At 71.9% G+C, this 114783-nt stretch carries 100 protein-coding genes (1 of these 100 only partly in view); 68 read left to right on the top strand and 32 right to left on the bottom strand.

What is annotated here, in order from left to right; translation table 11 throughout:
- Together HCU73_RS14270 and HCU73_RS14265 are read left to right on the top strand one after the other, a co-directional pair.
- Positions 1-613 carry the 3' end of a tripartite tricarboxylate transporter permease gene (locus HCU73_RS14270; protein WP_168624139.1) on the top strand. It extends 905 nt beyond the left edge of the window, so only the last 613 of its 1518 coding nucleotides appear in the window; the start codon falls outside the window, past its left edge; it ends in the stop codon at positions 611-613.
- 73 nt (positions 614-686) lie between these two features.
- Positions 687-2450, top strand: coding sequence for an SLC13 family permease (locus tag HCU73_RS14265; RefSeq protein ID WP_168624138.1), 1764 nt, complete (start codon positions 687-689; stop codon positions 2448-2450).
- Positions 2451-2456: 6 nt separating this feature from the next.
- Here HCU73_RS14265 and HCU73_RS14260 read toward each other — a convergent pair whose 3' ends face one another.
- On the bottom strand, positions 2457-5027 hold the full coding sequence (locus tag HCU73_RS14260; protein ID WP_168624137.1) for an HAD-IC family P-type ATPase: 2571 nt from the start codon (positions 5025-5027) through the stop codon (positions 2457-2459).
- 143 nt (positions 5028-5170) lie between these two features.
- On the opposite strand from HCU73_RS14260, the gene ppsA reads away from it, so the two are divergent.
- Together ppsA and HCU73_RS14250 are read left to right on the top strand one after the other, a co-directional pair.
- Complete coding sequence (ppsA, locus tag HCU73_RS14255; RefSeq protein WP_168624136.1) at positions 5171-7546, top strand: phosphoenolpyruvate synthase; 2376 nt, start codon at positions 5171-5173, stop codon at positions 7544-7546.
- A 115-nt stretch (positions 7547-7661) separates the two neighbouring features.
- On the top strand, positions 7662-8447 hold the full coding sequence (locus tag HCU73_RS14250; RefSeq protein ID WP_168624135.1) for a TIGR00266 family protein: 786 nt from the start codon (positions 7662-7664) through the stop codon (positions 8445-8447).
- An 81-nt stretch (positions 8448-8528) separates the two neighbouring features.
- On the opposite strand, the gene HCU73_RS14245 is transcribed toward HCU73_RS14250, so the two are convergent.
- The 4 genes from HCU73_RS14245 to HCU73_RS14230 form a co-directional block, all read right to left on the bottom strand.
- The gene (locus HCU73_RS14245; protein WP_168624134.1) at positions 8529-9215 is read right to left on the bottom strand and encodes a DUF6639 family protein; all 687 of its coding nucleotides are present in this window, start codon (positions 9213-9215) and stop codon (positions 8529-8531) included.
- A gap of 27 nt (positions 9216-9242) precedes the next feature.
- On the bottom strand, positions 9243-10304 hold the full coding sequence (locus tag HCU73_RS14240; protein WP_168624133.1) for a YeeE/YedE family protein: 1062 nt from the start codon (positions 10302-10304) through the stop codon (positions 9243-9245).
- Positions 10305-10350: 46 nt separating this feature from the next.
- The gene (locus HCU73_RS14235) at positions 10351-10653 is read right to left on the bottom strand and encodes an ArsR/SmtB family transcription factor (protein ID WP_239025597.1); all 303 of its coding nucleotides are present in this window, start codon (positions 10651-10653) and stop codon (positions 10351-10353) included.
- Positions 10654-10801: 148 nt separating this feature from the next.
- Entirely contained in the window at positions 10802-11215 is a 414-nt protein-coding gene (locus HCU73_RS14230; RefSeq protein WP_168624132.1) for a thioredoxin domain-containing protein, read from the bottom strand.
- A gap of 63 nt (positions 11216-11278) precedes the next feature.
- Between HCU73_RS14230 and HCU73_RS14225 the strand changes: the two genes are divergently transcribed.
- The 14 genes from HCU73_RS14225 (at position 11279) to HCU73_RS14160 (ending at position 24062) form a co-directional block, all read left to right on the top strand.
- Positions 11279-12019, top strand: a complete 741-nt coding sequence (locus tag HCU73_RS14225) for a cytochrome c biogenesis CcdA family protein (protein WP_168624131.1) — start codon at positions 11279-11281, stop codon at positions 12017-12019.
- Positions 12020-12059: 40 nt separating this feature from the next.
- Positions 12060-12641: a thioredoxin family protein gene (locus tag HCU73_RS14220; RefSeq protein ID WP_239025583.1), complete on the top strand. Its 582-nt coding sequence runs from the start codon at positions 12060-12062 to the stop codon at positions 12639-12641.
- A 113-nt stretch (positions 12642-12754) separates the two neighbouring features.
- Positions 12755-13234 carry a sulfur oxidation c-type cytochrome SoxX gene (gene soxX, locus HCU73_RS14215; protein ID WP_338052126.1) on the top strand — a complete coding sequence of 160 codons (480 nt, stop codon included), beginning with the start codon at positions 12755-12757 and terminating at the stop codon, positions 13232-13234.
- 40 nt (positions 13235-13274) lie between these two features.
- On the top strand, positions 13275-13697 hold the full coding sequence (gene soxY, locus HCU73_RS14210; protein ID WP_168624130.1) for a thiosulfate oxidation carrier protein SoxY: 423 nt from the start codon (positions 13275-13277) through the stop codon (positions 13695-13697).
- Positions 13698-13722: 25 nt separating this feature from the next.
- Positions 13723-14052, top strand: a complete 330-nt coding sequence (soxZ, locus tag HCU73_RS14205) for a thiosulfate oxidation carrier complex protein SoxZ (protein ID WP_168624129.1) — start codon at positions 13723-13725, stop codon at positions 14050-14052.
- Positions 14053-14094: 42 nt separating this feature from the next.
- Complete coding sequence (gene soxA, locus HCU73_RS14200) at positions 14095-14961, top strand: sulfur oxidation c-type cytochrome SoxA (protein ID WP_168624128.1); 867 nt, start codon at positions 14095-14097, stop codon at positions 14959-14961.
- Between the two features lie 87 nt (positions 14962-15048).
- Positions 15049-16743, top strand: a complete 1695-nt coding sequence (gene soxB / locus HCU73_RS14195) for a thiosulfohydrolase SoxB (RefSeq protein WP_168624127.1) — start codon at positions 15049-15051, stop codon at positions 16741-16743.
- A 30-nt stretch (positions 16744-16773) separates the two neighbouring features.
- Entirely contained in the window at positions 16774-18048 is a 1275-nt protein-coding gene (gene soxC / locus HCU73_RS14190) for a sulfite dehydrogenase (RefSeq protein ID WP_168624126.1), read from the top strand.
- A 1-nt stretch (position 18049) separates the two neighbouring features.
- Positions 18050-19147 (top strand): c-type cytochrome, encoded by a 1098-nt coding sequence (locus tag HCU73_RS14185; RefSeq protein ID WP_338052125.1) that lies wholly within the window; start codon positions 18050-18052, stop codon positions 19145-19147.
- Complete coding sequence (locus tag HCU73_RS14180; protein ID WP_168624125.1) at positions 19144-19842, top strand: c-type cytochrome; 699 nt, start codon at positions 19144-19146, stop codon at positions 19840-19842. Before HCU73_RS14185 ends, HCU73_RS14180 begins: the two co-directional genes overlap by 4 nt.
- An 82-nt stretch (positions 19843-19924) precedes the next feature.
- Positions 19925-21190 (top strand): NAD(P)/FAD-dependent oxidoreductase, encoded by a 1266-nt coding sequence (locus HCU73_RS14175; RefSeq protein WP_168624124.1) that lies wholly within the window; start codon positions 19925-19927, stop codon positions 21188-21190.
- 63 nt (positions 21191-21253) lie between these two features.
- Positions 21254-21688: a DUF302 domain-containing protein gene (locus HCU73_RS14170; protein WP_210730658.1), complete on the top strand. Its 435-nt coding sequence runs from the start codon at positions 21254-21256 to the stop codon at positions 21686-21688.
- On the top strand, positions 21685-22920 hold the full coding sequence (gene hemA / locus HCU73_RS14165; RefSeq protein WP_168624123.1) for a 5-aminolevulinate synthase: 1236 nt from the start codon (positions 21685-21687) through the stop codon (positions 22918-22920). The genes HCU73_RS14170 and hemA overlap by 4 nt, the downstream gene beginning before the upstream one ends.
- Before the next feature lie 74 nt (positions 22921-22994).
- Positions 22995-24062: a YeeE/YedE family protein gene (locus HCU73_RS14160; protein ID WP_168624122.1), complete on the top strand. Its 1068-nt coding sequence runs from the start codon at positions 22995-22997 to the stop codon at positions 24060-24062.
- On the opposite strand, the gene HCU73_RS14155 is transcribed toward HCU73_RS14160, so the two are convergent.
- Entirely contained in the window at positions 24050-24793 is a 744-nt protein-coding gene (locus HCU73_RS14155) for an SDR family NAD(P)-dependent oxidoreductase (protein ID WP_168624121.1), read from the bottom strand. The two genes, HCU73_RS14160 and HCU73_RS14155, sit on opposite strands and share 13 nt — an antisense overlap.
- A 122-nt stretch (positions 24794-24915) precedes the next feature.
- Here HCU73_RS14155 and HCU73_RS14150 point away from each other — a divergent pair, with 122 nt between their 5' ends.
- The 14 genes from HCU73_RS14150 to kynU all read left to right on the top strand — a co-directional run bounded on the left by HCU73_RS14150 (position 24916) and on the right by kynU (position 40205).
- Positions 24916-25932, top strand: a complete 1017-nt coding sequence (locus tag HCU73_RS14150; RefSeq protein WP_168624120.1) for a Gfo/Idh/MocA family protein — start codon at positions 24916-24918, stop codon at positions 25930-25932.
- A complete protein-coding gene (locus HCU73_RS14145; RefSeq protein ID WP_210730657.1) occupies positions 25929-26927 on the top strand; it encodes a Gfo/Idh/MocA family protein in 999 nt (332 codons plus the stop codon). The genes HCU73_RS14150 and HCU73_RS14145 overlap by 4 nt, the downstream gene beginning before the upstream one ends.
- Entirely contained in the window at positions 26924-28012 is a 1089-nt protein-coding gene (locus tag HCU73_RS14140) for a Gfo/Idh/MocA family protein (protein WP_168624119.1), read from the top strand. The genes HCU73_RS14145 and HCU73_RS14140 overlap by 4 nt, the downstream gene beginning before the upstream one ends.
- Before the next feature lie 72 nt (positions 28013-28084).
- Complete coding sequence (locus HCU73_RS14135; protein WP_168624118.1) at positions 28085-29341, top strand: ABC transporter substrate-binding protein; 1257 nt, start codon at positions 28085-28087, stop codon at positions 29339-29341.
- 2 nt (positions 29342-29343) lie between these two features.
- A complete protein-coding gene (locus HCU73_RS14130; protein WP_239025582.1) occupies positions 29344-30387 on the top strand; it encodes a carbohydrate ABC transporter permease in 1044 nt (347 codons plus the stop codon).
- A gap of 105 nt (positions 30388-30492) precedes the next feature.
- Positions 30493-31545, top strand: a complete 1053-nt coding sequence (locus HCU73_RS14125; RefSeq protein ID WP_168624117.1) for a carbohydrate ABC transporter permease — start codon at positions 30493-30495, stop codon at positions 31543-31545.
- Positions 31546-31579: 34 nt separating this feature from the next.
- A complete protein-coding gene (locus HCU73_RS14120) occupies positions 31580-32659 on the top strand; it encodes an ABC transporter ATP-binding protein (protein WP_168624116.1) in 1080 nt (359 codons plus the stop codon).
- A 1-nt stretch (position 32660) separates the two neighbouring features.
- Positions 32661-33854, top strand: a complete 1194-nt coding sequence (gene uxuA / locus HCU73_RS14115) for a mannonate dehydratase (RefSeq protein WP_168624115.1) — start codon at positions 32661-32663, stop codon at positions 33852-33854.
- 341 nt (positions 33855-34195) lie between these two features.
- On the top strand, positions 34196-35146 hold the full coding sequence (locus tag HCU73_RS14110; protein WP_168624114.1) for a metal ABC transporter solute-binding protein, Zn/Mn family: 951 nt from the start codon (positions 34196-34198) through the stop codon (positions 35144-35146).
- A gap of 8 nt (positions 35147-35154) precedes the next feature.
- Positions 35155-35967, top strand: coding sequence for a metal ABC transporter ATP-binding protein (locus tag HCU73_RS14105; protein ID WP_168624113.1), 813 nt, complete (start codon positions 35155-35157; stop codon positions 35965-35967).
- A gap of 4 nt (positions 35968-35971) precedes the next feature.
- Complete coding sequence (locus HCU73_RS14100; RefSeq protein ID WP_168624112.1) at positions 35972-37183, top strand: metal ABC transporter permease; 1212 nt, start codon at positions 35972-35974, stop codon at positions 37181-37183.
- A 3-nt stretch (positions 37184-37186) separates the two neighbouring features.
- The gene (locus tag HCU73_RS14095) at positions 37187-38113 is read left to right on the top strand and encodes a metal ABC transporter permease (protein ID WP_168624111.1); all 927 of its coding nucleotides are present in this window, start codon (positions 37187-37189) and stop codon (positions 38111-38113) included.
- 62 nt (positions 38114-38175) lie between these two features.
- Positions 38176-39006, top strand: a complete 831-nt coding sequence (locus tag HCU73_RS14090; protein ID WP_168624110.1) for a tryptophan 2,3-dioxygenase — start codon at positions 38176-38178, stop codon at positions 39004-39006.
- An 11-nt stretch (positions 39007-39017) separates the two neighbouring features.
- Positions 39018-40205 carry a kynureninase gene (gene kynU / locus HCU73_RS14085; protein WP_168624109.1) on the top strand — a complete coding sequence of 396 codons (1188 nt, stop codon included), beginning with the start codon at positions 39018-39020 and terminating at the stop codon, positions 40203-40205.
- Between the two features lie 101 nt (positions 40206-40306).
- Here kynU and HCU73_RS14080 read toward each other — a convergent pair whose 3' ends face one another.
- From HCU73_RS14080 to HCU73_RS14055, 6 genes are read right to left on the bottom strand one after another with little or no spacing between them, the layout of a single operon-like run.
- Positions 40307-41545, bottom strand: coding sequence for a CoA transferase (locus HCU73_RS14080; RefSeq protein WP_338052124.1), 1239 nt, complete (start codon positions 41543-41545; stop codon positions 40307-40309).
- Positions 41545-42423: an HTD2 family dehydratase gene (locus HCU73_RS14075; RefSeq protein ID WP_239025581.1), complete on the bottom strand. Its 879-nt coding sequence runs from the start codon at positions 42421-42423 to the stop codon at positions 41545-41547. The genes HCU73_RS14080 and HCU73_RS14075 overlap by 1 nt, the downstream gene beginning before the upstream one ends.
- Positions 42420-43316: a succinate--CoA ligase subunit alpha gene (gene sucD, locus HCU73_RS14070; protein WP_168624107.1), complete on the bottom strand. Its 897-nt coding sequence runs from the start codon at positions 43314-43316 to the stop codon at positions 42420-42422. The genes HCU73_RS14075 and sucD overlap by 4 nt, the downstream gene beginning before the upstream one ends.
- Before the next feature lie 12 nt (positions 43317-43328).
- Positions 43329-44507 carry a malate--CoA ligase subunit beta gene (locus HCU73_RS14065; RefSeq protein WP_168624106.1) on the bottom strand — a complete coding sequence of 393 codons (1179 nt, stop codon included), beginning with the start codon at positions 44505-44507 and terminating at the stop codon, positions 43329-43331.
- Between the two features lie 41 nt (positions 44508-44548).
- A complete protein-coding gene (locus HCU73_RS14060) occupies positions 44549-45502 on the bottom strand; it encodes an HpcH/HpaI aldolase/citrate lyase family protein (protein WP_168624105.1) in 954 nt (317 codons plus the stop codon).
- 24 nt (positions 45503-45526) lie between these two features.
- Positions 45527-46732 carry a pyridoxal-phosphate-dependent aminotransferase family protein gene (locus HCU73_RS14055; RefSeq protein WP_168624104.1) on the bottom strand — a complete coding sequence of 402 codons (1206 nt, stop codon included), beginning with the start codon at positions 46730-46732 and terminating at the stop codon, positions 45527-45529.
- Between the two features lie 136 nt (positions 46733-46868).
- On the opposite strand from HCU73_RS14055, the gene HCU73_RS14050 reads away from it, so the two are divergent.
- The gene (locus HCU73_RS14050) at positions 46869-48272 is read left to right on the top strand and encodes a helix-turn-helix domain-containing protein (protein WP_168624103.1); all 1404 of its coding nucleotides are present in this window, start codon (positions 46869-46871) and stop codon (positions 48270-48272) included.
- Here the strand turns inward: HCU73_RS14050 and HCU73_RS14045 are convergent.
- Together HCU73_RS14045 and uxaC are read right to left on the bottom strand one after the other, a co-directional pair.
- Entirely contained in the window at positions 48260-49609 is a 1350-nt protein-coding gene (locus HCU73_RS14045) for a mannitol dehydrogenase family protein (RefSeq protein ID WP_168624102.1), read from the bottom strand. The genes HCU73_RS14050 and HCU73_RS14045 overlap by 13 nt on opposite strands.
- The gene (gene uxaC, locus HCU73_RS14040; RefSeq protein WP_168624337.1) at positions 49593-50999 is read right to left on the bottom strand and encodes a glucuronate isomerase; all 1407 of its coding nucleotides are present in this window, start codon (positions 50997-50999) and stop codon (positions 49593-49595) included. Before uxaC ends, HCU73_RS14045 begins: the two co-directional genes overlap by 17 nt.
- A gap of 215 nt (positions 51000-51214) precedes the next feature.
- Here uxaC and hppD point away from each other — a divergent pair, with 215 nt between their 5' ends.
- Genes hppD through HCU73_RS14025 form a run of 3 tightly spaced genes read left to right on the top strand, consistent with a single transcriptional unit; the run spans position 51215 to position 53939 of the window.
- The gene (gene hppD, locus HCU73_RS14035) at positions 51215-52324 is read left to right on the top strand and encodes a 4-hydroxyphenylpyruvate dioxygenase (protein ID WP_168624101.1); all 1110 of its coding nucleotides are present in this window, start codon (positions 51215-51217) and stop codon (positions 52322-52324) included.
- Positions 52321-53583 (top strand): fumarylacetoacetase, encoded by a 1263-nt coding sequence (gene fahA / locus HCU73_RS14030; protein WP_168624100.1) that lies wholly within the window; start codon positions 52321-52323, stop codon positions 53581-53583. Before hppD ends, fahA begins: the two co-directional genes overlap by 4 nt.
- A complete protein-coding gene (locus HCU73_RS14025; RefSeq protein WP_168624099.1) occupies positions 53580-53939 on the top strand; it encodes a Rieske (2Fe-2S) protein in 360 nt (119 codons plus the stop codon). The genes fahA and HCU73_RS14025 overlap by 4 nt, the downstream gene beginning before the upstream one ends.
- Here the strand turns inward: HCU73_RS14025 and HCU73_RS14020 are convergent, their stop codons facing one another.
- The 4 genes from HCU73_RS14020 to HCU73_RS14005 form a co-directional block, all read right to left on the bottom strand.
- Positions 53940-54704, bottom strand: coding sequence for an SDR family NAD(P)-dependent oxidoreductase (locus HCU73_RS14020; protein WP_168624098.1), 765 nt, complete (start codon positions 54702-54704; stop codon positions 53940-53942).
- A gap of 12 nt (positions 54705-54716) precedes the next feature.
- On the bottom strand, positions 54717-56210 hold the full coding sequence (locus tag HCU73_RS14015) for a TRAP transporter large permease (RefSeq protein WP_168624097.1): 1494 nt from the start codon (positions 56208-56210) through the stop codon (positions 54717-54719).
- Positions 56207-56791, bottom strand: coding sequence for a TRAP transporter small permease (locus HCU73_RS14010; protein ID WP_168624096.1), 585 nt, complete (start codon positions 56789-56791; stop codon positions 56207-56209). The genes HCU73_RS14015 and HCU73_RS14010 overlap by 4 nt, the downstream gene beginning before the upstream one ends.
- An 86-nt stretch (positions 56792-56877) precedes the next feature.
- Positions 56878-57924, bottom strand: a complete 1047-nt coding sequence (locus HCU73_RS14005; protein WP_168624095.1) for a TRAP transporter substrate-binding protein — start codon at positions 57922-57924, stop codon at positions 56878-56880.
- 223 nt (positions 57925-58147) lie between these two features.
- On the opposite strand from HCU73_RS14005, the gene HCU73_RS14000 reads away from it, so the two are divergent.
- From HCU73_RS14000 to HCU73_RS13965, 8 genes are all read left to right on the top strand, one after another.
- Positions 58148-59689 carry a proton-conducting transporter transmembrane domain-containing protein gene (locus tag HCU73_RS14000; protein ID WP_168624094.1) on the top strand — a complete coding sequence of 514 codons (1542 nt, stop codon included), beginning with the start codon at positions 58148-58150 and terminating at the stop codon, positions 59687-59689.
- A 12-nt stretch (positions 59690-59701) separates the two neighbouring features.
- Positions 59702-62062 (top strand): YbcC family protein, encoded by a 2361-nt coding sequence (locus tag HCU73_RS13995; protein WP_168624093.1) that lies wholly within the window; start codon positions 59702-59704, stop codon positions 62060-62062.
- A 73-nt stretch (positions 62063-62135) separates the two neighbouring features.
- Positions 62136-63815 (top strand): acetate--CoA ligase, encoded by a 1680-nt coding sequence (gene acsA / locus HCU73_RS13990; protein ID WP_239025580.1) that lies wholly within the window; start codon positions 62136-62138, stop codon positions 63813-63815.
- Positions 63812-65806 (top strand): pyruvate dehydrogenase (acetyl-transferring) E1 component subunit alpha, encoded by a 1995-nt coding sequence (pdhA, locus tag HCU73_RS13985; protein ID WP_168624091.1) that lies wholly within the window; start codon positions 63812-63814, stop codon positions 65804-65806. The genes acsA and pdhA overlap by 4 nt, the downstream gene beginning before the upstream one ends.
- A gap of 1 nt (position 65807) precedes the next feature.
- A complete protein-coding gene (locus HCU73_RS13980) occupies positions 65808-67076 on the top strand; it encodes a dihydrolipoamide acetyltransferase family protein (protein ID WP_168624090.1) in 1269 nt (422 codons plus the stop codon).
- Positions 67073-67312 carry an acyl carrier protein gene (locus tag HCU73_RS13975; RefSeq protein ID WP_168624089.1) on the top strand — a complete coding sequence of 80 codons (240 nt, stop codon included), beginning with the start codon at positions 67073-67075 and terminating at the stop codon, positions 67310-67312. The genes HCU73_RS13980 and HCU73_RS13975 overlap by 4 nt, the downstream gene beginning before the upstream one ends.
- 65 nt (positions 67313-67377) lie before the next feature.
- Entirely contained in the window at positions 67378-68316 is a 939-nt protein-coding gene (locus HCU73_RS13970) for a sugar kinase (RefSeq protein ID WP_168624088.1), read from the top strand.
- A gap of 282 nt (positions 68317-68598) precedes the next feature.
- Entirely contained in the window at positions 68599-70158 is a 1560-nt protein-coding gene (locus tag HCU73_RS13965) for a serine hydrolase domain-containing protein (protein WP_168624087.1), read from the top strand.
- Here the strand turns inward: HCU73_RS13965 and HCU73_RS18890 are convergent.
- Genes HCU73_RS18890 through HCU73_RS13950 form a run of 3 tightly spaced genes read right to left on the bottom strand, consistent with a single transcriptional unit; the run spans position 70044 to position 72672 of the window.
- Positions 70044-70895, bottom strand: coding sequence for a CPBP family glutamic-type intramembrane protease (locus tag HCU73_RS18890; RefSeq protein ID WP_168624086.1), 852 nt, complete (start codon positions 70893-70895; stop codon positions 70044-70046). The genes HCU73_RS13965 and HCU73_RS18890 overlap by 115 nt on opposite strands.
- Positions 70892-71842 (bottom strand): peptidoglycan DD-metalloendopeptidase family protein, encoded by a 951-nt coding sequence (locus tag HCU73_RS13955; RefSeq protein WP_168624085.1) that lies wholly within the window; start codon positions 71840-71842, stop codon positions 70892-70894. Before HCU73_RS13955 ends, HCU73_RS18890 begins: the two co-directional genes overlap by 4 nt.
- Positions 71839-72672, bottom strand: a complete 834-nt coding sequence (locus HCU73_RS13950) for a DUF6544 family protein (RefSeq protein ID WP_168624084.1) — start codon at positions 72670-72672, stop codon at positions 71839-71841. Before HCU73_RS13950 ends, HCU73_RS13955 begins: the two co-directional genes overlap by 4 nt.
- Positions 72673-72945: 273 nt before the next feature.
- Between HCU73_RS13950 and HCU73_RS18885 the strand changes: the two genes are divergently transcribed.
- From HCU73_RS18885 to HCU73_RS13910, 8 genes are all read left to right on the top strand, one after another.
- Positions 72946-73662 (top strand): FCD domain-containing protein, encoded by a 717-nt coding sequence (locus HCU73_RS18885; protein WP_168624083.1) that lies wholly within the window; start codon positions 72946-72948, stop codon positions 73660-73662.
- A complete protein-coding gene (locus HCU73_RS13940) occupies positions 73659-74660 on the top strand; it encodes an ABC transporter ATP-binding protein (RefSeq protein ID WP_168624082.1) in 1002 nt (333 codons plus the stop codon). Before HCU73_RS18885 ends, HCU73_RS13940 begins: the two co-directional genes overlap by 4 nt.
- Positions 74657-75772: an ABC transporter ATP-binding protein gene (locus HCU73_RS13935; RefSeq protein ID WP_168624081.1), complete on the top strand. Its 1116-nt coding sequence runs from the start codon at positions 74657-74659 to the stop codon at positions 75770-75772. Before HCU73_RS13940 ends, HCU73_RS13935 begins: the two co-directional genes overlap by 4 nt.
- A 4-nt stretch (positions 75773-75776) precedes the next feature.
- The gene (locus HCU73_RS13930; protein WP_168624080.1) at positions 75777-77288 is read left to right on the top strand and encodes an ABC transporter substrate-binding protein; all 1512 of its coding nucleotides are present in this window, start codon (positions 75777-75779) and stop codon (positions 77286-77288) included.
- 96 nt (positions 77289-77384) lie between these two features.
- Positions 77385-78329 carry an ABC transporter permease gene (locus HCU73_RS13925; protein ID WP_168624079.1) on the top strand — a complete coding sequence of 315 codons (945 nt, stop codon included), beginning with the start codon at positions 77385-77387 and terminating at the stop codon, positions 78327-78329.
- Entirely contained in the window at positions 78326-79213 is an 888-nt protein-coding gene (locus HCU73_RS13920; RefSeq protein WP_168624078.1) for an ABC transporter permease, read from the top strand. Before HCU73_RS13925 ends, HCU73_RS13920 begins: the two co-directional genes overlap by 4 nt.
- Before the next feature lie 26 nt (positions 79214-79239).
- On the top strand, positions 79240-81027 hold the full coding sequence (locus HCU73_RS13915; protein WP_168624077.1) for a gamma-glutamyltransferase family protein: 1788 nt from the start codon (positions 79240-79242) through the stop codon (positions 81025-81027).
- A 43-nt stretch (positions 81028-81070) separates the two neighbouring features.
- The gene (locus tag HCU73_RS13910) at positions 81071-81826 is read left to right on the top strand and encodes a DUF1028 domain-containing protein (RefSeq protein WP_168624076.1); all 756 of its coding nucleotides are present in this window, start codon (positions 81071-81073) and stop codon (positions 81824-81826) included.
- Here HCU73_RS13910 and HCU73_RS13905 read toward each other — a convergent pair whose 3' ends face one another.
- A complete protein-coding gene (locus tag HCU73_RS13905) occupies positions 81827-82759 on the bottom strand; it encodes a GlxA family transcriptional regulator (RefSeq protein ID WP_338052123.1) in 933 nt (310 codons plus the stop codon).
- 96 nt (positions 82760-82855) lie between these two features.
- Between HCU73_RS13905 and HCU73_RS13900 the strand changes: the two genes are divergently transcribed.
- The 6 genes from HCU73_RS13900 to HCU73_RS13875 all read left to right on the top strand — a co-directional run bounded on the left by HCU73_RS13900 (position 82856) and on the right by HCU73_RS13875 (position 89973).
- Positions 82856-84016: an acyl-CoA dehydrogenase family protein gene (locus HCU73_RS13900; protein WP_168624075.1), complete on the top strand. Its 1161-nt coding sequence runs from the start codon at positions 82856-82858 to the stop codon at positions 84014-84016.
- Position 84017: 1 nt separating this feature from the next.
- Entirely contained in the window at positions 84018-86045 is a 2028-nt protein-coding gene (locus tag HCU73_RS13895) for an acetate--CoA ligase family protein (protein WP_168624074.1), read from the top strand.
- A complete protein-coding gene (locus HCU73_RS13890; RefSeq protein ID WP_168624073.1) occupies positions 86042-86827 on the top strand; it encodes a carnitinyl-CoA dehydratase in 786 nt (261 codons plus the stop codon). The genes HCU73_RS13895 and HCU73_RS13890 overlap by 4 nt, the downstream gene beginning before the upstream one ends.
- A gap of 70 nt (positions 86828-86897) precedes the next feature.
- Positions 86898-87809: a 3-dehydrocarnitine:acetyl-CoA trimethylamine transferase BcoG gene (bcoG, locus tag HCU73_RS13885; protein WP_168624072.1), complete on the top strand. Its 912-nt coding sequence runs from the start codon at positions 86898-86900 to the stop codon at positions 87807-87809.
- Positions 87806-88558, top strand: a complete 753-nt coding sequence (locus HCU73_RS13880) for an SDR family oxidoreductase (protein WP_168624071.1) — start codon at positions 87806-87808, stop codon at positions 88556-88558. Before bcoG ends, HCU73_RS13880 begins: the two co-directional genes overlap by 4 nt.
- The gene (locus HCU73_RS13875; protein ID WP_168624070.1) at positions 88558-89973 is read left to right on the top strand and encodes a carnitine 3-dehydrogenase; all 1416 of its coding nucleotides are present in this window, start codon (positions 88558-88560) and stop codon (positions 89971-89973) included. The genes HCU73_RS13880 and HCU73_RS13875 overlap by 1 nt, the downstream gene beginning before the upstream one ends.
- Here the strand turns inward: HCU73_RS13875 and HCU73_RS13870 are convergent.
- The 6 genes from HCU73_RS13870 to HCU73_RS13845 all read right to left on the bottom strand — a co-directional run bounded on the left by HCU73_RS13870 (position 89970) and on the right by HCU73_RS13845 (position 98033).
- Positions 89970-91586: an ABC transporter ATP-binding protein gene (locus HCU73_RS13870; RefSeq protein ID WP_168624069.1), complete on the bottom strand. Its 1617-nt coding sequence runs from the start codon at positions 91584-91586 to the stop codon at positions 89970-89972. The genes HCU73_RS13875 and HCU73_RS13870 overlap by 4 nt on opposite strands.
- Before the next feature lie 2 nt (positions 91587-91588).
- Positions 91589-92506, bottom strand: a complete 918-nt coding sequence (locus HCU73_RS13865) for an ABC transporter permease (RefSeq protein ID WP_210730656.1) — start codon at positions 92504-92506, stop codon at positions 91589-91591.
- A 4-nt stretch (positions 92507-92510) separates the two neighbouring features.
- Positions 92511-93446, bottom strand: a complete 936-nt coding sequence (locus HCU73_RS13860; protein WP_420853586.1) for an ABC transporter permease — start codon at positions 93444-93446, stop codon at positions 92511-92513.
- A 91-nt stretch (positions 93447-93537) separates the two neighbouring features.
- Positions 93538-95109, bottom strand: coding sequence for an ABC transporter substrate-binding protein (locus HCU73_RS13855; RefSeq protein WP_168624068.1), 1572 nt, complete (start codon positions 95107-95109; stop codon positions 93538-93540).
- Positions 95110-95297: 188 nt separating this feature from the next.
- A complete protein-coding gene (locus HCU73_RS13850) occupies positions 95298-96428 on the bottom strand; it encodes a mandelate racemase/muconate lactonizing enzyme family protein (protein ID WP_168624067.1) in 1131 nt (376 codons plus the stop codon).
- Positions 96429-96431: 3 nt separating this feature from the next.
- Positions 96432-98033 carry a GMC family oxidoreductase N-terminal domain-containing protein gene (locus HCU73_RS13845; RefSeq protein ID WP_168624066.1) on the bottom strand — a complete coding sequence of 534 codons (1602 nt, stop codon included), beginning with the start codon at positions 98031-98033 and terminating at the stop codon, positions 96432-96434.
- A gap of 93 nt (positions 98034-98126) precedes the next feature.
- Between HCU73_RS13845 and HCU73_RS13840 the strand changes: the two genes are divergently transcribed.
- Positions 98127-99071: a LysR substrate-binding domain-containing protein gene (locus HCU73_RS13840; protein ID WP_168624065.1), complete on the top strand. Its 945-nt coding sequence runs from the start codon at positions 98127-98129 to the stop codon at positions 99069-99071.
- On the opposite strand, the gene HCU73_RS13835 is transcribed toward HCU73_RS13840, so the two are convergent.
- Genes HCU73_RS13835 through HCU73_RS13825 form a run of 3 tightly spaced genes read right to left on the bottom strand, consistent with a single transcriptional unit; the run spans position 99012 to position 105451 of the window.
- A complete protein-coding gene (locus HCU73_RS13835) occupies positions 99012-100559 on the bottom strand; it encodes a trimethylamine methyltransferase family protein (protein ID WP_168624064.1) in 1548 nt (515 codons plus the stop codon). The two genes, HCU73_RS13840 and HCU73_RS13835, sit on opposite strands and share 60 nt — an antisense overlap.
- Positions 100556-103000: a GcvT family protein gene (locus tag HCU73_RS13830; protein ID WP_168624063.1), complete on the bottom strand. Its 2445-nt coding sequence runs from the start codon at positions 102998-103000 to the stop codon at positions 100556-100558. Before HCU73_RS13830 ends, HCU73_RS13835 begins: the two co-directional genes overlap by 4 nt.
- A 3-nt stretch (positions 103001-103003) precedes the next feature.
- Positions 103004-105451 (bottom strand): FAD-dependent oxidoreductase, encoded by a 2448-nt coding sequence (locus tag HCU73_RS13825; RefSeq protein WP_168624062.1) that lies wholly within the window; start codon positions 105449-105451, stop codon positions 103004-103006.
- Positions 105452-105557: 106 nt separating this feature from the next.
- On the opposite strand from HCU73_RS13825, the gene HCU73_RS13820 reads away from it, so the two are divergent.
- Positions 105558-106415: a LysR family transcriptional regulator gene (locus tag HCU73_RS13820; RefSeq protein ID WP_168624061.1), complete on the top strand. Its 858-nt coding sequence runs from the start codon at positions 105558-105560 to the stop codon at positions 106413-106415.
- Between the two features lie 16 nt (positions 106416-106431).
- Here the strand turns inward: HCU73_RS13820 and HCU73_RS13815 are convergent, their stop codons facing one another.
- The gene (locus HCU73_RS13815; RefSeq protein WP_168624060.1) at positions 106432-106833 is read right to left on the bottom strand and encodes a hypothetical protein; all 402 of its coding nucleotides are present in this window, start codon (positions 106831-106833) and stop codon (positions 106432-106434) included.
- Positions 106834-107448: 615 nt separating this feature from the next.
- Here HCU73_RS13815 and HCU73_RS13810 point away from each other — a divergent pair.
- The 8 genes from HCU73_RS13810 to HCU73_RS13775 all read left to right on the top strand — a co-directional run bounded on the left by HCU73_RS13810 (position 107449) and on the right by HCU73_RS13775 (position 114665).
- Positions 107449-108075 carry an exopolysaccharide biosynthesis protein gene (locus tag HCU73_RS13810; protein ID WP_168624059.1) on the top strand — a complete coding sequence of 209 codons (627 nt, stop codon included), beginning with the start codon at positions 107449-107451 and terminating at the stop codon, positions 108073-108075.
- 196 nt (positions 108076-108271) lie between these two features.
- Entirely contained in the window at positions 108272-109183 is a 912-nt protein-coding gene (gene ltnD / locus HCU73_RS13805) for an L-threonate dehydrogenase (RefSeq protein ID WP_168624058.1), read from the top strand.
- On the top strand, positions 109180-110451 hold the full coding sequence (gene otnK, locus HCU73_RS13800) for a 3-oxo-tetronate kinase (RefSeq protein ID WP_168624057.1): 1272 nt from the start codon (positions 109180-109182) through the stop codon (positions 110449-110451). The genes ltnD and otnK overlap by 4 nt, the downstream gene beginning before the upstream one ends.
- Entirely contained in the window at positions 110448-111098 is a 651-nt protein-coding gene (otnC, locus tag HCU73_RS13795) for a 3-oxo-tetronate 4-phosphate decarboxylase (protein WP_168624056.1), read from the top strand. Before otnK ends, otnC begins: the two co-directional genes overlap by 4 nt.
- Entirely contained in the window at positions 111095-111868 is a 774-nt protein-coding gene (locus tag HCU73_RS13790) for a hydroxypyruvate isomerase family protein (RefSeq protein ID WP_168624055.1), read from the top strand. The genes otnC and HCU73_RS13790 overlap by 4 nt, the downstream gene beginning before the upstream one ends.
- A 106-nt stretch (positions 111869-111974) precedes the next feature.
- Positions 111975-112973, top strand: coding sequence for a tRNA dihydrouridine(20/20a) synthase DusA (gene dusA / locus HCU73_RS13785; protein WP_168624054.1), 999 nt, complete (start codon positions 111975-111977; stop codon positions 112971-112973).
- A 100-nt stretch (positions 112974-113073) separates the two neighbouring features.
- Positions 113074-113895: a sulfite exporter TauE/SafE family protein gene (locus HCU73_RS13780; RefSeq protein WP_168624053.1), complete on the top strand. Its 822-nt coding sequence runs from the start codon at positions 113074-113076 to the stop codon at positions 113893-113895.
- The gene (locus tag HCU73_RS13775) at positions 113895-114665 is read left to right on the top strand and encodes a hypothetical protein (protein WP_168624052.1); all 771 of its coding nucleotides are present in this window, start codon (positions 113895-113897) and stop codon (positions 114663-114665) included. Before HCU73_RS13780 ends, HCU73_RS13775 begins: the two co-directional genes overlap by 1 nt.
- The last annotated feature ends 118 nt before the right edge of the window (positions 114666-114783 follow it).

Genomic DNA, 114783 nt, shown 5'->3' with positions numbered 1-114783 from the left:
CGACGGCATCGCCGCGCCCGAGGCGGCCAACAACTCGGCCTCGACGGGCTCCATGCTGCCGATGCTGACGCTGGGCATTCCCGGATCGCCCACCACGGCGATCCTGCTCGGCGGCATGGTGATCTGGGGCCTGACCCCCGGCCCGCGCCTGTTCATCGAGGAGACGGAATTCGTCTGGGGCCTGATCGGGTCGTTCTACGTCTCGAACGTGGCCGCGCTCCTGATCAACCTCGCCTTCATCCCGGTGTTCATCTGGATGCTGCGGATGCCCTTCACGATCCTCGCGCCGGTGATCTTCGTGCTGTCGGTGATCGGCGGCTACGCCGCGACGCGCGACATGTTCGACATCTGGATGATCTTGGTGTTCGGCCTCGGCGCCTTCGTGCTTCGGCGGCTCGACTACCCGCTGGCGCCGGCGGTGCTGGCCATCGTGCTTGGCCCGATCGCCGAGCCGACGCTGCGGCAGTCGCTGCTGCTGTCGCAGGGCGATCCGACGATCTTCTTCACCCGGCCCATCGCGGGGCCGATCACGGTGGTGGCGATCATCCTGATCCTGCTGCCGGCGCTCAAGCTCCTGCGCCCGCGCAAGCCCGGGCGCGACGGCGCCGCCTGACCTGCCACGCCGTTCCCATCGGCGGTCCGGCCCGCTAGGCTGGCCGCCGACGGGCACCGCGGAGGGGCGGGGGATGACGGTTGAGATTGCGATCGTGCTGGGGCTTCTGGTGGCGGGCATGGTGCTGTTCGCCACCGAGGCGCTTCCGGCGGACGTGACCGCGCTGTCGCTCCTGTCGGCGCTGGTGGCGACCGGCGTCCTGACACCGGCCGAGGCCTTCGCGGGCTTCGGCAGCGAGATCATCATCCTGCTGGCCGCGGTGATGGTCCTGGCCGGGGCGGTGGTGAAGTCCGGCGTGCTGGACGGGCTGGGCCGGCTCGCGCACCGGGTCGGGGGCGGCCGGCCGCGCGGGGCGCTCCTGTCGCTGCTGATGCTGTCGGCCGGCAGTTCCAGCCTGTTCAGCAACACCACCACCACCGCCGTCCTGATGCCCGCCGCGATCGAGACCGCGCGGCGCGCCGCCATCAGCCCCAGCCGCGTGCTGATGCCGCTGGCCTTCGCCTCGATGCTGGGGGGCGCGGGCACGCTGATCGGCACGTCCGCGAACCTCGCCGGCAGCGCCATGGCCGAGCGGCTGGGCTTGCAGCCCTTCGGCCTGTTCGAGTTCCTGGGCGTCGGCGCGGCGGTCGCGCTGTCGGGCCTGCTGTGGCTCGCGCTGCCCGGCTTCGCGCTCCTGCCCGCGCGGCGCCCGGTCGCGGCGGGGGACGGGGCCGAGCCGCGCGGCTTCTTCACCACGCTCGGCCTGGCCGAGGGCTCTGCCATGATCGGCCGGACCGTGGCCGAGGCCGGCTTCGACGCGTTCGAGGCCGACCTTCTCGCGGTGGAGCGGGACGGAGAGCGGCTGGCCCCGCACCCCGCGCGCAAGCTGCGCGAGGGCGACCGGCTGATCGTGCGCGCCACCCGCGACGGCATCCTCAAGCTGCGCCGCTCGCCCGATGTCGTGCTGGAGCCGGACCTCGACGGGGCGCGGGCCCCGCGGGACGAGGCCGAGCCGGTGCTGGCCGAGGCGGTGATCGCCCCGCAGTCCCGGCTGGCCGGCCAGACCCTGCGCCGGACCGGCGTGTTCGACCGCCACCGCGCGGTTGTGCTGGCGATCTGGCGCCGCGACCGCAGCCGCCCGGCCCGGATCGAGAACCTGCGCCTGCGCGCGGGCGACCTGATGCTGCTGGAGGCCCCCGAGGACGAGGTCGTGCGGCTGGGGGCCTCGCCCGACCTGCGCGTGCTCAGCCGCGTCGACGCCGCCGTCGTCACCCGCCGCGAGGGCGGTGCGGCGCTGGCCGCCATGGCCGCGGCGCTGCTGCTCGGGGCCTTCGGCGTGGTGCCGCTGTCGCTGGCGTTTTTGGTCGCGGTGCTGGTGGTCGTGGTGGCCGGCAACCTCGACATGGCCGAGGCGTACCGGGTGATCGAGTGGCGGCTGCTGGTGCTGATCGCGGCGATGTCGGGCTTTGGCCTCGCCATGCAGGACACCGGCGCGGCGGAGTACCTGGCCGGCTATGTGGTGGGGCTGGCCGCGCCCTTCGGGCCGCTGGCGGCGATGGCGGGGCTGAGCCTGCTGACCGTGGTCCTGACCCAGCCGATGTCGAACGCCGCCGCCGCGCTGACCGTGATCCCGATCGCGGTGGCGGCGGCCGACGGGCTGGGCCTCGACCCGCGGATGCTGGCCATCCTGGTGACGCTGTCGGCCTCGATGTCCTTCCTCTCGCCGCTCGAACCCGCCTGCCTGCTGGTCTACGACGCGGGCCGCTACCGGTTCCTCGACTACGTCCGCGCGGGCCTGCCGCTGACGCTGATCTGCAACGGCCTGCTCCTGCTGCTGGTGCCGCTGGTCTGGGGCTGAGGCGCGTCACCGGCCCCGGCGCAGCGTCTTCCACAGCTCGGGCACCACGAGGAGCGGCAGGGCCAGACCCGCGATCAGGCCCCACTCGGCCCAGCCGATCGGCACCGTCTGCAGCAGCACCTGCAGCGGCGCCCAGTAGACCGCCACGACCTGCAGCGCCAGCATCGCGGCGAAGGCCACGAGCAGCGCGGGATTGCCGAGGTAGCCCAGCCGCCAGCCCGGCGTGCGCAGCGAGCGGAAGGCAAAGACGCTGGCCTTCTCGAACACCACCATGGCGGTGAAGGCGGCGGTGCGCGCGAGGTCCTCGCCCTGCGGCAGGAGGCGCTCGAAGATCCACAGGCTGGCCAGCCCCGTGTAGAGGCCGAAGCCCAGGATCAGCGGCAGCGAGGACAGGGGCAGGATGCGCGTGGCGCGGGGGCGCGGCGGGTCGCGCATCTGCGCCCCCTCGGGCGGCTCCAGCCCCAGCGCCACCGCCGTGACCCCGTCGGTGATCAGGTTCATCCACAGGATCTGCGTCGGCAGGAAGATCAGCGGCGCCCGCATCGCGGTGTTGACCAGCAGCGCCACCACCTCGCCCGCGTTGGACGCCAGCAGGTAGCGCACGAACTTGCGCGTGTTGTCGAACTGGCGCCGGCCCTCGGCGATGGCGCCGACGATGGTGGCGTAGTTGTCGTCGAGCAGGACGAGGTCGGCGGCGTCCTTGGCGACCTCGGTGCCGCGGATGCCCATGGCGATGCCGATGTCGGCGCGGCGCAGCGCCGGGGCGTCGTTGACCCCGTCGCCGGTCATGCCCACGGTCTCGCCGCGGGCCTGCAGGGCGGCGATGATGCGCAGCTTGTCGCCGGGCGAGACGCGGGCGAAGGCGACCGGCCCGGCGACGGTGGCCGACAGGGCGGCGTCGTCCATCGCCGCGACCTCGGCGCCGGTCACGACCGTTTCGGCGGGCAGGCCGAGGCTGCGGGCGATGGCCTGCGCCGTGGCGGGGTGGTCGCCGGTGATCATCACGGTGCGGATGCCCGCCGCCTGCGCCGCGGCGATGGCCTCGGCCACGCCGGCGCGCGGCGGGTCGATCAGGCCGGCCAACCCCAGCAGCGTCAGGTCGGTCTCGGCGATCCGGTCCTCGTCGGTGTCGCGGGCGGCCAGCGCGATGACGCGCAGCCCCTCCTCGGCCAGCGCCGTCGCGACGGCGCGGACCTCCTCGGCGCGGGCCGGGGTCAGGGGGACGGCGCCCCCGGCGGTGGCGATGCGGCTGCAGTGCTCCAGCACCAGCTCGGGCGCGCCCTTGGTCAGAACGCGGTTGGCCGGCGTGCCGCGGACCAGCACGCTCATCCGCTTGCGCTCGGAGGTGAAGGGCAGCTCCTCCATCAGCGCGTCGGGGTCGGGCGCCGCGGCCCAGGCCTTGTGCGCCAGCACGATCAGCGCCACCTCGGTCGGGTCGCCCAGCGCCTCCCAGCGCTCGCCCGCGCGCGACAGCCGGGCGTGGGTGCAGCCCAGCGCCACCTCGCAGAGCTGCGCCAGCAGGGGGTCGTCGCCCGCCCGCCGCTTGGCGCCCCCGGTCTCGACATGGCCGGTGGGGTCGTGGCCGCGGCCGGTGGCGGTGTAGCTGCCCGCCGCGGTCCAGACCTGCCGCACGGTCATCGCGTTCTCGGTCAGGGTGCCGGTCTTGTCGGTGCAGATCACGCTGGCCGCGCCCAGGGTCTCGACCGCCTGCAGGTGCCGCACCAGCGCGTTCCGCCGCGCCATCGCCCCCGCGCCCAGCGCCAGCGTCACCGTGACCACGGCGGGCAGCCCCTCGGGCACCATCGCCACCGCCATCGACAGGCCCAGCATCACCACCTGCAGCGTCTCGAGCCCGCGCCACGCGCCCATCGCGGCCACCAGCCCCGCCACGGCCAGCGCGATCCAGCCCAGCTGCCGGGCCAGCTGCCCCAGCGCCCGCTGCAGCGTGGTCGGGCCGCGCTCCACGCGGCCGGTCAGCTCGGCCACCTGGCCGAATTCCGTCGCCGCCCCGATCCGCGTCACCCGCGCCTCGGCATGGCCGCCCGTGACCGTGGTGCCGCCGAAGGCCGTCTCGCCCGGCGGCTTGGACACCGGCACCGATTCCCCCGTCAGGACGGACTCGTCCAGCCGCAGGCCCGCCTCGGCCAGGATCTCGGCGTCGGCCGGCACCCGGTCGCCCTCGGCCAGCAGCAGCAGGTCGCCCGGCACCAGCTCGCGGGCGGGGATCGCCTGTTCGCGGCCGTCGCGGATCACCGTGGCCTGGGGCGCCATCATCGCCCGCAGGGCCAGCATGGCGCGCTCGGCCTTCCATTCCTGCGCGAAGCCCAACGCCGCGTTCAGGACCACGACCGCCCCGATGGCGAGCGCGTCGATGTGTTCGCCCAGCGCCAGCGCGATCAGCCCCGCGCCCACCAGCATCAGCACCAGAAGCCCCGTGACCTGCCGCGCCAGCACCGCCAGCGCCGACACCGCCGGCGGCTCGGGCAGGGCGTTCCAGCCATGCGCCGCGCGCGCCGCCGCCACCTCGGCCGCGGTCAGGCCCGCCGCCGCGCCCCGCGTTCGTCGTCCGGTCTGCACCGCGCCTCCTGACCCCGTCCTGTCCCGCGGCGATCCTACGCCACGGCGGCCGATCCCGGTTTGACACCGGTCAAGGCCGGGATCGGCCGCGGGGGCCTAGGGTGCGGGCGGGAGCGGGGCGCGACACACGAAGGGAGACAGCGATGCCGGCCAACCTGATCTGGTACGAGGCGCTCAAGCGCGAGGACGTGGCGCTGGTCGGCGGCAAGAACTCGTCGCTGGGCGAGATGATCTCGACCCTCGGCGCCAAGGGCATCCGGGTGCCGCCGGGCTTTGCCACCACGTCGGACGCCTACCGCGCCTTCGTGGCGGCGAACGGGCTGGGCGCGGTGATCGCCGAGCAGGTGGCCGAGCTGGAGGCCGGCCGCGCCAGCCTGCAGGAGGTGGGCGGCACGCTCCGCGCGGCCTTCCTGCGCGGGCACTGGCCCGAGGACGTGGCCGCCGACATCCGCGCCGCCTACCGCGACCTCGCCGCCCGGCTGGGGCAGGCGGCGCCGTCGGTCGCCGTGCGGTCCTCGGCCACCGCCGAGGACCTGCCGGACGCAAGCTTCGCCGGCCAGCAGGAGACCTACCTGAACGTGGTGGGCGAGGAGGCCCTGATCGCGGCCTGCCGGCGCTGCTACGCCTCGCTCTTCACCGACCGGGCGATCAGCTACCGCCGGGTGCAGGGCTTCGACCATTCCGAGGTCGCCCTGTCCATCGGCGTGCAGATGATGGTGCGCTCGGACCTGTCGTCCTCGGGCGTCATGTTCTCGATCGACACCGAGACCGGCTGTGACCGTTTCGTGCTCATCACCGGGGCCTGGGGCCTGGGCGAGAACGTGGTGCAGGGCGCCGTCGACCCCGACGAGTTCATGGTCTTCAAGCCCTTCCTCGCCGACACGGGCCTCGCGCCCATCGTGGCCAAGGACCTGGGCGCCAAGGAGATCAAGATGATCCACGGGCGGCCGGGCGAGCCGGCCACGCGCAACGTGCCCACGTCGAAGGCCGAGCGCGCGCGCTTTACCCTGACGGATGCCGAGGTGCTGGAGCTGGCGCGCATGGCCGTGACCATCGAGGACCACTACGGCCTGCCCATGGACATGGAATGGGCCAAGGACGGGATCACGCAGGAGCTCTACATCGTGCAGGCCCGGCCCGAGACGGTGCAGTCGCGCAAGTCGGGCACTGTCCTGCAGTCCTACACGGTGAAGCCCGCGGGGCCCAAGCTGCTGGAGGGGCTCAGCGTCGGCAACGCGGCGGCGGCGGGGCGGGCCTGCCTGATCCAGTCGGCGGCCGACATCGACAAGTTCGTCGACGGCTCGGTGCTGGTGACCTCGATCACCGACCCCGACTGGGTGCCGATCATGAAGCGGGCGGCGGCCATCGTCACCGACCACGGCGGGCGCACCAGCCACGCCGCCATCGTCAGCCGCGAGCTGGGCCTGCCCGCCATCGTGGGCACCGGCACGGCGACCCATGTGCTGCATGACGGGCAGGACCTGACGATCTCCTGCGCCGAGGGCGACAAGGGCACGATCTACGATGGGATCGGCGAGATCTCGACCGAGGACATCAGCCTCGACGCGATCCCGAAGACCCGGACCAAGGTGATGCTGAACGTGGCCGACCCCTCGGCCGCGACGCGCTGGTGGCGGCTGCCGGCCGACGGGGTGGGGCTTGCGCGGATGGAGTTCCTGATCTCGAACGTCATCAAGGCGCACCCGCTGGCGCTGCTCGACCACGCCACGCTGGCGGACGCGGGCGTCAGGGACGCGATCACCGAGCTGACCCGCGGCTACGCCACCCCCACCGAGTATTTCGTGGAGACGCTGGCCCGCGGGCTCGGGCGCATCGCGGCGATCTGGTATCCGAACCCGGTCATCATCCGGCTGTCGGACTTCAAGTCGAACGAATACGCCGAGCTTCTGGGCGGGCATCTCTACGAGCCGGAGGAAGAGAACCCGATGATCGGTCTGCGCGGCGCGGCGCGCTACTATTCCGAGTTCTACGAACGGGGCTTTGCGCTGGAATGCGCGGCGCTGAGGCGGCTCCGGGGCGAGCTGGGCTTCGACAACGCCGTCGTCATGGTGCCCTTCTGCCGCTCGCCCGAGGAGGCCGACCGCGTGGCCGAGGTGATGGCACGCCACGGGCTGGAACGGGGGAAGGATGGCCTCCAGCTCTACGTGATGACGGAAATCCCGTCGAACGTGATCCGGGCGGCCGAGTTCGCCGAGCGCTTCGACGGCTTCTCCATCGGCTCGAACGACCTGACCCAGCTGACCCTCGGCGTCGACCGCGACAGCGGGGAACTGGCGCATGTGTTCAAGGAACGCGACCCGGCGGTCCTGTGGATGATCCGCGAGGCCATCGCGCGGGCCAAGGCGGCGGGGCGCAAGATCGGGCTCTGCGGGCAGGCGCCGTCGAACGACCCGGCCTTTGCCCGGCTGCTGGTCGAGGCCGGGATCGACTCGATCTCGGTCACGCCCGACAGCTTCCTCGACGTGAAGCGCAACGTGGCCGAGGCCGAGAAAGGGTAGGGATTCCCGCCGCCCCGACCCCGTTTCCCGGCGCGCGCCGCGGGCCTATGCTGCCTGTGCCGGGGGCAGGCGCCCGCCGTGCAACGGGATGATTGCGGAACAGGGGACCCTGCCGATGCGATGCCACGAGGTGGACTACGAGATCTTCGGCGATGACATGCAGATCGTGGAGGTCGAGCTCGACCCCGGCGAGGTCGTCATCGCGGAAGCGGGCGCGATGAACTACATGGAGGACGGGATCGGCTTCGAGACCCGGATGGGCGACGGGGCGCGACCCTCGGGCGGGATCATGGATTCGCTCCTGTCGGTCGGCAAGCGCGTGCTGACGGGCGAGTCGATCTTCATGACCCATTTCCGCAACGGCGGGCAGGGCAAGAAGCGCGTCGCCTTCGCCGCGCCCTACCCGGGCAAGATCATTCCCGTGGACATGGCCGCCGTGGGCGGTGAGCTGATCTGCCAGAAGGACGCCTTTCTCTGCGCGGCCTTCGGGACGACGACCGACATCGCCCTGCAGCGCAAGCTGGGCGTGGGCTTCTTCGGCGGCGAGGGCTTCATCCTGCAGCGGCTGCGCGGCGACGGGATGGCCTTCATCCATGTCGGCGGCACGGTGATCCGGCGCGAGCTGCAGCCGGGCGAGGTGCTGCGCGTCGACACCGGCTGCCTTGCGGCGATGTCGGGGACGGTCAGCTACGACATCGAGCGCGCGGGCAACCTCAAGTCGATGGTGTTCGGGGGCGAGGGTATCTTTCTCGCCACGCTGCGCGGCCCCGGCACGGTCTACCTGCAGAGCCTGCCGTTCTCGCGGCTGGCCGACCGCATCCTGCGCGCCGCGGGGCCGGGCGGGTCCAAGGGCGAGGGGTCGGTGCTGGGCGGCCTCGGCAACATGTTCGGCGACCGCTGACCGGCGCGGCGCAAGGCCCTTGCAAGGGCCTTGCGAGACCCTTGCAAGGGTCTGGCCAGCCTCTTGCAAGAGGCTGGCGCCTCACTTCGACCCGGGCTCGAAGCTCCGCGTCCCCGCGACCAGCCCGGCGATCAGGGCGCAGCCGTTGCCGTCCTCGCGGAAATGCAGCCAGGCATTGGCGGCGAAACGGCGCGGCTCCAGCCGGTAGGTCCTGATGTTCACCCGCCCCTCGTCCGCACCGGTCAGCCCGGTGGCGTCCAGCACCGTCTGCCGGGTTTCGGGTGCCATGCCCTCCAGCTCCATCGCCGCGGCGATGTATTCGTGGTCGACCAGCGGCACCGCGCGCCCCTCGGCCGTCTGCCAGACCAGCGCGTGGGCCAGCTCGTGCGACAGCAGCGCCGCGACCAGCCGGTCCGGCGGCAGGAGGGCGTAGGGGTCGTCTTCGGCCACCAGCCCGGCATAGTCGTCGCGCAGCACCAGCCGCACCCGGTCGTAGTCGCAGTCGAAGGCGGCCAGGCAGATCGCGAAGGGGTGGTAGACCACGGGCACGACCTCGACCGTGATCGGGCGGCGCTGCGACAGCCCGCAGGCCGTGAGCCCGGCGATTGCCGTGCCGGCGCTGTCGCAGAGCCGCGCCGCGATCTCGGGGGCCGCGCCGCGGATCGTCACCGCGGCCCCGGGGCAGGCGATGTCATCGGCCGCGGCCGGGCCGACGCCGATCAGCGCCACGAGCAGGGGGATGGTCCGGCTCAGCCGGGGCAGGGGCATCGGCACTCCTTCGCCTCTCGCGGCGGGTCAGGCCGTGCGCGCCAGGCCCAGCCCCAGGATCAGCTGGCGGAGCCCGACCCAGGCCCCGATCCAGATCGCGCCCGCCACCACCGGGGCGTGGAAGGACAGCAGCGACAGCGCCGACAGGCCCTGGCCCACCGAGCAGCCCGCCGCGATCACCGCGCCGAAGCCCATCAGCACCGCGCCGCCCATCTGGCGCTTGAGTTCCCGCGGGTCGTCGCAGGCCTCCCAGCGGAAACCGTCGCGGATCAGGCTGCCGGCGAAGGCGCCGATCAGCACGCCGAGCACCGAGCCGATGGCGAAGTCGGGCTCCAGCCCCGACGAGAACATGGCGTATCGGATCGAGTCGCCCACCGGCGCGGTGAAGGTGTGCGACTGCACCAGCCAGGGCTCGAAGCCGGTGTTGGCGACCCAGGAGGTGCCGAGAAAGCCCGAGGCGATCGCGCCGCCCGCCGCCGTGGCCCAGACCAGTTCCTTCCAGCGCCGGGCGCGGACCAGCGCGGCCCCCGCGCCCAGGATCAGCGCGACGCCCAGCGCGCCGCCGATGGCCCAGGCGGGCAGGCCGGTCGCGTCGCCCAGCATGTGCGCCCAGCCCTGCGGCGCCTCGGGGTGCGGCTCGAACGGGAACAGCCGCGCGCGCAGCGCCGCCAGCGGCCCCGACAGCGTGACATAGGCCGCCACCCCCATCACCAGCGCGATCACCATCGCGCGCAGGTCGCCGCCGCCCAGCCGCGCCAGCATCCCGTAGCCGCAGTTGCCCGCCTGCGCCATGCCGTAGCCGAACATCAGCCCGCCGACCGCGGCGCCGGCCAGCGTGAAGCCGTTGTGCAGGTAGATCGCGTCGTGCAGCCGGATCAGCCCCGCCGCCTCGGCCCCGAAGGCCACGGCCATCGCGGTGCCGAGCGCGACCGCCCACATCCACAGCCGCGACCGGTCATGGCCGTAGTGCACGTCCTCGATCATGCCGAGCGTGCAGAACCGGCCCAGCCGCGCGGCCAGGCCCAGCACGAGGCCGCCGCCAAGGCCGATCAGCGTGATCGTCCACGCCTCTCCCAGGAAGTCGAGCATGTTCCCTCCCTTGGCGCCGGACCCGGCCGGCGCTGCGGCGGAGGGGTCAGGTGCAGAACAACTCGTAAACCCGCTCGATGATCAGGCGGGCCCGGTCGTCTGTCAAACTGTAATAGATCTGCTTGCCATCGCGCCGCGCGGTCACCAGCCCCTCGAGCCGGAGCCGCGACAGCTGCTGCGACACGGCCGCCTGCCGCGAGGCGAGCATGGTTTCCAGTTCGGTCACCGACTTCTCGCCGTTGGCCAGCGAGCACAGGATCATCAGCCGCCCCTCGTGGCTGATCGCCTTGAGGAAGTCCGAGGCGGTCTGGGCGTTGTCGCGGATGCGCTTCCAGGTGGCGTCGTCCATCGGCTCGTCGATCCGCGGCAGGATCGACGCGATGTCGGCGGCCTCGTCCTCGGGGTCGAGCGTGGACATGTCGCGGTGAAGGGTCATCCCTGGCTCCTCTGTGCCCCAAGGATGGTGCTGCAGCGCAGCAAATCAAGCCCCCGCGTGCTCATCCCCCGGTCCCCTGTGTCGCCCAGGCCGCATCGCCCCGGCTCAGGAGCCGCCCGAGCAGCCCCCAGAAGAAATCCTCGCCCGGGTAACCCTCGATCCGTCCCACCTCGACCCCGTCGGCCATCAGCACGAAGGTCGGCGTGTAGACCGGGCGGCCGGCAAAGCTGAGGTCGTCGGGCAGGTCGCGCAGGTTCACGCGGCGCAGGGGCGCGAATCGGCCCTCGGGGGTGATCGGGTATTCGGGGGCCACCTCGGCGTCCCAGCGGGCGCAGTAGCTGCAGCCGTGCTGCTCGACCATCACCAGCGTCCAGTCGGTCGCGGCGGCGGGGCGGGGCAGGAGGCTCAGCAAAACAAGGCCGGCGACCGCCAGGAGCGGCCCGAGCGCGACACGGAGATGTTGAAGATGCAACATTGACGATCCTCTCACGGCACAAATAATATGAATTTTTGAATGTGAAGTCCACGCAGGCCGAAAATGTTCGATATCTCGCTGACGGGTGCCTTCCTTGCGGGTCTTCTGTCGTTCCTGTCGCCGTGCATCCTGCCGATGGTGCCCTTCTACCTCAGTTATCTCGGGGGCATGAGTGCCGCCGAGGTAGCACAGGGCGGCACTGTCACCCGGGCGACACGGGTGCGCGCCGTGGTCGGCGCGGGCTTCTTCGCGGCCGGCGTGCTGACGGTGTTCGTGGGCCTCGGCGCCTCGGCCTCGATGTTCGGGCAGGCGCTGCGGGAATGGATGGACGTGCTGCGCTGGGTCGCGGCGGCGCTGATCATCACCATGGGCCTGCATTTCCTCGGAATCATCCGCATAGGGTTGCTGAACCGGTCGCTCCGGGCCGAACCCGGCGACACGGCGAACCTCGGGCTCGGGGGCGCCTACCTGATCGGGCTCGCCTTCGCCTTCGGCTGGACGCCCTGCGTCGGCCCGGTGCTGGCGGCGATCCTGTTCATGGCGGGCACCACCGACACGGCGGGGCAGGGGATGCAGCTGCTGTTCGCCTACGGCATCGGCATGACGCTGCCCTTCGTGCTGGCGGCGGGCTTCGTCGGGCCGTTCATGACGCTGATGCGCCGGTTCCGCCGCCACCTCGGCACGGTGGAAAAGGTGATGGGCGGCGCGCTCGTCGTGTTCGGCGTGCTGATCGCCACCAACGCGCTGCTCTACATCGGGCAGTGGATGATCGACAATTTCGCGGTGTTCCAGACGATCGGGTAGGGACCGCCGGACCAGACACGGGGAGAGGAGGCCCCAAGCCATGTTCGCAAGACTGACCGGGATGATCGTGGGCGCCACGCTGGCGCTGGCCGGGGCGGCGCAGGCCGAGCTCGGCGACGACGGGCTGCACGTCGCGCCCTGGCTGCACGACACCTTCCGCGACCTGCGCGAGGATCTGGCCGAGGCGACCGCGAACGGCCAGCGCTTCGCCGTGATCGTGGAACAGCGCGGCTGCATCTACTGCTCGCGGATGCACGAGGAGGTCTGGGTGCGCCCCGACATCCTGCAGATGCTGGAGGAGGATTTCTTCTTCGTCCGCATCAACATGCACGGCTCGACCGAGGTCACCGACTTCGACGGCGAGGTGATGGAGGAGCGCGAGCTGACCCGCCGCTGGGGCCTGCTGTTCACGCCCACGATCTACTTCTTCCCCGAGGAGGTGCCCGAGGGCGTGACCGGCCCGCAGGCCGCCGTGGTCACGATGCCGGGCGCGTTCGGCGGCTGGACCACCTTCAACATGCTGAACTGGGTGCTGGAGCACGGCTACCAGGGCGACGAGGATTTCCAGCGATATCATGCCCGTATGTTCGCCGAGCAGTCCGCGGCGGGGGCGACCGACTGAGCCGCGCGACAGGGTTCACATGCAAAAAATCAAATGTGTTGTTGCAATCGCAGGGTGAACGTGGCTACGGTATACCATAGGCCACTGACTCGGCCAAAGGGAGGAAAATCGAAGTGAAGCGCCAGATGCTGCTGGCGGCCACCATTGGTCTGGCCGCAACCAGTCTTCAAGCCGATGTCATCGCCCCCGGCGACGTGGTGATGACCGAGTACGGCGAAGTCACCGAAAGCCTGACCGGCGTCCCGGGGGATCCCGCCCGCGGCCAGGCGATCATGGTCGATCGCGGTCAGGGCAATTGCCTCGCCTGCCACCAGGTCACCGCGCTCGATCACGAGCCGTGGCACGGCGAGGTCGGGCCGTCGCTCGACGGGGTCGCCACGCGCTGGGACGAGGCGGCGCTGCGGGGCCTGCTGGTGAACGCCGACACGGTGTTCCCCGACTCGATCATGCCGGCCTTCTACAAGGTGTCCGGCTTCGTGCGTCCCGGCGACGGGTTCACCACCCGCCCCGCGCCCGCCGATCTGCAGCCGATGCTGGCCGCGCAGGACATCGAGGATGTGGTCGCCTTCCTGATGACGCTGACCGACTACTGACCGGAACGCCTCCGCAACCGAGACCAAGGAGACAGATTTCATGACCCAGACACGCAGGCAATTCGTCGGCACCGGGCTGGCTGTGGCCGCAGCCTTCTTCGGGCTGCCGCACATCGCCTCGGCCGCGCAGCTCGAGGAGGCCATCGCGGCCTTCACCGGCGGCGCCGACATGGGCGGCGAGGGCATCACCCTCATAGCGCCCGAGATCGCCGAGAACGGCAACACGGTTCCGATCGAGGTAAGCGCCCCCGGCGCGGCCGCGATCATGCTGCTGGCCGCCGGCAACCCGCAGGCGGACGTGTGCACCTTCAACTTCGGCCCGCTGGCCGGCTCGCAGATGGCCTCGACCCGCATCCGGCTCGCCGGCGAGCAGGAAGTGGTCGCCATCGCGCGCATGCCCGACGGCACCTTCAAGCAGGCGCGCCAGAACGTGCGCGTGACCATCGGCGGCTGCGGCGGCTGAGCACCACAGGACAAGGAGAGGAAAAATGGCAGAGAATGTTACCCCCCGCGTCCGCGTGCCCCGCGACGCAACGGCCGGCGAGGCGGTGTCGGTCCGCACGCTGATCAGCCATCCGATGGAGTCGGGCCAGCGCCGCGGCAGCGACGGCAACCTGATCCCGCGCCAGATCATCAACCGCTTCACCTGCGAGTTCAACGGCGAGATGGTCATCGACATCACCATCGACCCGGCGGTCTCGACGAACCCGTATTTCCAGTTCGACGCCACGGTGAACGAATCCGGCACGTTCCAGTTCACCTGGTACGACGATGACGGCTCGGTCTACACGGACACGGCGGACATCGCCGTCGCCTGACCGGGCATCGACCAAGCCGTCGCAAGGGAGGACTACACGGCCATGACAAGAAAAACGCTTCTCGGCGGTGTCTCGGCGGCGGTTGTCGCCGTCGCGGCCGCCGGGGTCGGCCTCGCCGACATCCGCACCGGGGACAGCCTCGTCATCAACGGCGAGATCGAGATCGTCACCGAAACCGCACCGCCGCCGTTCCTCGAAGGCGTGTTCAGCACCATCTACTCGGGTTGGGTGTTCCGCACCGACGAGACCCGGGCGATGGAGGCCGACGACTTCGACAACCCCGGGATGCTCTACGTCGAGCAGGGGCTCGAGGCCTTCAACACGGCGATGGGCACCGAGGGCAACAGCTGCGCCACCTGCCACGAGACGCCCGAGACGCTCTCGACCGTCCGCGCCACCTATCCCCAGTGGGACGAGGAGCACGGTACCGTCCAGACCGTCGAGATGCAGATCCTCGAATGCCAGACCGAGCGGATGGGCGTGGCCGAACCCTACGGCTACGACAGCCAGGAGATGCGCAACATGGCCGCCCTGATCGCCTCGGTCGGCCGCGGCCAGACGATCAACGTTGCCATCGACGGGCCGGCCGCCGAAACCTGGGCCCTGGGCGAGGAGATCTACTACACCGCCTACGGCCAGATGGAGCTGAGCTGCGCCCATTGCCACGAGCGCAACTACGGCAACCTGATCCGGGCCGATCACCTCAGCCAGGGCCAGGTCAACGGCTTCCCGACCTACCGGCTCAAGAACGCCAACATCGTCTCGGTGCACAACCGCTTCCGCGGCTGCATCCGTGACACCCGCGGCGAGCCCTACGCGATCGGCAGCCCCGAGTTCGTGGCGCTCGAGCTCTACGTCGCCTCGCGCGGCAACGGCCTGTCGGTCGAAGGTCCGGCCGTCCGCAACTGACCGCCATCGCACCCCGCCCCGGAGACCTCCGGGGCGGGCTGCATGGTGAAATATTCAAGAACCTGAATAAAATCTGAGGTTGATCCCATGATCTCGCGTCGCCACTTCGTGCAGGCCGCGCTGGCCACCTCGGCGCTCTACGGCGCCTCGGGCTTCGGCAACTGGTCGCGTCTCGCCGCCCAGCAGGTGCTGAGCCAGGACGACCTGATCGGCACCGGCGGCCCCGGCAACGTGACGCTGATCCACATCACCGACATCCACGCCCAGACCCAGCCGATCTTCTTCCGCGAGCCCGAGGTGAACATCGGCGTCGGCATCCATGCCGGCCAGCCGCCGCACCTGGTCGGCTCCGAGTTCCGCGCGCGCTTCGGCATCGAGCAGGGCAGCGCGATGGACTATGCGCTGACCTACGACGATTTCACCGCGATGGCCCGCGGCTACGGCCGGATGGGCGGGCTCGACCGCATCTCGACCGTGGTCAAGGCGATCCGGGCGCAGGCGCCGCACGCGCTGCTGCTGGATGGCGGCGACACCTGGCAGGGCTCGCTGCCCAGCCTGCGCACCCTCGGCATGGACATGGTCGAGCTGATGAATGCGCTCGGCGTCGACGCGATGACCTCGCACTGGGAATACACGCTCGGGTCCGAGCGCGTGAACGAGCTGGTCGAGAACTACGCCAACCCCGCCTTCCTCGGCGCCAACATCTACGACGTGGAATGGGACGAGCCCGTGGGCGAGCCCTACCGCATCTTCGAGCGCAACGGCACCGCCATCGCCGTGATCGGGCAGGCCTTCCCCTACATGCCCATCGCCAACCCCGGCTGGATGTTCCCCGAGCTGAGCTTCGGGCTCCGCCGCGAGCGCATGGCCGAGGTGGTGCAGGAAACCCGTGACGCGGGCGCCGATGTCGTTGTCCTTCTCTCCCACAACGGCTTCGACGTGGATCGCCAGTTCGCCCGGGACATCCCCGGCATCGACGTGATCCTCACGGGCCACACCCACGACGCGCTGCCCGAACCCGTGCAGGTCGGCAACACCTTCCTGATCGCGTCGGGCAGCCACGGCAAGTTCGTGTCCCGCGTCGATCTCGACGTGCAGGATGGCGCGATGCGCGGCCTCAGCCACCGGCTGATCCCGATCTTCTCGGACGTGATCGCGCCCGACCCGGACATGACCGCGCTGGTCGACGGCACCCGCGCGCCCTATGCCGCCGAGATGTCCGAGGTGATCGGGCAGGCGGGCTCGCTCCTGTTCCGCCGCGGCAACTTCAACGGCACCTGGGACGACGTGATCTGCGATGCGCTGATCTCGCAGCGCGACGCCCAGATCGCGCTCAGCCCCGGCTTCCGCTGGGGCGCCGCCGTGCTGCCGGGGCAGGACATCACCCGCGAGGACATCTTCAACGTCACCGCGATGACCTACCCCAACGCCTACCGCACCGAGATGTCGGGCGAGATGCTGCACACGATCATGGAAGACGTGGCCGCCAACATCTTCAACCCCGACGCCTACTACCAGCAGGGCGGCGACATGGTGCGCGTCGGCGGCCTCGGCTACCGGATCGACATCGCCCAGCCGCAGGGCAGCCGCATCACCGAGATGACGCTGCTGTCCACCGGGGAGCTGCTGCAGCCCGACCAGAACTACGTGGTCGCCGGCTGGGCCAGCGTGAACGAAGGCACCGAGGGCCCGCCGATCTGGGACGTGGTGGAGGCCCATATCCGCGCCCAGGGCACCGTCACCCTCGAACCCAACAACACCGTCGACGTGGTCGGCGGCTAGGCCCGCACCCGAGCACAGAGGAATCGCAAGATGTCCGACACTCCGAAGTTCACCCCCTCGCGCCGCCAGTTCCTGGCCGGCGCCGCCGTGGCGACGGGCGCCGCCGCCACCGGCAAGCTGGTCCATGCCCAGGCCGCCGGGCCCGACCCGCTGATCACCGAGCTGCAGCCCTGGCAGCAGTATCTCGGCGACGGCGTCGACGCGCGCCCCTACGGGATGCCCTCGCAGTACGAGGCCCATGTGGTGCGCCGCAACGTGTCCTGGCTGACCGCGGACAGCGTGTCGTCGGTCAACTTCACGCCGCTGCACGAGCTGGACGGCATCATCACGCCCAACGGCCTGTGCTTCGAGCGCCACCACGCCGGCATCGCCGAGATCCCGCCGGGCGAGCACCGGCTGATGATCAACGGCCTCGTCGACAACCCGCTCGTGTTCACGATGGAAGACCTGATGCGCTTCCCGCGCGAGAACCGGGTGTATTTCCTCGAATGCGCGGCCAACACCGGCATGGAATGGCGCGGCGCGCAGCTGAACGGGGTGCAGTTCACCCACGGCATGATCCACAACGTGGTCTACACCGGCGTGCCCCTGCGGCTGCTGCTGGAAGAGGCGGGCGTGCGCGGCAACGCGGCCTGGATCCTGCCCGAGGGCGCGGACGCCTCGGCCATGACCCGCTCGATCCCGCTGGAAAAGGCGATGGACGACTGCCTTGTCGCCTTCAAGATGAACGGCGAGGCGCTCCGCCCCGAGCAGGGCTACCCGGTCCGCCTCGTGGTGCCCGGCTGGGAGGGCAACATGTGGGTCAAGTGGCTGCGCCGGATCGAGGTCGGCGACCAGCCCTGGCACCACCGCGAGGAGACGTCGAAATACACCGACCTGCTGGAGCACGGCTCGGCCCGCCGCTTCACCTGGGAGATGGACGCCAAGTCCGTCATCACCAACCCCAGCCCGCAGGCCCCGATCACCCATGGCCCCGGCCCGACCGTCCTGACCGGCGTGGCGTGGTCCGGCCGCGGCACCATCCCGCGGGTGGACGTGACGATCGACGGCGGCATCACCTGGCACCAGGCGCGCATGTCGGGCCCGTCCTTCGACAAGTCGATGCACCGCTTCTACTACGAGTTCGACTGGGACGGCCGGCCGCTCCTGCTGCAGTCGCGCGCCCATGACTCGACCGGCTACGTGCAGCCCACCAAGGACCAGCTGCGCATGGTCCGCGGCGAAAACTCGATCTACCACAACAACGGCATCCAGACCTGGGCCGTGAACGAGAACGGCGAGGCGGAAAATGTCGAAATCGGGTAACATGATGAAAACGTTCACGCTGTCCACCGCCCTCGTCGTCGCCACCGCGGGCTTCGCGCTGGCGCAGGAAAACCCCGCCCCCTCGCGCGAGGGCGGCTACGGCCTCGGCCGCACCGCGCTCCCCGAGGAGATCGCGGCCTGGGACATCGACATCCGCCCCGACGGGACCGGCCTTCCGGTCGGCTTGGGCGACGTCTACACCGGCGAGGAGCTGTTCGTGGATCTCTGCTCGGCCTGCCACGGCGACTTCGGCGAGGCGGTCGGCCGCTGGCCGCAGCTGGCCGGCGGCTACGGCACGCTGGAAAGCGAGGATCCGGTCAAGACCATCGGCTCCTACTGGCCCTACCTGTCGACGGTGTGGGATTACGTTCACCGCGCCATGCCCTACGGCTCGGCGCAGTCGCTGACCGACGACGAGGTCTACGCGATCGTGGCCTACCTCATGTATGTCAACGACATGGTGGACGACGACTTCGAGCTGTCGAACGAGAACTTCCTCGAGATCGCGATGCCGAACGAGGACAACTTCTTCATGGATGACCGGGCCGAGACGGAATACACGCTCTTCACCGGCGAGCCCTGCATGGAGAACTGCCGCGAGTCGGTCGAGATCACCGCCCGCGCCACGATCCTGAACGTGACCCCCGAGCAGGAGGCTGCCGCCGCCGCCGAGGCCGCTGCCGCCGAAGCCGCCGCCGCCGCCGAGGAGGCCGCCGTCGTCGAGGCCGCCGCCGAGGAGGCCGTGGCCGAGGAGGCGCCCGGCCCCGACCCGGCGCTGGTCGCCCAGGGCGAGACGCTGTTCCGGCAGTGCGCCTCGTGCCACCAGATCGGCGAGGGCGCGACCAACCGGACCGGCCCGATGCTCAACCACACCTACGGCGCGCCCGTCGGCGTGCACGAGGGCTTCCGCTACTCGCCCGCCTTCCAGGCCGCCCGCGACAGCGGCATGGTCTGGGACGACGCATCGCTGACCGCCTACCTGATGGATCCGCGCGGGTTCATCCCGGGCAACCGGATGGCCTTCCGCGGCCTGCGCTCCGAAGAGGAAGCGGCCGCCATGATCGCCTACCTGCGCGCCGCCGGGGGCGACGCGGAATGAGCCGCGCGCGCGCAGTCACCGGCGCGCTCGCCTTCGCCGCCTTGGCCGCGGCGACCTCCCCGGCGCTGGCCGAGGGCGACCCGGCACGGGGCGAGACGCTGTTCCGCCCCTGCCGGGCCTGCCACATGGTGGGCGAGGGGGCCGTCCACCGCGTCGGCCCGCACCTCAACGGGCTCGTCGGCCGCGCCATCGGCGCGGTCGCGGGCTACGACTTCTCCGACGACCTCGTCGAGGCGGGGGTGGACGGGCTGGTCTGGGACGAGGCCACGCTCGACCGCTTCCTCGCCGGCCCGCGCGAGTATTTCCCCGGCACCGCCATGGTGTTCCGCGGCATCCGCTCGGCCGAGGACCGGGCGCATCTGGTCGCCTACCTGCGCGAGGCGGGCGGCCCGGCCGACGGCGTCGCCGCCGCGGCCGACACCGCCGCCGTCGACCCCGAGATCGCCGCGATCCTGCAGATCGCGGGTGACGTGGCCTACGGCGAATACCTGTCCAACGAATGCACCGCCTGCCATCGCGCCGAGGGCGGCGAGGACATCCCGACGATCCGCGGCCTTGCCCCCTCGGTGTTCGTCGCGGGGCTCGTGGCCTACCGCAACGGCAGCCGCGAGCACCAGGTCATGAACATGGTCACCCGGCGTCTCGGCGACGAGGAGATCGCCGCGCTTGCCGCCTATTTCCAAAGCGCGGAATAGGTTAGCATCGCGGGGACGGGCCTCGGGAGGAGGCCCGGCAGTTTCGTAACGGCCCGGCCAACGGGCGTAAGGGAGGACGAGAATGACCATTTCCAGACGGACCTTCATGGGCACGACCGCGGCCCTGACCGCGGCGCTCGCCGCCCCGATGATCGCGCGGGCGCAGACCACCGCGCGCGTGGTCGTGGTCGGCGGGGGCTCCGGCGGGGCCACCGCGGCGCGCTACATCGCGCGCGACGGCGCCGGCGCCATCGACGTGACCCTGATCGAACCCCAGCGGATCTATCACACCTGCTATTTCGGCAACCTCTACCTCGGCGGCTTCTTCGACTACGACGACCTCGGCCACGGCTACACCGGCCTTGCCACGACCTACGGCATCAACGTGGTGCATGACTGGGCCGTGGGCGTCGACCGCGACGCGCAGACCGTGGCGCTGGCCAGCGGCGCGTCGGTGCCCTACGACCGGCTGGTGCTGTCGCCCGGCATCGACTTCGTCGACGGCAGCGTGCCCGGCTGGTCGGTCTCGGCGCAGGGCGCGATGCCCCACGCCTACAAGGGCGGCACCCAGGTCGAGCTGCTGCGGTCGCAGATCGCGGCGATGCCCGAGGGCGGCACCTACGCCATGATCGCGCCGCCGAACCCCTACCGCTGCCCGCCCGGCCCCTACGAGCGGGTGTCGATGGTCGCCCACTACCTGCGCGAGAACAACCCGACGGCCAAGATCCTGATCGTGGACCCGAAGGACAGCTTCTCCAAGCAGGCGCTGTTCGAGGACGGCTGGAACCGCCACTACGCGGGCATGATCACCCGCATCGGCCCCGACATGGGTGGCGCGACCTTCGAGGTGGACCCGGCCGCGATGACGGTCACGATCGACGGCGTGGTGGAGAACGTGGATGTCTGCAACGTCATCCCCGGCCAGCGCGCGGGCCAGATCGCCTTTGCCGCCGGCATCACCGACGGCAATTGGGCGCCGGTGTCGGCCTATGACATGACCAGCCGGGTCGACCCGCTGATCACCGTGCTGGGCGACGCCGCGCAGCAGGGCGCGATGCCCAAGTCGGGCTTCTCGGCCAACAGCCAGGCCAAGGTGGCGGCCAACGCCATCGTGGCGGCGCTGACCAACGGGCGGCAGTTCCCGGCGCGCTACGCCAACACCTGCTGGTCGCTGATCGACACCGACGACGGCGTCAAGGTCGGCGCCACCTACGAGGCGTCGGACGAGGGCATCGTCTCGGTCGACAGCTTCGTCAGCCAGGTCGGCGAAACCGCCGAGGTCCGCGCGGCCACCTACCGCGAGAGCCTCGACTGGTACCAGGCGATCACCACCGACATGTTCGTTTGACGCAACCGCCGCGGGCGGCCCCGTGCCGCCGCCCGCGGCCCCACCCAACCGGAGGCGGCACCCATGATACGTTCGGTTCTTCTGGCCACGGCCCTTGCCACCGCGCCCCTGGCGGCGCACGCGCAGGAGGCCATCATGTTCGACTACGACGGCAGCTACGAGGATGCCGCCTTCGCGGTCGAGAACGCCATCGTCAACCGCGGCCTCGTGATCGACTACGTGTCCCATGTCGGCGAGATGCTGAACCGGACCGGGGCCGACGTCGGCTCCACCGCGGCCCTGTTCGACAACGCGCAGGTGTTCCTGTTCTGCTCGGCCGCCGTGTCGCGCCGGGTGATGGAAGCCGACCCGATGAACATCGTGCACTGCCCCTACGGCATCTTCGTCGCCGAGCGCGACGGCGCCGTCATGATCGGCCACCGCGACTACCCCGACGGCGCGATGCAGGAGGTCGAGGCGCTGCTCGACGCCATCATCCTCGAGGCGACGGCCGAGTGACCCGGGCCGATCGCTACGACCGCTTCTTCCGCGCCGAGCTCGATGCGCTGAAGGAGGCGGGGAATTATCGCTTCTTCGCCGACCTCGAACGCCGCCGGGGGCAGTTTCCCGCGGCCCTCAACCGCCATGCCGGGGGCGAGCGCCCGATCACCGTCTGGTGCTCCAATGACTACCTCGGCATGGGCCAGCACCCCGCCGTGCTGACCGCGATGCACGCCGCGCTCGACGCCATGGGCGCGGGCGCGGGCGGCACCCGCAACATCTCGGGCACGACCCACGCCCATGTGGAGCTCGAGGCCGAACTGGCGGCGCTTCACGGCAAGGAGGCGGCGCTGGTCTTTACCTCGGGCTACGTCGCCAACTGGGCCAGCCTCGGCACGCTGGCGGCGCGGCTGCCGGGCTGCGTGGTGCTGTCGGACGCCGGCAACCACGCCTCGATGATCGAGGGGATGCGCCACTCCCGCGCCGAGCGCGTGATCTGGAAGCACAACGATCTCAAGGATCTGGAGGCGAAACTTCAAGCGATACCCGAAGACCGCCCCAGGATCGTCGCCTTCGAGAGCGTCTATTCGATGGACGGCGACATCGCCCCCATCGCCGCGATCTGCGACCTGGCCGAGCGCTATGGCGCGCTGACCTATCTCGACGAGGTCCACGCCGTCGGCCTTTACGGCCCGCACGGCGCCGGCATCGCGGAACGCGACGGGGTGATGCACCGGCTCGACGTGATCCAGGGCACGCTCGGCAAGGCCTATGGCGTGGTCGGCGGCTACATCGCGGGGTCGGCCGCGCTGGTCGATTTCGTGCGCAGCTTCGCCAGCGGCTTCATCTTCACCACCGCGCTGCCGCCCGCGGTCGCCGCCGGCGCCTGCGCCGCGGTGCGCCACCTCAAGGCCAGCGGCACCGAACGCGCCGCCCAAAAGGCCCGCGTGGCCGAGGTGCGGGCGCGGCTCGACGCGCTCGGCATCCCGCACCTGCGCAACGACAGCCACATCATCCCCGTGATGGTCGGCGACCCGGTGAAATGCCGCTGGCTGTCCGACCGGCTGATGGAGCGGCACGGCATCTACATCCAGCCGATCAACTATCCGACCGTGCCCAAGGGCACCGAGCGGCTGCGCATCACGCCCTCGCCGGTGCATTCGGCCGCCGACATCGACCGGCTGGTCTCGGCGCTGGCCGAGCTGTGGGAACAATGCCACCTCGCGCGGCGGCCGATGGCGGCGCAGTAGCGGTTTGATGCAGGTCAACGCGCCCGCGCGGGCGGGCGCGTAAGCCCCTTGGAAACGACCGAAGGGGCGCGCCGATGCTCGAAGACCTCCTGATCTCCCGCGGCGAACCGGTGGTGCTGGCGGGCGCGGGCGCGCTCACCGGCCTCGTCTTCGGCTGGGCCGCGCAGCGCTCGCGCTTCTGCCTGCGGGCGGCCACGGTCGAGGTGGCCGAGGGGCAGTTCGGCCCCCGGCTCGCGATCTGGCTCATCGCCTTCTTCGCCGCCATGGCGCTCACGCAGGCGGGCATCGCGGCGGGCGTGTTCGACGTGTCCTCGGCCCGCCAGCTGGCCGCCGAGGGCTCGGTCTCGGGCGCGCTGATCGGCGGGCTCATGTTCGGCGTCGGCATGATCCTGGCCCGCGGCTGCGCCTCGCGGCTGCTGGTGCTGTCGGCCACCGGCAACCTGCGCGCGCTGATCACGGGCCTCGTCGTCACGCTGGTGGCGCAGGCGTCCTACACCGGCATCCTCGCGCCCGCGCGCGAGGCGCTGACCGCGCTCTGGACGGTGCCGGGCGGGGCGGGGCGGAGCCTGCTCGACAGCCTCGGGCTGACCAACACCCATGCCGCCCTGCTGGCCACGGTCGCGCTGGCCGCGAGCCTTGGCTTCGGCCTGCGCCGCCGGCTGGGCCCCGGCACGGTGATCGGCGCCATGGTGGTGGGCGGCGCGGTGGCGATGGGCTGGGCGCTGACCGCGATGATCGCGGCCACGAGCTTCGAGATCGTGCCGGTCTCCTCCGTCACCTTCACCGGGCCCGCGACCGACACGCTGATGGCGCTCGTTACCCAGCGCTCGGTCGTCCTGTCCTTCGGGATCGGCCTTGTGCCCGGCGTCTTCGTGGGTGCGGCCGCCGCCGCGCTCCTGTTCCGGGACTGGAAGCTGGAACGCTTCGGCGCGGACACCCCGATGGAGAAATACCTCGCCGGCGCCGTGTTGATGGGCTTCGGCGCCATGCTGGCCGGGGGCTGCGCCGTGGGCGCGGGCGTGTCGGGCGGGGCGGTGTTCTCGACCACCGCGCTGCTGGCCGTCTTCGCCATGTGGATCGGCGCCATGACCACGGTGCGGGTCATGGCGGCGATGGCGCGGGGGGGCGCTCAGACGGTGTAGTTCAGGCCCAGCCGCCCGCCGTCGACGTAGACCGTCTCGCCGGTGACGTAGCTCGCCTTGGCCGAGCACAGGAAGGCCACGACGTTGCCGATCTCGTCCGCCGTGCCGACGCGCCCCATGGGCGTGCGCGACATGACGCGGGCATAGGCCTCGGGCGAGGCGTTCACGCCCGCCATCATCTCGGTGTCGATCGACCCCGGCCCGACCGCGTTCACGCGGATGCCGTGCGGCGCCAGCGCCAGCGCGGCGGCCTTGGTGATCTGCTGCACGCCGCCCTTCGACGCGCAGTAGGCCGGGATCGCCGGGATCGCCACGACCGCGTTGATCGACGACATGTTGACGATCGCGCCCTTGACGCCCGCCTTTACCATGCCGTTCGCCGCCCGCTGCGTGGCGGCAAAGACCGCCCGCAGGTTCAGCCCGATCACCGCGTCGAAATCCTCCATGGAATAGCTCAGGAAATCGCCCGGCCGGGCGATGCCGGCGTTGTTCACCAGCGCGGCCACCGGGCCTTCCTCGGCCTCGATCCCGTCGAACAGCGCCATCAGCGCCTCGGTGTCGGCCACGTCGCAGATGAAGCCGCGCCCGCCGATCTCCTTCGCCGCGTCGTGGACGCTGTCCTTCACGTCGGCCAGCATCACCCGGTAGCCCTCGGCGGCCAGCGCCCGCCCGCAGGCAAGCCCGATGCCCTGCGCGCCCCCGGTGACCAGTGCGATCGGTGTGTCGGCCATGTTCGTCCCTCCGTGCTTCGGTTCGGCCGCACCCTGCGGCGGCGCCCCGGCGGTGTCAATTCGCGGGCCGAATTGACACCGCAGCGCCCCCCGGCGCAGTCTCCGCGCCGAGGGAGGACGGCATGGGCGATCTGGGCGTTGCGCTGATCGGCGCGGGCATGGTGGCCGGCACGCATCTGGCCGCGATCCGCGATGCGGGTGGCGTCCGGCTGACCGGCGTCTGGTCGCGCGCTGCCGCGCGGGCCGAGGCCGCGGGGCAGGGCGCGCGGGTCTACGCGACCCTTTCCGAGGTCGCCGCCGACCCCGCCGTGGATGTCGCCATCGTGGTGACGCCGCCGAACGCGCGCCGTGACGTGCTGGCGCCGCTGGTCGCCGCCGGCAAGCACATCCTGCTGGAGAAACCCGTCGCCCGCGACCTGGCCGAGGCGCGGGCCGTGGTCGCGCTCTGCCGCGACGCGGGCGTCACGCTGGGCGTCGTGTTCCAGCACCGGATGCGCGCGGCGTCCCTCAAGGCCGCCGCGATCATCGCCGCGGGCGACCTCGGCGCGCCCGGCCTCGTGGAAATCGCCGTGCCCTGGTGGCGCGACCAGTCCTACTACGACGAGCCCGGCCGCGGCACCTATGCCCGCGACGGGGGCGGGGTGCTGATCAGCCAGGCGATCCACACCCTCGACCTCGCCCTGTCGCTGGCCGGCCCTGTGACCCATGTGCAGGCGATGACGGCGACCACGGCCCTGCACAGGATGGAGGCCGAGGACGTGGCCGCCGCCGGCCTGCGGTTCGCCTCGGGGGCGGTCGGCACGCTGACCGCCACCACGGCGAGCTTTCCCGGCGCGGCCGAGTGGATCCGCCTGCACTACGCCCGCGCCAGCCTGCACCTGGAGGCCGGCGTCCTGACCGTCAGCCACCGCGACGGGCGGGTCGAGCGTTTCGGCGAACAGGCCGGAACGGGCGGCGGGGCCGATCCGATGGCCTTCACCCATGGCTGGCACCAGGCCATCCTCGAGGATTTCCGCGACGCGCTGCGCGATGGCCGCCCGCCCGCCGTGCCGGGCGCGGACGCGCTGGCCGTCCACGCGCTCATCGACGCCATCACCCGGTCGGCGCGCGCCGGCCAAACCGTTGAGGTCACGACATGAAATTCGCCGCCATCGGCATCGACCACCGCCATATCTACGGCATGGCCGCGAACCTGATCGCGGAAGGCGCCGAGTTCGCCGGCTGGTGGACGGACGGCGCGCCCAACACGCTGGACGGCTTCGTGGAGCGCTTTCCGTCCGTGCCCCGCGTGGCCGACCCGCAGGCCCTGCTGGACGACCCTCAGATCGACCTGATCGCCATTTCCTGCATCCCCCGCGACCGGGCGGCCTGGGCCGTGCGCGCGATGGAGGCCGGCAAGGACGTGATGGTCGACAAGCCCGGCTGCACCACCGAGGCGCAGCTGGCCGAACTCCGGTCGGTTCAGGCGAGGACGGGCCGCATCTGGTCGGTCGATTTCTCGGAACGCTTCGAGGTGCCCAGCGTGACGCTGGCCGCCGAGCTGGTCGCGCAGGGCGCCATCGGCCGCGTCGTGCAGACCGTGGGCCTTGGGCCCCATCGCCTGAACCGCGCCACGCGGCCCGACTGGTTCTTTGACCGCGACGCCTATGGCGGGATTCTGACCGACATCGCCAGCCACCAGATCGACCAGTTCCTGTTCTTCACCGGCTCGACCGACGCCGAGGTCACGCTGGCCAGCGTCGGCAACTTCGCCAACCCCGCCGACCCGGGCCTGCAGGATCTCGGGGAAATCGCGCTCAGGTCCGACCGCGGGCAGGGCTACATCCGCGTCGACTGGTACACCCCCGACGCGCTGCCGACCTGGGGCGACGGGCGGCTGACCATCCTCGGCACCGGGGGCTACATCGAGCTGCGCAAGTATGTCGACGTGGGCCAGCCCGGCACCGACCACCTGATCCTCGTCAACGGCAGCCGCTGCGAGCGGATCGACGCGAGCGGCGCGGGTCTGCCCTATTTCGCGCGGCTGATCGCCGACATCCGCGACCGGACCGAAACCGCCATGCCCCAGGCCCACGCCTTCAAGGTGATGGAACTGGCGCTCAGGGCGCAGGCCATCGCCGAGGGCCGCGCATGATCGGCGTCGCAATCCTCGGCGCGGGGATCGGGCGCGAGCACCTGGCCGGCTACCGCGCGCTGTCCGACCGCTTCACCGTCCGCCGTCTGGTCGACCTCGACCCCGCGCGGGCGGCGGAGGTGGCGGCGGGCGACCCCGCGATCCGCCTCGGCACCGACCTTGCTGATGCCCTGAACGACCCCGACATCCACCTGGTCGACGTCTGCCTGCCGCCGCACCTGCATGTGCCCGTCGCCGTGCAGGCGCTGGAGGCGGGCAAGCACGTGGTGCTGGAAAAACCCATCGCCCCCTCGCTGGCCGATTGCGACAGGCTGGCCGAGGCCGAAACCCGCAGCGGCCGCCGCCTGTTCCCGGTGTTCCAGTACCGCTACGGCCGCGGCACGGCCGCGCTGGACGCGCTGATCGCGGCGGGCCTGGCGGGCCGGCCGCAGGTCGCCGCGCTGGAAACCCACTGGAACCGCGGTGCGGCCTACTACGCCGTGCCCTGGCGCGGCACCTGGGCGGGCGAACGCGGCGGCGCGGTGCTGGGCCACGCGATCCACAACCACGACCTCTTGTGCCGCTATTTCGGCCAGCCCGCGGGGGTAGCCGCGCAGGTCGCAACCCGCGTGAACCCGATCGAGACCGAGGATTGCGCCGCCATCGCGCTGCGCTTCGACACCGGCGCGCTCGCCACCTCGTCGGTGACGCTGGGGGCCGCCACGGACACCACGCGCCTGCGCCTCGTGTTCGAGCACCTGACCGCCACCTCGGGCGACACCCCCTACGCGCCCGCCGAGGGCGACTGGCGCTTTGTCGCCCGCGACCCCGCCCGGCAGCCGCAGGTCGACGCGACGCTGGCCGCGCTGCCCCGGCCGCGCGCGGGCTTTGCCGGCTATTTCGAGGCCATCGCCGAGGCGCTGGCGGGCCGGCCGGGCCGCGAGGTGACGCTGGCCGACGGGCGCCGGTCGATCGAGCTGGTGACCGCGGTTTACGAGGCGGCAAGGGGCGGCAAAGAGGTTGCGTTACCGCTCACAATCGGCTCAGAGTTCTACGCAAGCTGGCTGCCCCGAGAGACCGCGACAAGCGGCCCGGGGCGCGGCTGAGACCGGACGCAAAGACCGGAAAGACCGTAACGGTTCTGCGGGGGAACGACCCTGCGCCCAAGGGAGGACATCATGAACCACTGGAAACTGCTCGGCACAACTGCGCTCGCGCTCGGGCTCGCCGCCCCGGCGATGGCGCAGGAAATCCGCTTCATGTGCTATTCGGACGGCAACGAGTGCGAGGTCTACGACGACGTCCTGACCCGCTTCGAGGCCGCCAACCCCGGCGTCGACGTGGTGGTGGACGTGGTGCCCTACCAGGCGATCCTCGAAAACCTGCCGGTGCAGCTCGCCGCGGGCACCGGCCCCGACATGGCCAAGGTCACCGACCTGGGCGGCCTGAACCAGTATTACCTCGACCTCGCGCCGCACATCGACACCGGCTACTGGGACGCGAGCTTCGGCCCGATCCTGAACTGGTACCGCGTCGGCGACCGGCAGGGCTACTACGGCCTGCACAGCCAGCTGACCATCACCGGCGCCTTCGTGAACGCCACCCTGTTCGAGCAGGCCGGCATCGCGATGCCCGGCTCGACGGCGACCTGGGACGACTGGGCGGCGGCCTCCCGCGCCGTGGCCGAGGCCACCGGCACGCCCTTCCCGATGGCGATCGACCGCTCGGGCCACCGCGTCGCGGGCCCCGCGATCAGCTACGGCGCGCAGTATTTCGACGCCGAGGGCAACGGCAGCTTCGAGGGCTTCGGCCCCTTCGCGGCGGCCTTCGTCGGCTGGAACGAGGACGGCACCTTTGCCCGTGACGTCTGGGCCAGCCAGGGCGGCGCGACCTACCAGGACGCCGCGCAGGAGTTCATCAACGGCCAGCTCGTGTTCTACTACTCGGGCAGCTGGCAGGTGGGCCGCATGGACAGCCAGGTCGGCGACCTGTTCGACTGGCAGGTCGTGGGCAGCCCCTGCGGCCCGGCGGGCGCCTGCTCGGGGATGCCCGGCGGGGCCGGCATCGTCGGCTTCGAGCAGACCCAGCACCCCGAGATCGTGGCGGCCGTGATCGACTTCCTCGCGCAGGAGGACATCTACGCCGAGGTCGCGGCGCGCACCCGCAACCTGCCGGCCCATGCGGCGGTGGCCTCGGCGGGCGTGCAGTTCGAGGGCGCCTCGCCGGCCGCGCAGGAGGCGCTGACCGCCTTTGCCGCCGATCTCGCGGACGTGTCGCCGATCGCCTTCGCCTACCAGGGCTATGCCGGCAACCGGGCGATGTTCGGCATCACGGTCGAGCGCCTGAGCCAGGCCATCGTGGGCGAGCTGAGCGTCGATGACGCGGTCGCGCGGATGGGCGAGGACCTCGCCGCCGCCATGGCCGCGAGCCAGTAACCTTGGCCGAGACCACGGGGCAGGGCGCAGCCGCGCCCGCCCCGACCCCCGCGACACCGGCCCGGACCGACGGCCTGTTCCTGTGCCTGATCTCGCCCGTCATGCGGGTGATCGAGATCCCCATGCTCGCGCTGCAGCGGATGCTGGGCATCCACCGGCTGGCCTGGGTGTTCCTGCTGCCGAACCTGCTGCTGTTCGGCCTTTTCGCCTTTTTGCCCGTGATCCTGAACGTGGCCTATGCCACCACCGGCGGGGCCAACGTGCTGCTGGCCGATCGGCCCTATGTGGGGGCCGAGAATTTCGGGTTCCTGACCGACTGCGCGAATTACCTCGACCCCAACTCCTGCCGCGAGGACAAGTTCTGGCGCGCGGTCTGGAACACGCTGTGGTTCGTGACGCTGCAGGTCGGGATCATGGTCGGATTCTCGCTCCTGACCGCGATCGTGCTCAACCGCGAGATCCGCGCGCGTGGCTTCTTCCGCGCGGTGTTCTTCTTTCCCGTGCTGCTCTCGCCCGTCGTCGTCGCCCTGATCTGGAAATGGATCCTGCAGCGCGAGGGCGTGCTGAACGCCTTTCTCGACTGGACCGGGGTGGGCGGCTACAACTGGATGGTCGATGCCGACTGGGCCTTCGGCTGGTCGGTGTTCCTGTCGGTCTGGGCCCACATGGGGTTCTACACCCTGATCCTGCTGGCGGGCCTGCAGGCGATCCCGCGCGATGTCTACGAGGCGGCGACGATGGACCGCGCCTCGCCCTGGCGGGTGTTCCGCCGCATCACCCTGCCCTTGCTGTCGCCCACCATGCTGGTGGTGCTGGTGCTGGCGCTGATCAAGGGGGTGCAGACCTTCGACGAGGTCTACGCCTTCACCGGCGGCGGCCCGGGGACGGCGACGACCTTCATCATCCAGTACATCTACGAGGAGGGCTTCGCCGGCGCGCCAAGGCTGTTCGGGCTGGCGGCGGCGGCGTCGCTGATGGTGGCGGGCGTGCTGGTGGTGCTGACGCTGGTGCAGCTGTGGGTGAGCCGGAGGTCGGCAAATGGCTGATCTCAGGTCCATACGAGGGGGGCGTTTTGCTGCAGCAAAACGCATGGGAAAACTGCAGTTTTCCCAGCCGGAAAACGCGCGTTTTCCGCTGCGGGGGGTGACACCATGAGCCGCACATGGGCCTTCCTCAGCGCCACCCGCGGCGGCGCCCGCCTGCACTGGACCGACTGGGCCAGCTACGGCTACCTGTTCCTCGGCGTGTTCCTGATGTTCTTCCCGGTCATCTGGCTGGTGCTCTCCAGCTTCAAGACCGAGGCCGACCTGCAGCGCTACCCGCCCACCTTCCTGCCCTACCAGCAGCAGACCATCACGCTCGACGGTTACGCCGACCCCCTGCCGCTGTTCGAGATCACCGCCGGCGAGCACGCGGGCATGATCCTCGCCCAGCTCCGCCGCGTCGGCCTGCAGGCGCAGATGGTCGACCCCGCCAACCCCGAGGAGCGGCTGACCATCGCCATCGCCGACCGCGTCCCCGTCGAACGCTTCACGCTGGCGACCGAGAACTACACCGAGCTGTTCGGCCGCTTCAATTTCCTGCTCTACTTCTGGAACTCGACCTTCATCACGGTGACGGCGACGCTCATCATGCTGCTGACCAACAGCATGGCCGCCTTCGCGCTGTCGAAATACGACTTTCGCGGGCGCACGGTCGTCCTTCTCCTCGTCATCGGCACGCTGATGATCCCGCAGACGGTGGTGCTGGTGCCGCTGTTCCTGATCGTCACGGAACTGGGCATGTTCAACAGCCTCTGGGGCGTCATCATCCCCGGCGCGGCCACGCCCACGGGCGTGTTCCTCCTGCGGCAATACATGCTGACCATCCCCGACGAGATCCTCGACGCCGCCCGGATGGACAAGGCGAGCGAATGGAAGATCTACTGGCGTATCATCCTGCCCTTGTCCGCACCCGCCATCGCGGTGCTGGCGATCCTCGCCATCATGTGGCGCTGGAACGATTTCCTCTGGCCGCTGATCGTGCTGACCCAGTCCGAGAACTTCACCCTGCAGCTCGCGCTCAACTCCTTCCAGGGCGAGCTGCAGACGCAATGGTCCTCGCTTCTGGCGATGACCGTGCTCACCCTCCTGCCCATCGCCATGGTCTTCATGTTCCTGCAGAAATACATCGCCACTGGCATTGCGTCGACGGGTGGCAAATGACAGCCGCGCATCAAGAAAAGTCGGGGGGCAAGTGATGGCCTCGATCGAACTCAGACAGGTCCGCAAGGCCTATGGCGCCGCCGAGGTCATCAAGGGCATCGACCTGTCCATCGCGCATGGCGAGTTCTGCGTCTTCGTCGGGCCGTCGGGCTGCGGGAAATCCACGCTCCTGCGGATGATCTCGGGGCTCGAGGACATCTCGGGCGGCGAGATCGCCATCGGCGGCGAGGTGGTCAACCGCATCCCCGCCGCCGACCGGGGGCTGGCGATGGTGTTCCAGTCCTACGCGCTCTACCCGCACATGACGGTGCGCCAGAACCTCAGCTTCGGGCTGGAGAACATCAACACGCCCCGGCCCGAGATCACGCGCAAGGTGGCCGAGGTGTCGAAGATGCTGCAGATCGACCAGCTCCTCGACCGCCGGCCCAAGGACCTGTCGGGCGGCCAGCGCCAGCGCGTCGCCATCGGCCGCGCCGTCGTGCGCGAGCCCCGCGTGTTCCTGTTCGACGAGCCCTTGTCGAACCTCGACGCCGAACTGCGCGTCGACATGCGCGGCGAGATCGCGGCGCTGCACCGGCGCCTCGGCAACACCATGATCTACGTCACCCACGACCAGGTCGAGGCGATGACCATGGCCGACAAGATCGCGGTCCTGCGGCTGGGCAAGCTGGAGCAGTTCGGCGCGCCGCTCGACCTCTACAACCGGCCCGCCAACCTGTTCGTGGCGGGTTTCATCGGCTCCCCCAAAATGAACTTCCTGACCGGGCAGGTGGACGCGGGCGACCGCAGCCTCTTGCACCTCGACACCGGCGAAACCCTGCGCCTGCCGGCCGCCGGCTTCGCGCAGCGGGCGGGCGAGAAGGTGACGCTGGGCATCCGGCCGAACCACATGCAGGCCAGCGCCGAGGGCCCCGTCGCCGTGCAGGTCCGCTCGGTCGAGCAGCTGGGCGGCGAAAGCTACGTCTACGGCCATACCGCCACCGGCGCGCCCATCACCGTCCACAGCCCCGGCCAGACCCGCATCGCCATCGGCGACACCGTCCGCGTCGGCGCGCCCGAGGACGAGACCCACCTCTTCGACAGCGCCAGCGGCCTGTCGCTGCGCGAGGGCTGAGATGCGCGAGACCTGGCGCTGGTTCGGCCCCGGCGACGACATCGCGATCCACGAGATCGTGCAGACCGGCGCGGAGGGCATCGTCTCGGCGCTGCACCATGTCCCCACCGGGCAGGTCTGGACGCCCGCCGAGATCGCCGCCCGCAAGCGCCAGATCGAAGGGCCGCCCGACGCGCCCACGGGCCTGACCTGGGACGTGGTCGAAAGCCTGCCGGTCTCCGAGGCGATCAAGACGCAAAGCGGCCCCTGGCGGGACCACGTCGCGGCCTGGCGCGAGAGCCTCCATCACCTCGCCGCCGCGGGGCTGCGGGTGATCTGCTACAACTTCATGCCGGTGCTGGACTGGACCCGCACCGACCTGCGCCACCCGGTCAGGGGCGGCGGCACCGCGATGCATTTCGAGCTGCTCCATCTCGCGGTCTTCGACCTGCATGTGCTGCGGCGTCCCGGCGCCGAGGCGGACTACCCCGAGGATCTGCGCGCCGAGGCCCGGGCCGAATGGGACCGCGCGGGCGAAGCCCTCGGCCCGATGCTGGCCGAGAACATCCTCAAGGGCCTGCCCGGCGCGGCCGAGCACTGGGGCATGGACGACATCCGCGCGGCCCTTGCCCGCTACGACGGGATCGACGCGGGCCGGTTGCGGCAGAACCTCACGGATTTCCTCGAACAGGTGGTGCCCACCGCCGAGGCGCTGGGCCTGCGGCTCTGCTGCCACCCCGACGACCCGCCCTTTGCGCTGCTGGGCCTGCCGCGCATCGTGTCGACCGAGGACGACTACGCCCGGCTGGTCGACGCGGTGCCGAGCCCCGCCAACGGGATCACCTTCTGCACCGGCTCCCTCGGTGTCGATCCGGCGTTCGACCCGGTCCGCTTCATCGAACGGCTCGGCCCGCACATCCATTTCGTCCACCTGCGCAACACCACCCGCGGGCCGATGCGCGGCGGCAAGTGCAGCTTCACCGAAAGCGCGCATCTGGCCGGCGACACCGACATGGTCGCCACCATCCGCGCGCTGACGGCGGAGGAGGCGCGCAGGGCAGGGGAGGGCAGGGCGGACGCCGTGATCCCCATGCGCCCCGACCACGGCCACGCGCTCCTGTCCGACCTCGACCGGGCCTACATGCCGGGCTACCCGCTGATCGGCCGGATGCGGGGGCTGGCGGAGCTGAGGGGCGTGATGGCGGCCTGCCGCTGACCTGCCGGCACCGGCACTTCGGCGCGCAACCGCCCGAACAGCGCCGAAGGCGCCGGGCGAGCGCCTGTCCGCCCCCCGGACAGGCGCTTTGCCACCCGCGCGCACCCTTCATGCTGTGGGATGACCTTATGGCCATAAAGCGCCCCCTTCGACCGTCGCGGCGCCTGCCCGCGGACAGGCGCCCGCCCGCCGCGCGGTGCGCAAGACCCCGCGAGGGCAGGGGGCGCGCTTTCTGCAACTCATTCGCAACAACCTTGACTTTCTGCGAATGCGTCGCAATATCCATCCTGACGGCACGGACCGCGCCCGCCCGCGCGACCCAAGCACACAAGGGCCACCTGATGCTCACCCGACGCCTCCTCCTTTCCCTCGCCGCCGCCGCCGCCCTCGCGCTGCCGGCACAGGCGCAGGACCGCCTCACCATCGTCGCCACCACCGGCATGGTCGCCGACGCCGCCCGCGCCGTGGGGGGCGATCTCGTCGACGTCACCGCCCTGATGGGCCCCGGCGTCGACCCCCACGCCTACCGCCAGACGCGCACCGACATCGTGGCGACCGCGCAGGCCGACCTCGTGCTGTGGAACGGCCTCTACCTCGAGGCGCAGCTGGAGGAATTCCTGCTGGAGCTCGCCGAGACCCGGCCCGTCGTCGCGGTGGCCGAGGCCATCCCCGAGACCCAGCTGATCGGCTCCGAGGATTACGAGGACCGCTTCGACCCCCACGTCTGGATGAACCCCAACCTGTGGTCCCGCGTGGTGCTCGCCACCCGCGACGCGATGATCGCCGTCGCCCCCGACCACGCCGACGCCTTCACCGCCAACGCCGAGGCGCACCTGGCCGAGCTGTCGGACCTCGCCGTCTATTCCCAGACCGTCCTCGCCTCGATCCCGGCGGCCTCGCGCGTGCTGGTCACGGCCCATGACGCCTTCAACTACTTCGGCGCCGCCTACGGCTTCGAGGTGGTCGGCATCCAGGGCATCTCGACCGAAAGCGAGGCCGGCCTGCAGCGCGTCGCGGAGCTGGTCGACATGCTGGTCGCCCGCGACATCCGCGCGGTGTTCGTCGAAACCTCGGTCTCCGACCGCAACATCCGCGCGCTGATCGAGGGCGCCGCCGCGCAGGGCCACGAGGTCGTCATCGGCGGCGAGCTCTATTCCGACGCCATGGGCTTGCCGGGCACCTACGAGGGCACCTATCTCGGGATGATCGACCACAACGTCACCACCATCGCCCGTGCCCTCGGCGGCCAGGCGCCCGAACGCGGCCGGGTCGACGGGCTGGCGATCAACTGAGGGGGCCCATGGCCGAGACACTGACCCTTGCGGCCACCCACGGCGCCCGGACCGACCGGGCGGCCGACCCCGCCAGCCCGCTGGCCGTGCGCGGCCTGACGGTCAGCTACGGCGACAAGCCCGCCCTGTTCTCGGTCGACGCGACCTTTCCCGCCGGCGCCATGTCGGCGATCGTGGGGCCGAACGGGGCGGGAAAATCGACCTTCCTCAAGGCCGCACTCGGCCTGATCCCCGCCGTCTCGGGCGAGGTGCGGGTGTTCGGCCAGGGCCTCGCCGCCGCCCGCGACCGCATCGCCTATGTCCCCCAGCGCGCCAGCGTCGACTGGGATTTCCCGACCACCGTCATCGACGTGGTGCTGATGGGCCGCTACCGCCGCCTCGGCCTGTTCCGCCGGGTGTCGCGGGCCGAGCGCGCCGCCGCCACCGACGCGCTCGCCCGCGTCGGGATGGAGGGCTTCGCCGACCGCCAGATCGGCCAGCTGTCGGGCGGCCAGCAGCAGCGCGTGTTCCTCGCCCGCGCGCTGGCGCAGGAGGCCGACCTCTACCTGCTGGACGAGCCCTTCGCCGGCGTCGACGCGGCCACGGAACGCGCCATCATCGACGTGCTCAAGGCGCTGAAATCGCAGGGCCAGTCGGTGATCGCCGTGCACCACGACCTGTCCACCGTGGCCGAGTATTTCGACCACGTCTTCCTCGTGAACGTGCGCGCCATGGGCGAGGGGCCGGTCGCCACCGCCTTCACCCCCGAGGCGCTGGCGCGGACCTACGGCGGGCGGCTTGCCGCGACGCAGCTCGACCAGCTCCGCCTGACCGGGGCGTGAGGCGATGGAGGCGGTCCTTGCCGCGCTGACGCTGCAGGCGGGCTACAACGCCGCGCTGGTGACGCTCGGCGCCGCGCTTCTGGGCTTCGCCGCGGGCACCGCCGGCACCTTCCTGTTCCTGCGCAAGCGCGCGCTGGTCTCCGACGCCATGGCCCACGCGACGCTGCCGGGCGTGGGGCTTGCCTTTCTCGTCATGGTGGCGCTGGGGGGCGAGGGGCGGAGCCTGTTCGGCCTCCTCGTCGGCTCCGCCCTCAGCGCGCTGGCGGGGCTTCTCCTGGTCGACGGGATCACCCGCCGCACGCGGCTGGCCGAGGATGCGGCGATCGGCGCGGTCCTGTCGGTGTTCTTCGGCGCGGGCGTCGTCCTCCTGACCATCATCCAGACGCTGGACCGCGGCCGCCAGGCGGGGCTCGAAAGCTTCCTTCTCGGCTCCACCGCCGGCATGTTGTTCGAGGACGCCGTCCTGATCGCCGCGGGCGGCGCGACGGTCGTGGCGCTGATCTGGCTCCTGCGCCGCCCGATGACGCTGGTCGCCTTCGACCCCGGCTACGCGGCGGCCACCGGCGTCGACACCCGCCGCATCGACCTTGCCATGATGGGCCTCGTGATGGCCGTCACCGTGATCGGGCTCAAGCTGGTGGGCCTGATCCTGATCGTGGCGCTCCTCATCATCCCCGCCGTCACCGCGCGGTTCTGGACCGACCGGGTCGAGCGCGTGCTCTGGACCGCGGGCGGGATCGGTGCCGCCGCGGGCTACACCGGCGCGGCGCTGTCCGCCTCCGCGCCCAGCCTGCCCACGGGCCCCATCATCGTGCTGCTCGCCGCGGGTCTCTTCACCGGCTCGCTGCTCCTGTCGCCCGGCCGCGGCGTGCTGGCCGCCGTCCTCTCCCGCCGCCGGTTCCAGGCCCGCGTCCACCGCCGCCAGGGTCTGCTTGCGCTGGCCCGGTCCGAGCCGATCCACGACCCGCTGACCCTGCGCCTGCTGCGCGCCGAGGGGCTGATCCGCCCCGACGGGGTGGCCACCGACAAGGGCCGGGCGCAGGCGGCCAAGATCGCCCGCGACGAACGCCGCTGGGACGTGGCGCGCGAGGTGCACCAGGACACCGCCCTGACAGGCCGCTACGACGGCCTGACCCCCATCGAGGAGGTCTTTACCCCCGACGAGATCGCGGGCTTCGACGCGCGGCTCGGGCCGCCGCATCCGGTGGGAGGCTAGGCCATGGGCGCAGACTTCGTCCAGTTCTCGCTGACCCCGATCCTGATCGGCACGCTCGCGGCCATCGCCTGCGCGCTGCCCGGCAATTTCCTGATCCTGCGGCGGCAGGCGCTGATCGGCGACGCCATTTCCCACGTCGTGCTGCCCGGCATCGTGGTGGCCTTCCTCGTCACCGGCACGGTCGCGGCGCTGCCCATGCTGCTCGGCGCCGGCGCTGCGGCGCTGCTTGCGGTCGTTCTGATCGAGGCCATCCGCCGCCTCGGCCGGATCGAGCCGGGGGCCGCCATGGGCGTCGTCTTCACCGCGCTCTTCGCGGGGGGCGTGCTGCTGCTGGAACAGTCCGACACCTCCCGCGTCCACCTCGACGTGGAACACGCGCTGATGGGCAACCTCGAGACCCTGATCTGGCTGCGGGCCACCGGCTGGGACAGCCTGATCGACCCCGTGGCGCTGTCGCATCTTCCCGTGGAGCTGCCGCGCATCGCCGTCGTCGCCGCCCTGATGGCGGCGCTGACCGTGATCTTCTGGCGGCCCCTCAAGCTCTCCACCTTCGACGAGGGCTTCGCCCGCGCCCTCGGCCTGCCGGTCTCCGCCATCGGCCTGTCCCTCGTCATCGCCGCGGCCGTCGCCGCCGTGGCGGCCTTCGACGCGGTCGGCTCCATCATCGTCATCGCCATGTTCATCTGCCCGCCCGCCGCCGCGCGGCTGATGACCAATTCGCTGGCCGTGCAGGTCTGGTGGTCGGTCGCATTCGCCACGCTGTCGGCCGTTCTCGGCTATGTCCTCGCCGGCTACGGGCCCCTCTGGCTGGGCTTCGACAGCGCGGTCAGCGCGGCGGGCATGATCGCCACCGTCTCGGGCGTGATCCTAGGGCTCGCCTGCCTGTTCGGCCCGCACCGCGCGCGGGTGGGCGTCGCCGCCGGCGGCTGAGCCTTGCGGGCGCGCCCGGGGCGGGGCAGGGTGCCCGGCGCCACGACAGGGAGGCCGCGCCCATGACCGACGCCTACGACCCCGCCAGCGAGGGCGCCAAGATGTCCTACGCGCGCGACATGAGCTACGGCGACTACCTCGCGCTCGAGGGGCTGCTCGACGGCCAGCGCCCGCTGTCGAACGCCCATGACGAGATGCTGTTCATCATCCAGCACCAGACCTCGGAGCTGTGGATGCGGCTGGCCATCCACGAGCTGACCGCCGCGCGCGCCGGGCTGGCGCAGGGCGAGGTGCGCCCGGTGTTCAAGATGCTGACCCGCGTCGCCCGCATCTTCGAGCAGCTGAACGGCGCCTGGGACGTGCTGCGCACCATGACGCCGTCGGACTACACCCAGTTCCGCGACGACCTCGGCAGGTCCTCGGGCTTCCAGTCGCACCAGTACCGGATGATCGAGTTCCTGCTCGGCAACCGCAACCCGGCGATGCTCAAGGTCCACGAACACCGGCCGCAGCTGCACGCGGCGCTGACGGCGGAACTCACCCGCAAGTCGCTCTACCACGTCGCCCTCGACCGGCTGGGGGCCGCCACGGGGCAGGATTTCGCCGGGGCCTATCGGTTTGATGCGCCTCACGCGGCGCAGGATGCCATCCGCGAGGCCTGGGCAATCGTCTATCAGAACCCGCGCGCGCAGTGGGAGCTGTATGAACTCGCCGAGAAGCTCGTGGATCTGGAGGACTACTTCCGCCGCTGGCGCTTCAACCACGTCACCACGGTCGAGCGCATCATCGGCTTCAAGCGCGGCACCGGCGGCACCTCGGGCGTGACATACCTCCGCCGGATGCTGGAGGTGGAGCTTTTCCCCGAACTCTGGCAGGTCCGGGGGCAATTGTGAGGGGGGATGCCATGACCGTTCTGCGCAAGCACCTGTTCGACCTGCCCGAGGGCATGATCTACCTCGACGGCAACTCCCTGGGGCCGCTGCCGAAATCCGTGCCCGTCCGCGTCGCGCAGGTGGTGGCGCAGGAATGGGGCGGCCATCTCATCAAGGGCTGGAACGTGGACGGCTGGATGGCGCAGCCTTCGCGCGTGGGCGATCTCGTCGGCCGGCTGATTGGCGCGCCCACGGGCAGCGTCGTGATGGGCGACACCCTGTCGATCAAGGTCTACCAGGCGTTGTCCGCCGCTCTCCAGATGCGCCCCGACCGCCGGGTGGTGCTGTCGGACACCGGCAATTTCCCGACCGACCTCTACATGGCCGACGGGCTGATCCGGCAACTCGGCCACGGCCACGAACTGGCAACCGTCGACCCCGAGGAGGTGATGGACGCCATCACCGACGAGGTGGCCGCCGTCCTGCTGACCCAGGTCGACTACCGCACCGGCCGGATGCACGACATGGCCGCGATCACCGCCCGCGCCCACGCGATGGGCGCGGTGATGATCTGGGATCTCGCCCACAGCGCCGGGGCCGTGCCCGTCGTCCTCGCGGCCTGCAACGCCGAATTCGCTGTCGGCTGCACCTACAAGTATCTCAACGGCGGCCCCGGTGCGCCGGCCTTCATCTACGTCCGCCCCGACATCGCCGACACCGTCGCCCCCGCGCTGGCCGGCTGGCTCGGCCACGCGGCCCCCTTCGCCTTCGACCTCGCCTACCGCCCCGCACCGGGGGTGGAGCGGATGCGCGTCGGCACGCCGCCCGTCCTCCAGATGTCCGCGCTCGAGGCGGCCATGGAGGTCTGGGAGGGCGTCGAGATGGCCGACCTCCGCGCGGCCTCCATCGCGCTGTCCGAGACCTTCATCCGCGAGGTCGAGGCGCGCTGCCCCGGCCTGACCCTCGCCAGCCCCCGTGACCCGGCGCAGCGCGGCAGCCAGGTGTCGTTCCGCTTCGAACACGGCTACGCCGCGATGCAGGCGCTGATCGCCCGCGACGTGATCGGCGATTTCCGCGCGCCCGACATCATGCGCTTCGGCTTCACGCCGCTCTACGTCGACGAGGGCGACGTGGTGCGCGCGGCCGAGGTGCTGGAGGAGGTGATCGGCGGGCGGCTCTGGGACCGGCCGGAATACATGGCGCGCCAACGGGTGACGTGACGGGCGGGATCGAGGTCCCGTAGACCGGGCCTCGGCCCGGGGCGACGCCAGCCGCACGCGGCGCCGGGCGGGGGTGTGGGGCCACCGGGCCGGGGCCCGGTCTACGACGCCATCGGCATCGCCGCCCGCGACGGCTGCGCGACGATGCCTGCATCGAACAGCCGCGCGATCTCGCCCTCGGGCAGCCGCGCCACGTCGGCCAGCACCGCCTCGGTGTGCTGCCCCAGGAGCGGGGCAGGGGCCGCCGCCTCGCGCGCCTGCGCCGAAAAGCCGAAGGGCGTGCCGGGGCTGAGCCAGGTTCCGATGCCCGGCTGGGTCACGGGCGAAAAGATCGGGTTCTCCGCCGACAGGTCGGGGTCCTGCTCGATCGCCTCGGCAAAGCTGCGGAACACCGACCAGGTCACGCCCGCCCGGTCGAACGCATCGGCGAAATCGGCCACCCGGCGGGCGTGAAACCACGGCGCCAGAACCGCCGTGATCGCCGCCCGCGCCTGCCATCTTGCGCCCTCGTCGTCGAAATCGGCCCCCAGCGCCGCGGCCAGCGCCGCCATCGGCTCGGCCAGCCCCGTGACCTTCAGCAGGTTCTGCCACTGCCGCGCCGTCAGCCCGATCACCATGACCCGCTGCCCGTCGGCACAGAGGAAATCCTGCCCGTAGGCGCCATAGAGGGAATTCCCCGCACGCCCCCGCGTCTGCCCCGTCAGCGCGTGCTCCGCGATGATGCCAAGGTGCCCCAGCATCGCCGCCGCCACGTCCTTGAGCGTCAGGTCCACCGCCTGTCCCGCCCCGTGGCGCAGCCGGTAGCGTTCCGCCGCCAGCAGCCCCGACACCACCAGCCCGCCCGCGATGGCGTCCCATGCGGGCAGCGCATGGGCCACCGGCTCCGCCGACCCCTCGGGCCCCGTCGCCATGGGGAAGCCCACCGCCGGGTTCACCGTGTAGTCCACCGCCGGCCGCCCGTGCCGGTCGCCCCTCAGCGTGACCGACACGAGGTCCGCGCGCCGGCCCGCCAGCGTCGCGTGGTCCGTCCAGCCCGGCGTCGCCAGGTTGGTGATGAACAGCCCCGCATCCTCGCCCGGCGCGCAGATGATCTCCTGCGCGATCTCGCGGCCCCGCGGGGTCTTCACGTCGATCGCCACCGACCGCTTGCCCTTGTTCATGCCCGCCCAGAACAGGCTCTCGCCCCCGGGCGCCACCGGCCAGCGGGTCGCGTCCATTCCCCCGGTCGGCAGGTCGAAGCGGATCACGTCCGCCCCCATCTGCGCCAGCGTCATTCCCGCCAGCGGTACCGCCACGAAGGCGGAGCTTTCGACCACGCGCATCCCCTTGAGAACGCCCATCAATCCCACTCCGCCCGCGCGGTCATGCCGAGGTAGCCCTCGGGCGTGGCCGTCCCCAGCTCCATCGACTTGCCGCCGGGGCTGAGGCGCCCCTGCAGGCGCAGGTCATGGGTGTGGAACATCGGGTGCACGCCCCGGAAACTGAACCGCTTGGGCGGGACGCCGGTGTGCCGCTTGGCCGTCTCCATCAGCAGGATCGCCTGCATCGGGCCATGGGTGACAAGGGCGGGATATTTCTCCACCTCCTGCGCATAGGGCAGGTCGTAATGGATGCGGTGGGCGTTGTAGGTGGCCGCCGAAAACCGGAACAGGCGGGCCTCGTTGATCTCCACCGTCTCGTCGAAATCGGGGGTGTCCAGCTCGGGCAGGCGCTTGGGCGGGGTGAAGCGGTCGGGGATGTGCAGGTAGACGATGTCCTGCTCTTCCTCCACGAAACTGCCGTTCTCGCCCTCGATCTGGTGCGCCACGGTGACGAAGACCATGTCGCCGGTGCCGCCCGACTTGGGCGTCACCGACAGGATCTCCGACTTGCGCCGCAGCCGTTCCCCGATGCGCAGCGACCCGGTGAAGGACAGCCGCCCCGCTGCCCACATCCGCCGCTTGAAGGCGAGCGGCGGCAGGAAATCCCCGAGCTTGGGGTGCCCGTCCGTGCCGAGCTGGCTCAAGGGCACGAATTCGGGAAAGGCCGCCCAGTGCCACAGCCGCGGAAGCAGCGATCCCCGCCGCGTGTCGCGCGGCAGGGAGACGGGGTGGGACACGGCGGCGCTCATCATGCCGGCCAGTTCGGGCGTCAGGCAGCCCCATCGTTCTTCCTTGCGGCCGACCCAGTCGGCGGCGTCGCGCATCGCGACCATGGGGAACGTCTCCACCCGGCTCATGCGGCGGCCCTCATGCCCAGGAGGCGCGCCACGGTTGCCCCCATGCTCGAGGGGTTCGGGGCTACCAAGATGCCTGCGTCCTGCAGGATTTCCACCTTTTCCTGCGCGCTTTCCCCGAAAGCGCTGATGATCGCGCCCGCATGGCCCATCTTGCGGCCCTTGGGCGCCGACAGGCCGGCCACATAGGCCGCCACGGGCTTGGTCATGTGATCGCGCACATAGGCCGCGGCCTCGGCCTCCTGCGGGCCGCCGATCTCGCCGATCATGATCACGGCGTCGGTCTCGGGGTCGGCCTCGAACAGCTCGAGGATGTCGCGGAAGCTCGACCCGTTGATCGGGTCGCCGCCGATCCCGATGGACGAGGAGACGCCGATCCCAAGCGCCGACATCTGGCTGGCCGCCTCGTAGCCCAGCGTGCCCGACCGGCCCACGATCCCCACCCGGCCGGGGGTGTAGATGTGCGGCGGCATGATCCCCATGAAGCCCTTGCCGGGGCTGATGATGCCGGCGCAGTTCGGGCCGATCAGCCGCATCTTGCGCTCCCGCCGGTAGCGCTTGAGGAAGCGCTTGACCTTCATCATGTCCTGCGCGGGCAGCCCGTCGGTGACGCAGACGCAGGTCTTTATCCCTGCGTCCGCCGCCTCCATCATCGCGTCCGCCGCATAGGCCGGCGGCACGAACAGCAGGGACGCATCGGCCCCGGTCGCCTCCACCGCCTCGCGCACGGTGTCGAACAGCGGCCTGTCCAGCAGCGTCTCGCCGCCCTTGCCGGGGGTCACGCCGCCGACGACGTTGGTGCCGTAGGCGATCATCTCCTCGGCATGGAACCGGCCGATGCGGCCCGACATGCCCTGGACGATGACGCGGGTCTCTTCGGTGATGAGAATGGCCATGGGTGCGGCTCCTTATTCGGCGGCGACGGGCTGCGGGCGGGCGCGGACGGCAAGCTTCGCCGCCTCGGCCAGCGTCTCGGCGGACAGGAGGGGCAGGCCGGAAGTGCGGATGATCTCGCGGCCTTCCTCCACGTTGGTGCCCGACAGGCGGACGACCACGGGAATGCTCAGCCCGACCTCCTGATAGGCCTGCACCACCCCCTTGGCGATCCAGTCGCAGCGGTTGATGCCGGCGAAGATGTTGACGAGGATCACGCCGACATTGGCGTCGGCCAGCACGGTGCGAAACGCGGTGACGACCCGCTCCGGCGAGGCCCCGCCGCCGATGTCGAGGAAGTTGGCGGGCTCGCCCCCGGCCAGCTTGATCATGTCCATCGTCGCCATGGCGAGGCCCGCGCCGTTGATGATGCAGCCGATGTCGCCATCGAGGCCGACGTAGGCCAGGCCGTTGTCATGGGCCATCGCCTCGCGCGGGTCCTCCTGGCTGGGGTCGCGCAGCGCCTCGACCTGCGGGCGGCGGTAAAGCGCGTTGGTGTCGAAGGACATCTTCGCGTCCAGCGCCACCAGATCGCCCGCGCCCGTGATGGCCAGCGGGTTGATCTCCACCATCATGGCATCCAGATCGCGGTAGGCGCGGTAGCAGGCGCGCAGCGTGGTGACGAACTGCGCCACCTGCTTGCCCTTGAGGCCCAGCTTGAAAGCCAGCTCGCGCGCCTGGAACTCCACCAGCCCCGCGGCGGGGTCGATCACCATGCGCACCAGGCTGCCCGGGTCGGTCTCGGCCAGCTGCTCGATCTCCATGCCGCCATGGCCGGAGGCGACGATCATGATCCGCTCGGATTTCCGGTCGAGCACGAAGCCGAGGTAGATTTCCTGCGCGATGTCCGTGGCTTCCTCGATCCAGAGCCGGTGGACGACCTTGCCCGCCGCGCCGGTCTGGCGGGTGACAAGCGTGCGACCCAGGAGGCCCCGGGCGTAGCTGCGCACCTCGTCCTCCGAACGGCAGAGCTTCACGCCGCCGGCCTCGCCGCGGCCGCCGGAATGGATCTGCGCCTTGACCACGCAGGTGGACCCGCCCAGCTGGCGGCAGGCATAGGCGGCCTGCTCGGGGCTGAAGGCAAGATGGCCGCGGGGCACCGGCACGCCGAACTCGGCGAGGATGGCCTTGGCCTGGTGTTCGTGGATGTCCATGGGTCCGTCTCCTCCTCAGACCGGGCGGCGCCTTGGCGCCGTCACTCCGCCGGCACGGCGCGGGCGGCGATCGCCTCGGCCATGTCGATCACGTTCTTCGCCATCTTCTCCGACGCGGCGTCGATCATCTTGCCGTCGAGGCTGGCCGCGCCCTTGCCCTGCGCCTCGGCGGCCTTGAGCTCGGCGATGATGCGGCGGGCCTTGGAGACCTCGGCCTCGGGCGGGCTGAACACCTCGTTGGCCATCGCCACCTGGCTCGGGTGGATCGCCCATTTGCCCTCGCAGCCCAGGGCGGCGGCCCGGCGGGCGCCCGCCTTGTAGCCCTCGGGGTCGCTGAAATCGCCGAAGGGCCCGTCGATGGCGCGCAGCCCATAGGCGCGGCAGGCGATGACCATGCGGGTGATCGCGGCATGCCACTGGTCGCCCGGATAATCGGGGTTGAGCCCGCCGATGTTCACCGTCCGCGCCCGCATCGAGGCCGCGTAGTCCGCGACGCCGAAATGCAGTGCCTCGAGCCGGCCGCCGAACTGCGCGATGGCCTCGACATTCGCCATCCCCAGCGCCGTCTCGATCAGCGCCTCGATCCCCACGCGGGTCTCCACCCCCGTGCCCTGCTCGATCTGGTTCACCAGCGCCTCGACCATGTAGAGGTCGGCGGGCACCCCCACCTTTGGCACCAGCAGCGTGTGCACCCGGTCGCCCGCCTGTTCCATCACGTCGACCACGTCGCGGTACATGTAATGGGTGTCGAGGCCGTTGATCCGCACGCTGACGGTCTTGCCCTTGGCCGCCCAGTCGATGTCGTTCAGCGCCTGGATCGCGTTCTTGCGCGCCTGCGCCTTCTCGGGCGGGGCGACGGCATCCTCGAGGTCGAGGAAGACGTAATCGGCGGCGCTGGCGGCGGCCTTGTCGATCATGGTGGGGTTCGAGGCCGGCACGGCCAGTTCCGAGCGCTGCAGGCGCTGGCGGCGGAGCGGGTAAAGCGTGTGGGACATGGTCGTGTTCCTTGGGAAATCAGGTCACTCGGCCGCGATCTGCATCCGGGGCGCGGTGCCCCGCTGCGCCGCGAAATGGGCCTGCGCCGCGCCGACCCCCGCGCCGAAGCGCAGGTCCGCGCCCGCCCGCACCAGCGCAAGCTCCGCCACCGACAGCGCGGTCAGCACCATCGCCTCGTTCAGGTCGCCGAGGTGCCCGATGCGGAACACGCGGCCGTTCAGCGGCCCGAGGCCCGACCCGAGCGAGGTGTTGAACTCGTCATAGGCGATGCGGATCACGTCGCGCGCATCGACGCCCTCGGGCACCCGGATGGCGGTCACGGTGTCGGAACAGATCGAATGATGCTCGGCCACGATCTCCAGCCCCATGGCGGCGACGCCCCGGCGCACGGCCTCGGCCAGCCGGCGGTGGCGGGCGATGACCGCGTCCAGCCCTTCTTCGCGCAGGATCCGGTCGAGCGCGCGGCGCAGCCCGTGCAGCAGCGGCGTCGGCGGCGTGTAGGGGAACTGCCCGACCGCGTTCATGGCGGCCATGTCGGCGAAATCGAAATAGGCGCGGCGCATCGTGGCCGTGCGCGAGGCCGCCATCGCCTTGTCGCTGACGCCCAGGATGCCCAGGCCCGCGGGGCACATCAGCCCCTTCTGCGTGCCCGCGACGGCCAGGTCCACGCCCCATTCCTCCATGCGGAAGTCGAGCGACCCGATCGACGACACGCCGTCGACGAACAGGAGCGCGTCGTGAAAGCATTCGTCCAGCGCGCGCCGCACGCCCGCCACGTCCGAGGTCACGCCCGTCGCCGTCTCGTTGTGGGTCACGAAGACCGCCTTGATCGCGCCCTCGCGGTCGGCACCCAGCCGGCGGGCGATCTCGTTCACCGGGCAGGCCGCGCCCCAGGCCAGGTCGATGGCCTCGACCACCAGGCCCAGCCGCTCGGCCATCTGCGCCCAGAGGGTCGAGAACTGCCCGTGCCGCGCGATCAGGATGCGGTCGCCGGTGTTCAGCGTGTTGGTGATCGCCGCCTCCCAGGCCGCGGTGCCCGAACCCGGGAACAGCATCACCCGGCCGGTCTCGCAGCGGAACAGCGTCTTGAGGTCGGCGAAGATCGGCAGCGTCAGGTCGCCGAAGTCATGCGCCCGCATGTCCTGCTGGGCCACGTTCATCGCCTGCCGGACGACCTCGGGCACGTTGGTGGGGCCGGGGATGAAAAGCTGGGTCTGGCCGGTGCGCATGGGGTCCTCCGCTGTCGATGGGGGGACCATGCGCCTGTCGGGCGTATTCACAAAACCCTTGCGGGTCCTGCTGTGAATGCATCATTTTACATGATACAAGATTTGTGAACTTGTAAACTTTTCGGTATACAGCGGCATGAAAACCTTCATCGGCCCCCGCCTCCGCCGGCTCCGCGTCGACCATGGCCAGACCCAGGCCCAGATGGCCAAGGCGCTGGGGATCAGCACCTCCTACGTCAACCTTCTGGAAAAGAACGAACGTTCCGTGTCGGTGCCGGTGCTGCTCAAGCTGTTCGACATCTACGGCGTCGACTGGCGCGACATCGCCGAGGATGACGAGACCGCGCATCTGGCCGACCTGCGCGCCGCGCTCGCCGACCCGATCTTCGACGGCGACCGCCCCGACCTCCCGCAGATGCGCGCGGCGCTGACCCATGCGCCCGACCTCGCGGCCTGCTTTCTGCGGCTGCACCGCTCTTACCTCGCCGCGACCGACCAGCTGATGAGCGTGGCCGAGGCGGGCGAGGGGGCCGCCGTGCTGCTGCGCGATTCGCCCGAGGCGACGGTCCACAACGTGTTCCGCAAGAACCGCAACCATTTCCCCGCGCTGGAGGCGGCCGCCGAGGATTTCTGGGACGGCCCGCCGCCCGCGACCGACGACGTCTATGCCGCGCTGAAGAAGCGGCTGATGGACCGGCTCGGCGTGCGCGTGCAGCTGATGACGGTGGCCGACATGCCCGGCACGCTGCGCGAGTACGACGAGCGCCGCCGCCTCATTCTTCTATCAGAAGCCCTCGACCACCCGAACCGCGTGTTCCAGCTGGTGCATGTCGCCGGCCTGATCGAGCAGAGGGGCGTGATCGACGACCTCCTGTCGCAATCCGGCCTCGACGACCCGCACGGCCGCGCGCGCTGCCGGGTGGAACTGGCGAACTACTTCGCCGCCGCGGTGCTGATGCCCTACGGCGCCTTCCTGTCCGAGGCGCTGGCGTCGAAATACGACTTTGACCACCTTGCCACCCGCTTCGGCGTCAGCTTCGAGCAGGCCTGCCACCGCGCCACGACCCTGCAACGCCGCGGCGCGCAGGGGGTGCCCTTCTTCTTCCTGCGGCTCGACAAGGCCGGCAACGTCACCAAGCGGTTCAATTCCACCGATTTCCACCTGGCCGAGCACGGCGGCGCCTGCCCGCGGCTCGACGTGCACAGCTCCTTCCGCACGCCCGGGCGCATCCTGCCGCAGCTGGTCGAGATGCCCGACCAGAGCCGGTTCTTCGTCTTCGCCCGCACCGTGGATCGCCCGAGTTTCGCCCGCCACATGCAGGACGTCCGGCTGGCCGTCGCCATGGGCTGCGCCGTCGAACACATGGGGGCGGTGGGCTATGCCGAGACGCTGGGCGGGGCCGAGGCGCCGGTGACCGAGATCGGGATCAACTGCCGCATCTGCCCGCGGGCGAACTGCGACCAGCGTGCGCACCACGCCATCGTCCTGTCCGAGCCCTTGGACGAACGCCGCCGGGGCGCGACGCGCTACGCCTCCTGAGCCAGCCGGGCCACGGCGGCGCGGGCGCCGTCTCGGGTGAGGGTGTCGACCGCGTCGAGGATCGTGGTGCGGAAAGCGGGGGTGCCGGCAAGGGCCGGGTCGAAGACCTCCGCGACGCGCAGGATCGCCTCGGGGTCGCCAGCGACGGCGCGCAGCCGGTCGGCCATCGGATCCTGTAGAAGATCGGTCGACAAATGCGCCATCCACCCCGCCACCGCCAGCGACAGACACGGCACCGGGCGCCCCGCGGCGAGGCGCTTCCGGATGGGAGCAAGGAGCCGCGGCGGCAGCTTCTGCGACCCGTCCGTCGCGATCTGCCGCAACTGGTGGCGGATGGCCGGGTTGCGGAACCGCTCCAGCAGCGCGTCGCAATACTCGGGTACCGAAACCCCCGCGGGCGGCGTCAGGCTCGGCCCCACCTCCGCCGCCCAGAGCCGCCGCAGGTAGCCCGCGAACACCGGGTCGCCCGCCGCCTCGGCCACCGTCCCGTGCCCCGCCAGCCACCCCAGATAGGCCAGCGCCGAATGCGCCCCGTTCAGGCAGCGCAGCTTCATCGCCTCGAAGGGGGCGACATCGCCCACCATCTGCGCCCCCGCCGTCTCCCACGCCGGGCGCGCGCCGCCGACGAAGCGATCCTCGATCACCCATTGCGCGAACGGCTCGTGCTGCACCGCGCCCGCGTCCCGAACCCCCGTCCGCTCGGCCAGCGCCGCGCGGTCGGCTTCCGTCATCGCCGGCGTGATCCGGTCCACCATGGAACAGGGAAACGCCCCCTCCGCCGCGATCCAGTCGGCCAGCCCCGCGTCCCTAGCCCGCGCCAGCCCCAGCACCGCGTCCCGGATCACGTGCCCGTTGCCGGCGAGGTTGTCACAGGACAGCACCGTGAAGGGCGCGACCCCCGTAGCCCGCCGCCGCGCCAGCGCCGCCACGATCCACCCCGCCGCCGAGCGCGGACTGTCCATGTCGCCCGGATCGGGCCGGTAGCCCTTCTCCGTCACCGTCAGCGTCACCACCCGCACGCCCGGGTCCGCCATCGCCGCCAGCACCGCCCCGGGCTCCTCGGCCGCCACCAATACACCGGCCACCACCTCGACCAACCGGTCGACCGGCCCCTCCGGCCCCAGCTCCACCGCGGTGTAAACACCCCCCTGCGGCCCCAGCTCCTCCCGCGCCCGTCCGCTCGCCAGCGCGACGGCCATGATCCCCCAGCCCCCGGCCTCTTCCGTCATCGGCGCCACGAAGGACCGGAAGAAGGCGCCCGGGCCCAGATGCACCATCCGCACCGGCGGGGCAGGGTGCCGCCGCATCAGCCGTGGCAGGTCAGAGCCGGTAGGCATCGCGCACCAGCGTCACCGTCAGGTCATGGGCGAGCCCCTCGGCCTCCGCCAGCCGCAGCCGCCCGGTGCCCACCAGCCCCGCGAGGTAGGCGCAATCCGCCCGCCGCGACACGTCGTGCCGCGCGGGGATCGAGCAGAACGCCCGCGTGTCGTCGTTGAACCCGGTCGTGTTGTAGAAGCCGCAGGTCTCCGTCACCGTCTCGCGGTAGCGCCGGATGCCCTCGGCGCTGTCGAAGAACCACCAGGGCGGCCCCAGCCGCAGCGCGGGATAGGCGCCCGCCAGCGGCGCAAGCTCCCGGCCGTAGGTCGTCTCGTCCAGCGTGAACAGGATCAGCGTCATCCGCGGGTCCATCCCCACCGCGTCCAGCAGTGGCTTCAGGCCCCCCACCCAGTCCGTCCGCGTGGGGATGTCGAACCCCGCATCCCGCCCGTGCAGCGCAAAGACCCGCGCCGAATGGTTCCGGTGCGAGCCCGCGTGCAGCTGCATCACCAGCCCGTCCTCCAGGCTCATCCGCGCCATCTCGGTCAGCATCTGCGCCCGGAACAGCTCGGCCTCGGCGGCATCCGCCCGCCCCGCCCGCACCTTGGCGAACAGCGCCTTCGCATCGGCCCTTGGCAGGTCGGCCGTGCGCGCGGTGGGGTGGCCGTGGTCGGTCGCCGTCGCCCCCATCTCTTTGAAATAACTGCGCCGCGCCCGGTGCGCCGCGAGGTAGCCCGCCCATGTCCCCGTGTCCTCGCCCGTGACCTCGCCCAGCCGGTCAAGATTGGCGTCGAAGCCCTCGTGCTCGGGGTCCACCACCGCGTCCGGCCGGTAGGTCGGGATCACCCGGCCGGCCCAGCCGCTGTCCCGGATCGTCCCGTGCGCCGACAAATCATCCAGCGCCGCGTCGGTCGTGGCCAGCACCTCGATCCCGAACCGGTCGAACAGGGCGCGCGGGCGGAAGGCGTCCGTCGCCAGCGCCGCCTCTACGGCGTCATAGACCGCATCCGCCGTCGCCGCCGACAGGGGGGTGTCGATCCCGAACACATGCTCCAGCGCGTGCTCCAGCCACAGCGCGGATGGCGTGCCCCGGAACAGGTGGACATGCCCCGCGAACCGCCGCCAGATCGCCCGCGGGTCGCGCTCCACCGGCCCGCCGTCGCGGCGCGGGACGCCGAGGTCGGCGTGGGGGATGCCGCGGCTGACCAGCATCCGAACGACGTAGTGGTCGGGCGTCACGAACAGCGCCGCGGGGTCGGGGAACCGCGCGTTCCCGGCGAACCAGCGCGGGTCGCAATGGCCGTGCGGGCTCAGGATCGGCAGGTCGCGGATGCCCTGGTACAGCCCCCGCGCAAGGTCGCGGAGCGCGGGTTCGGCCGGGAACAGGCGGTCGGGGTCGGTCAGCGGCATCCGGGGCACCCATGTGTCTCTGCTCACTTGCTAGGGGCCGGCCCCGCGCAAGTCAAAGCCCGCGCAACTCATCGCAAATGCAACGAACCGTTTGACAGCCCCGCGCCCCGCGTGAGAGAAGGCCCGCGAGCGGCATAGCCCGCTCCCCGCGGGCCGGGATCCTGTTTCGCTGCGCCAAGGGCACGTAGGCGCGGCGTGAAGCAAGGGAGGACCCCATGGGACCTTTTCCGCATGACGCCCCCAAGGCCACCATCGACGCCCTGAACAAGGCCGGCACCGACGGCTTCGAGTTCGTGGAATTCGCCCACCCCGACCCGGTGGCCCTCGAACGCCTCTTCACCGCCATGGGCTACGCGCAGGTCGCCCGCCACAAGACGCGCGACATTTCGCTCTACCGGCAGGGCGACATCAACTACATCGTCAACCGCGAGCCCGGCACCCACGCCGCCCGCTTCGTCGCCGAACACGGCCCCTGCGCACCCGCGATGGCCTGGCGCGTGGTCGACGCCCGGCACGCGCTGCAATGCGCGCTCGAATACGGCGCCGAGGAACACACAGGTGCCGACAAGACGCTGGACGTGCCCGCCGTCATCGGGATCGGCGGCTCGCTCCTTTACTTCGTCGACACCTATGGCGAGGATGGCAGCCCCTACGCGGCCGAATTCGACTGGACCGGCGCCCCCGACCCCCGGCCGCGCGGCGCGGGGTTCTACTACCTCGACCACCTCACCCACAACGTCCAGCGCGGCAACATGTCGACCTGGTACGATTTCTACGCCAAGGCGTTCAATTTCCGTGAAATCCGCTACTTCGACATCAAGGGCAAGCAGACCGGCCTCTATTCCCGCGCGCTGACCAGCCCCGACGGCAAGATCCGCATCCCGATCAACGAAAGCGCCGACGACACCAGCCAGATCGAGGAATACCTGCGCGAATACAAGGGCGAGGGCATCCAGCACATCGCGGTGGCGACGAACGACATCTACGCCAGCGTCGACCAGATCGCCGCCAACGGGATCGAGTTCATGCCCGCGCCCCCGAAATCCTACTACGCGATGAGCCACAAGCGCGTGGCGGGCCATACCGAGCCGCTCGACCGCATGATGCAGCACGGCATCCTGATCGACGGCGAGGGCGTGGTCGATGGCGGCATGACGCGGATCCTGCTCCAGATCTTCTCCAAGACCGTGATCGGCCCGATCTTCTTCGAGTTCATCCAGCGCAAGGGCGATGACGGCTTCGGCGAGGGCAATTTCAAGGCGCTCTTCGAGTCGATCGAGCGCGACCAGATCGAGCGGGGCGTGCTGAAGGCGGCGGGCGAGTGACCCGGAACGCCACCCACGACCCGGCCCGCCGCAGCTGGGTCGCCTCCGCCAATGCCCCTGGCGCCGATTTCCCGATCCAGAACCTGCCCTGGGGCGTGTTCTCGGAGGGCGACGGGGTGCGCCGCGTGGGCGTCGCCATCGGCGACCTGATCCTCGACGTGACCGCGCTCGAGGCCGACGGCGTGCTGGAACCCGCCCCTGGCGAAACGGTCTTCGCCGCGGGCGTCCTCAACCCCTTCATGGCGCTCGGACCCGCCGTCTGGGGCCAGACCCGCGCCGCGCTGGCCGACCTTCTCGACGAAAAGACCGGCGAGCGCGCCCTGCCGCTGGTCCCGCAGTCCGCCGCGCGGATGCACCTGCCGGTCTTCGTCCGCAGCTACACCGATTTCTACGCCTCGCGCGAGCACGCCACCAATGTCGGCACCATGTTCCGGGGGGCGGAGAACGCCCTGCCGCCGAACTGGCTGCACATCCCCATCGGCTACAACGGCCGCGCCTCCACGGTCGTCGTCTCGGGCACGCCCATCCGCCGTCCCTTGGGCCAGTTGAAAGGCCCCGACGACACCGCCCCCCGCCTCGGTCCCTCCCAAAGGCTCGACATCGAGCTGGAGCTGGGCGCCATCCTCGGCACAGGCAACCCGATGGGGCAGCCCGTGACGACGGCCGAGGCGTGGGAGATGATCTTCGGCTTCGTCCTGCTGAACGACTGGTCGGCGCGCGACATCCAGCTCTGGGAATACCAGCCGCTCGGCCCCTTCCAGTCCAAGGCGTTCGGCACCAGCATTTCCCCCTGGGTCGTCACCCGCGAGGCGCTGGCCCCCTTCCGCGTGGCCCCGCCTGCGCGCGAGACACCGCTCCTGACGTATCTGGCCGAGGACGCCCCCCACAACCTCGACCTCGCCCTCGAAATCGACCTCGCAGCGCAGGGGCAGGGCCCGCACACCATCGCCCGCACCAACGCCCGCCACCTCTACTATTCCGCCGCCCAGCAGGTCGCGCACCATGCCCTCTCCGGCTGCGCGATGGAGACGGGCGACCTGATCGGCTCGGGCACCATCTCGGGCCCAACCCCCGACAGCCGCGGCTCGCTCCTCGAACTGACGTGGAACGGCCGCGACCCGCTCGACCTGCGTGGCACCCCCCGCGTCTTCCTGCAGGACGGCGACAGCGTCACCCTGCGCGGCCATTGCGACGGCCCCTATCGCGTCGGCTTCGGCGCCTGCGAGGGCACCATCCTGCCCGCGCCCCCGGCGCCATGAACCGCGACGCCTGGCGAGACTTTCCCGGCGCGCCGCCGCCCGGAACGGTGCTGTGCCCCGCCGCCGCCATCCCGGAAAAGGGCGTGAAAAGCCTCGACCTCGACGGCTTCCCCGTCCTCCTCGTCGCCTCCGCCGAGGGGCTGCGCGCCTACGTCAACGCCTGCCCGCACCAGTACCTGCCGCTCGACTGGCGGTCGCCCAACATCCTGTCGGAAAACGCGGAAATCCTCCGCTGCTCCAACCACGACGCGGGCTTCGACGCGGCGACGGGGCAGGGGATCGACGGGCTCGGCCAGGGCTGCGCCCTCGACCCCGTCCCGGTGACGATCCGGGGCGACGCGCTGGTGATCGGCTGACTATTTCGGCGGCAACCGCGTCGCCGCGTCCAGCCGGATGGTCGTGCCGTTCAGATACGGGTTCTCCACGATCTGCGCGACCATCAGGGCGTATTCCGCAGGATCCCCCAGCCGGGCGGGGAACTGGATGTCGGCGACGATCTTCTCCGTCACCTCGGGCGCCAGCCCCTCCATCATCGGGGTGCGGAACAGGCCCGGCGCGATGGCCATGACCCGCACGCCATGCCGCGCCAGGTCGCGCGCCGCGGGCAGGCACATGGCCGCGACCGCGCCTTTCGACGCCGCATAGGCCGATTGCCCGACCTGCCCGTCCTCGTACGCGATGGAGGCCGTGTTCACGATCACGCCCCGCTCGCCGCCCTCCAGCGCCTCGGCCTCGACCATCAGGCGGGCGGCGTGGGACATCACGTTGTAGGTGCCGAACAGGTTCACCCGCAGCACCCGCTCGAAGGTGTCGATGGACAGCTTCCCCTCGCGCCCCACCACGCGCCCGCCATTGGCGATGCCCGCGCAGTTCACCGCCACCCGCGGCGCCGCGCCGATCCAGTCGGCCGCCGCGGCCACCGCCGCCTCGACCTCGGCCGCCTCGCTCACGTCGACCCGCACCGCAAGGCCGCCGACCTCGGCCGCCACCGCCGCCGCCTTGTGCCCGTCGAAATCGAGGATCGCCACCTTCGCCCCGCGGCCCGCGAGAAGCCGCGCCGTCGCGGCGCCGAGCCCGCTGCCCCCGCCCGTGACGATGGCCCCCAAGCCCTTGATCTCCATGGCATCCCCTCCCTAGCGCAACAGGAACAGCGTGATCGACGGGAAGGCGACCAGGATCGCCACCCGGATCACGTCCGAGGTCACGAACCACATCACCGCCCGGTAGGTGGCCCCCATCGGCGTCTCGCGGTCCATCGCGTTGATGATGAACAGGTTCATCCCCACCGGCGGCGTGATCAGGCCCACCTCGACCACGATCAGCACCAGGATGCCGAACCAGATCGCCGTCAGGGTCTGGTTGAAATCGGCGTGCATCGCCTCGGTCACGGGGCGCAGCCCCAGCGCGCGGAACTCCTCGCGCACCAGCGGGATGCCCTCGGCCAGCTTCGCCTGCGCCGCGGCCAGAAGGTCGGGCGCCATGGCGATGCCGTCCGCGATCCCCTCGGCCAGCCGCGCGGCCTGCATGTCGATCAGCGAGATCAGCCCGAAATCCATCTGCGCCATCACCGGCCAGAAGATCGGGATCGTCAGCAGGATCATCGACAGGCTGTCCATCAGGCAGCCGAGGATCAGGTAGAACACCAGGATCAGCACCAGCACCGTCAGCGGCGCGTAGCCCTGGCTGACCACCCACAGAGACAGCTCCTGCGGCATCTGCGTCAGCGCGAGGAACGAGTTGTAGAGCTTGGCCCCCAGCACGATGAAGAAGATCATCGCCGACGACACAGCGGTGGTGACGATGGCCTCCTTGAACAGCGCCCAGGTCATGTTGCCCCGCACCAGCGCCAGAAGCCCCGTGCCCGCCGCGCCGACGGCGGCGCCCTCGGTGGGCGTGAACCAGCCCGCGTAGATGCCGCCGACCACCAGGCCGAAGACCACGATCACCGGCCAGATCTCGGCCAGCGCCCGGAACCGCTCGCCGTAGGGCACGCGCTCCTTCACGCCGGCGCTGGCCGGGTTCACGCGGACATAGACCGCGATCACCAGCATGTAGCCGATCGCCGCCAGGATCCCCGGCACGAAGGCCGCCAGGAACAGCGACGCGATGTTCTGCTCGGTCAGGATCGCGTAGATCACCAGGATCACCGAGGGCGGGATCAGGATGCCGAGCGTGCCCCCCGCCGCCAGCGTCGCGGTGGAGAAGCCGCCCGAGTAGCCGTAGCGCTTCAGCTCGGGCAGGGCGACACGCGACATGGTGGCGGCGGTGGCCAGCGACGAGCCGCAGATCGCGCCGAAGCCCGCGCAGGCGCCCACCGACGCCATCGCGACCCCGCCCTTGCGGTGGCCGAGCCAGCCCTCGGCCGCCTTGAACAGCGAGGTCGACATCCCCGACAGGGTGGCGAACTGGCCCATCAGCAGGAACATCGGGATGATCGACAGCGAGTAGCTGGAAAAGGTCGAATAGCTTTCGGCCTTGAGCAGGTTCATCGCCATGTTCGGGCTGCCCGTGGCCAGCCACAGCCCGCCGACGCCGACCACGAACATCGCCGCCCCGATCGGCGCGCGCAGGAAGATCAGCGCCAGCAGGACCGGGAAGGACCAGAAGCCGAGGGCGAGCGCGCTCAATGCTCCGCCCCCCCGCTGCCGGGCAGCCAGGCGCGGCCCGTGGCCACCTCCAGCACGCGCGCCACGCCGCAGTAGACCCCCACCAGCCCCGCCACGACCGAGGCCGCGAAGCTTGCGCCGTAGGCCCACCAGATCGGGAACTGCAGCAGGAAGGTGGTCTGGCCGTTGTCGATCTTCTCGACGAAGCCGAGGTAGAGCCGCCAGCCGATCACCACGATCACCAGCGCCAGCACCACCTCCCAGAACGCCGTCAGCCAGCGGTTCGTGCGACCCGGCAGGAGGTTGGTGAACACGTCCACCGTGGCATGGGCCGCCGCCAGCTGGCAGATCGGCAGAAAGGCAAAGACGGCAAAGGCGATGCCGGCCTCGACCAGCTCGTAATCCCCCGTCACCGGCCCGACGCCGGTGCCGATCAGCCAGGCCGCCAGCCCCGGCGCCAGCCCTTCCATCAGGTCGCTGTGGCCCAGCGTGTTCAGCCCGCGCCCCAGCACGCTGACGCAGGTCAGCACGACCAGCGCCGTCAGCACGAGGCCGCCGAGGATCGCCATCAGCCGCGCAAGGCGGGTCACGATGTTCAGCATGGGGCGCGTGTCCTTCGCTGGGGCGGGCGGGTCAAGACATGGGCCGGCCCCCGCGGAGGCCGGCCCCGAGGCCCGAGGCCCCGTGCTCACATGTTGCCGAGGTTCTCGGCGATCAGCGCCCGGGCGCGCTCCACCAGGCCGGTGCCGTCCAGGCCGGCGGCGTCCATCTCGGCGATCCACACATCCACCGTCGGCGCGGCGGCGGCCCGCCATTCGGCGACCTGCTCCTCGGTCAGGGTGATGATGTTGTTGCCGCGGTCCTCGGCGATCAGGCGCGAGGGGGCGTCGTATTCCTGCATCGTCCGGCCCGCGAAGGCCGAGAACTCCAGCCCCGAATGCGCGTCGATGATCGCCTGCAGGTCGGCCGGCAGCCCGTCGTAGGCCGCCTGGTTCATCGCGAAGATGAACGAGGTGGTGTAAAGCGAGGCGTCCCCGAACTCGGTGTGGTTCTCCACCAGCTCCGAGCTGCGGATCGCGCCTGTCACCTCCCACGGGATCACGGTGGCGTCGATCACGCCCTGGCTCAGCGCCTCGGGGATCGCGGGCACCGGCATCCCGATGGGCGTGGCGCCGAGGGCCGAGAACATCATGTTCGTGGTCCGCGTCGGCGCGCGCAGCTTGACGCCGTTCAGGTCGGCGACGGTCTCGATCGGGGTCGAGGAATGGATCACGCCGGGGCCGTGCACCCAGAGGCCGAGCACGTGGAAATCGGCGAAATCGGTGTCCATCATGGTTTCCTCGGCCAGCTGCCAATAGGCGCGGCTGGTCGCCTCGGCGTTGGAGCCTTCCATCATGAAGGGCAGCTCGAACACCTCGGTGCGGGGGAAGCGGCCGGGGGTGTAGCCCGCCACGGTCCAGATGATGTCGACGGTGCCGTCGATCACCTGGTCGATCAGCTGCGGCGGGGCGCCGCCCAGCTGCATCGCCGGAAAGCGCTGGATCTCGATCCGGCCGCCCGAGGCTTCCTCGATCTGGTCGGCCCAGACGTCGAGCACATGGGTCGGCACGTTGGCCTGTGCCGGCAGGAACTGGTGCAGGCGCAGCGTGACCTCCTGCGCGGCGGCGCCGCCGGCGGCAAGCCCGAGCGCCACGGCGGCCGCGCCGAGTTTCAGGAATGCATGTCGCGAAATCATCGGTTGAAGTCCTCCCTGTGGACCGGGCGATCCTTCCACCGCCGCCCGATTCTGCGAAAACGCTATCTCACTTGACGCTGGCCACCAAGCCTTGCGCGGCCGGGGCGGATCGGCGCCGACGTTCTGTTTTCCAGAACGAACTTGCGAAACAATGTATTTTTCTGCGCAGGGCACCCGCGATACCTCCGCCGGCAGTCCCGTCAGCCAGCCCGGAGCCCGCGCCATGCCGATCCTGCCCCTGAGCGTCCTCGCCCCCCTCCTGCTTCTCGCCGCCGCCGGCTTCGCCGCGTCGCGGCCCGGCCGCCGGCCCGCCCTCGTGCCGCGTCTGGCCGAGGGGGCGGCGCTGGCCGCGCTGGCGCTGGCCGCCCTCGGCCTCGGGCAGCTCCTCGTCGCGGGCCCCGTGACGCTGGGGGGTGCGGGCCTGTCGCTGCGGCTCGACGCGGTGGGGGCCACGATGACGCTGCTGGTCGGCTTCATCGGCTGGGTGGTGATGCGCTACGCCCGCACCTACCTCGACGGCGAGGCGCGCGAGGGGGCGTTCCACGCGCTGATGCTGGCCACGCTGGCGGGCGTGCTGGTGCTGGTTCAGGCCGGCAGCCTTGCGGTGCTGGTCGGGGCCTTCGCGGCCGTGGGCCTGGGGCTGCGGCAGCTGCTGCTGTTCTACCCCGACCGGCCCGAGGCGCGGCGCGCGGCGGCCAAGTTCTCGCTGGTCTGGCATGGCGGCGACGTGGCGCTGGCCTTCGCCGCGCTGCTGCTGATCGCGGCCTACGGCACCGGCGACCTCGCCGCGCTGGCCGCGGTCGAGACCTTCCCCGTCACCGCGCAGATCGCCGTGGGCCTTCTCGTCGTCGCGGCCGCCCTCAAGACCGCCGCCTTCCCGCTGCACGGCTGGCTGACCGAGGTGATGGAGGCCCCCACGCCGGTCTCCGCGCTCCTGCACGCGGGCATCATCAACGGCGGCGGGTTCCTCCTGATCCGCACCGCCGAGATCGTCCAGCAAAGCCCCGGCGCCATGGCGGCCCTCGTCATGCTGGGCGGGCTGACGGCGCTGTTCGGCGCGGTGGTGATGCTGACGCAAAGCGCGATCAAGACCGCGCTGGCCTGGTCCACGGTCGCGCAGATGGGCTTCATGCTGCTGCAGTGCGGGCTGGGGCTGTGGGCGCTGGCGCTCCTGCACATCGTGGCACATTCGCTCTACAAGGCCCATGCCTTCCTGTCCTCGGGCGGCGCGGTCGCGGCGGTCGCCGGCCTGCGCCGGCCCGGGCCCATCGCGGTGCCGAGCCTTGGCGCGGTGCTGAAATCCTTTGCCCTCGCGCTTGCGCTCTACGCCGTGGTCGCCGCCGTCTTCACCCTGATCGGGGGGCAGAAATCGCCGCAGGCCCTCGCCCTCGGCGCGATGCTGATCTTCGGCGTCGCCTATCTGGTGGCGCAGGGCCTGGCCGACAGCGCGCCCGCCGCGCTGACGCGCAAGACGGCGACCGCCTCGCTGGCTGCGGCGCTGGCCTACTTCGCCTTCCAGCAGGTCGCGCGCGCCGTCTGGGGGCCGCATCTGCCCGAGGTGCCGGTCGCGGGGCCGCTGGAATGGGCGCTGATCGTGCTCGCTGTCGCCTCCTTCGGTCTGGTGGCGCTGGCGCAGGCGCTGTTCCCGCTCTGGGCGCACCACCCCGCCACCGCCGGGCTGCGCGTTCACCTCGCCAACGGCCTGTATCTCAACGCGCTGCTCGACCGCCTGATCGGCGGGTTCCGGGCGACGAAGCACAGCTGAGGAGCTGCCCCCATGTTCATGAAACACGCCCAGATCGCGCCCGCCCGCATCTCCGCCCTGCTGGAGGCCGCCGAGCGCGCCGCCCGCGCCATCCCGCCCGCCTTTCCGCTGGAGGCGACCGTCGCGGTCAACCCCTTCCTCGGCCAGACCGGCGAGGATCTGGCCACCACCGCCGCGCGGCTGGCCCGCGTGGCCGGCATCGCGGTCACCCGGCCGCGCGCCGACTACGCCGCCGAGATCGCCGCGGGCCGGATCACCGACGACGACCTTGCCGGGGCGCTCGCCGCCTGCGGCCATGCGGGCCGGCCCGCCGACCTCGCCGCGCTCAAGGCCGCGCTCGGGGCCTCGGCGCCCGCGCCGGTCGCCCTGCCGACCGTCGCCGACCTTGCCGCCGCCGCCACCGGCACCGACTGGCCGGGCGTGATCGAGAAAACCGTGGGTCTCTGGGCCGCGGGGTATTTCGACCGGGGCCAGGCGCTCTGGCAGCCCGCGCCGGGGCAGGGGGCCTGGGCCGCCTGGCAGGCCTGGGCCAGCCGCGACCTGACGCCCGAGATCGCGGGGCTGACCGGGTTCTGCGCCCATGTCGCCGCCGCCCCCGACACGCCCGAGCGCGCCATCCTGCGCGCCGCCGAGCGGCTGGGGATCACCGAGGCCGCGGGCGAGACCGCCTTTCACCGGCTGTTCATGGACCTCGCCGGCTGGGCGCAGCACGCGCGCTGGCTGCTGTGGCAGGCGGAACTGGCGGGCGGCACGGACCACACGCTGGCCGACCTGCTCGCCATCCGGCTGGTCTGGGAGGAGGCGCTGATCGCCCATGCGCCCGCCGTCGCCGGCAGCTGGGCCGATACGGTCGCCGCCCATGCCGCGCCGGTCGCGCCCTCGGCCGACCACGTGATCGACGCGATCCTGCAAGACGCCGCCGAGCGCGCGCACCAGCGCCGCCTGTCCGCGGCCCTGACCGGGCCCGCGCCCGCGAAGCCGCGGCCGGCGCTGACCGCGGCCTTCTGCATCGACGTGCGGTCCGAGGTGTTCCGCCGCGCGCTCGAGGCGCAGTCGCCCGAGATCGACACGATCGGCTTCGCCGGCTTCTTCGGCCTGCCGCTGGCGCACCGGGGGCAAGGGTCGGACGTGGTCGAGGCGCATCTGCCGGTCCTCCTGAACCCCGCGATGGACTCGACCAGCGCCGCCGATGCCGAGACCGAGGCCGCCATCCGGATCGGGGCACGGGCCGCGCGCGCCTGGGGCCGGTTCCGGCAGGCGGCGGTGTCCTCCTTCGCCTTCGTCGAGGCGGCGGGGCCGGTCTATGGCGGCAAGCTGGTCAAGGACGCGCTGGGGCTTGCGACGCCCGCGAAGCCCGCGCCGATGCCGCGGCTGACGGTCGATCTGCCGGCCGAGGCCAAGGTCGCCACCGCCGCCGCCGTGCTGAAGGCGATGAGCCTGACCCGCGGCCACGGCAAGGTGGTGCTGCTCCTGGGCCATGGCGCGCAGGTGACGAACAACCCGCACGAAAGCGCCTATCACTGCGGCGCCTGCGGCGGCTACACCGGCGAGGTCTCGGCCCGCATCCTCGCCGCGCTTCTGAACGACCCCGAGGCGCGGGCCGGGCTGCCGGGGCAGGGGGTGGAGGTGCCGGCGGACACGATGTTCGTGGCCGGCCTGCACGACACCACCACCGACGAGATCACGGTCTACGCGGACCTGCCCGGCCAGCGCGAGGCGCTGACGCCCGTGATGGGCTGGCTGAAGCAGGCGGGCAAGCTGGCGCGGGGCGAACGCGTACTGCGGATCGCGGGGGCGAGCGCCGACACGGTGGCCGCGCGGGCGACCAACTGGGCCGAGGTGCGGCCCGAGTGGGGCCTTGCGGGCTGCGCCGCCTTCGTCGCGGCGCCGCGGGCGGTGACGGCGGGGGCGGACCTGTCAGGCCGCGCCTTCCTGCACAGCTACGACTGGCAGGCGGACGACGGCTTCGGCACGCTGGAGCTGATCCTGACCGCGCCGGTGGTCGTGGCGAGCTGGATCAGCCTGCAATACTACGGCTCCTCGGTCGCGCCGTCGGTCTTCGGCGGCGGCAACAAGCTGATCCACAACGTCGTCGGCGGGCTCGGCGTGGTCGAGGGCAACGGCGGGCGGCTGCGCCCCGGCCTGCCCTGGCAGGCGGTGCATGACGGCGAGGGGCTGCAGCACGAGCCGCTGCGCCTGTCGGTGCTGATCGAGGCGCCGGAGGAGGCCATCGCGGCGGTGCTGGACAGGCACCCGGGCGTCCGCGACCTGTTCGACAAGGGCTGGCTGCACCTGTTCACGCTCAAGGACGGGCGCATCGCCAGCCGCTACCGCCCCGGCCTTGCCTGGGACGAGGTGGCGCGGGCGGCCTGACGGCCCCCGTTGATCGCCGTCAATTCGCGCCGCCGCAGCCTCCCGCAGCCTGAGGGCCGGGAGGATGCGGCGGATGACGGACCGGACAACCGACCCCTGGGCCGAGGCGCGCGCCAACCTGTCGGGCTGGAAGGGCGGGCTGAACATCGCGCATGAGGCGCTGGACGCCCATGTCGCGGCGGGGCACGGGGGCGACCTCGCGCTGCGCTGGCTTGGCCGCGACGGCGCGCGGCGGGATTTCACCTATGCCGACCTGACGGCCGAGGCGGCGCGCTTTGCCAATGTCTTGGCGGCGCACGGGCTGGGCAAGGGCGACAGCGTCTTTGCCATGGCGGGGCGGGTGCCCGAGCTCTACGCCGCCGCGCTCGGCACGCTGAAGGCGGGGATGGTGTTCACGCCGCTGTTCTCGGCCTTCGGGCCGGAGCCGGTGCGCACGCGGATGGAGATCGGCCGCGCCGCGGTGCTGGTGACGACCGAGGCCATCTACCGCCGCAAGATCGCCGACTGGCGGCACGAGATCGACAGCCTGAAGCTGGTGCTGATCCTCGGCGAGGAGGCGCCCGAGGGCTGCGTGGCGCTGGCGCCCGCGATGCGCGCGGCCGCGCCCGGGTTCGAGACGGTGGCGACCGCGCCGGAGGACCCCGCGCTGATCCACTTCACCTCGGGCACCACGGGCAAACCCAAGGGCGCGGTGCATGTCCACGAGGCGGTGGTCTACCACGCCTTTTCCGGCCGCGCGGCGCTGGGGCTGGAACCCGGCGTGACATACTGGTGCACCGCCGATCCGGGCTGGGTGACGGGCACCTCCTACGGGATCATCTCGCCGCTCGTGAACCGGGCCACGATGCTGGTGGACGAGGCCGAGTTCGACCTCGAACGCTGGTATTCCATCGTGCAGGACGAGAAGGTGCAGGTCTGGTATTCCGCCCCCACCGCGATCCGCATGATGATGCGCGCGGGCGCCGAGGCGGCGAAGCCCTATGACTTCTCGTCGCTGACATTCCTCGCCAGCGTGGGCGAGCCCCTGAACCCCGAGGCGGTGATCTGGAGCGAGGTGGTCTTTGGCCAGCCCTTCCACGACAACTGGTGGCAGACGGAAACCGGCGGCATCATGATCGCCAACCGCCCCGGGCAGGAGGTGCGGCCCGGGTCCATGGGCAAGCCCCTGCCGGGCGTCGAGGTGGGCATCGTCGAGCGCGAGGGCGGCACGCTCAAGGTGCTGGGCCCCGGCGCGGTGGGCGAGCTGGCGCTGCGGCCCGGCTGGCCGTCGATGATGCGCGCCTACCTGAACGAGCCCGCGCGCTACGCGAAATGCTTCGTGGACGGCTGGTACCTGTCGGGCGACCTCGCGACGCGGGACGTGGCGGGCTACGTCTGGTTCGTGGGCCGGGCCGACGACCTGATCAAGACCTCGGGCCACCTGATCGGCCCCTTCGAGGTGGAAAGCGCCCTGATCGAGCATGACGCGGTGGCCGAGGCGGGTGTCATCGGCATCCCCGACGAGACCGCGGGCGAGGTGGTCAAGGCCTACGTCACCCTGAACCCCGGCTTCGCGCCCTCCGAGGCGCTGGAGCGCGACATCCGCGGCCACGCGCGCAAGAAGCTGGGGCCGGCGGTCGCCCCCCGCGAGGTGGTGTTCCGCAAGACCCTGCCCAAGACGCGGTCGGGCAAGATCATGCGGCGGCTCCTGAAGGCGCGCGAGCTGGGCCTGCCCGAAGGGGACATTTCCACGCTGGAGACCGACGAGACATGACTGCGAGCCTCAAGCCCCGCCTCGACCGCGCGCATGTGCTGGACCTCCTGCGCGGCATGATCCGCATCCGCCGTTTCGAGGACCGCTGCGCCGAGCTCTACACGCAGGAGAAGATCCGCGGCTTTCTCCACCTCTACGACGGGGAGGAGGCCATCGCGATGGGCGTGATCCCGGTGCTGGGGCCCGGGGACCGCGTCGTCGCCACCTACCGCGAACACGGCCACGCGCTGGCCCGCGGCGTGGCGATGGGGCCGGTGATGGCCGAGATGTACGGCAAGGCCGAGGGCTGTTCCGGCGGGCGCGGCGGGTCGATGCACCTGTTCGACGCGGGCACCAATTTCTACGGCGGCAACGCCATCGTGGGGGGCGGCCTGCCGCTGGCGGGGGGGCTGGCGCTGGCCGACCGGCTGCGGGGCGAGGCGAACGTGACCGCCTGCTTCTTCGGCGAGGGCGCGGTGGCCGAGGGCGAGTTTCACGAGACCATGAACCTCGCCGCGCTGTGGCGGCTGCCGGTGCTCTTCGTCTGCGAGAACAACGGCTATGCCATGGGCTCGGCGCTGGCGCGGACCGAGGCCGAGGTCGACGTGATCGACAAGGCGCAGGGCTATCTGGTCGAGGCCGAGCGCGTCGACGGCATGGATGTGGTCGCGGTCGAGGCCGCCGCCCGCCGCGCGGTCGCCCGCATCCGCGAGACCGGCGCGCCGATGCTGCTGGAATGCATGACCTACCGGTTCCGGGCCCATTCCATGTTCGACGCCCAGCTTTACCGCGACAAGGCCGAGGTCGAGGAATGGCGCAAGAAGGGCCCCATCGTGCGGTTCCAGGGCTGGGCCATGGCGGCGGGGCTGGTGCACGAGAACGACGTGGCCCGGATCGAGGCCGAGATCGCCGCCGAGATCGACGCCGCCGTGGGCTTTGCCGAGGCCGGCACCTGGGAGCCGGTGGAGCGGCTGGCCGACCACGTGCTGGGGCCGCAGCCTGCGCCGCCCGAGCCCGCGGCGCCGAGCGGCAGGACGGTCGAGATCACCTACCGCGAGGCGGTCAAGCAGGCGATCCGCGACGCGATGATCCGCGACGACCGGGTGTTCCTGATGGGCGAGGACGTGGGCGCCTACGGCGGCTGCTACGCCGTGACCAAGGGGCTGATGGTGGAATTCGGCGAGGACCGCATCCGCGACACGCCGCTGTCGGAGTCGGGCTTCACCGGCGCCGGCATCGGCGCGGCGGCGGCGGGGCTGCGGCCCATCGTCGAGCTGATGACGGTGAACTTCTCGCTGCTCGCGCTCGACCAGATCCTGAACACGGCGGCCACGCTCCGGCACATGTCGGGCGGGCAGTTCGGGGTGCCGCTGGTGATCCGCATGGCGACGGGCGCGGGCCGGCAGCTGGCCGCGCAGCATTCCCATTCGCTGGAGGGGTGGTACGCCCATATCCCCGGGCTCAAGGTGCTGGCGCCCGCGACGGTAGAGGACGCGCGGGGGATGCTCTGGACCGCGTTGCAGGACCCCGACCCGGTGCTGATCTTCGAGAACGTGATGCTCTACAACCGGACGGGGATGCTGGACGAAGGGGCCGGGCCGGTGGACATCACGCGGGCCGCCGTGCGGCGGGAGGGGCGCGACGTGACGCTCGTCACCTACGGCGGGTCGCTGTGGAAGGTGCTGGAGGCCGCCGAGGCGCTGGCGGCGGACGGCATCGAGGCCGAGGTGATCGACCTGCGCGTCCTGCGCCCGCTCGACGACGCGACGATCCTCGCCTCGGTCGGAAAGACCCGGCGCGTGGTGGTGGTGGACGAGGGCTGGCGCACCGGGGCGCTGGCCGCCGAGGTGATGGCGCGGGTGACGGAACAGGGGTTCTGGTCGCTGGATGCGCCGCCCGCGCGGGTCTGTTCCGAGGAGGTGCCGATCCCCTACGCCGCGCATCTGGAGCAGGCGGCGATCCCGCAGGCGGACAAGGTGGTGGCCGGCGTGCGCGGGTTGATGGGGCGCTGAGATGGGCGTGTTCCGGATGCCGTCGCTCGGGGCCGACATGGAGGCCGGGCGGCTGGTCGAATGGCTGGTGAAGCCGGGCGATACTGTCAGCCGCGGCGACGTGGTGGCCGTGGTCGAGACCCAGAAGGGCGCCATCGAGATCGAGATCTTCGAGGCCGGCACGGTGCGGGAACTGACCGCCGCGCTGGGCGACGAGCTGCCGGTGGGGGCGCCGCTGGCCGTGGTCGTGGCGGAGGGGGAGGCGGCCGCCGCGCCGCCGGAACCCGCGCCCGAAGCCTCCGCCGCGCCGCGACCTGCGCCTGAACCCGTCGTGACGCCGGTGCCCCCGCCGGCCCCGCCCGCCGCGCCTGCGCCGACGCCGTCTGACGCCGCGCCTGCGCCGACGCTGCCCGCCGCGCCCGCGCCGGCCCCGCCCGACGCCGCGCCTGCGCCGACGCCGGCCCAACCCGCGGGCGGCCTCCGCGCCTCGCCCGCGGCGCGCGCGCTGGCCGAGGCGCGGGGCGTGGACCTGAGCGCGCTCAAGGGCAGCGGCCCCGGCGGCGCGATCCTTTACGCCGACGTGGAGCACGCGGCGGCGGGGACGCCCGCGCGGAAACCCGCCCCCATGGCCGAGATGCGCAAGGCGATCGCCGCGGCGATGGCGCGCTCCAAGCGGACGATCCCGCATTTCTACATGACGCAGACCATCGACGTGGAGCTCGTGATGACCGCGCTCGAGGCTCGCAACGCCGAGGCCCCGCCCGAGGGCCGCATCCTGCTGGGCGCCCTGCTTGTCCGCGCCGCGGTGCGGGCGGCCCGCGCGGTGCCCGAGATGAACGGCCATTACCTCGACGACCGCGGCTTCGTGCCGGCAGAGGCGGTGAACGTCGGGGTCGCCATCGCGCTGCGGGGCGGGGGCCTTGTCGCGCCCGCGCTGATGGACGCCGGCGCGATGACGCTGGCCGGGATCATGGCCGGGATGCGCGACCTCGTGACCCGCGCCCGGGCCGGGCGGCTGAAGGCGTCGGAGATGACCGAGGGCACGATCACCGTCTCGGCGCTGGGCGAAACCGGGGCCGAGGCGATGGCCGGCGTGATCTTCCCGCCGCAGGTGGGGCTGGTGGGCCTCGGCGCGCCGCAGCTGCGGCCCTGGGTGGTCGACGGCGCCGTGGTGCCGCGGCGGGTGGTGACGCTGACGCTGTCGGCCGATCACCGCGTGTCCGACGGGCGGACGGCGGCGCGCTTCGTCGCCGCCTTCGCCGAGCAGGTCCAGACCCCGGAGGAACCATGACCGATTACCGCGCCGTCTTTGTCGAGGAACTGACCCGTGTCGCCCCGGACATCGACCCGTCGACGGTGGGCGACGGCGACCACATCCAGGACGACCTCGCGCTCGACTCGATGGACGTGCTGAACCTGGTGGCGGCGCTGCACGCGCGGCTGGGCGTCGACATCCCCGAACGCGACTACCCCGAGATCGCCACCCCCGCCCGCGCCGCCGCCTACCTCGCCGCCCGCGCGGGCTGAGGGGGCTGGCGCGGGGCGGTCCGGCGGGGCAGTCTCGACCCCGGAACAAGGGGGGGGGGACCGCGATGGCCGGGCCGAGGGTCGCCTGCATCGGCGAATGCATGATCGAGCTGTCCGACCTGGGCGCGCCCGACGGGCGGGTGCGCATGGGCGTGGCCGGCGACACGCTGAACACGGCGGTCTACCTGTCGCGGCTGATGGGCGGCGGGGGGCAGGTGGCCTACCTGACCGCGCTGGGCGACGACCGGCTGTCGGACGGGATGATCGCCTTCATGCGGGACGAGGGGATCGACACCGCCGGCATCGCGCGGCTGCCGGGGCGGCGGCCGGGGCTGTACGCCATCGACCTCGCGCCGGACGGCGAGCGCAGCTTTCACTACTGGCGGAGCGAGGCGGCGGCGCGGGCGATGCTGGGCCCGGGGGGGATCGACCTCGGGGCGCTGGCGGGGCGCGAGCTGGTCTACCTGTCGGGGATCACGCTGGCGATCCTGCCGCCCGCCGACCGCGCCGCGCTGATCGACCGGCTCGGGGCGCTGCGGGCCGGCGGGCTGCGGGTGGCCTTCGATTCCAACTACCGCCCGCGGCTCTGGCCCGACGCCGCGACCGCCCGGGCGGCGATGGCGGCGATGTGGGCCGCGACCGACATCGCGCTGCCCTCGCTCGACGACGAGGCCGCGCTCTGGGGCGGGGACGCGGGGGAGGTGCTGGCGCGCCTCGCGGGGGCCGGGGTGGGGGAGATCGCGCTCAAGCGCGGCGCGGACGGGCCGCTCCTGCATCCGCGGGCCGGGGCGCCGGGCGCGGCCTACCCGCCGGTGCCCGAGGTGCGCGACACGACGGCGGCGGGGGATGCCTTCAACGCGGGCTACCTCGCCACCCGGCTGGCCGGCGGCGACCCGGACGCCGCGGCGCGACGGGGGCACGCGCTGGCCTGCCACGTCATCGGCCTGCCCGGCGCCATCGTGCCGCTCGGGCCCGGCTGGACCGGGGCCGCGCCCCCGGCGTGACCCGCCCGCGCCGGGCCGGGAGGCGGCTTGGTCGGGGTCGGTCTGGCCAAGGCATGTGGTCTTGGCCTGTTCGGTGCGACAGAGGTGGCCGACCGAGGATTGGTCCCGGTTCTCTGGCGGGTGCCGGGCGCTGCCCGCGCCGGGCCGGGGTGCTTGCGTGGCCCGCCTGCCGATCCTCCGCCGCCCGCGCCGCAGGGCCCAGAGCGGCTTGATCGAGGTCATGCCGGCGCGGGCGGGCCGCCCTTATCGTCCGCCGCGCCCCCGACCCGCAGGAGCCTGCCGATGCCCGATGCCCGTTCCGTCCTTGCCCTGTGCGCCTCTGTGTGCGCGCCGGTCCGGTCCGCTGCGGGGTTTGGGCGGCCCCTGCGCCGGGTTGCCCGGGCCCTCCTCGTCGCCAGCCGTGGCGGGCTGCGGGGCCCATGGCCCTGCGACGAAGGCCCCGCTGCCAACGGCGGTCGGCACAGGGGCCGGGTCGGGCGCTGGCTGGCCGCGGCGGTCCTCGCGCTGGCGCCGGGCGCGGCGGGGGCGGACACCGCGGCGCTGGCCGAGCGGCTGGCCGGGACCGTGCCGGCGCGGCTGGCGGCCGACGGGGTGCCGGGGGCGGTGGTGGTGGTGATCGCCGGGGGGCGGCCGGTCTGGACCGGCGCCTTCGGCCTTGCGGACCCCGCCCGCGGCCGGGCGATGACCGCGGACACGCTGTTCCGGGTCGAGTCGCTGTCCAAGCCGGTCGCGGCCTGGGGCGCGCTGCGGCTGGCCGAGACCGGGCGGCTGGACCTCGACGCGCCCGTCGCCGCCTGCCTGCCGGGCTGGGCCGGGCCCGGGCTGCCGCCGGTGACGGCGCGGCAGCTCATGTCGCACCGGGCGGGGCTGGCCGTGGGCGACTACGCCGCGCGCCATGCGCCCGGCGCGCCGCGGCCGGACCTCGCCACGCACCTTGCGGGCGACATCCGGTGGATCGCCGCGCCCGGCGCGGGCTTCGCCTATTCCGACACCGGCTATCACCTGCTGGAACTGGCGATGGAGGGCTGCGCCGGTGCGCCGTTCCCCGCGCTGATGGGGACGGAGGTGCTGGGCCCGCTGGGCATGGCGACCGCGCGGTTCGGGGCGCCGGGGGGCGGGATGGCGGTGGGCCACGACCTGCGGGGCCGTCCGGTCGCGCCCTATGTCTACCCGGGTTACGCCTCGGGCGGGCTGATCGCGGGGGCGGCCGACATCGCGCGCTTTGCCGCGGCGGGGATGGCGGGGGCGGGGCAGGGGGTGCTGTCGCCCGCGGGCGTCGCCGCGCTGCACCGGGCGGAGGGACCGGTCACGGGCCTGTTCGCCGCGGTGGCCGAGGGCTACGGGCTGGGGCATTTCACCGAGACGCTGTCGGACGGGCGCCGGGCGGTCTGGCACGGCGGGCAGGGCTACGGCTGGATGAGCCACATGCACCTGGTGCCCGAGACCGGCGACGGCATCGTGATCCTGTCGAACGGCCAGCGCGCCTGGCCGCTGTTCGCCGCCGTGCTGCGGGCGTGGTCGGACAGCCTCGGGGTGGCGCCGGTGGGCATGGCGCGGGTGCTCTGGGCCGAGGCGGCGGCGCGGGTGGCGATCGGGGCGCTCGTCGCTTTGGCGCTCCTCGCGGCGTGGGCGGGTCTGCGGCGGCGGCGGGGGGCGGGCGTGCGCGTCCTTGCGGGGGCGGCCGCGGTGCCGCTGGCGGGCTGGGGCCTCTGGGCGGCGGCGCAGGACTACCTGTTCCTGTTCTCGATCCTGCCGGGGCTGTGGCCGTGGCTGGCCGGGGCCTCGGGCGTGGCGGCCCTCGGGTGCGCGGCGGCGGCCCTTGCGCCGTCGCGGCGCGACTGACGCGCGGCGAGGACGGCGGCCAGCGCGCAGAGCAGCGCCACCGCGATCCACAGCGCGCGCAGCCCCTCGCCGCCCGCGCCGGGGATCAGCGGCAGCAGGCCCAGCGTGGTGTTCGAGGCCGCGTGGAACAGGTGCGCGACGATCAGGCTGCCGGAACTGGCGAGCCAGAGCCGGGTGTAGACGACCGACAGGGCGAGGCTCTGGATCAGGAACAGCGAGACCGGCAGGCCGGCGTGAAAGTCGCCCGGCAGCGCCCAGAGCGGCAGGTGCCAGAGCGACCAGGCCAGCCCGAGGACGAGGCTGGCCGCCAGCGGGCCGAGCCGGTCGAGCAGCCGTGGCAGGAGGTAGCCGCGCCACCCCGTCTCCTCGCCCGCGACGCTGAAGGCCAGCACCCAGAGGAAGATCACCGGCGCCAGCGCCCACTCGGCCGGGCCGGGCCAGTCGGGCCGGCCGCCGAGCGCCCGGTCGACGGCCAGCGCGGCGAGGCCCACGGCGAGGGTGGACAGGACCGCCACCGCCCAGACCCAGACCGGCGCCCGCCACCGCGCGAAGCCGGACAGGAGCGCCCGGAGCGCGCCCGGCCCCGCCCAGGCGGCCAGCGCCAGCGCCGCGAGGGTCGGGCCGAAGCCGCCCGCGATGCGCCAGCCCGCCGCCCCGGACCCCGCCAGGATCGCGGCCCCCCAGGCACCCCAGGACAGCGCGAAGCTCAGCGCGACGAAGGCGGCGGCCTGCCTCACGGTTCCGCGCCCGCCAGCCGGTCGCCGCGCACCAGGAACCGGCCGTCGATGCGCAGGCCCAGCGGCTCGCCCGAAATCGGCGGCGCGCCCGGCGCGGCGGGGCGTTGCGCGTGGATGTGCAGGTGCGGCTCGGTCGAGGCGCCGGAATTGCCGACCTGCCCCAGCGGGTCGCCCACCGCCACGACGTCGCCCGGTGCGACCCGCAGGCTGCCCTGCCGCATGTGCGCCAGAACGATCTCGGCCGCGCCGCAGCGCAGGATGACGTGGTTGCCGAGCCGGTTCACCGGGTCCTCCTGCGGGACCGTGAAATCGGGCCGATCGCCCTCGGCGGCGACCACGGTGCCGGCGCAGGGCGCGCGCAGGTCAGCGCCGAAGATGGCGTAGGCGGCGGGATCGGCGGGGCGCCAGCCGGTGGCGCGCAGGCCGAAGCGGCCGAGGCCGAAGAAATCCACCGCGTAGGATTGCCCGCGCCAGGGGCGGAAGCGGTCGACGGCGGCGTCGAGCGTGCGCATGTGGCCGTTGACCAGCGGGTCCGAGCCGCCGTGCCCGACCAGGTAGCGCCCGGGGCCGAAGGGGTTGGCGATGTCCACGACCTCGACCGGGGGCGCCGCGCGCCCCGACACCGCCCGCGCGCCGTAGATGCCGCCGATGCCCAGCAGGAGCAGCCCCAGCGCCACCGCCGACCAGCCGGCGGCCGAGGCGGGCAGGAGCGGCCCGCCGCGCCGGAGCGCCGCCGCCGCGGCCGCCAGCCACAGCAGGCCGTAGAGGTGCGGCAGCCACCAGACCGGCAGCGCCCATTGCGCGACACGGGCGAGCGCGAACAGGAAGGCGCCGGTGCCCGCCACCTGCAGCACGAGGCCGATCCCGCTGCCCGCCGGCAGGAGCCAGAGCCACAGGAGCAGCGCGAGCGGCAGCGCCACCTGGATCGTCAGGACGAGGGCGGTCATGGCCGGGGGAACCGGATCGCCGTGATCTCGGCCCGGAAGAAGGGGAAATAGGCGTCGGTGCCGAACATGTTGCCGGCCTCGACCCGGAACGGCAGGCGGTAGCCCTCGACCTCGCGGAAGTCGGACAGGATCCCGCCGAAGGGCTGCAGGCGGTGGACCCTGTCGGGGTTGGCGTCGCTCCAGCGCTGGAAGGTGACGCGGAGCGGGCGGCCCTCGGCATCCACGGTCACGTCGACGGCCTGGCTGAGCCCGGCATGGGTGACGGTGACGCGGGCGGTGTCGGCATCGACCGGCGCCCAATCCACGCCGGGGCCGGGCAAAAGCGCCGCGGGCGTCCAGAACACCGCCTCGGCCACGTAGCGGCCAAAGGCGGACCGGGTGTGGTCGGGGTCGCCGCCCAGCCGCGCGACGGGGATGAGGCCGAGGATGCGGAACCGCGTCCAGCCCCCCGAATCCGAGCCCGAGACCGGCATCCCGCCGACCAGCCGCATCGACCAGACGAAGCCCTGCGGCGCGGCGAGGATCTGGCGCGCGCGCATCGGGCGGTAGCCGGGGGCATCCCTGGTCCCGAGGCTGAAGTCGCCGCGCATCTCCAGTTCGGCCACCGGCAGCAGCGGCGTGCCGGGCGCGATGGCGAAGGTGAAGAAGCGGCGCGCGGGGTCGGGCAGCGCGGCCACCATCGCGGGGTCGAAACGGGCCGGGGCGGCCGGCTGCAGCGCGGCGAGGCGGCGCCATTCGGCGGCATCGGCCCGCGCGTCGGCCATGCGCAGGGCCGTGAGCAGCGCGAGGAGGGCGACGATCAGCAGGGCGGCGGCGGCGAGATAGGGCATGGGTCTCCGCGGGTGGGGGATGTCGCCCCCTTTCTCCGCGTCCGGCGCCGGGGCGCGATGATCTGGGTCAAGGCGCGCCGAATCGGCCCGGGGTCGGGCGCGCGCTGCCACCGGCGTGGTCGATTGCACAATTTCTGGGCGATGCGCGGGGGCCGGGGGCGGAATTTCGGGGGGTGGGCCGAAAAGGCTTGACGGGGGCGGCCAGCAACGAACCAATCCGTAATTGGTAACGCACCAATCACCGGTTGGTGCAACTCAAGGTGGAGCGACAGGGTGGACACGCGGCACGTTCCCGCATCCGAGACCGACAACGCCTCGGCCGCGCGCGACCGGATCCGGGACCTGATCCGGGCCGGCGCGATCGAAGCCGACGGCAAGCTGCCGACCGAGCGCGAGCTCTGCGCGCGCTTCGGTGTCAGCCGCCGGGCGGTGCGCCGGGCGCTCGACGCGCTGGAGGCCGAGGGGCTGGTGTGGCGCCGGCAGGGCAAGGGCACCTTCGTGGGCGAGCCGCCCGATCCCGGCGGGCACCTCGCCGCGATGATCGCCCCCGACACCGACCCCCTGAGCGTGATGGAGGCCCGCCTGGCGCTGGAGCCGGAACTGGCGGCGCTGGCCGCGCGGCGGGCCACCGCCGAGGACGTGGCGCGGCTGCGCGCGCTGGCCGAACGCACGGCGCAGGCCACCGACGCCGACGCGGCCGAGCTGTGGGACGGCTCGCTGCACCGGATGATCGCGCGGCTGGCCGGCAACCCGATCCTGCGCGCGGCCTTCACGCTGGTGAACGAGGTCCGCCACCAGCAGCGCTGGCAGACCGAGCGGCAGCAGGCGCGGTCGCCCGAGCTGGTCGCGGAATACGGCCGCCAGCACGGGCGCATCATCGACGCCATCGACGACCGCGACGAGGCCGCCGCGCGCGAGGCGATGCGCGCGCACCTCGACGCGCTGAAGCAGAACCTCGAGCGTATCCGGCACCGGGAGATGGCGCGATGACCGGGCCGCTGCTGGAGGTGCGCGGGCTGACGGTGGCGCTCAAGGGCGTCGGGCAGCCGATCGTGGACGACGTGGGCTTTGCGCTCGCCCCGGGCGAGACGCTGTGCCTGGTGGGGGAATCGGGCTGCGGCAAGAGCCTGACCTCGCTGGCGCTGATGGGGCTGTTGCAGTCGCCGCCGCTGAAGGTGATCGCCGGCACCGCGCGCTTCGCGGGCGAGGACCTGCTGGCGATGGACACCGCCCGCCTGCGCGAGATCCGCGGCGGCCGCATGGCGATGATCTTCCAGGAGCCGATGACCTCGCTGAACCCGGGGCTTCGGATCGGCGAGCAGATCGCGGAATCGGTGCGCCGGCACAAGGGCGTGGGCCAGGCCGAGGCGCGGGCCCGCGCGCTGGAGATGCTTCGCCGCGTGCGCATCCCCGCGCCGGAAAAGCGGCTGGACGAGTTCCCGCACCAGCTGTCGGGGGGCATGAGGCAGCGGGCGATGATCGCCATGGCGCTGGCCAACGACCCCGAACTGCTGATCGCGGACGAGCCGACCACGGCGCTGGATGTGACCATCCAGGCGCAGATCCTGAAGCTGATGAAGAGCCTGCAGCAGGACACCGGCGCGGCGATGGTGCTGATCACCCACGACCTGGGCGTGGTGGCCGAGATGGCCGACAAGGTGGCCGTCATGTACGGCGGCCGCATCGTCGAGGCGGGGACGGCCGAGCAGCTGTTCACCGACCCGCAGCACCCCTACACGATCGGGCTGATGTCCTCGATGCCGTCGCTGGGCGACCGCCGCGCGCGGCTGGTGACGGTGCCGGGCACGGTGCCGCCGCCCGGCGCGATGCCGCCCGGCTGCCGCTTCGCCACCCGCTGCCCGTTCGCCACCGCGGCCTGCGATGCCGCGCCCGCCCTGCGCGACCTGGGGGCGGGGCATGGCGTGGCCTGCCACTTCGCCCCCCTCGTCGCCGGGGACCTGCCGCAGCTGAGGAGCACCGGGACATGACCGCGATCCTGTCGGCCCGCGACCTGCGGCGCGAATTCGTGACCAAGCGCCCGCTGTTCGGCGCCCCCACGGTGGTGCGGGCGGTCGACGGCGTGTCGCTCGACATCGCCGCCGGCGAGACCTTTGCCATCGTGGGCGAGTCGGGCTGCGGCAAGTCCACGCTGGCACGCCTCCTGCTGCGCCTCATCGACCCCACGGGCGGCGAGGTCTGGTACGACGGCGAGGACCTGGCGCACCTGCCGGCCGACCGGATGCGCGCGCTGCGCCGCGACCTGCAGTTCATCTTCCAGGACCCGTTTTCGTCGCTGAACCCGCAGATGAGCGTCGGCGCCCTGATCGAGGAGCCGATGCGCGCCCACGGGATCGGCACGCCGGCCGAGCGCCGCGCGCGGGTCGCCGACCTGCTGTCGCGCGTGGGCCTGCGCCCCGAGCACGCCGACCGCTACCCGCACGAGTTCTCGGGCGGCCAGCGCCAGCGCATCGGCATCGCCCGCGCGCTGGCCTCGGGGCCGAAGGTGCTGATCGGGGACGAGCCGGTCAGCGCGCTGGACGTGTCGATCCAGGCGCAGGTGGTGAACCTGCTCGAGGACCTGAAGGACGAATTCGGCCTGACGCTGGTCATCATCGCCCACGACCTTGCCGTGATCCGGCACATGGCGACGCGGGTGGCGGTGATGTACCTGGGCGAGGTGGTGGAGCTGGCCCCCGCGGCCGACCTCTACGCCGCGCCCAAGCATCCCTACACCGAGACGCTGCTGGCCGCGATCCCGGTGGCGGCATGGGGCGCGCGCCCCGCCCGCACGCTGGTCGAGGGCGACCCGCCGAACCCCATCGCGCCGCCGCCCGGCTGCCGGTTCCACCCGCGCTGCCCCTACGCCACCGACATCTGCCGGACCGAGCGCCCGGTGCTGACGGACGCCGGCGAGGGGCGCAGCGTCGCCTGCCACCGCGCCGCCGAGCTGAGCCTTGCCGGCCTCGACGGCGCCGAGCCCGGCCGCAGCCCCGCCGCCGCGGCGCGCTTTGCGCTCTATGCCCGCGCCATGGCGGGCGACCCCGATAAGACGAACGACCCGGAAACCGGGCAAACCCAACCCCGACAGACTGGAGACTGACCTGATGGCAAAAACGAAAACCGTGGTTCTGGCGCTGGCCTTCGGGCTCGCGGCCTCGGCCGCCGGCGCGCAGGACCTGCGCATCGGCCTGCAGGACGATGCCGACGTGCTCGACCCCGACCAGGGCCGCACCTTCGTGGGGCGGATCGTGTTCGACTCGCTGTGCGACAAGCTGGTGGACATCACCCCCGACCTCGAGATCGTGCCGCAGCTGGCCACCGGCTGGGAGTGGTCCGAGGACGGGCTGATCCTGACCATGACGCTGCGCGAGGGCGTGGTGTTCCATGACGGCACGCCGTTCAACGCCGAGGCCGTGGCCGCCAACATCGACCGCAGCCAGAACCTGCCCGAGAGCCGCCGCGCCTCGGAGCTGAGCTCGATCACCGGGGTCGAGGTGGTGGACGAGTTCACCATCCGCTTCACCCTCGGCGCCCCGGACGCCACGCTGCTCGCGCAGCTGTCGGACCGCGCCGGCATGATGATCTCGCCGACCGCCGCCGAGGCCGCGGGCCTCGACTTCGGCCTCAACCCGGTCTGCTCGGGCCCCTACCAGTTCGTCGAGCGCATCCAGCAGGACCGCATCGTCCTGTCGCGCTTTGCCGACTACTGGAACGCCGACGCCTATGCCTTCGAGACCGTGACCTTCCTGCCGATCCCCGACACCACCGTGCGTCTGGCGAACCTGCGGGCGGGCGACCTCGACATGCTCGAGCGGCTGTCGGCGACCGACGTGGCCTCGGTGCGCGGCGACGACGCGCTGGCGATGGCCGAGGCGACCTCGCTGGGCTACCAGGCGATGACCATCAACGTCGGCAACGGCGACGAGGCGAACGGCCCGCTGGGCATGGACGCCCGCGTGCGCCAGGCCCTGTCGCTGTCGATCGACCGCAACGTGGTGAACCAGGTCGTGTTCGAGGGCGCCTTCGCCCCCGGCAACCAGCCCTGGCCGCCGACCTCGCCCTGGTACAACGACGCCTTCCCGATCCCCGAGCGTGACGTGGAAGCCGCCCGTGCGCTGCTGGCCGAGGCGGGCTATCCCGACGGCGTGGACATCCGCGTGCAGGTCGCCAACAACCCGGTGCAGCTGCAGGTGATGCAGGTGATCCAGGCGATGGCGGGCGAGGCGGGCATCCGCATCTCGCTGGAGGCCAAGGAATTCGCCACGCTGCTGTCCGACCAGACGGCGGGCGCCTACCAGGCGAGCCAGGTCGGCTGGTCCGGCCGCGTCGATCCCGACGGGAACATCCACCAGTTCCTGACCACCGGCGGCGGCATCAACGACTCGGGCTACTCCAACGCCGAGGTCGACCGCCTGCTGAACGAGGCCCGCGTGTCCAACGACATCGACGCCCGCCGCGCCGCCTACAACGCCGCGAGCGAGATCCTGATGTCGGACCTGCCGATCGTCTACCTCTATCACCCGGTCTGGATCTGGGCGATGGACGCCGACATCGAGGGCTTCGTCGCCTACCCCGACGGCATGATCCGTCTGGCCGGCGTGACCATGGCCGAATGACGGCCTGACCCGACCCGGGCCGCGCGACCCTCTCTCTCCCCGCGCGGCCCGGTTTCCCGTTTCCCCCCTGTCCCCCGCAGCCCCGGAGCGCCGCCCATGCTCGCCTTCATCGGACGCCGCCTGCTGATCGCGATCCCGACGATCATCCTGATCTCGATCTTCGTCTTCACGCTGCAGAAACTGCTGCCGGGCGACCCGGTGCTGGTGCTGGCCGGCGAGGAGCGCGACCCGGCCGTGCTGGAATACCTGCGCGAGCAGTACCGCCTGAACGACCCCATCATCGTCCAGTACTTCACCTGGATCGGCAACGCGCTGCAGGGCGACCTCGGCATCTCGCTGCGCACCCAGCAGCCGGTGCTGGAGCTGATCGCGCAGAAGCTGCCGGTCACGATCCAGCTGGCCACCATGGCGCTGGTGATCGCCATCGTGATCGGCGTGCCGGCGGGCGTCTTGTCGGCCTACAAGAAGGGCACCTGGATCGACTGGGTCGCCAACGTGGTGGCCCTGTCCGGCCTGTCGGTGCCGAACTTCTGGCTCGGGATCATGATGATCCTGCTGATTTCCGTGCAGCTGGGCTGGCTGCCGGCCTCGGGCTACCAGCCGTTTTCCGAAGACCCGCTGCAATCCATCAAGACCATGCTGATGCCGGCCTTCGTGCTGGGCACGGGCATCGCCGCCACGCTGATGCGCCACACGCGGTCGGCGATGCTGTCCGTCCTGAAATCCGACTACATCCGCACCGCGCGGGCCAAGGGCCTGGCCGAGCGGGTGGTGCTGGTGAAACACGCGCTCAGGAACGCGCTGGTGCCGATCGTCACGGTGACCACGCTGCTGTTCGGCGAACTTCTGGCCGGCGCCGTGCTGACCGAGCAGATCTTCACCATCCCGGGCTTCGGCAAGCTGGTCGTCGATGCCGTGTTCAACCGCGACTACGCGGTGGTGCAGGGGATCGTGCTGTGCACCGGGGTCGCCTTCATCTTCATGAACCTTCTGGCCGACGTGGCCTACCGCGTCCTCAACCCGCGCATGAGGGACAGATGAGCACCGTCGCCACCACCCCCGCCGCCGCCGCCGCCGCCGAGGCGCTGCCCCGCAAGCAAAGCCGCGTCTGGCGCAAGTTCCGCGCCAACAAGGCCGCGCTCCTCGGGGGCGCCATCGTGGCCTTCTTCGTCATCGTCGCGCTGCTGGCCCCGCTCCTGCCGATCGTCGACCCGACGGCGACCGACTGGCTGGCGGTGCGGCAGGCGCCGTCCGCCGTGCATCCCTTCGGCACCGACGAGATCGGGCGCAGCGTGCTGTCGCGCATGGTCTGGGGGGCGCAGGCGTCGCTCCTGGCCGGTGTCGTGTCGGTCGCCATCGCGGTGTGCCTCGGCGTGCCGCTGGGGGTGATGGCGGGCTATCTCGGCGGCTGGACCGATGCCGCCATCAGCCGCGTGACCGAGGCGATGCTGGCCGCGCCCTTCCTGATCCTCGCCATCGCGCTGGCGGCCTTCCTCGGGCCGTCGCTGACCAACGCGATGATCGCCATCGGCCTCAGCGCCATGCCGATTTTCATCCGCCTCGCCCGAGGCCAGACAATGCAGGTGATGACCGAGGATTACGTCGAAAGCGCCCGCGCCGTGGGCCTGACCCACTGGGCGCTGGTGACCCGCTACATCCTGCCCAACATTTTCCCGCCGATCCTGGTGCAGTCGACGCTGACCATCGCCACCGCGATCATCGCCGAGGCGTCGCTGTCCTTCCTCGGGCTCGGCCAGCAGCCGCCCGCGCCCAGCTGGGGCTCGATGCTGAACGTGGCCAAGAACTTCCTCGAACAGGCGCCCTGGATGGCGCTCTACCCCGGCGCCGCGATCTTCCTCGTGGTGCTCGGCTTCAACCTTCTCGGCGACGGGCTGCGCGACGCGCTCGATCCCCGCGACCACTGAAAAAAGACGGCAACAGGAACAGGTCCATGAGTTTCACGACGCGCCCCGAGATCACCGGCACCTTCGGTGTCGCCACCTCCACCCACTGGATCGCCTCGGCGGTGGGGATGAAGATCCTCGAGCAGGGCGGCAATGCCTTCGACGCGGCCGCCGCCATGGGCTTTACCCTGCAGGTGGTCGAGCCGCACCTGAACGGGCCGCTGGGGGACATGCCGCTCCTGATGCGGACGGCGGGGGCCGATGCGCCGGTGATGGTCTGCGGGCAGGGCACCGCGCCCGCGGGCGCGACCATCGCGCATTACAAGGCCGAGGGGCTGACGCTGGTCCCGGGCTCGGGCCTGCTGGCCACCGTCGTGCCGGGCGCTTTCGGGGCGTGGATGCTGATGCTGCGCGACCACGGCAGCTTGGCCCTCCGCGACATCCTCGCGCCCGCGATCTACTACGCGCGCCACGGCCACCCGGTGCTGCCGCGCGTGGCCAACACCATCGCGGGGCTGGGGGATTTCTTCCGCGACGAATGGCCGACCTCCCATGCCGTCTGGATGCCGGGCGGCGTGGCGCCCAAGGCCGGCGCGCTGTTCGCCAACCCCGACCTCGCCGACACCTGGGATCGGCTGCTGACCGAGGCCGAGACCGCGCCGACCCGCGAGGGCCAGATGGAGGCCGCGCGGCGGGCCTTCTACGAGGGCTTCATCGCGGAAGCCATCGACAGCTACCTGCGGGACGCCTGCGTGATGGACGCCGCGGGCGCGCGTCGCAAGGGCGTGCTGACGGGGCAGGACATGGCGACGTGGCAGGCGACCTACGAGGCGCCGCTGTCGGTCGACTACCACGGCTGGCGGGTGTGGAAGGGCGGGCTCTGGACCCAGGGGCCGACGCTGCTGCAGTCGCTGATGACGCTGTCGGGCGTGGACGTCGCGTCGATGGACCTGCGCGGGGCCGAGTTCGTCCACACCGTCACCGAGACGATCAAGCTGTCCGCCGCCGACCGCGAGGCCTACTACGGCGACCCGCTGCACGTCGACCTGCCCGTCGAGACGCTGCTGTCGGCCGAGTATGCCGCCACGCGCCGCGCGCTGATCGGGGACACCGCGTCGCTGGAGCAGCGCCCGGGCCACATCGCGGGCTACGAGGCCTGGGCCAAGGCCGCCATCGCGCGGGCGGGCCGCGACATGGCCGCGGGGCCGGGCGTGGGGGCAGGGGAGCCGACCATGGCCCACCTGACCGAAAAGCGCGGCGACACCGTGCACATCGACGTCATCGACCGCTGGGGCAACTCGGTCTCGGCCACGCCCTCGGGCGGCTGGCTGCAATCCTCGCCCATCGTGCCGGGCCTGGGGATGCCGCTCAACAGTCGCGCGCAGATGTTCTGGCTGGACGAGGGGCTGCCGACCTCGCTCGCGCCCGGTCGGCGGCCGCGCACGACGCTGTCGCCCTCGATGGCGGAAACGGACGGTCTGCAACTCGCCTTCGGCACGCCGGGCGGCGACCAGCAGGACCAGTGGCAGCTGATCCTGTTCCTGCGCCTGGTGCACGGGCAGATGAACCTGCAGGAAGGCATCGACGCGCCGCTGTTCCACACCGGGCACTTCCAGTCCTCCTTCTACCCGCGCGGCACGCGCCCCGGCCACCTGATGGCCGAGCCCGCCTTTGGCGAGGCGGTGCTGCAGGCGCTCCGCGACAAGGGCCACGACGTCGAGGTGGCCGAGCCCTGGACCGTCGGCCGCCTGACCGCCGCGTCGCGCGATGCCGACGGGCTGTTGAAGGCGGCCGCCACCCCGCGGCTGATGCAGGCCTACGCGATCGGACGCTAACCGCCCCCCAGACCGGGGCACAGAGCAGGAAAGAAAAACGACCATGACCTATTCGATTGTCGCGCGCGACCCCGACACCGGCCAGTACGGTGTCGCGGTCGCGAGCCGTTTCTTCGCGGTGGGGGCGCTGGTCCCCCATATCCGCGGCGGGAAATGCGCCGTCGCCACCCAGGCCTTCGTCAGCCCGATCTGGGGCCTCGAGGCCGCCGACCGCATGGCCGCCGGCGAGGCGGCCGGCGAGGTCCTGGCCGATCTGGTCCGCCGCGACGGCGGCCAGGCGATCCGGCAGGCCCACATGATCGACGCCGAGGGGCGCGTCGCCGCCCACACCGGGCGCAACTGCGTCGACTGGTGCGGCCACGTGTCCGACGAGGGCGTGTCGGTCGCGGGCAACATGCTGGCGGGCGAGGCGGTGATCGTGGGCACGCTCTGCGCCTACACGAAGAACCGGCACCTGCCCTTCGCCGAACGCCTGATGAAGGCGATGGAGGCCGGGCAGCTGGCCGGCGGGGACAAGCGCGGCACGCAATCCGCGGCGCTGGTCATCCACCGGACCGAGGATTACCCGTGGATCTCGCTGCGCGCCGACGACCACGCCGACCCGCTGGGGGAGCTGCGCCGTCTCTACGACGTGGCCCACGAACGGTTCCTGCACGTGGCCGACGCCATGCCCACGCGGGCGAATTTCTCGGGCGTGACCGACCGCAGCGGCATCGACGCGGCCATCGCCGCCGAGGAGGCGCGGCGCAAGGCCGAGGGCCGGGTCAGCCGGTCCTTCGCCACGCGGCTCGACGCCTGATCAGCGCGTCCGCAGCGCCTGCGGCGTGACGCCGAACTGGCGCCGGAACATCCGGGTCATCGCGGAGGCGTCGGCATAGCCCACACGCCCCGCGATCTCGGTCACGCTGAGGGTCGTGTCCTGCACCAGCCGCTGCGCCTCGGCCATGCGGATCGCGGCGTAGAGACCTTGGGGCGTGCGCCCCGCCGCCGCCCGGCAGCGCATTTCCAGCCCGCGCTGGCTGATCCCCAGCCGCCGGGCGATCTCGGGGATCGGCAGGGGCGGCTCCAGGTGCCGCCGCATCAGCGCGGCGGCGGCGCGCAGCACCCGGTCGCGGGCGAGGCCGGGGGGCGCTGCGGGGGCCGCGGGCCGTTCGCCATGCATGAACAGCGCCGCCACGTCGAGGCTGAGCATCGGGCCGTGGTGCTGGGCGATCAGCTCCAGCATCAGCTCCAGCGTCGTGGTCGCGCCGCCGCAGCTGACCCGGTCGCGGTCGATCACCACGCGGTCGGGGACGACCTCGACCTCGGGCCAGCCCTCCGCGAATTCGTCCAGCACGTCCCAGTGCGAGGTCGCGCGATACCCGTCCATCAGCCCCGCGGCGGCGAGGAGCAGGCTGCCGGTGTCGAGCCCGCCCACCGCCCCGCAGCGCCGCGCCGCCGCCCGCAGCGCCCGGAGCGTGGCGGGCTTGGCGAAATCGCGGTGGCCGTAGCTGGGCATCACCAGCAGGTAATCGGCCCCGGCCAGCCCCGACAGCGCCGTGTCGGGCGTCACCGGCAGCCCCGAGGAGGACCGCACCGGGCCCGCGTCGAGGCCGACATGCGTCCAGCGGTAGAGCGGCTTCTTCGACAGGGTGTTGGCCGCGCGCAAGGGTTCCACCGCGTTGGCGAGGCAGAGGTTGGAGAAGGACGGGAACAGGAGGATGGCGACGTGGGTCGGTCCTGGGGTGGGCACGGGCGGAATTTTCGAATCCTGCAGGATGAGGCGCCAAGTCTGCAGGATGCCCGCAGCGGCCGCTTCCTAGCAAGGGGCAGATGCAGGGAGGGCGTCATGGAGTTCGGTCTGACATCCGAGCAGGAGATGATCGTCGACACGGTCCGCAGCTTTGTCGAGACCGAGATCTACCCCCACGAGGCCGAGGTGGAGCGCACCGGCGAGGTGCCGCCCGATCTGGCCGCCGAACTGCGCCGCAAGGTCATCGAGATGGGGTTCTGGGCCTGCAACTTCCCCGAGGAGGTGGGCGGCGGGGGCCTGAACCACCTCGAATTCACGCTGGTCGAGCGCGAGCTGGGCCGCGGGTCGATGGCGCTGACGCATTTCTTCGGGCGGCCGCAGAACATCCTGATGGCCTGCGAGGGCGAGCAGCGCGACCGCTACCTGCTGCCCGCCGTCCGGGGCGAGCGGATGGACGCGCTGGCCATGACCGAGCCCGACGCGGGGTCGGACGTGCGGGGCATGAAATGCACCGCGGTGCGGGACGGCGGCGACTGGGTGCTGAACGGCACCAAGCATTTCATCTCGGGCGCGGACCACGCCGATTTCTTCATCGTCTTTGCCGCGACCGGGGTCGACGACACGCCGCACGGGCCGAAGAAGCGGATCACCTGCTTCCTGGTCGACCGCGGCCACCCGGGCTTTACCGTGCGCGACGGCTACAGGTCGGTCAGCCACCGGGGCTACAAGAACTGCATCCTCGAATTCGACGACTGCCGGCTGCCGGCGGGCCAGGTCCTGGGCGCGGTCGACGGCGGATTCGACGTGATGAACACCTGGCTCTATGCCACCCGCCTGACGGTGGCGGCCTTTTCCGTGGGCCGCGCGCGGCGCTGCTTTGACCACGCCGTCCAATGGGCCGCCGAGCGGCGCCAGTTCGGGCAGGCCATCGCCAAGTTCCAGGGCGTCAGTTTCCAGGTGGCCGACATGATCACCGAGATCGACGCCGCCGACTGGCTGACGCTGGCGGCGGCCTGGCGGCTCGACCGGGGGCTGCCGGCCAACCGCGAGATCGCCAGCGCCAAGCTCTACGCCACCGAGATGCTGGCGCGGGTGACGGACACGACGCTGCAGATCCATGGCGGCATGGGGCTGATGGACGACCTGCCGATCGAGCGGTTCTGGCGCGACGCGCGGGTCGAACGGATCTGGGACGGCACCTCCGAGATCCAGCGCCACATCATCGGGCGCGAGATCTTCCGCCCGCTGGGCGCCTGACATGCAGCCCCTGTCGCGCCTGCTGCGCCCGCGTTCCATCGCCGTGGTGGGCGGGGGCGCGTGGTGCGCCAATGTCATCGCCGAGTGCCGCAAGATCGGCTTTGCCGGGCCGGTCTGGCCCGTCCATGCCACCAAGCGCGAGATCGCGGGGCTGCCGGCCTTCGCCTCGGTCGCCGACCTGCCCGGGGCCCCCGACGCGGCCTTTGTCGGCGTCAACCGCGGGGCCACGGTGGAGGTCGTGCGCGCGCTGGCCGAGCGGGGCGCGGGGGGTGCCGTCTGCTTCGCCTCGGGCTTCCGCGAGTCGAAGTCCGAGACCGGCGATGGCGACACGCTGGAGGCGGCGCTGGTCGCCGCCGCGGGGTCCATGCGCATCCTGGGCCCGAACTGCTACGGGTTTCTCAACCTGCTCGACGGCGCGGCGCTCTGGCCCGATCAGCATGGCGGCCTGCGGACCGGGCGGGGCGTGGCGCTGGTCACGCAATCGTCGAACATCGCGATCAACCTGACCATGCAGACCCGCGGCCTGCCGGTGGCCTACGTGGTGACGGCCGGCAACCAGGCGCAGACGGGGCTGGCCGAGATCGCGGCCGCGGTGCTGGCCGACGACCGGGTCACGGCGCTGGGGCTGCACGTGGAGGGGATCGGCGACCTCGGCGCCTTTGCCGCGATGGCGCGGGCGGCCGGCAAGCCGATCGTGGCGATCAAGGCGGGCGCCTCCGAGCAGTCGCGGGTGGCGGCGGTGTCGCACACCGGGTCGCTGGCCGGCAGCGCGGCGGGGGCGCGGGCGCTGTTCGACCGGCTGGGCGTCGCGCAGGTGGAAACGCTGGCCGAGCTGCTGGAGACGCTGAAACTGCTGCACGTGGCCGGGCCGCTGGCCGGGACGCGGCTCGCCTCGATGTCCTGCTCGGGGGGCGAGGCGGGGCTGATGGCCGATGCCGCGGCGCGGACCGGGCTGGTCTGCCCGCCGCTGGTGCCCACGCAGGCGGCGGCGCTGCGGGCGGCGCTGGGGCCCAAGGTGGCGCTGGCCAACCCGCTGGATTACCACACCTACATCTGGGGCGACCGGGCCGCGATCACGGCGACCTTCACCGCGATGATGGCCGGGCCGGTCGACATCGGGGCGGTGGTGCTGGATTTCCCGCGCCCCGACCGTTGCGACGGCGCGGCCTGGGAGATCGTGGTCGATGCCGTCGCCGACACCGCCGCGGCGGCGGGCAAGCCCATGGCGATCCTGTCGAGCCTGCCCGAGACGATGCCGGAACCCGCCGCGCAGGCGATGGTGGCGCGCGGGATCGTGCCGCTCTGCGGCATGGCCGAGGGGCTGGCCGCCATCGCCGCCGCGGGCCGGGCGCGGCCGGGGCGGGCGGGGGCGCTGCTGGTGCCGGGGCCGGAGCCGCGGGCGGTGCGGCTTCTGACCGAGGCCGAGGGCAAGGCGGTGCTGGCCGCCCACGGCGTGCCGGTGCCGCGGCGGGCCGAGGCGGCGAGCGCCGGGGAGGCCGCCGCCCGCGCGGCGGAGATCGGCTTTCCGGTGGTGCTCAAGGCGCTTGGCGTCGCGCACAAGACCGAGGCCGGGGCGGTGGCGCTGGGGCTGGCCGATGCCGACGCGGTGGAGGCTGCGGCCACGCGGATGGGTGGCGCGGCGTTTCTTGTAGAAGAAATGGTGACGGGGGCCGTGGCCGAGGTGCTGGTGGGCATCCTGCGCGACCCGGCGCACGGCTTCGTCCTGACGCTGGGGGCGGGCGGCGTGATGGCCGAGATCCTGGGCGACACCCTGTCCTTGAGCGTGCCGGCCACGGCCAGCGAGATCGAGGCCGCGCTGGCCGGGCTGCGCTGCGGCCCGCTCCTGTCGGGCTACCGGGGCCGGCCGTCCGCGGACATGCCGGCACTGGTCGCCGCGATCCTGTCGGTGCAGGATTGCGCCGTGGCCCATGCCGGTGCCTTGATGGAGCTGGAGATCAACCCCCTGATCGCGACGCCGGACCGCGCCGTCGCGGTCGACGCCCTGATCCGACTGGGAGACACGCCATGACCGACACTCCGATCCGCACGGCCCGCCGCGGCGCGGTGCTGGAGGTGACGCTGGACCGGCCCAAGGCCAACGCCATCGACGCGGCCACCAGCCGGATCATGGGCGAGGTGTTCACGGAATTCCGCGACGACCCCGACCTGCGCGTCGCCATCCTGACCGGCGCGGGGGAGAAATTCTTCTGCCCCGGCTGGGACCTCAAGGCCGCCGCAGCCGGCGAGGCACCCGACACCGACTACGGCGTCGGGGGCTTCGGCGGGTTGCAGGAGCTGCGGGGGCTGAACAAGCCGGTGATCGCCGCGGTGAACGGCATCTGCTGCGGCGGGGGGCTGGAGATCGCGCTGTGCGCCGACATGATCCTGGCGGCGGACCACGCGACCTTCGCGCTGCCCGAGATCCGGTCGGGGACGGTGGCCGACGCCGCCTCGCTCAAGCTGCCCAAGCGCATCCCCTACCACATCGCCATGGAACTCCTGTTCACCGGGCGCTGGTTCGATGCCGCCGAGGCCGCGCATTGGGGGCTGGTGAACCGGGTGATGCCGGCAGGCGAATTGATGGACGCGGCGCGCGCGATGGCCGACGATCTGGCCGCCGGCCCGCCGCTGGTCTTTGCCGCGATCAAGGAGATCGTGCGCGAGGCCGAGGCGATGCGGTTCCACGACGCGCTGAACCGGATCACGCGCAGCCAGTTCGAGACGGTGGAACGCCTCTACCGCTCGGAGGACCAGAAGGAAGGGGCGCGCGCCTTCGCCGAGAAGCGCGACCCGGTGTGGAAAGGAAAATAGCGGATTTTCGCAGGAAAATCCGCAAACTGCGATCTTTCGTGCGAAGGATCGGGACAAGGGAGGACAGGACATGCCGTTGACCATGACCCGCGAGGTCTTCATCACCTGCGCCGTGACCGGCTCGGGCTCCACGCAGGACCGCAGCCCGCATGTGCCCCGCAGCCCCAAGCAGATCGCCGACAGCGCGATCGAGGCGGCCCGCGCGGGCGCGGCGATCGTGCATTGCCACGTCCGCGACCCCGAGACGGGCGTGCCGTCGCGGCGGGTCGACCTTTACCGCGAGGTGACCGAGCGCATCCGCGAGGCCGAGGTCGACGTGGTGCTGAACCTGACCGCCGGGATGGGCGGAGACGTCACCTTCGGCCCGACCGAGCGGCCCCTGCCCCTGAGCGAGAAGGGCACCGACATGGCCGGCGCGGCGGAACGGGTGGAGCATGTCGCCGAATGCCTGCCCGAGATCTGCACGCTGGACTGCGGCACGATGAACTTCGCCGAGGCCGACTACGTCATGACCAACACGCCGGGCATGTTGCGGGCGATGGGGCGGATGATGACGGCGCTGGGGGTGAAGCCCGAGATCGAGGCCTTCGACACCGGCCACCTGTGGTTCGCCAAGGAGCTGGTGAAGGAGGGCGTGCTGGACGGCCCGGCGCTGGTGCAGCTGTGCATGGGCGTGCCGTGGGGGGCGCCCGACGACCTGAACACCTTCATGGCGATGGTGAACAACGTGCCGGAGGACTGGACCTTTTCCGCCTTTGCCCTCGGCCGCAACCAGATGGCCTATGCCGCGGCGGCGGTGCTGGCGGGGGGGCATGTGCGGGTCGGGCTCGAGGACAACCTGTGGCTCGACAAGGGGGTGCTGGCCACGAACGCGCAGCTGGTCGACCGGGCGGTCGGCATCGTGGAGCGCATGGGCGCGCGGGTGATGACGCCGCAGCAGGTGCGCGACAAGCTGGGGCTGGTGAAGCGGGCGCCGCGATGAGCCGGCGGGTCGTCATCACCGGGGGCGCGTCGGGGCTGGGCCTGGCCATGGCCGAGACGTTCCGGGACGCGGGCGACCGGGTCGCGGTCTGCGACGCGGACCCCGCGGCGGTCGCGGCGGTCGATCCCGCGATCCGGGCCGAGGTGGCGGACGTGACGGACGAGGCCGCGATGGGCGGCTTTCTCGCCCGCGTCGAGGCCGACTGGGGCGGGGCGGAGGTGGTGATCTCCAACGCCGGGATCGGCGGGCCGGCGGGCGCGGTGGAGGAGCTGGCCTTCGACGACTGGCGGCGCTGCCTGTCGGTCAACCTCGATGGCGCCTTTCTGACCTGCCGCTGGGCGGCGCGGGTCATGAAGGGGCAGGGGGCGGGGCTGATCCTGCTGACCAGCTCGGTCTCGGGCCTGTTCGGCTTTCCGTGGCGCACGCCCTACGTGGCGGCGAAATGGGGCATCGTGGGGCTGACCAAGGCGCTGGCCTCGGAGCTGGGCCCGCACGGCGTGCGGGTCAACGCGATCTGCCCGGGCGCGGTCGAGGGGCCGCGGATGGACCGGGTGGTGGCGATGGAGGCGGCGGCGCAGGGCCGGAGCGAGGCCGAGGTGCGCGCGGGCTTTACCGAAGGCGTGGCGCTCCGGCGCTTCGTGACGGCGGGCGAGGTCGCGGCCATGGCGCTGTTCCTCGCCTCGCCCGGAGCGGCGGGGATCAGCGGGCAGGCGCTCGCGGTGGATGGGCATACGGAAAGGACGACCTGATGGGACGTGCGGCAATCGTGGGCGGGGGCGTGATCGGCGGCGGCTGGGCCGCGCGGTTCCTGCTGAATGGCTGGGACGTGGCGATCTTCGACCCCGACCCCGAGGCCGGGCGCAAGATCGGCGAGGTGCTGGCCAACGCCCGGCGGTCGCTGCCGGGGCTCTACGAGCGGGGGCTGCCGGCCGAGGGCAGCCTGACCTTCTGCGCGACGGTCGAGGAGACGGTCGCGGGCGCGGACTGGGTGCAGGAAAGCGTGCCCGAGCGGCTGGACCTGAAGCACCGCGTGCTGGCGCAGGTGATGGCGGCGGCGCCCGAGGGCGTGGTGATCGGCAGTTCAACGTCGGGCTTCAAGCCCTCGGAACTGAACGAGAAAGGGGCGACGGCCATCGTCGCGCACCCGTTCAACCCGGTCTACCTCCTGCCGCTGGTGGAGCTGGTGGGCGAGGCTGACAGGACGGCCAGGGCGGCCGAGACCCTGCGCGGGATCGGCATGTTCCCCCTGACCGTGCGCAAGGAGATCGACGCCCATATCGCCGACCGCTTCCTCGAGGCCGTCTGGCGCGAGGCGCTGTGGCTGGTCAAGGACGGCGTCGCCACGACCGAGGAGATCGACGAGGCGATCCGCATGGGGTTCGGCCTGCGGTGGGCGCAGATGGGCATGTTCGAGACCTACCGCATCGCCGGCGGCGAGGCCGGGATGCGGCATTTCATGGCGCAGTTCGGCCCCTGCCTGACCTGGCCCTGGACCAAGCTGATGGACGTGCCCGAGTTCAACGACGAGCTGGTGGACCTGATCGCGGGGCAGTCCGACGCGCAGTCGGGGCATCGCAGCATCCGCGAGCTGGAGCGGCTGCGCGACGACAACCTGGTGGGCATCATGCGGGCGCTCAAGCGCACCGGCAGCGGCGCGGGCGGCGTGATCCGCGACCACGAGGCGCGGCTGCCGCTGGCCGAGACCGGGCCGGACGGCTTGCCGGTGACGGTCGAGATGCAGGTGCCGACCACCTATGTCGACTACAACGGCCACATGAACGAGGCGCCCTACATGGAGGTGTCGGCCCGCGCCTCGGACCGGTTCATGGAGATGATCGGGGCGGATGCCGCCTATATCGCGGGCGGCCTCAGCTACTTCACCGCCGAGAACCACATCCGCTATTTCAGCGAGATCGACATCGGCGACCGGATCACGGTGACGACGCAGGTTCTGGGCGGGGACGGGCGCAAGCTGCACCTGCTGAACAAGTTCTGGACCGGGGGCGAGACGCCGGCGGCCACGGTCGAGACGCTGCTCCTGCACGTCGACCTGTCGACGCGGCGGGTGGTGGCGCCGCGGGCGGACGTGGCGGAGAAGGCCGCGGCGATGGCCGCGGCCCATGCCGGCGCGCCGCGGCCCGACCGGCTGGTGATCGGACGCTAGGACGCGGCGGCGCGGCTCTCCAGCAGCCGCGTCAGCCAGTCGGGGTCCATCTCGGGCACCGAGGACAGCAAAAGGTCGGTGTAGGGCTCATGCGGGGGCGCGAACATCTCGGCCTTGGGGCCCTGTTCGATCACGCGGCCGCGCTGCATCACCACCACCTCGTCGGCGATGGCCCGCACGGTGGCGAGGTCGTGGGTGATGAACATGTAGGCCAGCCCGAATTCGCCCTGCAGCCGGTTCAGGAGCTTGAGGATCCCCTCCTGCACGATCTGGTCGAGCGCCGATGTGACCTCGTCGCAGATGATGAGCTGCGGCTCGGCGGCCAGCGCCCGGGCGATGCCGATGCGCTGTTTCTGCCCGCCCGACAGCTCGCCGGGCAGCCGGTCGATGTATTTCGCCGGCTCCAGCTCGATGAGGTTCAGCAGGTCGCGGACCCGGTCGTCCAGCGCCTTGCCCTGCAGCCCCAGGTACATCTGCGCGGGCCGTCCGATCAGTTCCCGCAGCTTGAGCTTGGGGTTCAGCGCGGTGTCGGCCATCTGGTAGATCATCTGGACCTGCCGCAGCTGTTCCCGCGTGCGCCCCTTGAGCGCCGGGGGCAGCGGCTTGCCCTCGAACAGCACCGCGCCCGATTTCGGCGGCAGGAGGCCGGTGATGACCCGGGCGGTGGTCGACTTGCCCGAGCCGCTTTCGCCCACCACGGCGACGGTGCGCCCGGCGTGGATGTCGAAGCTGACGTCCTCGAGCACGTTCACGGTGCCGTAGGCCGCCGTCACGCCCTTGACCGACACGACCGGCGTGCCGGCGGCGGGGGGCTGTTCGGGGCGGGCGAAGCTGCGCACGGCCCAGAGGCTCTTGGTGTAGGCCTCGCGCGGGGCATCCAGCATCTGCCGGGTGGGGGCCTCCTCGACCTCCTCGCCGCGCAGGAGCACCTTGATCCGGTCGGCGGCCTGCGCCACCACGGCGAGGTCGTGGGTGATGTAGATGGCCGCGGTGTCGAACTGCCGGACGATGTCGCGGATCGCGGCCAGCACCTCGATCTGGGTGGTCACGTCGAGCGCGGTGGTCGGCTCGTCGAAGATGATCAGGTCGGGCCGGCAGGACATGGCCATCGCGGTCATCGCGCGCTGGAGCTGCCCGCCGGACACCTGGTGCGGGTAGCGGAAGCCGATGCCGTCGGGGTCGGGCAGCTGCATCCGGCGGTAGAGGTCGATGGCGTCGTGCTCGGCCTTGTCGCGGGACATCACGCCGTGGACGACCGGGGCCTCGCAATACTGGTCGATCAGCTTGTGGGCGGGGTTGAAGCTGGCCGCCGCGGACTGCGCGACATAGGCGATGCGGGCGCCGCGCAGGTCGCGCTTCTTCGCCTCGGACGCCTTGCGCAGGTCGATGCCGTCGAACAGGATCGACCCCCCGGTGATCCGGCAGCCGTCGCGGGCAAAGCCCATGGCGGCGAGGCCCACGGTGGATTTCCCCGCGCCCGATTCCCCGATCAGGCCCAGCACCTCGCCCTTGTGGAGCGTCAGGTCGATGCCCTTGACGATCTCGGTCCAGGTGTCGCCCGAGCGGCCCTCGATCCTCAGCCCCTCGATCTTCAGAAGCACGTCGCGTCCCATGGTCACTGCTCCTTCAGGCCCGAGGCGCGGTAGAGCTGCCAGTCCACCACGAAGTTCACGGCGACGGTCAGCAGCGCGATGCAGCCCGCGGGCAGCAGCGGCGTGATGTCGCCGAAGGTGATCAGCGTCGCGTTGTCCTTGACCATGCTGCCCCAGTCCGCGGTCGGCGGCTGGATGCCGAGGCCGAGGAAGCTGAGCGACGAGATGGCGAGGAACACGAAGCAGAAGCGCAGGCCGAACTCGGCCACCAGCGGCGCCATGGCGTTGGGCAGGATCTCGCGCCGGATCAGGAACCACGACCCCTCGCCGCGCAGCTTGGCGGCCTCGATGTAGTCCATCACCACGATGCCCTGCGCCACCGCGCGGGCGAGGCGGAACACCCGCGTCGCGTCCACCGCGGCGATGACCAGCACCAGCGTCACGACCGAGGTGCCGAAGATCGTCAGCAGCAGCAGCGAGAAGATCAGCGCCGGGATCGCCATCAGCGCGTCGACGAAGCGCGACAGGGCCTGGTCGATCCAGCCCCCGGTCAGCGCGGCCCAGATGCCCAGGACCGAGCCCACCACGAAGGCGAGCGCCGTGGTGACGAAGGCGATGCCCACGGTGTTGCGGGCGCCGTAGATCAGCCGCGAGAGCATGTCGCGGCCGATCCGGTCGGTGCCGAGCAGGTGCTCGGCCGACCAGGGTTGGAACTGCCCGCCGACGATCTCGCGCTCGGGGAAGGGGGCCAGCGCCGGGGCGGCGATGGCGACGATGGCGTAGATAAGGATGACGAGGATGCCGAAGGCGGCCGTCAGCGGCATGTCGTTGGCGATGCTGCGGGCGTGGCCTGTCAGCGCGCGGCGGACCGCGAGGCGCAGGACCCAGGCCAGGGCGAACAGGCCGGCCAGCCCGAGGATGATGGAGGCGGCGAAACCCATCGCGTTACCTCCGGTGCATCAGGCGCGGGTTCGTGATCGTCGAGAGCACGTCCGCGATGAGGTTGAGGGTGACATAGGCCCCCGCGAAGATCAGCGCGACCGCCTGCACGACGGCGATGTCGCGGTTCGACACGGCGTCGACCATCAGCTGCCCGAGGCCCGGGTAGACGAACACCACCTCGACCACGACCACCCCGGTGATGAGGTAGGCGAGGTTCAGGGCGATCACGTTGATGATGGGCGCCAGCGCGTTCGGCAGCGCGTGGCGCAGCACGATGCGCAGGGGCGACAGGCCCTTGAGGCGGGCCATCTCGATGTAGGGCGAGGCCATCAGGTTGATGATCGCCGCCCGCGTCATCCGCATCATGTGGGCGGTCACGACGAGGGTGAGGGTGAGCGCGGGCAGGAAGCTCATGTAGAGCCGGTCGCCCAGCGTCGTCGTCGGGTTGATCCGCACGATCGAGGGGAACAGGCCGGTCTGCGCCAGCCACAGCACGAGGATGTAGGCGACGAAGAATTCCGGGAAGGAGATCGCCGTCAGCGCGCCCGCGTTGGCGGCGCGGTCGAAGATCGAGTTCCGCCACAGCGCGGCCAGGATGCCCAGGATCAGCGAGATCGGCACCGACAGCGCGGCGGCGTAGAGCGCGAGGAACACGGTGTTGCCGAGCCGCGCCCCGATCAGTTCCGAGATCGGCCGGCCGTTCGACAGCGAGACCCCGAAATCGCCGGTCAGCGCGCCGGTCAGCCAGTTCCAGTAGCGCACCGGCGCGGGGTCGTTGAGACCCAGCTGTTCGCGCAGCGCCGCGAGTGTCTCGGGCGTGGCGCTCTGGCCCAGAAGCTCGGTGGCGAGGTCGCCGGGCAGAAGCTCGGTCGCCCAGAAGATCACCAGCGAGACGATGAAGAGAAGTCCGATCCCGAGTGCGACACGCATCAGGATCATGCGCAGAACGTTCGACAGAGCCCCGTCCCCCCGTTGCCGTCGAAAAGGAATGACCCCCGGCGCGGGTCGCGCGCCGGGGGCCGGTCCGTGATCAGGCCATCCACCAGCGCTCGACGCAGCGGAAGCCGTCGAAGTTCCAGTTGGCCGAGATGCGCTCGGGCGTGGCGATGTCGTTGGACACGGCCATCACGTAGTTGTTGTACATCGGGATGATGGTCGAGCCCTCGAAGGACACGAGCTGCTGCATCTCGTGGTACATCTCGCGGCGGAGGTTCTCGTCGACCTCGGACCGCGCGGCCAGCAGGAGCTCGTTGAAGCGGTCGTTGGTCCAGAAGCTCTCGTTCCAGTCCGCCCCGGCGGCATAGGCCGTGGTGAACATGTGGTCCTCGACCGCCCGGCCGCCCCAGTAGGTGGCGCAGAAGTCGTCCTGCATCCAGACGTTCGACCAGTAGCCGTCGTTCGGCACCCGGTTGACGGTGATGTTGATGCCGGCCGCCCGTGCGGTCTCGGAGAACATGGCGCCTGCGTCCACGGCGCCCGAGAAGGCCGCGTCGGCCACCGACAGGGTGACGTCGAGCGAGCTGAGGCCGGCCTGCTGCAGGTAGTAGCGGGCGCGGTCGGGGTCGTAGGTCTTGGCCTCCATCTCGGCGTGGAAGTAGCGGTTCGCCGGGCCGATCGGGTTGTCGTTGGCGACCGCGCCGTGGCCGCCGAGGATCACGTCGACCATCGCCTCGCGGTCGAGCGCGTATTTCAGCGCCAGCCGGATGTTGTTGTCGCTGTAGGGCGCCTCGCGGGCGTCCATCGGGAAGCCGTAATGCGCGTTGCCCGGGATCGACAGGATGCGGGCGACGCCGCGGCCTTCCAGCATCCCGATCGTGGCGGGGTCGACCTGGTCGATCAGGTGCACCTCGCCGGTGATCAGCGCGTTCAGGCGCGCCGCCGGGTCGAGGATGGCCAGAAGCTCGATCCGGTCGAACCAGGCGCGGTCTTCCTTCCAGTAGTTCGGGTTGCGGGTGAGGGTGGCCTGCACGCCGTGCTCGAAGCTCTCGACGATGTAGCCGCCGCAGCCGTCGGTCGACTCGGGGTCGACGCTGCCGTCGACGGCCGGCATCACGGGCACGTGGTAGTCGGTCATCAGGTAGGGCAGGTCGGCGTTCGGCGCCTCGAGCGTGACGACGACGGTGTTGCCGTCGGCGCGCACGTCGGTGATCGCGGCCAGCAGCGGCTTGACCACCGAGGTCGACGCGTCACCGCGGTGGTGGTTGATCGAGGCGACCACGTCCTCGGCGGTCACGTCCTTGCCGGAGTGGAAGGTCACGCCCTGGCGGATCGTGAAGACCCAGGTCTGGCCGTCGGCGGTGTCCCAGCTCTCGGCGATCTCGGGCACCAGCTGGCCGTCCGAGCCGACCTCGATCAGGTAGTTGTGGCGGCAGGCGCCGAAGGTCTGGACGTAGAGATGTTCCCACAGGCCGGGATCAAGGCTGTCGGTGGTCGAGCCGTGGCCGATGCCGACGCGGAAGGTGCCGCCGCGGGCCTGGGCCCGGGCGGGCGTGGCGCCGTAGGGCAGGATCAGGCCGGCCGCGGTGACGGCGGCCGCGCCCTGCAGCACGCCGCGGCGCGAGACGACGCGGTTGGCCAGCGCCGGTACGAGGGGTGTCTTCATGGTCTTCCTCCCAGTTGTCCGCCCGCGCCGGTTGCGGCCGGGCGTGGTTTCGGGGTTTCCCCGTTTGGGCCTGTCCCGGCGCCGGGTCCGGTCGGTCGGCGGGCAGGTCGTTCGGGCCGATCATACATACGCAGGCCCCGTGACAAAGCATTGATTTGCATCCTTGAGGTGATTTCCACCTCCCGCGCTCATCCGGCGGGCCACGGCGCGGCATGGTCGGGCGCACGGCTGCACTGGTAGGCCGACCGCGCCAGCCATTCGGGCGCGATCTCGACGCCCCATCCGGGCGCGTCCGTCAGCACCGCGTGGCCGTCCTCGATCCGGTAGGGGCTGGCGGTGAACAGGTCGTATTGCCAGGGGTAGTACTCGGGGCCCTCGATGGAGAACTCGAGGTACTTGCCGGCATTCGGGATCGCGCGCAGCAGGTGCATCGTGAACAGCGTCACCATCGACAGGTTGGCGCAGTGCGGCGTCACCGGCAGGCCCGCCGCCTCGGCCATGCGGCAGACGCGGAGCGTGCGGGCCATGCCGCCCAGATACATCACGTCGGGCTGCACCACGTCGACGGCGCGCATGTCGATCATGCGTTTCCACGTCGACAGCTGGCAGTCCTGCTCGCCGCCCGTGACGTCGATGGTCAGGGCGTCGGTCACGGCCTTGGTGGCGTCGAGGTCCCAGTAGGGGCAGGGCTCCTCGTAGTGGCAGAAGCCGTTGTCCTCCAGCATCCGGCCCACCTCGATCGCGCGGGGGACGGAGTAGCAGGAATTGGCGTCGATAAGCAGGTCGGCGTCGGGCAGCGCCCGGCGCATGGCGGGGATGACCGCCTCGGTCCGCCCCGGCCATTCGTCGCGGTCGCGGCCCACCTCGGACCCGGCGCGCACCTTGAAGGCGGTGTAGCCGTCCTCGCCCGCCAGCCGCGTCAGCCGCTCGGCCTCGTCCCCGGGCGTGATGTCGCGCCGCATCGAGGAGGCATAGGCGCGGATCTTGCCGGGCGTGCCGCCCAGGAGCGACACCACCGGCAGGCCCGCGCGCTTGCCCCGCATGTCCCAGATCGCGGTGTCGACGCCCCCCAGCGCCCGCCGCAGGTAGGAGCCGGGGAACTTGTGCTCGCGCTCGGTCACGTAATCCAGCAGGTCGTCGAGGTCGGTCGCATCACGGCCCAGCATCCAGGGCGCGACCTGCCGGTGCAGGACGGTGCAGGTGATGTCGGACTGGTAGGTCGAGACCTGCCCCCAGCCCTGCGCCCCGTCCTCCATGGTGACGCGGACAAAGCCCACGTCGCGGGTGCAGAAGGTTTCGATCCGGTCGATCCGGTCCATGGCTCAGGCCCCCGCGAGGATGAGGTCGGCCGCCCGCATCGCCGCCATGATGGTGGGGGCGTTGGTGTTGGCCGAGGTGATGTTGGGGAAGATCGAGGCATCGACCACCCGCAGGCCCTCGGCGCTGTGGACCTTGAGCGTCGGCCCCACCACGCCGCCGGCCTCCCGCGGGGCCATGCGGCAGGTGCAGGTGGGGTGGTAGACGGTGCCGGCCCGCGCGCGGGCGTCGGCGAGGATGGCCTCGTCGGTCTGCCCCTGCGGGGTGAAGCCATGCGCCGCGGTGGCCAGCTTGCGCAGCGCGGGCGTGTCCAGCAGCCGCTCGATCAGCCGGCCGCCCGCGATCATGTCGGCCACGTCGCCCTGGGTGGAGAGCGAGTTGGGCGTGATGCCGGGCTGGGCCGAGGGGTCGGGGCTGATGATGTCGATGCGCCCGCGGCTGGTGGGGCGGCAGGGGTTGAAGGACAGGATGAAGCCCGGCCAGGGGTCGGGTTTCAGGAGCGGCCGGCGGTTGCGGTGCACGGTCGAGTAGGACAGCGGGTTGAAGTAGAGCTGCATGTCCGCCTGCGGCAGCCCGGGGCGCGACCGCACGAGGCCGCCCATCTGATTGACGCTCAGGCTGAAGGGCCCGTCGCGGAACAGGGCGTAGCGGATCGCGGCCATCACCTGCCCGATGCGGCGGCCGAGCACCTGGTTCAGCGTCGGTTCCTCGCAGCGGAAAGTGTAGGTGACGGCCAGGTGATCCTGCAACGCGCCGCCGACGCCGGGGGCGTCGATCAGCACGGGGATCCCCATGCGCTGAAGCAAGTCGCCCGGCCCGATGCCCGACAGCTGCAGCAGCTGCGGCGACTTCACCGCGCCGGCCGACAGGATGACCTCGCCCCGGCAGGTGGCGGTCAGGGTCTGGCCGCCGCGGCGGTAGCGGACGCCGCTGGCGCGCAGGCCGTCGAAGGTCAGGCCCAGCACCTCGGCGCCGGTGACGAGCTTCAGGTTCCGGCGGTGCAGCGCCGGGCGCAGGAACGCGTCCGCCGCCGAATGGCGCCAGCCCTTGCGCGTCGTAAGCTGGTAGGGCCCCGCGCCTTCGCCCGCGACGGTGTCGCCCTCCGGCAGCCCCGCCTCGCGGATCGCCTGCAGGTAATGGCGCCCGAGCGGGTGGTATTCGCGCGACCGGTCGCTGACCCAGAGCGGCCCGTCGCCGGTGCTGCGGCCATCGGCGTGGACGCGGTGCTCGACCCGGGCATAGACCTGCGCCACCTCGGCCGCGCCCCAGCCGGGGTTGCCCGCCGTTTCCCAGTCGTCGTAGTCGCCGGGCAGGCCGCGGGCGTAGACCATCGCGTTGATCGAGGACGATCCGCCCACCACCTTGCCGCGCGGCCAGTACATCTGGCGGCCGTCGAGGCCGGGGTCGGGCTCGGACTGCATGCGCCAGTTCACGGCATTTCCGTGGAAGGTCAGGCCATAGCCGATGGGCACCCGGATCTCGGGGCGGCGGTCGGTGCCGCCGGCCTCCAGCACAAGGACCCGGGCCCTGCCATCCGCGCTGAGCCGTTCCGCCAGCACGGAGCCCGCCGAGCCCGCGCCCACGATGATGTAATCCCAGATGTCCACCGTCCCCTCCGTCGCCGGGCAGGATTGCAGGCTTGCTGACCCCACACAAACAATGGAAAACGGGGGAAAGGCATTAGTTCACTGGGGTCATCCATGCGCCACCTGCCGCCACCCGCCTGGCTCCGCAGCTTCGAGGCCGCCGCGCGGCTGGGCGGCTTCACCGCCGCCGCCGAAGAGCTGGGCCTGACGCCCGCCGCCGTCAGCCAGCAGATCCGGTCGCTCGAGGCCCGCCTCGGCTACCCGCTGTTCCGCCGCCTGCCGCGCGGCGTGGCGCTGACGGAACTGGGCCAATCCTACCTGCCTGCGGTGCGGCGCGCCTTCGACGACCTGGCCAGCGCCACGGCGGGGCTGTTCGGGGTGGCGCAGGGCCGGCCGCTGGTGGTGCGCGCGCCGCCCAGTTTCGCCGTGCTGTGCCTTGCGCCGAGGCTGGCGCGGTTCCGCGCGGCGCATCCGGGCGTGGCGATCCGGTTGTGCAGTTCGACCTGGGCCGACACGGCGCCCGAGGAACAGGTGGATGTCGACATCCGCTACGGCGACGGGCGCTGGCCGATCGAGGAGGTCCGCCGCCTGACCGAGCCGGGCTCGATCCCCGTCTGCCCGCCCGGCACGGCCTTCGGCGCCGACCCCGCGGCGGCGTTGCGCCGGCTGGTGGAGCGCGGCGCGGTCCACATCATCGGCTGCGACAGCTTCTGGGATGCCTTCGCCCGCGCGCAGGGCTGGCCCGAGGACAGCATCGGCCGCGGCGTCAGCGTGGACAGCTCGCACGCCGCGCTGGAGATGGTGGCCGCCGGCATGGGCGTGGCGCTCCTGGCGCGCGACCTCGCCCGGCCCTTCGTGGCGGCGGGGCGGGTCGCGGTGGCGCCGGGGCTGCGGCTCGACCACGACCAGGCGCATTACGTGCTCCTGCCCGCCGCGGCGGGGCCGCGCCCGGAGGCGCGGCTGTTCCGCGACTGGCTGGTGGCCGAGCTGTCCGCCGCGTCAGAAGCGGATGTTGAACCGGGCCCGCACCGCGCGGTCCACCTCGGCCGAGACCTGTAGCGGCGCCATCTGCAGGATCGACTCCTTCCGGCGGCGCGCCGAGGCCATCAGGTTCGGGCGGCCGGCCCCGTCCCAGTCCTTGGGCGTCATCCGGTTGCCGATCTCGGGGTAGAGGTATTCCGTCTGCATCAGGGCCAGCGTCTGGTCGGACCCGAGGTAATGCCCCGGCCCGCCGTCGAGGCAGACCGCCTTCATCACGTCGAGCGACACCGCGTCCTCGGTCACGTCGATGCCGCGCACGCAGCGCTGCGCCTGCCCGATCAGGTCGTTGCCCAGCACCATCCCCTCGGGGCAGAAGCCCATGAGCGAGGCGTACATGCCCACGGATTCGTAGACCATGTTGAGCCCCGCGAGGCCCGCCATCACGTTGGTGATGCCCTGTTCCCAGCCGGCCTGCATGTCGGGGATCTTGGCGTCCGTCATCCCCGCCGCAGCCCCGCCCGGCAGCCCGTAGAAGCGGTGCATCTGCGCGCAGCCCGCGGTCAGCAGGCCCTGTTCCGCCGAGCCGCCCGACATCGCGCCCGTGCGCAGGTCGGAGACGAAGGGCCAGGTGCCGAACACCGCCGGGTGCCCCGGCGCGATGGAATTGACGTAGACGACGCCGGCCAGGCATTCGGCCACCGCCTGCACGATCGCCGCGGCGACGGGGGCGGGGGCGGTCGCGCCGGCCTGGCCCGCCGACAGGAGCAGGATCGGCATTCCCGCGCGGATGCAGGCCTCCATCGTCTGGCAGCTTTCGGTGGCGAACTTCATCGGCGGCACGACGAAGCAGTTCGACAGCGACACGAAGGGCATCTCGCGCCAGGCCGCCTCGCTGCCCGCGACCATGTGGATCAGCTCCATCCCCGGGTCCACGGCGGCGGGGTCGGAGAACGAGGTGCCGACATGCTTGGTGGTGCCCGACAGGCAGGCGTAGAGCGTGTTGATGTCCATGTCGACGAGGTTGGGCACGTCGCAGCAGACCATCGTGCGCTGGAAGAAATGCAGGTTGTCGAGGTGGTGGGCGAGGCGCGCGCTGTCGTGCAGGTCGCGCGCGGTCGAGGGGCGGTAGTCGCCGGTGAAGGGGTCGACCACGTTCACCGCGGCGCCGGCGGTGCCGTAGTGGACGCGGGTGCCCGACAGGTCGAGGTGATGGCGCGGGTCGCGGCCGTAGAGCGCGATGCCGCGGGCGGCGATGGCCACCATGTCCTCGACCAGCGCACGGGGGAAGCGCAGCCGCCCGTCGTCGCCCAGGATGGCGCCCGCGGCCACCATCGCCTCGACGCCGGTGTCGGGGGCCTGGCTGAGGCCCACCTGCTCCAGCGCGTCGAGCGCCGCCTCGTGGATGCGCAGCACGCCCGCCTGGGTCAGCGGGTTGTACTGCCCGCCCGACAGGCCCGCGCGCACCGGGCGCAGGTCGTCGGCGAGCGGCGCCATGCGGGTCGCCACGCGGGCGGCCCGCCCGCCGCCCCGGCGGGAGATGCGTTTCTCTTCGGTTTCGACGCTCATAGGCGCACCCTTTGCGATTGCGGGTCGTACATCGGCGCGAGGCTGGCCTCCGCGCGGTGCCGGACCCCGGCCACTTCGATCTCGTAGGTGGAGGCCAGCACGGCCTCGGCGGTCTCGTGCGCGCAGGGCACGTAGCCCATGCCGATCGCGCCGCCGAGCGCGTGGCCGTAGTTGCCCGAGGTCAGGATCGAGACGATCCTGCCGTCCCGCACCAGCGCCTCGTTGTGGAACAGCATCGGCGCGGGGTCCTGCAGCCGGAACTGGAGCAGGCGGCGGGCAAGCCCCGCCTCGCGCTTGCGCAGCACCGCGTCGCGGCCGATGAAATCGGGCTTCTGGGTGCGGACGGCAAAGCCGAGGCCCGCTTCCAGCACGTGGTCCTCGTCGGTGATGTCGTGACCGAAGTGGCGATAGGCCTTCTCGATCCGGCAGCTGTCGAGCGCGTGCAGGCCGCAGAGTTTCAGGCCGTGCGCCGTGCCGGCCTCGGCCAGCGTCTCGAAGACATGGGCGGCCATGTCGGTGGAGACATACAGCTCCCACCCCAGCTCGCCCACGTAGCTGATCCGGTGGGCGCGGGCGAGGCCGAGGCCGATCTCGATCTCGCGCGCCGTGCCGAAGGCGAAGCCGTCGTTCGACAGGTCGTCGGGGCTGACGGCTTGCAGGAGCGCGCGGGCGTTCGGGCCCATGACGCAGAACACGGCCTCGGCCGCCGTCATGTCGGTGACGGTGACGAAGCGGTCGCCCAGATGGGCCCGCAGCCACGCAAGGTCGCGCTGCAGCGTCGCGCCCGGCACGACCAGCAGGAAGGCCGTTTCGGACAGGCGGGTGACGGTCAGGTCGCTTTCGATGCCGCCCCTTGGGTTGAGCATCTGGGTGTAGACGACGCGGCCCGCGGGCACGTCGACCTCGTTGGCGCAGAGGTGGTTGAGGAAAGCGGCGGCGTCGCGCCCTTCGACCCGGATCTTGCCGAAGGAGGTCATGTCGAACAGGCCCACGGCCTGCCGCACCGCCATGTGCTCGGCGCGCTGGTTGTCGAACCAGTTCTGCCGGTGCCAGTCGTAGCGGTATTCCCGGTCCTGCCCCGGTGCCGCGAACCAGTTCGCGCGTTCCCAGCCGGCGACCTCGCCAAAGACGGCGCCGGCGGCCTTGAGGTGTTCGTGGACGGGCGAGCGCCGCACGCCCCGCGCGGTCTCGACCTGCCGGTAGGGCCAGTGGTCGGCGTAGAGCAGGCCGAGGGTCTCGGTGACGCGCTCCTTCAGGTAGCGGCGGTTGCGCTGGAAGGGCTGGGCGCGGCGGATGTCGACCTCCCACAGGTCGAAGGGCGGCGCGCCCTCCGCGATCCAGTGCGCCAGCGCCATGCCCGCCCCGCCCGAGGACACGATCCCGATGGAGTTGTAGCCGGCGGCGACCCAGTAGCCGCCCAGCTCCGGCGCCTCGCCGAGGTAGTAGCGGTCATCCGGCGTGAAGCTTTCGGGGCCGTTGAAGAAGGTATGGATGCCCGCGGTCTGGAACAGGGGCATCCGGGCCGTGGCCTGTTCGAGGATCGGCGCGAAATGGTCGAAATCCTCGGGCAGCGCGTCGAAGCAGAAATCCTCGGGGATGCCGCCCATGCCCCAGGGTTTCGCCTTGGGCTCGAAGGCGCCGAGCATCATCTTGCCGGCGTCCGACTTGTAGTAGGCGCATTCGTCGGGCACCCGCAGGACGGGCAGGTGGCCCAGCCCCTCGATAGGTTCCGTCACCAGGTAGAAGTGCTCGCAGGCGTGCAGGGGCAGGGTGACGCCCGACCGCGCGGCCAGATCGCGGCCCCACATGCCGCCGCAGTTGATGACGACGTCCGTTGCGATGTGCCCGGTTTCCCCGTCGCTCTCCCAGTCCACGCCCGTGACCCGCGCGCCGTCGTCGGTGACGCGGGTGACCTTGACGCCCTCGACGATCCGCGCGCCGCGCATCCGGGCGCCCTTGGCCAGCGCCATGGCGATGTTGGCCGGGTCGCACTGCCCGTCGCCCGGCAGGTGCAGGGCGCAGGTGACGTCACCCACCTCGACATGCGGGTACATCGCCCGCACCTCGGCGGTGGTGATCTCGTGGACCTCGACCCCGAAGGCGCGGGCCAGCGTGGCCTGGCGGAGCAGCTCCTGTCGCCGGTCGGCCGTCAGCCCCAGCGAGATCGAGCCGACCTGCCGCATCCCAGTGGCGATGCCGGTCTCGGCCTCCAGCTTGAGGTAGAGATCGGCGGAATACTTGGCGAGCCGCGTCATGTTCTGGCTGGCGCGCAGCTGCCCCACCAGGCCCGCCGCGTGCCAGGTCGTGCCGCAGGTCAGCTGCTTGCGCTCCAGCAGCACGATGTCGGTCCAGCCCAGCTGCGCCAGGTGGTAGGCGACCGAGCAGCCCGAGACGCCGCCGCCGATGATGACCGCCCGGGCGTGGGTGGGAAGCTGCGCCATGGCTCAGGCCCTCAACCTGTCGTTGGACGGATCCCAGAGGGGCGCGTCGGGCTGCACCACGGCGCGGTGGCGGGTGCCGTAGATGTCGACCTCCAGTTCCGCGCCGGGAACGTGAAGATCGCTCCGCACCATGCCGAGCGCGATGGATTTTCCGACCCGGTAGCCCCAGGCGCCCGAGGTCGTCTCGCCCACCACGCGGCCGTCGTGCCAGAGCGTCGACATGTAGGGCGCGTCCGCGGGGCCGGCCTCGACCGTGAGGGTGACGAAGCGCTTGGCCGGGCCCGCCTGTTTCTCGGCCAGAAGCGCCGCCTTGCCGGGGAAGTCCTGCGCCTTGTCGAACTTGATGAACCGGTCAAGGCCGCCCTGCAACAGGCTGTAATCCGTGGACAAATCCCCCTTCCATGCGCGGTAGCCCTTTTCGATGCGGAGCGAGTTCAGCGCCCACATGCCGAAGGGCGTGGCGCCCGCGCCCAGCACCGCCTCGTAGAGCGCGGGCATCTCGGCGTTGGCGGCGTGGATTTCCCAGCCCAGTTCGCCCGCGAAGCTGACCCGCGCCAGCGCGCAGGGGCGGCCCGCGACGGTGGCGGGCTGGTGGCTGAGCCAGGGCAGCGTCAGGTCGGCCTCGGTGCCGATCGCCTCGAACAGCGCGCGGGACCGGGGGCCGGTGACGATCAGGGTGGAATAGTCGCGGCTGTGGTCGGTCAGGGTCAGCCCCGCGGGCAGGTTGCGGGCCAGCAGCTCGTAATCGTGCCACTGGGCCGTCGCCGCGGTGATGAGGGTGAACGCGTCCTCGTCGTGACGCAGCACCGACATCTCGGTCAGGATGCGCCCGCGGTCGTCGGGGAAATAGGCGAGGTTGAGGCGCCCGACCTTGGGCAGGCCGCCCGCGATCCGGGTCAGGAGCCAGTCGGCGGCGCCGGGGCCCGACAGGTTGAAGCGCGAGAAGCCGGGCAGGTCGAGCACACCCACGTCGTCGCGCACCGCCTCGCATTCGGCGCGGATGCGCGGCTCCCACGGGCCGGCGCGGTCCCAGGTCTGGGTCGCCTCCTCGGAGGTGTCGTCGCCGGGCGCGGCGAACCAGTTGGCGCGCTCCCATCCCGCATAGGCGCCCATCTGGCCGCCCAGCGCCTTGACCTTGTCATGGACCGGCGAGACCTTGCGGTCGGGCGCGGCTGGCCAGCGGTGCCAGGGGAAATGCATCGCGTATTCGTGGCCGTAGACCTCCATGCCCTTGGCCACGCAGTAGTCGTGATCGGTGTAGTCGGTGAAGCGGCGCGGGTCGCAGGACCACATGTCCCACTCGGTCGACCCCTCCGTCACCCATTCCGCCAGCACCTTGCCCGCGCCGCCGCCCTGGGCGATGCCGAAGGTGAAGACGCAGGCCTCGAAGGCGTTGGGCACGCCCGGCATCGGCCCGATCAGCGGGTTGCCGTCGGGCGCGTAGGGGATCGGGCCGTTGATGACCTTGGCCAGCCCCGCCTCGGCCAGCACGGGGACGCGGGCCATGGCGTCCTCGATCTGGAACGACAGCCGGTCGAGGTCGTCGGGGTAGAGCTGGAAGCTGAAATCCTCGGGCAGCGGGTCGTCGGGCGAGGCCCAATGCGCGCGGCAATTGCGCTCGTAGGGGCCGAGGTTGAAGCCGGTCTTTTCCTGCCGCAGGTAGTAGGAGGTATCGACGTCGCGCAGCAGCGGCAGCTTGTGACCCACCGCGCGCGACCAGTCGCGCACCGCGGGCACCTCGTCGAAGATCAGGTACTGGTGGCTCATCACCATCATCGGCACGGTGCGCCCGCCGTAGGGCTTGAACCATTCGCCCACGCGCTGCGCGTAGTAGCCGGCCGCGTTCACCACGATCTCGCAGCGGATGTCGCCCTTGGCCGTGTGCACGATCCAGTCCCCGTTCTCGCGGCTGACGCCGGTCGCGGGGCAGAAGCGGAGGATGGTCGCGCCCAGGTCGCGGGCGCCCTTGGCCAGCGCCTGCGTGACCTGCGCGGGGTCGATGTCGCCGTCGGCGGGGTCGTAGAGCGCGCCTTTCAGGTCATGGGTCTCGATGAAGGGGTATTTCGCGGCGATCTCGTCGGGCGCGAGAATCTCGAGGTTCATGCCCTGGTAGAGACCCATGCCGCGGGCGCGCTGGAACTCCTGCATCCGCTCGCGCGTGTGGCCCAGCCGGATCGAGCCGGTGACATGGTAGTTCAGCGGGTAGTCGACGGCCGCGCCGAGACCCCGGTAGAGCTCGGTCGAATAGCGCTGCATGTTCATGATCGACCAGGAGGTCGAGAAGGTCGGCACGTTGCCCGCCGCGTGCCAGGTCGACCCGGCGGTCAGCTCGTTCTTTTCCAGCAGCACGCAGTCGGTCCAGCCGGCGCGGGCCAGGTGATACAGCGACGACACGCCGACGACCCCGCCGCCGATGATGACCACGCGGGCCTGTGTGGGTATCTCGGCCACGGGCGCCTCCCTTGTGTTGCTGCCAAAACTATTCCCCCGCGCGCGAGGCAGTTCAATTCGCGTGACGGATGTGTATTGATCGGAAGAACCGATCAGTGGGGCCGCCATGACGCTTGACCAGCTGGAGACCTTCCTCGACCTCTGCGAGACGCGGAGCTTCAACCGCACGGCGAACCGGCTGGGGGTGACGCAATCCACCGTCTCGGGGCGGGTCGCGGCGCTGGAGGCGGCGCTGGGCTGCCGGCTGCTCGACCGCAGCCGCGCCGGCACCGAGCTGACCACCGAGGGGCTGCGCTTCGAGCCCCATGCCCGCGCGCTCCGGGCCGGATGGGCGGCGGCGGGGCAGGCGGTGCGCGGGGCGGGCGCGGCGGCGATGACCATGCGGATCGGCATCCAGCACGACCTGCTGGGCGACCGGGTGGCCGACTGGGTCGCGGCGCTGCAGGGCGCGGTGCCCGACACCGCGCTCTACGTCGAGGCGGATTATTCCGCGCAGATGTGCGCCGACGTGCGCGACGGGCAGCTGGACGTCGCCATCCACTACACGCCCAAGCCGCACCCCGACCTGCATTTCGAGAGCCTGGGCGAGGTGGCCTATGTCATGGTCTCGACCGAGGCGGCCGACCTCGCGGCGGTGCGGCCCGACAGCTACATCCTCGCCAACTACGCCCCGGCCTTTTCGGCGACCCACGCGGTGCTGTTGCCCGAGCTGTCGGTCGGCGCGGTGTCGAGCGGGCAGAACGCGGTGATCCGGGCGCTGCTGACGGCGCTCGGCGGCAGCGGCTACGTGCTGCGCCAGACCGCGCTGGAGCTGGAGCGCACGGGGCAGGCGGCGCGGGTGGCGGACGCCCCGCGCATCGACCAGCCGATCTACGCCGCCGTCCACCTGCGCAACCGCCACCGCGGCGCGCACCGCCGCGTGCTCAGGGCGCTCAAGGCGCACCTGGGCGCGCGGGCGGGCTGAGGCCGGCCGGCCCGCGTCAGGCCGCGCGCCGGGTGCTGGGCGACGGCATGTCGGGCGTGCCACGGGGCTTGGGCGTGAACGGCGTCACGACGGTTTCGCCGCGCAGCCGGCGGTAGGTCTCCTTGACCAGCGCCCGGAACACCAGCGCCGTGGCGATCACCGCCGCCACCGAGACCAGGTCGACGCCCGCGGACAGGAACGCCCGCAGCGACACCCCGCCCGACAGCGACGACCACATCGCCAGCGCGGTGGTGCCCAGTGCGATCGGGTAAAGCCCCGTCAGCGTGGACAGGACCATCATGCCGAGGGTTTCCGAACGCAGCCAGCTGCCGGGCCGCGACAGCAGGTTGCAGTAGTAGATGAGGCAGACGAGCGCGAGGCTGCCGAGGCTCGTGACGAGGGCGGCGGTATGGTACATCGTGGGGGCCTTTCGAGGCGGGCCGCGCTGCGGACCTCTCCGGCAGCGGCGGCGGGATGGGGGATCAGGGCGCGCGGCGCGGGGCCGCCGAAGCGGCGGCGCGGGCCGGCGGCGCGGTCGGGCAGCGCGGCATCCGGTGGCGCGGCGGAAGGGACCGAATGGAAAAGGCGGGGCCGGTCGGGGGAACCGGGGCGGACAGCGCGAACTGCCAGCGGGGCGACGTCAAGACCGAGGTCTCCGGCCCGGAGGCGCCGGGCGCGTCTTGCCGGTCAGCGCAGGGGCAGGGTCGCGGTCGGCGGCCCCTGTCCCCTGGGTCGGCCGCCTCAAGATCATGTCGGGCGGCCGGGCGCGCAAGGGGCCCCTGAAAAAAAGAATTCCGGCCCGGTGGATTGAACGGCGGCGGCCGATCTCCACCTGTTCCTCGCTCGGGTTCCGCTGCATCGTCTCCCCCCCTCGCGTGACCGGGTCACGGGCCGGGGGGATGTGCGCCGGGGCGTCCCGCCGAGCGGGCCTGTCTTGGGTGCGTCGCATGGAATGCCCGTCTGTCGATCTTTCGGCCCCGCCGCCCTGGCGGGGCGGCCCGCGCCCTTGGCCCGGGCTGCCGGGTCGCGCGGCATGACCATCCACCCCGACGTTGCCCCGGTCCCCGGCGATGCGCGCCGCCGCCTGTCGGACGTGCTGCGCGACCTCGAGGCCGGGCTGGGGCCCCGCATCGCGCTGGGCGACCTGATCTCCGGCCTCCACGACCGCAGCTTCGCGCCGCTGATGGTGCTGTTCGCGGTGCCGAACGTGTTTCTCTACCTGCCGGGATCCTCGGTCATCACGGGCCTGCCCCTGATGATCGTAGCGCTGCAGCTGCTGGTGGGGCGGCCCGCGGTCTGGCTGCCGCGGGCGCTGAGCAACCGGTCGGTGGACCGCGCCAGCTTCCAGCGGATCGTGCGCGCCGCGCTGCCCTGGGTCGAGCGCATCGAGCGGCTGGCGCGGCCGCGCCTGTGGCCGGCGGCCTCGGCCGGGATCGACCGCGTCATCGGGCTGGCCTGCCTCGCCATGGCGATGCTGCTGTTCCTGCCGATCCCCTTCGCCAACGGCCCGCCGGCGCTGGCGATCATCGCGCTGGGCCTCGCGCTGAGCGAGCGGGACGGCGTGTGGCTTGTGGCGGGGCTGGTGGCCTCGGCCCTCGCCACCGTCCTTGTCGCCGCGATCCTCGGCGGCGGCGCCTTCGCGATCGCCCAGATCTTCTGACCTGCCCGCACCGGAGGCCGGGGCGGCTGTCCTGCCCGGTCCACGGGGGCCGGCGGCGTGCCGCCCCCCGCGGCGGTGCGGGGCAAGGGGCGCAGGTCCGGCCCTTGCCGAACCCCCGCCTGTCGGTGCACGACGACGGGCATGGCCCGTTTTCCGGGGAATCCGCTGTCCCGACCCATTTCGAGGAGACCCAGACTTGACCCCAACCGTTGCAGTGATCGGCCTTGGATCCATGGGTTACGGCATCGCCGCCTCGGCCCTGAGGGGCGGCCTCCGGGTGCATGGCTTCGACGTGAACCCCGCCGCCGTCGCCCGGTTCCGGGCCGAGGGCGGTGCGCCGGGCGCGCTGGCCGAGGTCGCCCCGCAGCTGTCGGCCGCGATGGTCGTCGTGCTGAACGCCGCCCAGACCGAGGAGGTTCTGTTCGGGGCCGACGGCGTGGTGCCCCGGATGCGCCCCGGCAGCGTGGTGATCGCCTGCGCCACCGTCGCGCCGGCCTTTGCCCGCGCCATGGAGGCGCGCTGCCGGGACCAAGGCGTGCATTACCTCGACGCGCCGATCTCGGGCGGGGCGGCCAAGGCCGCGGCGGGGGCGCTGACGGTGCTGGCCTCGGGCACGCCCGACGCCTTTGCCGCGGCCGAGCCGGTGCTGTCGGCCACCGCCGAGAAGGTCTACCGCCTCGGCGACGCCGCGGGCCCCGGGTCGGCGATGAAGGCGGTGAACCAGCTGCTCGCCGGCGTCCACATCGCCGCCATGGCCGAGGCGATGACCTTCGGCATGACGCAGGGCGTGTCGCCGCGGGCCTTCATGGAGGTCATCCCGCAATGCGCGGGCACGTCGTGGATGCTGGAGAACCGCGGCCCCCATGTCGTCGACGGCGACTACACCCCGCGCTCCAGCGTGAACATCTGGCCGAAGGACCTGGGCATCGTGCTGGACATCGCGCGCAGCGCCAGCTTCGGCGCCCCGCTGGCGGCGGCGGCGTTGCAGCAGTTCCTGGCGGCGGCGGGCTCGGGGCTGGGCCACGAGGACGACGCCGCGGTGGCCAAGGTCTACGCGCGCAACGCCAACCTGACGCTGCCGGGCGCGGATGACGGGTCGTCGGCATGACGACGGTCCTGGGTTGCATCGCCGACGACTTCACCGGCGCCACCGACCTCGCCGGCCTCCTGGCGCGCAGCGGGATGCCGGTGTCGCTCCGCATCGGCGTGCCGGACGGGCCGCCCGCGGACCCCAGCCCGTTCGAGGTGATCGCGCTCAAGTCGCGCACCGCCCCCGTGGCGCAGGCGGTGGCCGAGACGCGGGCGGCGCTGGCCTGGCTTCGCGCCGCCGGGGCGCGGCGGTTCTACTGGAAATACTGTTCCACCTTCGACAGCACGCCCGAGGGCAACATCGGCCCGGTGGCCGAGGCCCTGATGGCGGACCTCGGCACCGACCAGACGATCTATTGCCCCGCCTTCCCGGAAAACGGGCGCAGCATCTTCATGGGGCACCTGTTCGTGGGGCGGCAGCCGCTGCACGAAAGCCCGATGAAGGACCACCCGCTGACGCCGATGCGCGACAGCAACCTGATGCGCCTGCTCGGGCCGCAGGTCACGCGCCCCGTCGGGCTGGTCGACCGGCTGTGCGTGGCGCAGGGCCCCGGCGCCATCCGCGCCGCGCTGGCCGATCTGCGCGGGCAGGGGGTGGCCCATGTGGTCGTCGATGCCGTGGCACCGGAGGACCTCGACAGCATCGCCGCCGCCTGCCGGGACATGCCGCTGCAGACCGGGGGCTCGGCGCTGGCCATGCCCTTGCCCGGGCTTTACCGGGCCGACGGGCTCGTCGCGGCGGACGTGCGGGCGGCGGCGCGGCCCGCGGTGGCGCAGGGCACGGTGATCCTGTCGGGCAGCTGCTCGGCGATGTCGAACGCGCAGGTCGCCGCCTACCTCGACACCGGCGCGCCCGGGTTCCGGCTCGACCCGCTGGCCCTGGCCGAGACCGGCGTGGCCCCCGCGCTGTCCTGGCTGGCCGCGCAGGACCTGGGCCGCGCGCCGCTGGTCTACGCCACCGCCGAGCCCGCCCGCGTCAAGGCGGCGCAGGCGCGGCTGGGCGCGGCGCGGGCCGGCGAGATCGTGGAGCAGGCGCTGGCCGCCTGTGCCGTCGCGGCGCGCGATGCCGGCGCCGGGCGGGTGATCGTGGCCGGGGGCGAGACCTCGGGCGCGGTGACGCAGGCGCTGGGGGTGGACCGTCTGGACATCGGGGCCGAGATCGCGCCGGGCGTGCCCTGGACCTACTGCACCTCGGCGGGGCGGCAGATTGCCCTCACGCTCAAGTCGGGTAACTTCGGCCAGCGCGATTTCTTCACCGATGCCCAGAGGGTGCTGGACCGACCATGACCGCCGAAGCCGCCCTGCGCGACCGGATCTGCCTGCTGGCCAAGTCGCTGTTCGACCGCGGCCTGACCGGGGGCAGCACCGGCAATATCTCGGCCCGCACCCCAGATGGCGGCCTGCTGGTCAGCCCCACGGGCACCAGCTTCGGCCGGCTCGACCCCGGCCGCCTGTCGCGCTTCGACGCCGCGGGGCGGCTGGTCGACGGCGACCCGCCGACCAAGGAAATGCCGCTCCACGCCGCCTTTTACGACACGCGGTCGACGGCGGGCGCGGTGGTGCACCTGCATTCCTGCCACGCCGTCGCCCTGTCGATGATGCCCGATGTCGACCCCGACGACTTCCTGCCGCCGCTGACGCCCTACGCCATCATGAAGCTGGGCCGGGTCAAACTCCTGCCCTTTTTCCTGCCGGGGGATCCGGCGATGGGCGACGCCGTGCGGGGGCTGGCGGGCAAGCGGTCGGCGGTGATGCTGGCCAATCACGGGCCGGTCGTCGCCGGCGCGGATGTCGAGGCCGCCTGCAACGCCATCGAGGAGCTGGAGGACACCGCGCGCCTGGCGATGCTGACGCGCGGCCTGTCGCCCCGGATGCTGACCCCCGGCGAGGTGCAGCGCCTTGTCACCCGGTTCGATGTGGAGTGGGACACATGAAATTTTCCGCCAACCTCGGCTTTCTCTGGACCGAGCTGCCGTTGCCCCGGGCGATCCACGCCGCGCGGGCACAGGGCTTTGCCGCCGTGGAATGCCACTGGCCCTATGACACGCCGGCGGACGATGTGGCGCAGGCGCTGGCCGAGACCGGCCTGCCGATGCTGGGGCTGAACACCCGGCGCGGCGACGTGGCCGCCGGCGAGAACGGGCTGGCGGCGCTGCCCGGACGGGGGGCCGAGGCGCGCGCGGCGGTGGCGGAGGCCGTGAGCTACGGCGCGGCGATCGGCGCGCGGGCGGTGCACGTGATGGCGGGCCGCGCGCAGGGGCCCGAGGCCGAGGCCGCCTTCGTCGACACGCTGCGCCACGCCTGCGCGCTGGCGGCGGAGCAGGGCATGACCATCCTGATCGAGCCGCTGAACCGGCACGACGCGCCGGGCTATTTCCTGCGCACGACGGACCAGGCGGTGGCGATCATGGACCGGGTCGGCGCCGACAACCTGCGGCTGATGTTCGACTGCTACCACGTCGGCCGGACCGAGGGCGACGTGATCCACCGGCTGGGCGCGCTGCTGCCGCGGATCGGCCATGTGCAGATCGCCGCCGTCCCCGACCGCGGCGCGCCCGATCACGGCGAACTGCACTACCCCGCGATCTTCGCCGAGCTGGCGCGGCTGGGCTATGACGCCCCCATTGGCGCCGAGTACAGGCCGGGCGGCCCGACCGAGCCAACGCTGGGGTGGCTTCGGCCGTGGTTGCCCGCTTCGGCCTGACGGCCCGGCACCCGCGACGGGTCGGGGTGGCAGAGGCGGCCCGCTGCGCCTATGCTATGGCCCGCGCCTCCGCCCAAGGACCGGGCGGGCCCGAGGAGATCGCCGCATGACCCCGACCGCCGCCACCCGGGCCGCACGGCTGTCCGTCGCCCCGATGATGGACTGGACCGACCGCCACTGCCGGTATCTCCACCGGCTGATGTCGGCGCGCGCGCTGCTCTACACCGAGATGGTGACGGCGCCGGCCGTGGTCCATGGCGACCGCGATCGGCTTCTGGCGTATCACCCGGCCGAGCACCCCGTCGCGCTGCAACTGGGCGGCTCCGACCCCGCCGAGCTGGCCGAGGCGACCCGCATCGCGGCGGGCTACGGCTATGACGAGATCAACCTCAACGTCGGCTGCCCGTCGGACCGGGTGCAGTCGGGGTGCTTCGGCGCCGTCCTGATGGAGCGGCCGGGGCTGGTGGCCGACTGCGTGGCCGCCATGATCGCGGCCAGCCCGGTGGAGGTTACGGTGAAATGCCGGATCGGGGTGGACGAGCAGGAGCCGCAGGAGGTGCTGCCGGCCTTCCTGCAGGCCGTGTCGGCCGCGGGCGTCACGCGTTTCACCATCCACGCGCGCAAGGCGTGGCTGCAGGGCCTCAGCCCGAAGGAGAACCGCGAGATCCCGCCGCTCGACTACCCCCTCGTCCACGCGATGAAGCGCGACTTTCCGCATCTGCACCTGTCGATCAACGGCGGCATTTCCAGCCTTGCCGAGGCCCAGGCGCAGCTCGACGCAGGCATGGACGGGGTGATGATCGGGCGGGCGGCCTACCACACGCCCGCCGACATCCTGCTGGATGCCGACCGGGCGATCTTCGGGCAGGCGGGCACGGGGCGCACGGCCGAGCAGGTGGCGCTCGACATGCTGCCCTACATCGAGGCGCACCTGGCCGCCGGTGGGCGGCTGAACCAGGTCACGCGGCACATGCTGGGGCTGTTCGCCGGGCGGCCCGGCGCGCGCGGCTGGAAGCGGCGGCTGTCCGAGGAGGCGCACCGCGACGGCGCGGGCCCCGAGGTGGTGGAGCGCGCGCTGGCCGAGGTGACGGCGCGGGCGGCCTGAGCCCTGCGTCACCGCACAACCGGCTGTGTGGCACGGCCCTTTCGCCCCGGCGCCCGCTGGTCTACCGGGCCCTCGCGCGACCAGACGGAGACCCACGCCCATGCCCGAGATGACCGAATTCCTGCCCATGCTGGCCCTTGTCCTGCTGATCGGCGGCTTTGCCGGGATCATCGCGGGGATGCTGGGTGTGGGGGGCGGCATCGTGTTGGTGCCGGCCTTCTATTTCGCCTTCGAAGGGTTGGGCTACGGCCCCGAGGGGCTGATGCAGATCTGCCTCGCCACGTCGCTTGCCACCATCGCCGTCACCTCGGCCCGGTCGCTCTTGGCGCACAACAAGCGCGGCGCGGTGGACTGGGACATCCTGAAGGGCTGGGGCCTCGGCATCGGGATCGGCGCGGTGCTGGGCGTGGTCGCGGCGACGGGCCTTCGGGGCGAGGTGCTGATGGTGATCTTCGGGGTGCTGGGGCTGATCGTCGGCCTCTACCTCGGCTTCGGGCGCGACAGCTGGCGGCTGGGCGACGCGATGCCGACGGGCTGGGGCCGGGCCGTCACCAGCCCGGTGCTGGGCTTCCTGTCGGTGCTGATGGGGATCGGCGGCGGCAGCTTCGGGGTGCCGCTGATGACGCTCTACGCGGTGCCGATCCACCGGGCGGTCGCCACGGCGGCGGGCTTCGGGATGCTGATCGCGGTGCCCTCGGTGATCGGCTTCCTGCTGGTGCCGGGGCTTGCCGACAACCGGCCGCCCTTCACCGTGGGGCAGGTGAACCTGGTGGCCTTCGTCGCCGTGGTGGCGATGACGCTGGTCACGACCCCCTGGGGCGTGCGGCTGGCCCACGCGATGGACGCGAAGCCGCTGAAGCGCGCCTTCGCGGTGTTCATCCTTGTGATGGCGGGGAACATGCTGCGCAAGGCGCTGTTCTGATGGGCTGGCTCGGGCGCGGCTGGCAGGTCTTTCCGGCCGAGCCCGCCGTGCTCGATTGGGTCGCGGCCGCGCGCGGCCCGGCGCTGGCCGCGGTGGACAACCCCGCGCTCCGGGCGCGCTGGCTGCGTCACGCCGGGACGTGGTTCGCGGGCGTCGACGTGCTGCCGAACGACGCCGACGGCCGGGTGGGGCAGGGGCCGCCGCTGGCGGGTGCCGCGCGCGACGCGGCCGAGGCGGTCGCGGGGCGCCTGGCCCTGCACCCCGCGCAGGTCTCCGTCACCTGGCCGGGCTACCCGGGCCGGGACGAGGGCGAGACCGACACCGCCCATGCCTATCGCCTCCGGCGCGACGCGGCGCACCTGGACGGGCTGCTGCCCGAGGGGCCGGACAAGCGCCGCCACCTGCGCGAGCCGCATGGCTACATCCTCGGGCTGGCGCTGACGGGCGGCGGGGCCGGGGCCGCGCCGCTGGTGGTGTGGGAGGGGTCGCACGAGGTCATGCGCGGGGCGTTCCGGGCCGCCTTTGCCGGGGTCCCGCCCGGGCGCTGGGGCGAGATCGACGTGACCGCGACCTACCAGGCCGCGCGCCGGCGCTGCTTCGACACCTGCGCGCGGGTGGAACTGCCGCTGGCCCCGGGCGAGGCGGTGCTCCTGCACCGGCTGTCCCTCCACGGCATCGCGCCCTGGACAGGGGCCGCGGCAGCGCCGCGTGCCATCGCCTACCTGCGCCCGCTCCTGCCGCGCCTCGCGGACTGGCTGGATCTGCCCTAGGCTCCGTACTCAATAGGGATTCCCAAGTATCTCCTGTGGTGATTCAGTGTCCGCGACCATCCGGGAGGGGGATCATGGGCAAGGGGCACTACTGGATGAGCGACGCGGAATGGGCCCG

The organism is Roseicyclus persicicus, assembly GCF_012395815.1.
Lineage (GTDB): Bacteria > Pseudomonadota > Alphaproteobacteria > Rhodobacterales > Rhodobacteraceae > Roseicyclus > Roseicyclus persicicus.
Note: the sequence above shows the minus strand (reverse complement) of the source record. Positions and strands in the feature narration are given on the sequence as shown.

Coding starts and splice junctions, on each gene's coding strand:
- HCU73_RS14265 (WP_168624138.1), top strand. CDS start 687: ATGACGGTTGAGATTGCGATCGTGCTGGGGCTTCTGGTGGCGGGCATG.
- ppsA (WP_168624136.1), top strand. CDS start 5,171: ATGCCGGCCAACCTGATCTGGTACGAGGCGCTCAAGCGCGAGGACGTG.
- HCU73_RS14250 (WP_168624135.1), top strand. CDS start 7,662: ATGCGATGCCACGAGGTGGACTACGAGATCTTCGGCGATGACATGCAG.
- HCU73_RS14245 (WP_168624134.1), bottom strand. CDS start 9,215: ATGCCCCTGCCCCGGCTGAGCCGGACCATCCCCCTGCTCGTGGCGCTG.
- HCU73_RS14240 (WP_168624133.1), bottom strand. CDS start 10,304: ATGCTCGACTTCCTGGGAGAGGCGTGGACGATCACGCTGATCGGCCTT.
- HCU73_RS14235 (WP_239025597.1), bottom strand. CDS start 10,653: ATGGACGACGCCACCTGGAAGCGCATCCGCGACAACGCCCAGACCGCC.
- HCU73_RS14230 (WP_168624132.1), bottom strand. CDS start 11,215: ATGTTGCATCTTCAACATCTCCGTGTCGCGCTCGGGCCGCTCCTGGCG.
- HCU73_RS14225 (WP_168624131.1), top strand. CDS start 11,279: ATGTTCGATATCTCGCTGACGGGTGCCTTCCTTGCGGGTCTTCTGTCG.
- HCU73_RS14220 (WP_239025583.1), top strand. CDS start 12,060: ATGTTCGCAAGACTGACCGGGATGATCGTGGGCGCCACGCTGGCGCTG.
- soxY (WP_168624130.1), top strand. CDS start 13,275: ATGACCCAGACACGCAGGCAATTCGTCGGCACCGGGCTGGCTGTGGCC.
- soxZ (WP_168624129.1), top strand. CDS start 13,723: ATGGCAGAGAATGTTACCCCCCGCGTCCGCGTGCCCCGCGACGCAACG.
- soxA (WP_168624128.1), top strand. CDS start 14,095: ATGACAAGAAAAACGCTTCTCGGCGGTGTCTCGGCGGCGGTTGTCGCC.
- soxB (WP_168624127.1), top strand. CDS start 15,049: ATGATCTCGCGTCGCCACTTCGTGCAGGCCGCGCTGGCCACCTCGGCG.
- soxC (WP_168624126.1), top strand. CDS start 16,774: ATGTCCGACACTCCGAAGTTCACCCCCTCGCGCCGCCAGTTCCTGGCC.
- HCU73_RS14185 (WP_338052125.1), top strand. CDS start 18,050: ATGATGAAAACGTTCACGCTGTCCACCGCCCTCGTCGTCGCCACCGCG.
- HCU73_RS14180 (WP_168624125.1), top strand. CDS start 19,144: ATGAGCCGCGCGCGCGCAGTCACCGGCGCGCTCGCCTTCGCCGCCTTG.
- HCU73_RS14175 (WP_168624124.1), top strand. CDS start 19,925: ATGACCATTTCCAGACGGACCTTCATGGGCACGACCGCGGCCCTGACC.
- HCU73_RS14170 (WP_210730658.1), top strand. CDS start 21,254: ATGATACGTTCGGTTCTTCTGGCCACGGCCCTTGCCACCGCGCCCCTG.
- HCU73_RS14160 (WP_168624122.1), top strand. CDS start 22,995: ATGCTCGAAGACCTCCTGATCTCCCGCGGCGAACCGGTGGTGCTGGCG.
- HCU73_RS14155 (WP_168624121.1), bottom strand. CDS start 24,793: ATGGCCGACACACCGATCGCACTGGTCACCGGGGGCGCGCAGGGCATC.
- HCU73_RS14150 (WP_168624120.1), top strand. CDS start 24,916: ATGGGCGATCTGGGCGTTGCGCTGATCGGCGCGGGCATGGTGGCCGGC.
- HCU73_RS14145 (WP_210730657.1), top strand. CDS start 25,929: ATGAAATTCGCCGCCATCGGCATCGACCACCGCCATATCTACGGCATG.
- HCU73_RS14140 (WP_168624119.1), top strand. CDS start 26,924: ATGATCGGCGTCGCAATCCTCGGCGCGGGGATCGGGCGCGAGCACCTG.
- HCU73_RS14135 (WP_168624118.1), top strand. CDS start 28,085: ATGAACCACTGGAAACTGCTCGGCACAACTGCGCTCGCGCTCGGGCTC.
- HCU73_RS14125 (WP_168624117.1), top strand. CDS start 30,493: ATGAGCCGCACATGGGCCTTCCTCAGCGCCACCCGCGGCGGCGCCCGC.
- HCU73_RS14120 (WP_168624116.1), top strand. CDS start 31,580: ATGGCCTCGATCGAACTCAGACAGGTCCGCAAGGCCTATGGCGCCGCC.
- uxuA (WP_168624115.1), top strand. CDS start 32,661: ATGCGCGAGACCTGGCGCTGGTTCGGCCCCGGCGACGACATCGCGATC.
- HCU73_RS14110 (WP_168624114.1), top strand. CDS start 34,196: ATGCTCACCCGACGCCTCCTCCTTTCCCTCGCCGCCGCCGCCGCCCTC.
- HCU73_RS14105 (WP_168624113.1), top strand. CDS start 35,155: ATGGCCGAGACACTGACCCTTGCGGCCACCCACGGCGCCCGGACCGAC.
- HCU73_RS14100 (WP_168624112.1), top strand. CDS start 35,972: ATGGAGGCGGTCCTTGCCGCGCTGACGCTGCAGGCGGGCTACAACGCC.
- HCU73_RS14095 (WP_168624111.1), top strand. CDS start 37,187: ATGGGCGCAGACTTCGTCCAGTTCTCGCTGACCCCGATCCTGATCGGC.
- HCU73_RS14090 (WP_168624110.1), top strand. CDS start 38,176: ATGACCGACGCCTACGACCCCGCCAGCGAGGGCGCCAAGATGTCCTAC.
- kynU (WP_168624109.1), top strand. CDS start 39,018: ATGACCGTTCTGCGCAAGCACCTGTTCGACCTGCCCGAGGGCATGATC.
- HCU73_RS14080 (WP_338052124.1), bottom strand. CDS start 41,545: ATGGGCGTTCTCAAGGGGATGCGCGTGGTCGAAAGCTCCGCCTTCGTG.
- HCU73_RS14075 (WP_239025581.1), bottom strand. CDS start 42,423: ATGAGCCGGGTGGAGACGTTCCCCATGGTCGCGATGCGCGACGCCGCC.
- sucD (WP_168624107.1), bottom strand. CDS start 43,316: ATGGCCATTCTCATCACCGAAGAGACCCGCGTCATCGTCCAGGGCATG.
- HCU73_RS14065 (WP_168624106.1), bottom strand. CDS start 44,507: ATGGACATCCACGAACACCAGGCCAAGGCCATCCTCGCCGAGTTCGGC.
- HCU73_RS14060 (WP_168624105.1), bottom strand. CDS start 45,502: ATGTCCCACACGCTTTACCCGCTCCGCCGCCAGCGCCTGCAGCGCTCG.
- HCU73_RS14055 (WP_168624104.1), bottom strand. CDS start 46,732: ATGCGCACCGGCCAGACCCAGCTTTTCATCCCCGGCCCCACCAACGTG.
- HCU73_RS14050 (WP_168624103.1), top strand. CDS start 46,869: ATGAAAACCTTCATCGGCCCCCGCCTCCGCCGGCTCCGCGTCGACCAT.
- HCU73_RS14045 (WP_168624102.1), bottom strand. CDS start 49,609: ATGCCTACCGGCTCTGACCTGCCACGGCTGATGCGGCGGCACCCTGCC.
- uxaC (WP_168624337.1), bottom strand. CDS start 50,999: ATGCCGCTGACCGACCCCGACCGCCTGTTCCCGGCCGAACCCGCGCTC.
- hppD (WP_168624101.1), top strand. CDS start 51,215: ATGGGACCTTTTCCGCATGACGCCCCCAAGGCCACCATCGACGCCCTG.
- HCU73_RS14025 (WP_168624099.1), top strand. CDS start 53,580: ATGAACCGCGACGCCTGGCGAGACTTTCCCGGCGCGCCGCCGCCCGGA.
- HCU73_RS14020 (WP_168624098.1), bottom strand. CDS start 54,704: ATGGAGATCAAGGGCTTGGGGGCCATCGTCACGGGCGGGGGCAGCGGG.
- HCU73_RS14010 (WP_168624096.1), bottom strand. CDS start 56,791: ATGCTGAACATCGTGACCCGCCTTGCGCGGCTGATGGCGATCCTCGGC.
- HCU73_RS14005 (WP_168624095.1), bottom strand. CDS start 57,924: ATGATTTCGCGACATGCATTCCTGAAACTCGGCGCGGCCGCCGTGGCG.
- HCU73_RS14000 (WP_168624094.1), top strand. CDS start 58,148: ATGCCGATCCTGCCCCTGAGCGTCCTCGCCCCCCTCCTGCTTCTCGCC.
- HCU73_RS13995 (WP_168624093.1), top strand. CDS start 59,702: ATGTTCATGAAACACGCCCAGATCGCGCCCGCCCGCATCTCCGCCCTG.
- acsA (WP_239025580.1), top strand. CDS start 62,136: ATGACGGACCGGACAACCGACCCCTGGGCCGAGGCGCGCGCCAACCTG.
- pdhA (WP_168624091.1), top strand. CDS start 63,812: ATGACTGCGAGCCTCAAGCCCCGCCTCGACCGCGCGCATGTGCTGGAC.
- HCU73_RS13980 (WP_168624090.1), top strand. CDS start 65,808: ATGGGCGTGTTCCGGATGCCGTCGCTCGGGGCCGACATGGAGGCCGGG.
- HCU73_RS13975 (WP_168624089.1), top strand. CDS start 67,073: ATGACCGATTACCGCGCCGTCTTTGTCGAGGAACTGACCCGTGTCGCC.
- HCU73_RS13970 (WP_168624088.1), top strand. CDS start 67,378: ATGGCCGGGCCGAGGGTCGCCTGCATCGGCGAATGCATGATCGAGCTG.
- HCU73_RS13965 (WP_168624087.1), top strand. CDS start 68,599: ATGCCCGATGCCCGTTCCGTCCTTGCCCTGTGCGCCTCTGTGTGCGCG.
- HCU73_RS13955 (WP_168624085.1), bottom strand. CDS start 71,842: ATGACCGCCCTCGTCCTGACGATCCAGGTGGCGCTGCCGCTCGCGCTG.
- HCU73_RS13950 (WP_168624084.1), bottom strand. CDS start 72,672: ATGCCCTATCTCGCCGCCGCCGCCCTGCTGATCGTCGCCCTCCTCGCG.
- HCU73_RS13940 (WP_168624082.1), top strand. CDS start 73,659: ATGACCGGGCCGCTGCTGGAGGTGCGCGGGCTGACGGTGGCGCTCAAG.
- HCU73_RS13935 (WP_168624081.1), top strand. CDS start 74,657: ATGACCGCGATCCTGTCGGCCCGCGACCTGCGGCGCGAATTCGTGACC.
- HCU73_RS13930 (WP_168624080.1), top strand. CDS start 75,777: ATGGCAAAAACGAAAACCGTGGTTCTGGCGCTGGCCTTCGGGCTCGCG.
- HCU73_RS13925 (WP_168624079.1), top strand. CDS start 77,385: ATGCTCGCCTTCATCGGACGCCGCCTGCTGATCGCGATCCCGACGATC.
- HCU73_RS13920 (WP_168624078.1), top strand. CDS start 78,326: ATGAGCACCGTCGCCACCACCCCCGCCGCCGCCGCCGCCGCCGAGGCG.
- HCU73_RS13915 (WP_168624077.1), top strand. CDS start 79,240: ATGAGTTTCACGACGCGCCCCGAGATCACCGGCACCTTCGGTGTCGCC.
- HCU73_RS13910 (WP_168624076.1), top strand. CDS start 81,071: ATGACCTATTCGATTGTCGCGCGCGACCCCGACACCGGCCAGTACGGT.
- HCU73_RS13900 (WP_168624075.1), top strand. CDS start 82,856: ATGGAGTTCGGTCTGACATCCGAGCAGGAGATGATCGTCGACACGGTC.
- HCU73_RS13895 (WP_168624074.1), top strand. CDS start 84,018: ATGCAGCCCCTGTCGCGCCTGCTGCGCCCGCGTTCCATCGCCGTGGTG.
- HCU73_RS13890 (WP_168624073.1), top strand. CDS start 86,042: ATGACCGACACTCCGATCCGCACGGCCCGCCGCGGCGCGGTGCTGGAG.
- bcoG (WP_168624072.1), top strand. CDS start 86,898: ATGCCGTTGACCATGACCCGCGAGGTCTTCATCACCTGCGCCGTGACC.
- HCU73_RS13880 (WP_168624071.1), top strand. CDS start 87,806: ATGAGCCGGCGGGTCGTCATCACCGGGGGCGCGTCGGGGCTGGGCCTG.
- HCU73_RS13875 (WP_168624070.1), top strand. CDS start 88,558: ATGGGACGTGCGGCAATCGTGGGCGGGGGCGTGATCGGCGGCGGCTGG.
- HCU73_RS13870 (WP_168624069.1), bottom strand. CDS start 91,586: ATGGGACGCGACGTGCTTCTGAAGATCGAGGGGCTGAGGATCGAGGGC.
- HCU73_RS13865 (WP_210730656.1), bottom strand. CDS start 92,506: ATGGGTTTCGCCGCCTCCATCATCCTCGGGCTGGCCGGCCTGTTCGCC.
- HCU73_RS13860 (WP_420853586.1), bottom strand. CDS start 93,446: ATGATCCTGATGCGTGTCGCACTCGGGATCGGACTTCTCTTCATCGTC.
- HCU73_RS13855 (WP_168624068.1), bottom strand. CDS start 95,109: ATGAAGACACCCCTCGTACCGGCGCTGGCCAACCGCGTCGTCTCGCGC.
- HCU73_RS13850 (WP_168624067.1), bottom strand. CDS start 96,428: ATGGACCGGATCGACCGGATCGAAACCTTCTGCACCCGCGACGTGGGC.
- HCU73_RS13840 (WP_168624065.1), top strand. CDS start 98,127: ATGCGCCACCTGCCGCCACCCGCCTGGCTCCGCAGCTTCGAGGCCGCC.
- HCU73_RS13835 (WP_168624064.1), bottom strand. CDS start 100,559: ATGAGCGTCGAAACCGAAGAGAAACGCATCTCCCGCCGGGGCGGCGGG.
- HCU73_RS13830 (WP_168624063.1), bottom strand. CDS start 103,000: ATGGCGCAGCTTCCCACCCACGCCCGGGCGGTCATCATCGGCGGCGGC.
- HCU73_RS13820 (WP_168624061.1), top strand. CDS start 105,558: ATGACGCTTGACCAGCTGGAGACCTTCCTCGACCTCTGCGAGACGCGG.
- HCU73_RS13815 (WP_168624060.1), bottom strand. CDS start 106,833: ATGTACCATACCGCCGCCCTCGTCACGAGCCTCGGCAGCCTCGCGCTC.
- HCU73_RS13810 (WP_168624059.1), top strand. CDS start 107,449: ATGACCATCCACCCCGACGTTGCCCCGGTCCCCGGCGATGCGCGCCGC.
- otnK (WP_168624057.1), top strand. CDS start 109,180: ATGACGACGGTCCTGGGTTGCATCGCCGACGACTTCACCGGCGCCACC.
- otnC (WP_168624056.1), top strand. CDS start 110,448: ATGACCGCCGAAGCCGCCCTGCGCGACCGGATCTGCCTGCTGGCCAAG.
- HCU73_RS13790 (WP_168624055.1), top strand. CDS start 111,095: ATGAAATTTTCCGCCAACCTCGGCTTTCTCTGGACCGAGCTGCCGTTG.
- dusA (WP_168624054.1), top strand. CDS start 111,975: ATGACCCCGACCGCCGCCACCCGGGCCGCACGGCTGTCCGTCGCCCCG.
- HCU73_RS13780 (WP_168624053.1), top strand. CDS start 113,074: ATGCCCGAGATGACCGAATTCCTGCCCATGCTGGCCCTTGTCCTGCTG.
- HCU73_RS13775 (WP_168624052.1), top strand. CDS start 113,895: ATGGGCTGGCTCGGGCGCGGCTGGCAGGTCTTTCCGGCCGAGCCCGCC.